Below are 112153 nucleotides of genomic sequence, written 5' to 3' on the forward strand. Positions count from 1 at the left end.
GCGGCCATGCCCGCGAAGTGGAGCGCCGATGCCGGGTACTGCTCGGCGGCGAACCTCGAACACGTCAAAGACCTTGAAGCCGATGGCGCCACGGAATTCTTCATCTCCACACGGCGGATGAAACACGGGCGTCCGGTCCCGGAATCGCCCAGGGGCAGGATCCCGGCGGACGCGACACCGGTCGAACGGATGGCCCGGAAACTGAAAACGAAGAAGGGCCAGGCGGTCTACGCCCGGCGCAAAGCCATCGTGGAACCGGTCTTCGGACAGATCAACACCCGGCAAGGCAAGCATGTGCTGTTGCGCGGACTGGAGAAAGCATCCGGGGAGTGGAAGCTGATGGCTGGCTGCCACAACCTGCTCAAACTCTTCAGTTACCGGTCCCAAATCGCCTGAATACCCGGGGACGGTGCCCCGGGATCGAACCTGCAGAACCGAACCGCGGCCCGCAGGAGCCCTTCCAGGTCTCCTACCGCCAAAATGCCAGAAGGCCCGCCCCCTTTCCAGAAAAACGAGACCGCCCCCGGGCCGTCACGGCTCAAACCTGCGGAACTTTCAAACCACTACCGACCCACGCACCTAGTGCTATGGGCGCGAAGTGGGCACCGACACAATCGGCACCAGATGTTGCGCAGGTCACATGAAGTGCCTACCCTGAATGTGGCTGCAGAAGGCGCGGCCACTGGCCGCAGCGTCGCGGCCTCCCGGGTTGCAGCGTCGCAGCCATGCAAGGAAGGCATTTCACCTTGAACGATAAGCTCAGCATTCTTGTCCGTGTAGACCTCGACCACGCTAGGGCCCAGGTTCTCGCCAAGGGCCACGTCACCGTCCACAGCATCCAGGCCCTTTACGTTGTGGTGAAGCGCGCCAATGCTCTGAAGCACAACCTTGAACTGGAATTGGACATGCGGAATGCCCGCGTCGACCCCGAAGCGCTGCGCCAGCTGGAGGCCTGCTCCGCAACCCATCACCTGCCGGCCAGGATTGACCCGGAGCAGACCCGGTGCACGCTGAGCATCCTCCCGCCGCGCCGTGCCGATCACGTCCCGCTCCGGGCGGCTGCCTGAATCCTGCCCTCAGCGGAACCCTCTCCCAGCGGGAGTCCCGCCGTCGGGCATTAACGGCCGTTACCCGACGGCGGGAAGTCCGCCGGCCAGCTCCGCCGCCGGAGCGAGAGCCCAGCGCTCAGTGTCCGGTTGGAAGCAGACCACTACGGAGGCGCCCGACTCGCTTGCCTCATCGAGGGCAAACAGCAGGGCATCCTCGAGGTGCCGCGCATAATCCTGCCGCTCGGTGGACGAGCCCGGGAGCCCGCCGTCGTCAATGACCACGTGGGGTTTTCCGTCCACGATGACCTTGAGCGAGTAGCCTTGGTCGTCGTGGAGCGACCCCCGGGTGGACGCGATTTCCGTGACTTTGTCCGCCCGGACCAGGCTGTTGCTGATGGTGCGGATCCACACCTCACCCATGAGACCTCCTTGGCTGTGAGGGGCGGGTGGCAGCGCCCCACAAGGCAAACGTTAGTCCTCGCGGAGCTGCTTGTGACCCCCTGAATGCTGGGGAATTTCCCGCGGCATAAGATAAATCTGATGACTTCGCCAGGAACCTCGCCGCCGTTCAACTTCCGAAGCATCGCAATACCCGCGTTTGGGCCTCCCTTGCTGTTCTGCATCGGCGAAGGCGCCGTGCTTCCCGTGATGGTCCTCTCCGCGCGAGACCTCGGCGCCTCGGTGGCGGTCTCCGCGCTGATTGTCACGCTGATCGGGCTCGGCTCATGGTTTTTCAACCTGCCGGCGTCGCTGATTACCCTCAAGTTCGGCGAACGGTGGTCGATTGTTGGTGCTGCCGCAGTTGGCGCCCTGGCGCTCGCAGCCGCCGCGATGTCTTCCTGGATTCCCAACGGACTGTGGCTGCTGGCGGTGGCGATAATCGTCGTCGGAATGGCCGCCAGCGTGTTCAGCCTGGCGCGGCAGAAGTACCTCACCGAGGCCGTGCCCGTTCAATTCCGGGCGCGGGCGCTGTCGACGCTGGGCGGGGTCAGCCGGATCGGCGTGTTTGTTGGGCCGTTCATTGGTGCCTTTGTGATGCAGTTCGCGGGGATCGCCGGCGCGTATTGGGTGGGCGTGGTGGGCATGGCGGCGGCCGCGGTTTTGGCGGTCACCATCCCGGACCTGGTGGTTCCGCCAGCGCCCGACGGCGGACACAGGACTCCGGAGCCGACGCTGCGGACCGTCGCGGTCTCGCATGCCGGCGTGTTCCTGACGCTGGGGGTGGGCATCCTGCTGCTCGGCGCGCTGCGCGCGTCGCGCCAGGTGGTCATCCCGTTGTGGGCCGACCATTTGGGGATGGATCCGGCCCAGGCATCGGTGATTTACGGGCTGTCCGGGGCGATCGACATGCTGGTGTTTTACCCTGCCGGCAAGGTGATGGACCGGCGGGGCAGGCTGTTCGTGGCCATCCCGTCCACCGTGATTATGGGCATCGCGATGCTGCTGATTCCGCTGTCTGCCTCGTTTACTGGACTGCTGCTGGCTGCTTTGCTGGTCGGTTTCGGGAACGGCATCAGTTCCGGGCTGATCATGACGCTCGGCGCCGACTTCTCGCCCGACCGTGGCCGCGGGCAGTTCCTTGGGCTGTGGCGGTTCATTGCCGACGCGGGTTCCACCGGCGGGCCTGTCCTGCTCTCCGGGGTCACGGCCTTGGCGACGTTGGGTGCGGGCGTCTCGGCCACCGGGTTCCTGGGGTTCGCGGCGGCCGGCGTGTTCGCGGTGGTGCTGCCCAGGCTGCGGCACCGGCGGAATTACTGAGTGCCGGCTGGACAGCGGGACAGGTTGTGCGTACATTCGAGGTGGGACTCGTCACATCCTTTGGATGGAGTTCCCCTCGTTGGCGTCGTGCAGGGCCTTCAGGAGATACCGCTGTAGCAAGCCGGCGGCCAAATGCACATCAGCGAAAGAGTGCCATCATGGCTACCTCGCATTTCACCAAGTTCCTTTCTGAAGCCACCGTTGCGGATTTCGATACCGACTGTCCCCTGTCCGCCGATTGTCTTTACGGCCTGTACACCAGCTGGTGCCTCCTTCAGGGGCTCAAGGCGAAACCCGATGACACTTTCCGAACGGCCATGCAACGGGCCGGCATCGATGTCCATAACAGCCGGCTACGGATGGTGGGCCCGGCCGCCGCGGATTACATCCTGTCCAGCTACCCGGCTGCAGCGTAACGATGTCTATCCATCCGTATGGCTCCAACGATTATGCCCTGCGAGCCGTCGGCGGGGATTACGTTCACTGTGGCGAGCCGATGCAGAAAGTGGGTTCAGACCTGCGCTGGCTCCCTGCCTCCGCCTTCACCGACCGGGCGAAGCTGGATGCCTTGGACGTTTACCTGACAACCCGGGTACTGCGTTGCCAATGCGGCTTCCAGATGGAGCTCCCCGCATGACATCCGATAGCCTGTCAAGGTCCGGAGCCGTACCGCATCGGTCTTGCACTCATCGGAATAGGTTGGTCACGCAGACATAGTCACAATCCCTTCAAACTGTGTCTCACATCACTAGTACACCTCACCTGTAGCCGCATCATTCAAGCGGGGTCTCGCGGTGCTGGAGAGCGGCGACTGGGGGCTCAACGGATGCACGGTGAGGGATTCTCATGATCATCTCGATGTCGTCAGTGGTGCTCGCTTATGTATTTCTCACGAGGGGCGGGTTTTCTATTTGAGGACGGTGCCGGTGGAGGGCACGACTGTTCCGGTGCCTAGGGTGCGTCCGCTGATGTCGATTTGTAACCGGCGCCGCTGAAGGGGTGCCTCCAGGGCGGTGGACAGTTCGGGAAGAGTGGATGTTTCGAGAAGGCGCAGCAGCTCCCGGACGTCGGCCCTGTCGTTGACGGTGACTTTCAGGGTCAAGTCCGGCTCTTCCGCGGTCCCGCGCAGGATGGCCGAAGAGCCAAGCACGCCGGGCAGGGTGTTGACCTGTTTCTCGACCGCCGTGGCCAGCACGGACGGCTCGCAGATGGTGCGGCCTTGGGCGCCGCCGGCGTGTAGGCGGTACGCGGCGGCCGGGTTCTTCCGCGGAATCTGCGCGGCGACCCACAGCAACCCCAGCCCACCGATAATGGCGCCGATGACCAGTAGAAGTACCACCGCCCATAATTGGGCAAAGAATGGATACAAATCATCCGAAACGACCTTCGCTCCCGCGGGTGCGGTGTTGGCGAGGCTTTGCAGTGCCCCGGCAGACTGCAGGAGCAACGCGATGCCGCCGGCCAGGAAAATGATTCCCACAATCGTCAGCCACGTGCGGTTCAAGGTTCCTGCCATCTGTCGCATTGGAAGCCTTCCTTCGGTAAATGGAGCGCGGGAGCGGACGTGGGTCTCAACTCTTGGATTCGACCGTGGCGGTAACACGCGGTACCGGGTCAAGCCCGATCGCCTTCAAGCGGTCGCGGACACTATCGGTGACGCGGGTACCCAGATCACCGGCGTCCCGCAGGGACGTCTTCACACTCAAGTGCACGCGCTTGTTGGTGGCGGTTGCTGAAGCCGAACTGACACCGTCGATCTGCACACACTGTGCCTTCGCCAGATGGGCCACGGCACTGCGGGTTATCACGGTCTCCCGCCCCTCGGCGTCATCGCCACTGGCGCTCCGGACCGTCAGGGCGCTAAACCTGCCCGGGATGAGGGCGCACAACAGCAGAATCAAACCCACCACGCCGGCGGCTATCCCGACACCCCACACATCCGGAGCGTTCCATGCCAGCCCCGTGAGCCAGTCACGGGGTCCGAGCAGGAGCGTGGACCAGGTGCCGTCAATCAACCGGGCGACAGTCAACCACACCAGGGCGACGCCGGCGGCCAGCAGCAGGATTCCGACGATCGACGCCGGAACGGTCCGGCTGGGCCGGCGTCGAAGCCGGGTCGATTGTCCGTTGTTCCGGCTCATAGCAGCCTCCTTCGTCCGCTGCCGTCACCACGGTCGGTCGTCAGCCATGAAACTCTGATATCTATCTGTCGGACTTCCACGCCGGTCAGTTCCGTCACCTTGGCCCGGATCCGCTCCCGCAACGCCTCGGTTGCCTGCCGTAACGGGACGGGGTATAGCATCCCGACTTCGACGCTGAGGGTGGCGATGTTTCCGCTCAGTTCCACCGATGCCTTGGGACGGGCAGAGAGGTCCGCGTGGGTTCCGATGCCCAGGAAACCACCGGAGGAACCACCGGCCACCGATTCATCACTGGCGACCTGACTGGCGATCTTCTCGATCACCTTATCGGCCAGGACGGTCTGCCCGCGGGAGTCGATGTCACCTTTGCCAGCATCGCCTGCGGTGGACGGCAGCGGGTGGGCGCCTTGCGGATTCATCGGCTCGATGCTTTACCGAAAAGGGCCGCCATGTCCAGCTTCCCCTCCGCTACCCGGCCAACCACCAAGCCGATGAAGCCCAAGACGATCGCGGACACCAGAGCCCACCAGCCGCCGAAACCCAAAACAATTCCGAGTACCAGTCCTATCGCCAGGCACCACCGTGTAGTAGACATAGCCATCCTTTTCCTTTTCGGCCTTACTCGCGCACCGGCCGGGGGTTGCCGCCCGGTGCTGTGGACTTACTGCAGTTCGGTCTTTTGGTCCTTCTGGCTTTGCTGGTCCTGCTGGTCGTCATCGGGCAGGTGCACGTCGGTGACGTTGACGTTCACCTCCAGCACCTCCAGCCCGGTGGCATGCTCGACGGACTGGATAACGTTGCGGCGGATGCCCTGGCTGACATCCACGATCGAGATGCCGTAGTCCACGACGATCGAGACGTCGATGGCTGTCTGGCGTTCACCTTTTTCAACGCTGACGCCGCCGCTGACATTGGTCTGCGATCCCGGGATACGTTCGGCCAGGGCGCTGAACGCCCGCCGCCCCGCACTGCCCATGGCGTACACGCCCGGTACTTCACGGGTGGCCATGCCGGCAAGCTTCTGCACCACGGTTTCCTCAATCGTGGTATCGCCCCGGTCCGTGTGCAGCGCATCATGCCGTTTCGGCTGCTCGACCGATGCGTTGCGTTTCTGCTCCTCGGAGGTGGCGACAACGCCGCTGGAAGCGCCGGGGGTATTGGGTGACTCTGCCATGAAAAACAGCTCCTTCTCGAACATCGTGATCGTGCTTACATAGGTAAAGACGAAGCCGATCCTGAAACGTCACGCCGTGGCGCGAAGTATTTTTCTCCAGAGAGGACGCAACCAGGGAAGGTTCCCAGCCGATGCCCGGCTATGGCATATTGGGGCCAAGCGCCGGTACAGCACCGGACGGGACGGACAGCGCATGGATGATCATGGACCCGCCTTCGAAGCCGAACCGGACCTGGATGAAGGAAGTATCGTTGCCCGCGCCCAAGACGGCGACGTGGCAGCATTCGAACACCTGGTGATCACCTATCAGGACAGAGTCTTCCGGCTGGCATATCGGATGCTCAACGACCGCGGACAAGCCGAAGACATCGTGCAGGAGACCCTGACAACAAGCTGGCGCGGCCTGCACATGCTCGCTGACGTCAACGCTTTTGGCGGCTGGATCTACCGGCTGGCGACCAACAAATGCCTGGACCTCCTGCGCAAACGAGCCACCCGTGCCGAGAAACTCACCAACCCGGACGACATCCGCTCTATCACCGAAACCGGCACCAGCCGGGCGGCCGCCGGAACGGACCCGGCTCAGGAGGCCGAATGGTCCGCCCAACAAGACGGCCTGACTGCAGCGCTCAACGCGCTCCCCCCAACACAACGGGCCTGCTGGCTGCTAAGGGAAATGCACGGCCGCACTTACGCCGAAATTGGTGCCACACTGAAGATCAGCCCGACAGCGGTCCGCGGCACACTCGCCCGGGCACGGCACCAGATAGCAGAAGGGATGAGCCAATGGCGTTAGAAGACATCCCCCGCCTGGGCTGCGGGCGCAGCATCGACGGGATTTGGGCCACCATCAACGAGCCGCCCACCGCGCACGAAGCGCAGTGCGATCAATGCCAAACGGCCAGGACCCGGCTCAAAGGACTCCGTGAGGCAACGAGTTCACTACGCGAACGCGACCTGCACAACCCCGCTCTCAAACCGCGCCCCGGAGTAACGAACGCCATCATGGACGTTGCCCGCGCCGAGATCCGCCGCAGCAAACGGATACTCCTGCACAGCACAGACAACGGCGCAACCGAGATCAGCGAGCAAGCCCTAAGCTCCCTCATCCGCTTCGCAGCAACGACGATCCCCGGAATTCACTCACGGCGCTGCCGCATCGAAATACGCTCCGCCGCCGACAGCCTGTCCGCTGAGTACAACCCGACCGGAAACATCCGCACGACCACCACTGCCGGCCCCCACCTCATAGTCAATCTCAGGGTTGCCGCCGCCGCGGGCATCGACATCCCCCGAACCGTTGCCGCGCTGCGGCACGAGATCGGCAACGCCATTCCGGCCGGTGTCGGCATCAGTGCCGGAACCATCAACATCACAGTCGAGGACCTCTACGATGTCTGACCCAACCCTCCACGGCCAAGTAATCACCAGCCAGCTGATCGCCTCCCTCGCCGCCCGCACCGCCTTGGAAACGCGCGGAGTCCTCAGGCTCGAACCCACCATCAAAGGTTTCCTGGCCCGCCTGGGCCCCGCCGCACTGCAAAACTTCCGCAACCCCGGAAGCCAAAACGGCACCTACCGACACGACGGCGTCGCCGCCACGATCAGCGACGGCACCGCACACGTCCACCTCGACATCGCTACCGACATCGCCTGGACCGCCCTCACCGTCGCCGAAGCAGTACAACAACGCGTGCGCGAGAGGATCAGCCACACCGGCCTAACCCCAGGCCGCGTCGACATCTGCATTCTCGCCATAGAACCTCAATCGTGGAAAAGACCCGTGTAGCGTACGTTCAAGAGCGTCCTTGGCTGCCATCCTGATTGGCACCTGCCAAGCCCGACCCGCGGGTCCGTTATGCAGCACGCCGCCGCGAGGCTGAAGGCGCCGCCTTGCTTGAAGTGGTGCACAAGGGATCGCCGGACTTCCCGATCGACAGGATCTTCCCGTTCTCGCGGTCTTCGCCGTCGCCGACAACGCCCTGATCAATATGCTCATGGCGGCCCGCCTTATCTGCGGCATGGGGTCGGTGGTGGTTTCCGGCGACACCGGCGTGAGCGAGAACCTGATCGATTGGGTCCGGGGCTGCGACTGCGTCGTCCACGAAGTCATCGACCCGCAGTTCGCCGAGGACCTCGCCGCCACCCCGCCATCGGCGACGCTGTCCTGAAGCACGACGGCGGGACTCACCCAGGGGGGGACTACCTCCTCGGTGAGTCCCGCCGTCGTGCGGCGTATGAGAACAGCGATGTAGTGGCCACGGTGGCCAGATACCCGGCGATCACAATGAGTGCGATGCCGGCCCAGAAGTAGTTGGTGGTGCTGCCTTCCTGCAGCGGGCCCGGCGCGATCTTGGCGAGCGAATACACCGCCACCGCGGCCGACGCCAGCCCGAGAGCCACCGGCAGCTGAAGCCAGATCCGGGCCGAGCCAAGGTGCCTGCCGAACCCGTCCCACACATTCCATGTCCCGCCGCACCTGAGGATCAGCCAGCCGGCGGGGATCATAAACGCCCCCACCAGGAGGAAGGCGGCCACCACGTCCGCCGGCCGGTGCCACTGGTTGATCAGCGTGGACGCGCCGGACGCGATCGCGAATGTGCCGCCCACAAAACCCGCCAGCGGACGCCACCGCGGCGAGGACATCAGGAACACCGCAGCCGCAGCCGACGCCGCCAGCGTGGTGTGCCCGGACGGCAGCGAGTTGAGTTCCAGCGTGACCACACCCGTGTCGGGCCGCGCCGGCAGCACCTCCTTCAGGACCTGGGTGGCAATATTCGCGCCGATGCAGGCCGTGATGGCGATCCCGGCAGCCGACCACCGCCGTCGGATCACCGTGACAAACAGAACCACGACGGCGGCCATCACCAGGGAGATGGTGGGCAGCCAATCCAGGAACTCGGTGGCAGCCTTGCCTGCGGGCCCATGGACGTCAACGGCCTCAACCAGCGCGGACTCGTCGATGAATTGGCCGGTGGTGGTCTGGACGAAGTAGTAGTAGGTGGCGATCAGACCCACAACGCAGGCGAGCGTGGCGAAAGAGAACATAAAGCCGGAGCCCGGGGCTGGGCGTGTGGGGGTCCTGGTGCGCGCGGGTGGTGAAAGCGTCATCAGTTAAGGGTGTCACACAAATCTGTGGGTCCGTGACCCAACCGGGTTGCCCGATCTGTCGTTTTCAAGCTTCGGAACGACAGTCCGCGCTGCTTACTTGGTCGGGCAGCGGCTACTGGGGCGGGACTTCGGGAACCGCGGCGTCCGGGAGGCGCGGGAGGCTGGCCGCCGCAATGAGCAACGCCAGCGCCCCGAGTCCGAACGGCAGCGCGGTGAGGGTGGCGATCCCGCCCACCAGCAGCGGCCCGCCGGCATCGCCGAGTTCGCGCCCGAGCTCCGCGGACCCCATGGTCCGGCCCATCCGCTCCGGCGGCGTGGTGTCTGCCAAATGAGCGAAACCGAGCGGTGTGGCCAGGCCAATGCCGGCCCCGATAGCTGCGGCGGCAAGGAACAGGGTGACCGGCCCGGGGATGAGTGCGATGAGTGCGACACCGGCGGCGGTGAGAAGGAGTCCCGCCGTCGTTCCGTGGTTGTCGCTGATGCGGCGAGCGTCCCGCAGCCTGCCGATCCTGGGCTGGATAAGCACGGAGGTGATGGCCAGGACACTGACGGCGGCCGTTCCGGCAACAGGGCCAAGGCCGTGCCGCGTGGCCAGAGCGGGAATGAAGCCGATCGCCGCGCCGAGCGCGCCCGTCGAGGCCGCCAGGACCAGCGTGGGAACCAGGAAGCGCCGTTCTGTGACCTGGCGGGCAAGGTCCACCACGGTGTACCGCTGCCGGGGGAGCGGCGGCAGGCCGGGAACGGACACCATCACCCATACCGCGGTGGCCGCCGCCAGAACCGACAGGGCGCCGAACAGCAGCGCAAATCCGCCCGCGAGAATCAGGCCCGCACCCAGCAGCGGGCCTATGACATAGCCCAGGCTTTTCCAGGAACCGTACCGGCCGAAGTACGTCCCGGCTTTCTTGCCCGCCGCCAGCCGCGCCACCATGGCCGACGACGCCGGCGAGAAGGCCGACGCCGCGGCGCCCTGCCCCAGCCGCGCGAGTCCGAGCATGAGGGGATCGGCCGCCCAGAGCCCGATCAGCGACAGTGCCGCGAAGGCCAGGAGCCCGCTGACGATCACAGGTTTGGTGCCGATCCTGTCGCTCAGGGCCCCAAAGACTGGCTTAAGGAAGACCTCGGAAACGTCATAGAGGGCGAGCAGGATGCCCAGATTGAGCAGTGTCAGGCCGATGTTTTCGCTCTGCGCGCCCAGGCCGGCGGCAATGCTGTGGGCACCGAACGCGGTGACGAATCCTGCCGCGTACAGCGGGACGGTGGCGGTGCGGGCCTGCAGTCTTTCGGCGCCGATCATGACGGGCACTTCCTTCCTCCCAAGTAAGTAGCAGCAGATGTCATTATGAGGGCCCAAACGACATTTGCTGCTACTTACTTGGGGCGGCGCCCTGGGCTTGGGGTGATTGGGGGCCCAAAGCCTTAGGTGAGCGAGGCCGCCAGCTCCTCGATGATCTCGAACTGTTCGCGCAAGCCGCCCTCCATGCCGGACTTCGCAATCATGTCCCGGACTTCCTTGCTGCCCGCCTCCGTGCGGATGCTGACCAAAGTAGCGCCGCCGTCGTGCGTGTCCTCGAAGGTGACGGTGTTGAGCACTGCACCCTCCTCGCTGGCCGTCGCCGCGCCCGGCCTCTCCATGACCTCGGTGTTGACGATCCGTTCAGTGGGCACGATCTCGCGGTATGTGCCGTGGAATGCCACCTGGAACTCGCCGTGCGCCGTCATGACAAACCGCCACGCGCCGCCCACCCGAAGGTCATTGTCCGCCACCGTCATCTCACCGCGCCGGCCCGGCCACCACTTTTTCACCAGCTCCGGGGTAGTCCAGGCACGGTACATGAGGTGCCGGGGCGCGTTCACCGTGCGGGTGATCAGGATTTCGGTGTCGCTGGGAAACGTCACGGCGAGGGTCCCGCTGCGTGCCTGTGCCATTGCCTTGCTCCTTATCAGTGCTCGACTTCCAGCTTGAGGTCATCCACCACGTCGTCGAGGAGGTCGAACCGTTCCTCCCAGAGGTGCTGGTAGCTGGCAACCCAGTCGTGGATGGGCTTGAGTGCCTGCGGATTCAGCCGGTAGAGGCGCTGCCGGCCTGCATCGCGGACGACGACGGCACCCACCTCGCGCAGCACCCGCAAGTGCCGTGACACGTGCGGCTGCGCCAGATCCAGGAGGTCAACCAGCTCGCCGACCGGGCGCTCGCCGTGGGCGAGGGCGTCCAGGATATCGCGACGGCGCGGCTCGGCCACCGCGTTGAACGCATCTGCTGTTGTTGCTGCCCGTGCCATACGGCGATTGTATACCCATATGGATATGTGATGGAAGGGTTGTTGGCGCCGGGCCTGCAAAGGTCTAACGTCACAGCCATGACCATCATCGATAACGCGGTGTATGTAGACGGGGTCCGGACTGCGGATCCGGAGGACCTGGACGAGACCTATTTCCTCCTCCGCCAGCGCGAAGGCATGGCCTGGATCGGGCTGTACCGCCCCGATGCCGAGGAGCTGCAGTCGGTGGCCGAGGAATTCGACCTGAGCCCGCTGGCAGTGGAGGACGCCCTGGCCGGACACCAGCGCGCCAAGCTGGAGCATTACGGCGAGTGCGCATTCCTGGTGCTTCGCCCCGCGCGCTACCGGGACGACCTCGAAAAGGTGGACTTCGGCGAGATCCACGTCTTCGTCGGCGCCGACTACGTAGTGACCGTCCGGCATGCGGAATCACCGGACCTGGCCAAGGTGCGCCGCCGGATGGAATCGATGCCGGAGTTCCTGACCCTGGGACCGGACGCCGTGCTGTACGCCATCCTTGACCAGGTAGTGGACGAATACGAGCCCGTCGCCGCCGGCCTGGAGAACGACGTGGACGAGATCGAGGACGACCTCTTCGGTGCCGATCCGGAGGTGTCACGCCGGATCTACGAACTGTCCCGCCAGGTCATCACCTTCCAGCGCGCCACCAGTCCGCTGGTCGGGATCCTCCAGGTTCTCATCGCAGGAACACCTGAGCGCGAACAGTCAGCCGAGCTGCGGGACCATTTCCGCGACGTCCTGGACCACGCGATCCGGCTGAACGAACGGGTTGCGTCGTTCCGCGCGCTGCTGCAGAATGCCCTGGCCGTCAACGCAGCCCTGGTTGCGCAGCGCCAGAACGACGAAATGCGCCTCCTCACCGAGTCCAGCTACGCGCAGAACGAGCAGGTCAAACGCATTTCATCGTGGGCCGCCATCCTGTTCGCACCGACCCTGGTGGCCTCGATCTACGGCATGAATTTCCACGAAATGCCCGAGCTTACCTGGCTGTTTGGGTACCCCTTTGCCCTCGGTCTGATGGTGGTCATGGGATTCGTCCTGTTCTGGACGTTCAAGCACAACAAGTGGATCTAGTCCGGCCGGTGAGGGCCGCCCGCTTGTACAGTGAACGCATGCTTTCCCCGGTTCCGCTTCCTGTTCCCCCCGCTTTGCCGCAACTCGATGAACTGTTGGCCTGCGCCCATGTGGTGAGCCTGCCGATGAGGGTGAAGTTCCGCGGCATCCTGGAGCGCGAAACCCTGCTGCTGCGCGGTCCCGTGGGCTGGGCCGAGTTCTGCCCCTTCCCGGAATACGACGACGCCGAGGCCGGCCGCTGGCTCGCCGCCGCCATCGAGGCCGGCTGGCACGGCTTCCCCGCGCCGCTGCGGTCCCTGATTCCGGTAAATGCCACGGTCCCTGCTGTTTCGGCAGACCGGGTGCCGGAAGTCCTGGCGCGGTTCGGCCGGGTTGACGCCGTCAAGGTCAAAGTGGCCGAACGGGGGCAAACTCTCGACGATGACGCCGCCCGCGTCGCTGCCGTCCGGGCCGCCCTGCCCGGCGCCGCCATCCGCGTCGACGCGAACGGAGGCTGGGACGTGCCCGCCGCGGTGGCGGCACTGACCCGGCTCGCCGCCGTCGGGCTTGAATATGCTGAGCAGCCCGTGCCCACCATCGAAGGGCTCGCCGAGGTGCGGCGCCAGCTGCGGGACGCCGGAACGCCGGTCCTGATCGCCGCCGACGAAAGCGTGCGCAAGGAGTCGGACCCCCTGCGCGTGGCCCGGGCCGGCGCCGCCGATCTGCTGGTTGTCAAGGTCGCGCCGCTCGGGGGAGTGCGGCGCGCGCTGGACATCGTGGCACAGGCCGGGCTCCCCGCCGTCGTCAGTTCCGCGCTGGACACGTCCGTGGGGATCCGCGCCGGACTCGCCCTTGCCGCTTGTTTGCCGGAGCTGCCCTATGCCTGCGGGCTGGCAACGGTCTCCCTGTTCACCTCGGACATCACCCTGGATCCGCTGGTGGCCGACGACGGCGCCATCCGCCTCCGCGATGTTTCCGCCGACGCCGGGCTGCTGTCGCACTTTGCGGCTTCCGCCGACCGCCGCGACTGGTGGCTGGACCGGCTCCGACGGGTCTACGGCCAACTGTTGTTAACTTGGGATTAACCGGAGCGTACTCTCGTTTTTGGGTAGCGCTGACAGCGTGGGCGGGAACGCATCTCACCCCTGGAAGGTCCCCCATGTCTGAAACGACCGCCCGCAAATTCACCCTGCTGACCATGCTTGGCCATACGAAGGGCAAGCGCAGTGCCGTTACCTGCGCCCTAAAGTGCGACAACGCCTGCGCCGGCGACGTCTGCAACACCAGCTCCAACAGCTATTTCCGGGACATCGCGTCCGCCACCATGTCCCGCCGCGCCGCCCTGGGCTTCGGCGCCGCCGGTGCGCTGGCCGTCGTACTCGGCAGCGCCATGACCTCCGCGGAGCCGGCCTCCGCAGCAGGCCTGTCCAAGGCCGCGAAGGAAGGTTTTGGCAAATCCAAGCTGCAGTTCACGCCGATCGCTCCGGTGAACAAAGCCGTTGACGCCTTCACTGTTCCTGAGGGCTTCACGTGGCAGCCGATCATCCGCTGGGGTGACCCGCTGTTCAACGACTCCCCGGACTTCGATCTGAACAACCAGACCGCAGCTGCCCAGGCCCGCCAGTTCGGCTACAACAACGACTACACGGACATCCTGGAAATCCCGGACACCAAGGGCCGCCGCGCTGTCCTCTTTACCAACCATGAGTACACCAACGAAGGCATCATGGTGCCCGCTGGCTACGACGCCGCGGAAACCCGCGCAATCGGCCGCGCGGCCCATGGCCTGGCCGTCGTGGAACTCGAGCGCAAGAACACCACCAAGCCGTGGGGCTACGTCAAGGGCGCACCGCTGAACCGCCGCTTCCTCGCCGACACCACCTACGAACTGACCGGCCCCGCAGCCGGTTCGCCGCTGGTTAAGACCGTGGCGGATTCCTCAGGCCGCGCCATCAAGGGCACCTTCGGCAACTGCTCCGGCGGCACCACCCCGTGGGGCACCATCCTCTCCGGCGAAGAGAACTTCAACGGTTACTTCGTTTCCCCGGGCACCTCCGCCGGCGACAAGCGCTACGGCCTGACCTCCAAGGCCACCGCCCGCAAGTGGGAGCTTGACGATCCGCGCTTCGACACCCGGAACGCCGGGTACGAGAACGAGGCGAACCGCTTCGGCTGGATCGTGGAAGTTGACCCGTTCGATCCCCTGTCCACCCCGCGCAAGCATTCCGCCATGGGCCGCTTCAAACACGAGGGCGCCAACGTGATCGTTGCAGAGTCCGGGCACGTGGTGGCTTACATGGGCGACGACGAGAAGTTCGATTACCTTTACAAGTTTGTTTCTGCGGACAAGTACCGCGAGGGCGACCGCAAGCACAACATGGGACTCCTTTCCCAGGGCGACCTCTATGTAGCCAAGTTCACCGGGGATTCGCCGGCGGCAGAGATCGACGGTTCCGGCAAGCTCCCGTCCGACGGCGCCTTCGACGGCTCCGGCGAATGGCTGCCCTTGGTGGTTGGCGGCAAGTCCGCCGTGGCAGGTATGTCCGTCGAGGAGGTACTGGTTTACACCCGCCTCGCCGCCGACAAGGTTGGTCCCACCAAGATGGACCGCTGCGAGGACGTCCAGCCCAGCCTCCACACCGGCAAGGTCTACGTGGTCTGCACGAACAACTCCGACCGCGGCAAGGTTGGCAAGGTAGGCGCCACCGAGGTCAACCCGCGCAACGAGAACCGGGACGGCCACATCGTGGAAATCACCGAGACCGGGGACCAGACCTCCACGAAGTTCGCCTGGAACCTGCTGATGGTCTGTGGCGATCCGGCCCAGGGCGACGTCACCTACTTCTCCGGCTACCCGGTGGACAAGGTCTCGCCCATCTCCTGCCCGGACAACGTGGCTTTCGACTCCGTAGGCAACCTCTGGATCTCCACCGACGGCGCCCCCTCCGGCATCGGTTACGCGGACGGCCTGTTCAAGGTCACCCTGGACGGTGCAGAGCGCGGCAAAGTGGAGCAGTTCCTCGCCGTCCCGCGCGACGCCGAGACCTGCGGCCCCATCATCCACGATGACGAACGCACTGTGTTTGTTGCCGTCCAGCACCCGGGCGAGGAAGGCACCTTCGAGGCGCCGCACTCATACTTCCCGGACTACGTCCCGGCAGGTACGACGCCGGCACCCGGCCAGGCGCGCGCGCCCCGTCCATCCGTGGTCCAGGTTTTCCAGGACACCTGACAGGTCCGGCGTCACGCAATCGGCCGGGGGACACCCGTTTTCGGGAGTCCGCCGGCCGATTCTGTGTCTCAGGGCCTTTCCCGTGTCCGTGGCAGACTGGACCGGTGACTTCCCTGGATGACCCGGACCCCGAAACCAACTCCCCAGCCACACCCCTGACCGCCATTGCGGCCGCGCGGATCGCCGTCGAGGCCCTCATCGGCGGCGGCGTGGAGTATGTGGTGGTCTCGCCCGGATCCCGTTCGGCCCCGATGGCGTACGCACTGGCCGAGGCGTCCGCGGCGGGACGGGTGGAGCTGCTGGTCAGGATCGACGAGCGGTCCGCCGGCTTCACCGCCCTGGGCCTGGCTCTGTCCACCGGCTCACCGGCGGCCGTGCTCACCACGTCCGGCACCGCAGTCGGCAACCTTATGCCGGCTGTAATGGAGGCGAACCACGCTGCCGTCCCGCTGGTGGTGCTGTCCGCCGATCGGCCCGAGGAACTGCTGGGGACCGGGGCCAACCAGACCACCATCCAGCTGGACCTGTTCGGCGAGCACGTCAGGTTCGCGGCCGATGTTCCGGCTGGCAACAGCCCGCGCCGGGCCGTGGAAACGGCGTTGTCCGCAGCTACCGGCGCGTTCTCCGACCTCGCGCCCGGTCCCGTGCAGCTGAACCTTGCGTTCCGCGATCCGCTGGTGCCGGCGGCGGGGGAGGCGCTTCCGACGGCGGCCGGCCGGCCGAAATTCCGCATCGGCACCGAGCCGCTCACCATGAACCTGCCCCCCGCCGCTTCGGGGCTGGACGAGCGACGCACCGTGGTGCTGGCAGGGCACGACGCCGGGCCTGTCGCCGAGGCGTTCGCCCGCGCCCACGGCCTGCCGCTGCTCGCCGAGCCGTCGTCAAACTCCCGATTCGGACCCAATGCCGTGGGCCCGTACCGGCTGCTGCTCTCGCATTTTGGTCCTGCCTCGGCGCAGCCCATCGAGCGGGTAGTGCTCTTCGGCCGGCCCACACTTTCCCGGCCGGTAGCGTCCCTGCTGGCCCGTGCCGACGTGCCCTCCGCCCTGTACCAGCCGGTTCCCGTGGCCTGGTATGAGCCCGGCCGGCGCACCGAATTGCCGCTGGCAAGCCTGGCCGACCTCGCCGAATTCGCCGGCCGCGGTCCGTCCGACTGGCTGGACACGTGGCTCCTGGCCGGGTCCGCTGGGCAGCACGCCTTGGACGTCGTCCTCGCCGCAGAGCCCGCCGCCACCGGTCCGGCCGTGGCTGCGCTCGTGTGGCGCAATGCCCGCAGCCAGTTGATGCTGGGCTCCTCGAACGGCATCCGCGACGTTGACCTGGCCGGCCTGCCTGCCGCCGAACCCGCAGCCACCGTCTACGCCAACCGCGGCCTCGCGGGGATAGACGGCACCATCTCCACTGCCACCGGAATCACCCTCGGCGGCCGGCAGGAAACCACCCTGCTGCTGGGCGACGTCACGTTCCTGCACGACGCCGGCGGCCTGCTCCTCGGTGCCGGCGAGAGCACGCCGGACCTCAGGATCGTGGTGCTCAACGACGCCGGCGGCGCCATCTTTGACCTGCTGGAACACGGTGCGGTGCGCCAAGCCGGCGGCTACGCGGACGCCGTCGAGCGCCTCTTCGGCACCCCCCACTCAGTGGACCTCGCGGCACTCGCCGCAGCGTACGGCGTCGGGCATTGCTCAGTCAGTACGACGGCGGGGCTTGCCGAAGCGCTTGCCGCACCTGTTGCGGGCCGCACCATCGTGGAGGTCCGTACCGACCGGGTTGGCCTGCGGGACCTGCATGCCCGCATTGTGGCCGCCGTGGCTGCAGCGGTGGTAGGTGTGCTCGGCGGCTGATTCCCGACGCGGCTTCGGCTGGCGGACGCACTTTCGGCGCCGGGACACCCGTTTCCGCGTGTCCCGGTGCCGATCGCGGGTCTGCGGGCCGAACCCGTGTCCTCAGGCCGGAGACGGTGTTGTCCACATAGCCTGTTGGCGGCCTTCACTGCGCGGCGTGCGAGTGCAATCTTGGGTTCATGACGGCACTCCCCAAGCTCGTTTTGACGCGGGATCTGGCCTCGATCGGCGCCGGCACCCGCCAGTTGCCCGCGGCAGTCAGGGCCGGTGTGCTCGTTCGGGTCCGCCAAGGCGTGTATGTCGACGCGGCCGCCTGGAACGGGTTGAAGCCGTGGGAACAGTACAGGCTCAGGGTGGTGGCCGCAGGGGAAACCTGTCATTCGCCCACGATCTTTTCCCATCACTCTGCTGCCACCACCATGGGCATTCCCACTATTGAACGGGGCCAACCTGTACACGCACTGACCACTTTCAGAGGAGGTGGAAGGTCGCGGGCCGGAATCCGCCGGCACCTAGTTGATGCCGGAACCATAGATGCCCACGAAGCTGACGGGCTGCTGATCACCTCACGGATCCAGACAGTCCTGGACCTCGCGGCATTCGTCCCCTTCGCCGAGGCCTTGGTACCCCTCGACCACGTTTTAAAACCCGATCCAGGCCGTAGCCTGCCGCCTCTTAGCAAGGAGGAACTGCTCGACGCCCTGCCGGCTAGGTACACGCCGGCGGCGGAGAGGCGGGTCCGGGCAGCCATAGAATTCGCCAGCCCGGAGTCGGGCTCTGCTGGTGAGTCGTACAGCCGCGGACTCATTCACTTGGCGGGGTTCGCGGCACCAACCCTTCAGTACGAAATCCGCAACAGCCGTGGCCGGATCGGCTGGTCGGACTTCTACTGGGAGCACAGCCGCACTGTCGGCGAATTCGACGGGTTCGCGAAGTACGAGAAGGCCGAATATCTCAAGGGCAGAACACCCGGGCAGGTTGTGGTGGCCGAGAAGATGCGGGAGGACAGCATCCGGGCGACCGGCCGCAATGTGGTGCGCTGGGTTTGGTCGGATCTGTGGACGGCCGGCGAACTTGAACGCAAGCTGTCCGATGCCGGGGTTCCGCGCCGCCGTCGGCCTTCCGTGGGACGCGACAACGGCCCGGGGACGCCATGACGGCCCGGCGACACCAGTTAACAGGTGTCACCGGACCGTTTGCGTGTCCTGGAACCAGATGCGCGTCAGAGCCGAGTGGGCGTCGAAGGCAGCGGGCCCGGCCTATTCCTCGATGTCGATGTGGGTCGGGTCCAGGACGCGGCGCAGGAATTCCTTGGTGCGGCCCTGCGTGGGTGCGGAAATGACCTGCTCGGCCACACCTTCCTCCACCACCACGCCGCCGTCCATGAACACCACGCGGTCGGCCACTTCGCGGGCGAAGCCCATCTCGTGCGTCACTACCAGCATGGTCATGCCTTCCTTGGCCAGGTTCCGCATGACCGAGAGGACATCGCCAACGGTCTCGGGGTCCAGCGCTGAGGTTGGCTCGTCGAAGAGCATCAGTTCCGGGTCCATGCTGAGCGCACGGGCAATGGCAACGCGCTGCTGCTGGCCGCCGGACAGCTGGTCCGGGAAACGGTCAGACAGGTGCCCCAGACCCACGCGCTCCAGGTTGTGCTCGGCCACCTTGTCGGCCTCTTCCTGGGACCGCTTCAGGACCTTCGTCTGGGCGATGGTGCAGTTCCGCTTGGCGTCCAGGTGCGGGAACAGGTTGAACTGCTGGAACACCATGCCCACTTTGCGGCGCATTTTGTCGATGTCCACGTCCGGGTCCGTGGCCTCGAAACCGCCCACGTGGATGGCACCCTCGTTGGGCTGCTCGAGCAGGTTGACGCAGCGCAGGAGGGTGGACTTGCCGGAGCCGGAGGGGCCGATCAGGCAAACCACTTCACCCGGTGCGACGTCCAGGCTGATGCCTTTGAGGACCTCGTTGGAGCCGTAGGACTTGCGCAGGTCCTTGATGGACACGCCGGCGGCGTTGATGGTGCCGGTGGTGCCGGGGTTGCCGGCGGAGGAATTTACGACGTCGTTCATGGCTTCCCTGCCTATCGCTTGGTCCGCGCGGAGCGGCTTTCGAACTTCCGGGCCAGGAGGCTCAGCGGGATGGTGATGACCAGGTAGAAGGCACCGGCCACGAGGAGCGGAGTGAGGCCGGCGCCCAGGCTGGAGATGCCGTCACGGCCGAACTTGGTGAGCTCGTACTGCGAGGCGGTCAGGCCCAGGACGTAGATCAGCGAGGAGTCCTTGGTGAGCAGGATGACCTCGTTGGTCAGCGGCGGCAGCACAATTTTGAAAGCCTGCGGGATCACGATGGACACCATGGCCCGCCACTGCGGCATGCCCAGCGATCGGGCGGCCTCGAGCTGTCCCTTGGGCACAGCCTGCAGGCCGGCCCGGAGCGTTTCAGCGATATATGCCGAAGCCACCATACCCAGCGAGATCATCACGATCAGGGTGACGTTCCACTGGACCCCAAAGGCGAGCGGGACACCGTAGCCGAACGCGATGAAGACCAGCAGTGCGGGGACGCCGCGGAAGAATTCGACATAGCCGGTGGCGATCCAGCGGTACAGCGGAAAGCTGGAGAGCTTCATCAGGGCCAGCAGCAAACCACCGGAAAGGCCCACCACGAAGCCTAGGAACGTATAAACGAGGGTGTTTTTGAGGCCCACCAGAAAGATGTCCGGGAACATCGGGCCGATCTTGCCGAAGTTGAAGACACTGTTGCCGATAGTCTTCCAGTCCGTGGCCAGGATCAGCGCGGCCACGGCCACAACGAAGATGCCGATTTGGACATACAGGCTTACTCTGGCCCGTTGACGTGCGGTCATTGCCATGGAGTGCTCACATTCATTTGCGTGGCTGAGGCCCCGGACGTACTGCGGTGCAAAGAGGCGGTGCAGTTCGTCAAGGGCCCCAGCGGCGTAATTCTCAGGGCTGTGAAAGTCTCAGTCCGAAAATGCTTTACTTGGCGGCCTCGCCGAACCAGGTGGTTTGGAACTTTTTCAGGCTGCCGTCGTCGGTGATGCGCTTCAGGGTTGCGTTGACCTTCTCGGCCATGGCGGTATTCCCCTTCTTGATGGAGATGCCCAGCTTCTCGCCGGACGTGTAGTCCTCCACGCGCTTGAACTTGGGGTCATCCTTGATGGCGTAGGCCAGGATGGACTGGTTGCCCAGGGCGGCGTCGATGGTGCCGGCCTGGATGGCCTGGACCAGGAGGCCGCTGTCCTCGAACTGCTGGGCGTCGATGCCGTGCTCGGAGGCGTACTTGGCGCCGGTGGTGGCCTGCTGGACGCCAACCTTCTTGCCCTTGGCGCTGTTGATGTCGGAGATTCCGGACGCAGTGGTGGCTACGAGCGTCAGGTCATCGTCCAGGTACGGGTTGGAGAAGTCCATCACGGACTTGCGGACGTCCGTGATGGAAACCGAAGAGATGGAGAGATCGCAGCCGGTCAGGGCGGTGCCGGTCTCGATGGCTTCGAAGGAGCTGTCCACCACGCTGAGTTCTGCCTTGAGGTCCTTGGCAACTTCGTTGGCGATGTCCATGTCGAAGCCCACGATCTTGCCGTCCTTCTGGAATTCGAAGGGCTCGTAGGGGACGTCCGAGCAGACGGTGAGCTTGCCTGCATTGATGAGCTGGACGCCGCCCTCGGATGCTGCCGGGGTGGACGTACCGCCGCAGGCAGTGAGGGTGAGTGCGCCGGCGGCAAGGATTGCTGCTGCCTTGGCGGCGATCTTGGCCTGGGCCAGGGACTTGAGCTGCATGTTTTTTACCTTTTGTTGCAGGGGTATGCGGTACTAAATCGGTTCATAGTGTATCGCCGAATAAGAGATGTGCATCACACGAAACTTAGTTTCACTATTGGATAACAAACGCTCCGCTTTAGACAAGAGTCTAGGGCCACGCAGTGTCCGGAATCCCGGACGGCGCATGGCCCGCAGCGTTAATGGTGGATGGAGCGCCCAAAACCTGTGTTCTAGTTGCCGAAGCCCAGCGATTCCAGCATGGGGCGGAACTTCGCCCAGGTCTCAGCCAGCTCAGCCTCGGGCTGCGACCCGTCCACGATTCCGCAGCCGGCATATAACCGCACGGTGTGAGCATCCTCGATGACCGCGCCGCGCAAAGCAATGCCCCACTCGCCGTTGCCGGCCGCGTCCAGCCAGCCCACCGGACCCGCGTATGGGCCGCGGTCCAGGTGCTCCAGCTTCCGGATGAGGGCTCCGGCCACCAGCGTGGGCGTGCCACAAACGGCGGCCGTGGGGTGCAACGCGTTGATGAGCGCCAGGCACGTGGGCACGTGGCCCTCCACCTCGGCCAGCTCCGCCTTAACGTCCGATGCCAGGTGCCACACGTTGGGCAACTCCAGAATAAAGGGCTCGTCGTGCGCGTTCATAGCCTCGGAAAACGGCGCCAGCTGCGAGGTCAGCGACTGAATGGCGATTTCGTGTTCGTGCCGCTGCTTCTCGGACCCGGCCAGCACACGCTCGGCGTAGTCCATCGGGATCCCGTCCTGGCCGTGGGCGTCGCGGCGGTCCAGTGTCCCCGCCAGCACGCGCGCCTGGGCAGTGCGGCCCTCCACCTGGATCAGCATCTCTGGGGTGGCACCCACCAGTCCGTCCACACCATAAGTCCAGCATTCGCGGTACCGGATGGCCAGCTCACGCAGCACGTTCGCTGCGTTCACGCCCGACGGCACCGTGGCCACTATGTCCCGGGCCAGCACCAGCTTCTCCAGCGCCCCGGTGCGGATCTCTGCCACCCCCGCGGCGACGGCAGCCATCCAGTCCTCCTCGCTGAGCGACCCCGTGTGCAATGTTGCTCCGGGAGCAGCAGGCAAAGGACGGACGACGGCGGCGTCCGGTTCTTCGGCGACGTCGCTGTGAATGCTGCCCCCGCTCAGCCAGCCCTCCAGGGCGGCGAGGGCGCCCGCTTCGGTGAGGTCGCCGTCGTCGAACGTTAACTGGGTGAGCCAATACTGGCCGTCGCGGACGCCCACCACGATTTCGGGCACAATCAGGCGCGATTCGTGCGCGGACTTCTTGGAGAAGGCGAAGGAGCCGAAGGCCACGGGACCGGTGCCGGGCAGTTCCACAGAGTCGGTGATGTCCGCTTCGAGGACGAGGTGCCGCCACCAGATGTCGGCCTCGAGGAAGCGGTCCGGGCCGGTTGCGGTGAAGCGCTTAAGTTCGCCGAAACCCACCAGGCCGGCTTCGCGGCGGGTCCAGCAGAGGACGTCGGCCCGGACCAGAAACTGCGGCAGTCCGCCGGCATATCCGTTGCCGTCCAGGGGGACTGTGAGGGTGCGGAACGTGCTCGTCATGATGAGACAACAGTACTCCCGCGGGTGCGTGCGGCCGCGCTGGGCGGTGCCGGGGCGTCCCCGGGCTCAGACCCGGGCCGGCCGGCCGGTGCGTCGCTCGGGCCCGGAAGGGGCCGTGAACAGTTCCGGCCGAAGTGCACGCATGCTCGCGACGTCGTCCAGGATGAAGCGCAGGTGGCTGCGAAGGCCGTCTTCCGCAGCCGAAAGGTCGCCGGCGAGAATAGCGTCCATTATGTGGCGGTGATCGGCGGCGTACTCCGTAATGCCGCGGTAGCCGCTGAGCCCCAGGTAGCGGGCGCGGTCCAGGTGGCCCTTGGCGTTAGACACAGTGGCCCAGGCTGTTTCGTGGCCGGCGATGGCCAGCAGCGTGCGGTGGAAGTCCTCGTCCAGCGGGTAGAACTCCTCGCGGGTGGTGCATGCGTCCTGTCGGTCCAGGAGTTCGTAGAGCGCGGCTGCGGTTTCCGGGGTGATGTTGCGGGCGCAGTCGGCCAGCGACGCGACCTCGATGGCCTCGCGGATGAACTGGGCCTGCGCCACGATGTGCGGGTCGAGGTAGGTCACGTAAGTGCCGCTCTGCGGGCGGATCTCCACGAGCCCTTCCTGCGCGATGAGCAGCAGTGCCTCGCGGATGGGCTGGCGGCTGGTGCCCAGATGGTGCGCGAGCTCGTTCTCGGAAAGAAGGGTCCCCGGCGCGTCCTCGCCGGAGATGATGCGCTCACGGATCTGCGCATACGCCATCATCCGGGCGGAAGTGCGCGGGGTGGTGTCGGGGGCTGCCATGCTTCCACAGTAGCGGTGCCGCCGAGTGCCGGCACCGTCAGCCCGGGGCTCCAAAACAGAGTTACGCCAGCTCTTGACACACTGGTATGGCAGTGCTTGAATGGCAGTCGTTGTTCCGATGAAGGGACAAGAAAGACGTCTGGCCATGCCGCATCATTGAAGCTGTGCATCCCAGACCCGTAGAACAGAGGGGTTCATGACGGCAACAATCAAGGCAGGCGCCACCCAGCGCTCATCCCAAGACCTGATCAGAACTGCAGTATCCGGATGGCTCGGAACGGCCATGGAATACATGGACTTCCAGCTCTATTCGCTGGCAGCAGCCATCATCTTCCCCAAAATTTTCTTCCCCAACTTCGACCCCGTTGTGGGCCTGCTGATCGCCTTCATCACCTACGGCGTGGGCTTCCTGGCCCGCCCGGTCGGCGCCTGGTTCTTCGGCCGCATGGGTGACCGTGTAGGCCGCAAGAAGGTCCTGGTCATCACCATCATGATGATGGGCGTGTCCACCATGCTCATCGGCTTCCTGCCCGGCTACGCCCAGATCGGCCTGGCCGCGCCGATCATCCTGGTGCTCCTCCGCCTCGCCCAGGGCTTCGGCGCCGGCGCCGAACTCTCCGGAGCGTCGGTCATGCTGGCCGAATACGCCCCGCCCAAAAAGCGCGGCCTGATCGCCTCCTTCGTCTGCCTTGGCACCAACTCCGGCACGCTGCTGGCCTCCGGCCTGTGGGTCCTGCTGACCCTCCTGCCCGAAGAAGCGCTCATGAGCTGGGGCTGGCGCCTGCCGTTCATCGCCAGCATCGGCATCACGCTGTACGCCCTCTGGATGCGCCGCAACCTGAAGGAGAGCCCGGTTTTCGAGGCCGCCCGTGAGCAGGAAATCGCCGACGCCGCTGCTGCCGCCTTCGCCGCTGAGTCCGGCACCGCCGTCGGACAGCCCGCGCCGGCCGTCAAGGCCAAGCGCAAGGGCAAGGCTTTCTTCCTGGCGATGGCCCTGCGGATCGGCGAATCCGGCAACTCGGCAATGATCCAGACCTTCCTCATCGGTTACATCGTCACCGGCCTGAGCATGGACAAGAGCGTGGGTACGTTTGCCCTGCTGATCGGCTCGTTCCTCGGCTTCGCCACGGTCCCGCTGGCCGGCTGGCTCTCCGACAAGCTCGGCCGCCGCACCATGTACCGCGCACTGTCCGGCTTCCAGATGCTCTTCGCCATCCCGGCCCTCCTGATGATGCAGTCCCGCGATCCGTTCCTGGTCTCGCTGGCCCTGATCATCGGCCTGTCCGTCTCCGTGCTGGGCATGTTCTCCGTCCAGTCCGCCTACGTGAACGAACTCTTCGGCTCCCGCAACCGCTACACGCAGCTGGCCATGGCCAAGGAAATCGGCGGCGTGCTGTCCGGTGGACTGGCCCCCATCATCGCCGCAGGCCTGCTGGCCCTCTTCACCAACTCGTGGTGGCCGGTCGCCGGAATGATGGTCCTCTATTCCGCCGTCGCCTTTGTAGCCACCTTCTTCGCCCCTGAAACCAAGGGACGCGACCTGACCCTCGTGGAGGACGCAGTATGAAAGCCGTGGTTGTCCATTCCGCTGGAGACCTGCGGCTCGAGGACCGTCCGGATCCGGCCTGCCCGGCCGGCTCGGTGATCGTCGACGTCGAATACGGCGGGATCTGTGGCTCGGACCTCCACTATGTCACTCACGGCGCTTCCGGGTTGAGCGTCCTGGCCGATCCCATGGTGCTGGGCCACGAGGTGGCCGGCCGGATCTCCAAGCTCGGCGAAGGCGTGGAGGGCTTCGCGGTGGGCGACGCCGTGACCGTCCACCCGGCCGTGTCCTGCGGCAAATGCACCGACTGCCTTGCCGGGCGCACCAACCTCTGCCCGCAGGTCACCTACTACGGCAGCGCCGCGCACCGGCCCCACACGGACGGCGCTTTCGCCTCCCGCAAGGCCGTCCCGGCGGGCCAGCTCCGCCGCCTGCCCGACGGCGTCACCACCCGCCAGGCCGCCGTCGCCGAACCGCTCGCGGTGGCGATCCATGCCGTCGGCCGGGCCGGCAGCCTCGCCGGCAAGGACGTTCTGGTCAACGGCGCCGGGCCCATCGGCGCGCTATTGGTGGCCGCCGCCCGCCGTGCCGGCGCTGCCAGCGTCGTCGCCAGCGATCTCTCGGAGACTTCGCTGGCGATCGCCAAGCGAATGGGAGCCGACGACGTCGTGCTGGTGGGTTCCGGCGCGCAGCTTCCCGAGGTGGATGTTGCGTTCGAGGCCTCCGGCGCTGCCCGCGCGCTGGGCGGTGTCCTCGCGGCCGTGCGTCGCGGCGGCATCGTGGTCCAGGTGGGCAACCTGCCGGCGGGGCCGGTGACGGCCGAGCTCGCCGCACTTGTTTTCCGGGAGATTGATTACCGCGGGACCTTCCGCTTCGCGGACGAGCTGGATGACGCCCTCGCTTACCTGGCGGACGGGCTGGACGTTGAGCCGCTGCTGACGCACACGTTCGACGCCGGTGACGTGGCTGAGGCGTTTGCCGTGGCTTCGGACCGGGGGACGGGGTCGTCGAAAGTCCTTCTCAAGTTTGTCTGAGACAATTGCATGGTGAACCGAGCATCCTTGGAAAAGCGTCCGGACGAAGTAGCCACGATGTTTGACGACGTCGCACCTAAGTACGACGTCGTCAACGATGTCCTCTCTATGGGGCAAACCCGCCGTTGGCGCAGGATCGTGGTGGACGCCATGGACATAAAGCGGGGCCAGCGGGTGCTCGACCTCGCTGCCGGAACAGGTACCTCCAGCGAGCCATATGCCGATGCAGGCATAGAGGTGGTGGCCTGCGATTTCTCCCTCGGCATGCTGAAGGTGGGCAAGCGCCGCCGCCCGGACATCAACTTTGTTGCCGGTGACGCCACCAACCTGCCCTTCGCGGACAACAGCTTTGACGCCAGCACCATCTCGTTCGGGCTGCGGAACGTCAACGAACCGAAGAAGGCGCTGGCCGAGATGCTCCGCGTCACCAAGCCCGGCGGCAAGCTGGTCATCGCCGAGTTCTCCGCGCCGGTTGTGCCGCTGTGGCGCACGATGTATACCGAATACCTTATGCGTGCCCTCCCGGCCATCGCCGTGAAGGTCGCGTCCAACCCCGACGCCTATGTCTATCTCGCCGAGTCCATCCGCGCCTGGCCGGACCAGGACCACCTGGCCGCGTGGCTGCAGGAATCGGGCTGGGAAAACGTCACCTACCGCAACCTGACCGGCGGGATTGTGGCCGTTCACCGGGCCACTAAGCCCCTCGAATCAACCCCGGACGGCGGTGCGGCCGCAATTGCCGCGCACAAGGGACCCGTGGCCAAGCTCCGCCGCAACATCACCCGCTGATACCTGTGAATGTATTGATCGTCGGCGCGGGGCCGGCCGGCTCCACCGCCGCGTACTACCTTGCCAAAGCCGGCCTCGAAGTGACCGTCCTGGAGAAAACCAGCTTCCCGCGCGAGAAGGTCTGCGGCGACGGCCTTACCCCGCGCGCGGTCCGCGAAATCCAGAAGCTGGGACTGCCGCACCCTGAAGCGGACGGCTGGCGCCGCAACAAGGGTCTGCGGCTTATCGCCGGCGGCCGGACCATCGAACTGCCCTGGCCCGAGGTGTCCGACTTCCCTCAGTACGGCCTGATCCGCACCCGCCTGGGCTTCGACGAGGAACTGGCCCGGCACGCGAAGGCCGCCGGCGCCGAGATCCTGGAACGGCACAGCGTCACCGAAGCCCTCCGTAACGACGACGGCCGCGTGACCGGTGTCCGCGCAGCGCTCCTGGACGAGTCCGGACGCAAGACGGGGGAGACGCGCGACTTCAGCGCCGACGTCGTACTCGCAGCAGACGGAAACTCCACGCGAACCGCCGTGTCCCTCGGCATCCAGAAACGTGATGACCGCCCCCTCGGCGTCGCCGTGCGCACCTACTTCACGTCCCTACGCAGCGATGACGACTGGATGGAAGGCTGGCTGGAGCTCCCCGGCCGCGACGGGAAGCTGCTCCCCGGTTACGGCTGGGTGTTCGGCGTGGGCGACGGTACCTCAAACGTGGGCCTGGGCATCCTGAACTCGTCCAAGGAATTCGGCAAGCTGGACTACAAGCAGGTCCTGCGCGAATGGACCGCGGCCATGCCGGCCGAGTGGGGTTTCACGCCGGAGAACCAGGTGGGGGAGATCCGCGGCGCCGCGCTGCCCATGGGCTTCAACCGCACACCGCACTACTCGCCCGGACTCCTGCTCCTGGGCGACGCCGGCGGCATGGTGTCCCCGTTCAACGGCGAGGGCATCTCCTACGCGATGGAGTCGGCGCGGTTCGCGGCGGAGTTCATCATTGATGCGTCCGCGCGGTCCTTCGCGGCGGGGTCACCGTACGACGCCGACGCGCACCTCGCCGGGTACGCGGACTATGTGCGGGGCCAGTGGGGATCGCACTTCACACTGGGACGGGCCTTTGCCGCGCTGATCGGAAAACCTGCCGTCATGAAACTCGCGCTGCGGACCGGGATGCCTATCCCCGTGCTGATGCGCTTTGTGGTGCGGCTGCTCGCCAACCTGACCGATCCGGCCGCGAAGGGCTTTGAGGACCGGGTGATCCGTGTTTTGGAATCGTTGGTTCCGGCCACATCCAACACCCATTCGGCTTCGAACCAGCGGTATCCGCAACATAAAGTTAGGGTTAACCAGTGACTAACTCCGCAGACCACAGCTGGACGCACGCCGGGCACGGCCTGCAGGACTCCGAACCGAGCCTCAACACCACCGCGATCGCCACGGGACTGCAGCTTCCCGCCGGGTTCGCGGCCATCGCGGAGGACGCCGAGCTGGGCCCCGCCATCACCACCAACCTGGCCCGCGTGGAGAAGAAGCTCCGCGAGGCCATTGCCAACTCCGATCCACTGGCTGACGCAACGTCGCGCCACCTCGTGGAAGCAGGCGGCAAGCGCGTCCGGCCGTTGCTGACCCTGCTGTGCGCCCATCTCGGCGACGCATCCCGCCCTGCTGTTGTTCAGGCGGCCGTGGTGGTGGAGCTGACCCACCTGGCAACGCTCTACCACGACGACGTGATGGACTCTGCTCCCTTCCGCCGCGGCGCCCCCACGGCCCACGAGGTCTGGGGCAACTCCGTGGCCGTCCTTACCGGCGACCTCATCTTTGCCCGCGCGTCCATCCTGGTGTCCGAGCTGGGTTCCCGTGCGCTGGGCATCCAGGCCCGTACTTTCGAGCGCCTGTGCCTGGGCCAGCTGCACGAAACCGTAGGGCCGCGCCCGGACGAGGACCCGGTGGAGCATTACCTGTCCGTCATCGCGGATAAGACCGGTTCGCTGGTTGCTGCTTCCGGCCAGCTCGGTGCGATCTTCGCCGGCGCCGATGAGGCCTACGAGGATTTGCTGGTGGAATATGGCGAGAAGGTGGGCGTGGCGTTCCAGCTGGCCGACGACGTCATCGATGTCACCGGCGTCAAGGTCAAGTCCGGCAAGTCCCCGGGTACCGACCTCCGTGAAGGCGTCCCCACGCTGCCGGTCCTGTTCCTGCGCCGGGATGCCGCCGCAGGCGACCAGTCCGCCGTCGAACTTTTGAAGCTTATTGACGGGGACCTGACCTCTGATTCCGCGCTGGCCGCTGCCGTGGCCGGTTTGCGCGAACACCCGGTCACCGCCGAATCCTGGGTGGTTGCGCGCCGCTGGGCGGACGAAGCCATCGCCGCCCTGGCGCCGCTTCCTGAGGGTGTGGTGAAGGCCTCGCTGTCCAACTTCGCGCTGGCCGTGGTGGACCGCGCCAGCTGATTTTTTGGATGCCCCGAAGCCCGGCTCCTCGAATGAAAAGGTGCCGGGCTTCCTTGCGTCTGCTCAGCAACGGCCGGCCTTTGGCTTAAATGCAATAGCCCCGGTTCTCAGCAACGTTACGAGTCATACGTTGCTGAGAACCGGGGCTATATCTCCGTTCGCATCAGACCCGCCGGAGGCGTTTAGCGGATCCATGAACAGCATATGACAGATCTGTCACAGAATGCAAGCCTGATGTTATTGCCCGTGTCATATGCACCCACGCCTTCGTGGGGCAGATCGCGGGCGGGTATGCGCCTTCCCGGACAGGGGAGCGGCGTGTGCGTGTCGAAGTGCCCCACGACGGCGGGGTTGTCCACATGGCGCAGCCCGGATCTGCCGCCTAGCGTAGTTCAGGGGCACCGTTGGGCCCATGGATATTGAGACTTTCCTCAACCTTCGCGCGGGAGTGGCCCGGGCAGGTTCTTTGCGCCGAGCCGGGTTTTCCCGGACTTCCCTCGACAAAGCCTTGACCGCCGGGCGAATTGTTCGCATCCGGCGAGGCATCTACAGCTTGCCCAAGCAGGCCGGCGTGCTGGGATTGGCCCTGCGGCACAACTCTCTGCTGACGTGTCTATCGGCCGCGCCGATGTACCAGTTGTGGACGGTGCATAAGGCCGGCGCCGTGCACCTGAGCCCGGGTCACAAGAGGACACCGCCGGGGACGCTGACCCACGGCCGCTGCCCCCACCCAGTCCACCCTTGGCTGCCGATCGCCGGGCTGGCGGACGTCCTCATACACGCGTTGCGCTGCCTGCCCGAGGTAGAGGCGCTCGTCATGGTCCAGTGCGCTGCCCAGCGGGGGGACGTGACGGTGGATTTCCTGCGGCGCAAGCTGCCCGGAAACCGAAACGCCCGCGCCAGGTCGGTCCTGGACAGCGTGATCCCGCGGGCGGATTCCCTGCTTGAGGTGCTGGCCAATTACCACTTCCGGCGGGCCGGGCTGCATGTCCGCCGGCATGTCCCGATTCCAGGCGTGGGCGAAGTGGACTTCTTCATTGAGGAGTGCCTGGTGGTGGAAACCGACGGAAGTACTCATTTGGAACCACGGCAAGTTAAGAAGGATCGCAAGCGCAACAACGCCACGGTCAGCGGCGGACGTCTCGTCCTCAGATTCGGCTATGACGACGTCGTCCATCACCCCGAGCGGATGGTAGGCGAGGTATTGGCAGTACTGGAGCAGTCCCGGCGGGGAGCATTCGGCAGCAGTTAGGGCCGCCGTCGTGGGGCACTCCGGGCCTCATAGCCGCAGAAATGGGGTTGGATTGCGGCGGGTTCGTGTCGAAGTGCCCCGATTAGGCCGGTAGACACTGCCAAACCCGGCCGGGGGGCGGGCCGGCCTAGGACCAGCCGAACAAATCAGTCCTCTTCGTCGTTGAAGGCCCACTCGAACATGTCGAAGACGAACTCCGAGAATGTCCCTTCTTCGCTCTTCCACTGGGCCCGGGCGTTGTTGCGGCGGTACACGATGGGATCGGGAACGCTGAGGTCGCCCACGCGGAAGCCCCAGGTGAACTGTTCCTCTTCATCTTCGAGGAACATCAGGAAGCCTTCGTCATCAACTTCCAGCTCTTCGGGGTCCCAGAAGTAGTGGTAGGCCTCCATGAGGTCCTCGCAGCCGCCAACGGCCTGGTAGAACTCCTTCAGCACCAGCGGAACCTGGAACTGGTGTTCGGCGAGGGCCGCGTCCAGTTCGTCCGTGGCCAGGCCGTCTTCTTCCTGCCATTCGTCCTCGAGATATTTCGGAACAAGCGAGCGGAACTTCTCGAGGAACATGTCAGTCATGGTCCCAATCCTAGCTAATCGCGGCCGCCTCCAGAGCCGCCCCCCACACCCCGCCGGTGCCAGCCGCGCACGGCAAGCGGGGCCTGCCAGGAACGGCGCCACGCCACGACGCGGAAGGTGAACACCACGGCGGCGATTGCGACAGCCGTCAGGACATTAAAGGCGCCCGCAACCCACAGGACGGCGGTCAGCGCCGCCCCCAGGAAAGCCGGGAGGGCATAGATGTCCTTCGGGTTGAAGAGCTCGGGCACCTCATTGGCGGTGACGTCGCGCAGCAGGCCGCCTCCCACCGCCGTCATCACTCCCAGAAGTACCGCCGCTACAGGGTTCATGCCTGCCGCTAGGGCCTTGACTGTCCCCGTCATGCAGAACAGCGCCAGCCCGCCGGCGTCGAACAGGAGCAGCAGCGAGGTGTACCGTCGGACGCTGGTATAGAGGAAGTACACCAGGACGGTGGCCAGCAACGGCGGGAATAGGTAGGCAGGGTTGCTGAACGCTGCCGGCGGGCCGTCGTCGAGAATCAGGTCGCGGATCAGACCGCCGCCCAGGCCCACGAGGGATGCCAGGAGCAGCGATCCCACAATGTCGATGTTCTTCCGCGCCGCCAGGAGGGAGCCGGATACCGCGAAGAAGAAAACGCCCACCAGGTCCAGCCACACAGGAACGTTGTTAAAGGCGAATGTCATGGGCATCCCGGCTTCTTAAAGTGGGCGGACAGGGCGGCTCCAACGCTACGCTAGCTCCTATGAACAACCCGATCATGATCGCCTGTGCCCACGGGACGTCCAGCAGCCAGGGCGCCGCTGAGGTCAACGCCCTGCGTGCCGCGATCGCCGCGCTGCGCCCGGGCCTTGATGTGCGGGAGGCCTACGTGGACGTCCAGCAGCCGGACCTCGTGGACGTCGTGGCAGGCCTGCCTGACGGCGCCGAAGCCGTGGTGGTGCCTTTGCTGCTGAGCGTGGGGTACCACGTCAAAGTGGACATCGCACGGGCCGTGAAGAGCAGGCCGGGGAGCCTCGCAGCCGCGCCGCTCGGGCCCGATCCCCGCCTCGCCGCCCTGCTCGACGAGCGACTCCGTGAGGCCGGCGTCACCGACCGCGACGCGATCGTCCTCGCCGCCGCCGGGTCCTCCAACCCCAATGCCGCGGTCAGCGTGGAAGAACTCGCTGCCCAGCTCGGGGAACTGCGGCGGAACCGGACTGTGGCCGCCTATGGTGCCTCGGCCAAACCCTCAGTGCCCGACGCCGTCGCCATGCTCCGCGAGGAAGCGGCCGGAGGTGCCGGGGCAGGAGAGTCCGCAGGAGCCGTGGACGACGGCGGCCGCGTGGTCATCGCCTCCTACCTCCTCGCGCCGGGGTTCTTCCACAACCAGCTCGCCAAGGCGGGCGCGGACCTCGTGACGGAACCACTGCTGCCGTCGGACGTGCTCGCGGAGATTGCGCTGGAACGGTTCGACTTCGCCGTCGCACGCGGTCAGTAACGGGGCCCCGGGCGCCCCTGAAAACAACGGTGCGGCGAATCACAGGAGTAGGGCTTCTTCAAGGCTCGCCGGTGGTTCGTGACGAAATGTTTCCCTAGGTGACTCAGCGTTTCCCGACCCTTTGTGACGCAATTCGGGGGCACCTACAGTCGATGCATGACTGATACAGCTCTAGCCGGAGCGTCCGCGGACCCCGCAGCCGCCAAGCGCCCTGCACGCCCCTCCCGACCCGCCGCAAAGCCGCACGGGCAGTGGAAAGTGGACGGCAAAACCCCCCTGAACGCCAACGAAACCTGGAAGCAGGAAGACGACGGCCTCAACGTCCGCGAGCGTATCGAGACCATCTACTCCAAGGACGGCTTCGACGCCATCCCCGGCGAGGACCTCCACGGACGCTTCCGCTGGTGGGGCCTGTACACGCAGCGCAAGCCCGGGATCGACGGCGGCAAGACCGCAACGCTCGAGCCGCACGAGCTGGAGGACAAGTACTTCATGCTGCGCGTGAGGATCGACGGCGGCGCGCTCACCACCGAGCAGCTGCGCGTCATCGGCCAGATTTCCGTTGATTTCGCCCGTGACTCCGCCGACCTCACTGACCGGCAGAACATCCAGCTGCACTGGATCCGGGTGGAGGACATCCCTGAGATCTGGGCCCGGCTGGAAGGTGTTGGCCTGTCCACCACCGAGGCCTGCGGCGACGTTCCCCGTGTCATCCTCGGCTCGCCCGTGGCCGGCATCGCCAAGGACGAGATCATCGACCCCACGCCGCTGATCGCGGAACTGGGGGAGCGGTTTATCGGCAACCCCCTGTTGTCCAACCTGCCGCGCAAGTACAAAACGGCCATCACCGGCCACCCCAGCCAGGACGTGGTCCACGAGATCAACGACTTCGGCCTGGTGGGCATGGTCCATCCCGAACTGGGCGCCGGCTATGACCTCTGGGTGGGCGGTGCGCTGTCCACCAATCCGATGCTGGCCAAGCGTCTCGGCGCGTTTGTCCGGCCGGAGGAAGCAGCCGACGTGTGGCTCGGCGTCACCAGCATTTTCCGTGACTACGGGTACCGCCGCATGCGCACCAAGGCGCGCCTGAAGTTCCTGCTGGCCGACTGGGGCCCGGTGAAGTTCCGCCAGATCCTGGAGGACGAATACTTGGGCTATAAGCTGGCCGACGGTCCCGCCGCACCCAAGCCCACCTCCCCGGGCGACCACATCGGCGTGCACGAACAGAAGGACGGCAAGTTCTTCATCGGCGCCACCCCGCTGGCCGGCCGCCTTTCCGGCGCGCAGCTGGTGAAGCTCGCGGACACCCTCGAGGCCGCCGGCTCCTACCGCCTGCGCACCACGCCGCACCAGAAGCTGGTGGTCCTGGACGTTGCCAAGGACCAGGTTGAGCCGCTGGTTGCCGAGCTGGATGCGCTGGGCCTCTCCGCCCGCCCGTCCGTGTTCCGGCGCGGGACCATCGCCTGCACCGGCATCGAATACTGCAAGCTGGCCATCGTGGAAACGAAGGTCACCGCCGCGACCGCCGTGGCCGACCTCGAACGCCGCCTGGCAGACCTCGCCGCCTCCGGTGAACTGCCGCACGCACTGTCCCTCCACATCAACGGCTGCCCCAACTCCTGCGCCCGCATCCAGACCGCGGACATCGGACTTAAGGGCATGATGCTGCCAACGCCCGACGGCGATCCCTCCCCGGGTTTCCAGGTCCACCTGGGCGGCGGGCTGGCTTCGTCCGACCGCGAAGAGGCTGGCCTGGGACGCACCGTCCGCGGCCTCAAGGTGTACGTCGAGGACCTGCCGGAGTATGTGGAGCGCGTCGTCCGCACCTTCGTTGCCCAGCGCGTCGAAGGCCAGACCTTCGCCGAATGGGCCCACGCAGCAGAAGAGGAGGCCCTCCAGTGAGCAAGCACGCCCTCGGCGTCGACCCGGTGGTTGAGCTGACCCCGGTGGGTGCGACCGTCGAAACCAAGGCCGCCCTCCGCACCCACGACGAACTCAAGGCACTCGCCGAAGCCGGCGCCGCCGAGCTCGGCTGGGACGCCCCCGCCCGGGACGTGATCGCCTGGGTCGGGCGCAACTTCGACCTGCCCGCCGTCGCGGTTGCCTGCTCCATGGCCGACGCCGTCCTGCCGGCCCTCGTCGCGGACCAGATGCCCGGCGTCGACGTCCTGTTCCTGGAAACCGGCTACCACTTCAAGGAAACGTACGCCACGCGCGATGAAGTGGCCGCGAACCTCCGCGTCAACGTGGTGGACGTGCTCCCCGAGAACACGGTTGAAGAGCAGGACCGGCTCCTGGGCAAGGACCTCTTCGCCCGCGACGCCGCCCAGTGCTGTGCCCTCCGCAAGGTGGCCCCGCTGCAGCGCACCCTGGCCGGCTACGAGATCTGGTTCACGGGCGTCCGCCGCGACGAGGCTCCCACCCGCACCAACACCCCGCTGGTCGGCTGGGATGAAAAGAACGGGCTGGTCAAGGTCAACCCGGTGGCCGCCTGGACGTTCGACCAGCTGGTCCAGTACTCCGAAGACAACCTCCTGCCCGTCAACCCGCTGCTTTCCCAGGGTTACCCCTCGATCGGCTGCCAGCCCTGCACCCGCAAGGTGGCGCCCGGCGATGACCCCCGCGCCGGCCGCTGGGCCGGTTCCGACAAGACAGAATGCGGACTACACGTATGAGCACCCTTAACGACACTCTGGTATCGACAGGCTCGGTTTCGACAGGCTCAACCATCGAGATCCCCACGCGCCTCTCCAGCCTGGACACCCTCGAATCCGAAGCCATCCACATCATCCGCGAGGTTGTTGCCGAGTTCGAGAAGCCTGCGCTGCTCTTCTCCGGCGGCAAGGATTCCGTGGTGATGCTGCACCTGGCCACCAAAGCGTTCTGGCCGGGCAAGGTCCCGTTCCCCGTGCTGCACGTGGACACCGGCCACAACTTTCCCGAGGTCATCGAGTTCCGCGACCGCACGGTGGAGCGCCTGGGCCTGAAGCTGGTTGTCGGCTCCGTCCAGGAGTTCATTGACCGCGGCGAACTGGCCGAACGCGCCGACGGCACCCGCAACCCGCTGCAGACCGTCCCGCTGCTGGACGCCATCCAGCAGAACAAATTCGACGCCGTGTTTGGCGGCGGCCGCCGGGACGAGGACAAGGCCCGCGCCAAGGAGCGCATCCTGAGCCTGCGGGACGAATTCGGCCAGTGGGACCCACGCAACCAGCGCCCCGAACTGTGGAACCTCTACAACGGCCGCCACACCGTGGGCCAGCACGTCCGCGCGTTCCCCATCAGCAACTGGACCGAGCTGGACATCTGGCGCTATATCGAACGCGAGAACATCGAGCTGCCGGGCCTGTACTACGCCCACGACCGCGAAGTATTCTCCCGCGACGGCATGTGGCGGGCGGTGGGCGACGTTTCCCAGCCTCTGCCGCACGAAGAGGTCATCATCAAAACTGTCCGCTACCGCACTGTGGGCGACATGTCCTGCACCGGCGCCGTCGAATCAGACGCCGCAACGGTGAGCGACGTCGTCGTCGAAGTTGCCGCCTCCACCATCACCGAACGTGGCGCCACCCGCGCAGATGACCGCATCTCCGAGGCCGCCATGGAAGACCGCAAGAAGGATGGGTACTTCTAATGACGTCCACGATTTCGACCAGCTCAATCACCGAGCTCGAGGCAGCACTGCCCACCACCCTCTTCCGGTTCGCCACCGCAGGATCGGTCGACGACGGGAAGTCCACTTTGGTGGGCCGCCTCCTGCACGACTCCAAAGCGATCCTCGCAGACCAGCTCGACGCCGTTGCCCGCACCTCCGCGGACCGCGGCTTTGGCGGGGCTGGAGCCACGGGCACGAAAGCGATCGACCTGGCCCTCCTGACGGACGGCCTGCGTGCCGAGCGCGAGCAGGGCATCACCATCGACGTGGCCTACCGCTACTTCGCCACGGACCAGCGCAGCTTCATCCTCGCGGACTGCCCCGGGCACGTTCAGTACACCAAAAACACGGTGACCGGCGCGTCCACGGCGGATGCCGTCGTCGTACTTATTGACGCCCGCAAGGGTGTCTTGGAGCAGACCCGCCGGCACCTGTCCGTGCTGCAGCTGCTGCGCGTGGCGCACGTGATTGTGGCCGTGAACAAGATCGACCTGGTGGACTTCAGCGAGTCCGTATTCCGTGAAATCCAGGCAGACGTGCAGCAGGTGGCCCGGGAACTGGGCATTGGCTCCGCCGAACTGGGCACCGCGGACCACCTCGACGACCTGCTGGTCATCCCGGTGTCCGCCCTCGACGGCGACAACGTGGTGGACCGTTCCGAGCGCACTCCCTGGTACGACGGGCCGGCCCTGCTGGAGGTCCTCGAAACCCTGCCCGCCGCGGACGAGATCGACACGCAACTGGAGAGCTTCCGCTTCCCCGTGCAGCTGGTCATCCGGCCGCAGGGTGCGCTGGCTCCCGACGCCCTGGCCGCCGGCCTGAACGTCGAGGCCTACCGCGACTACCGCGCCTACGCCGGCCAGATCACCGAAGGTTCCGTGAAGGTGGGCGACAAGGTCTCCGTGCTGACGCCGGGCCAGTCGCCGCGGACCACGACGGTCATCGGCATCGATTTCGCGGGGGAATCGCTGGAGGAAGCGTTTGCGCCGCAGTCGGTGGCGATCCGCCTGGCCGAAGAGTTCGACGTCGCCCGAGGTGACACGATTGCTGCCGCCGGCACTGTCCGCGAAGCCTCCGCTGACCTGTATGCCGCACTGTGCTGGCTTTCGCCCAAGCCGTTGCGGGAAGGCGCCAAGGTGCTCGTGAAGCACGGCACCCGCACGGTCCAGGCGCTGGTCCGCAGCGTCAGCGGCAAGCTGGACCTGGCCTCCTTCAAGCTTGAGGGCGCGTCCAGCCTGGAGCTCAACGACATCGGCCACGCGCAGCTCCGGCTGGCCGCGCCGCTGCCGCTGGAGAACTACCTGCACCACCGCCGCACGGGCGCGTTCCTGGTGATCGACCCGCAGGACGGCAACACGCTGGCTGCCGGCCTGGTCAAGGACCACCCGGGCGACCACGAGGACGAGCGCTACTCCATCTGAGTCCAGCTTGAACTGCCCTGCCCCGCATAACTGGTGCTGCCCAGCACCGATTATGCGGGGCAGAGCCGTTCTTGCGTGCTTCAGGGTTGGGGCGGCTACCAGTTAATCCGGCCGGCCGACCACCACTTGTGCGGGACTGTGGGTGATATAACCGGTCAGCCAGGAAGACAGTGCCCGCACCTTCTGCTGGAATCCGGACAGGAGCGCCAGGTGGACCAAGAGCCAGGACACGAAGGCGAGCGGACCCTGAAGTTGGATTCGCTGGCGCCCGATTTCAGCAACCGCCGCGCCCCTGCCGATCATCGCCATGTACCCCTTGTCAAGATATTTGAAAGGCCGCCGGGTACCGCCCGTGAGGTCGGCATAGATGTTGCCCGCAGCCCATTTCCCTGCCTGCTGCGCGACGGAACCCAGCTGCGGCAATCTTGTCCCGGTGGAATCGGTCATGTTGGCGGCGTCACCGAGGACGTACACGCCCTCGACGCCGGGCGCAGTCAGGTCCGGTTTGACGTCGACGCGTCCGCCCTTGCCCTGCGGCACGCCCGAGCGGGCAATGATGTCGCCGGCCTTCAGGCCACCGGCCCACACCACCACACGGGTTGGTATGGCCGTCCCGTCGGCCAGCGTCACGCCGTCGGCCCTGACCTCTGTCACGCCGACCCCCAAGTGGAGCTGGACGCCCATCTTAGTCAAGCGTTTCTTGGTGTACTCCTGCGACTTCACCGAAAAGGCACTCAAGACAGTCGGAACCATGTCTACCAAGTGGACGCGGCACCGGCCTGCGAGCTCCGGCGAAAAGTATTTCGGCACCACGAACTTTACGGTTTCCGCCATGGCACCGGCGGTTTCCACACCCGTGGGGCCGCCGCCGACGACGACGACGTCGACGGAGCCTCCTGACTCCCGATCCGCGACGTCCAGCAGGTGGGTGAGCCTGGTTCCCAGCCGGGTCGCGTCGGTGACCGAATACAGCGGAAAGGCATGTTCCTCGGCGCCCGGGGTATTGAAGAAGTTCGGGACTGCGCCTGGCGCGATGACCAGAATCTGCGCCTCGAACGTGTCACCATCGACGGTGCTCACGGTTCGGTTGGCTGCATCAATCCCTGCCACTTCCGCGGTCAGCACCCGCACCTTCCGGACGCGCCGGAAGACGGACCGAAGCGGCCGGGCAATAGCCGACACCCCGATCTGGGATGTCGCCACCTGATAGAGGAGCGGCTGGAACTGGTGGTAGTTGTTGGCGTCGACAAGCAGGACGTTCACGCCCTTGCGACCCAGTGTTTTGGCGGCCGTTTTGCCTGCGAAGCCGCCCCCGACCACGATGACCTGGTATGTGTGTTCCATCCGTGCAACCTACTCCACCTGAAGCCGGTGGAACAGTGCCATGGGGTCTCTTCGCCTTGATCCTGGACGAGAAGCCGCGCACCCCGTCAAGGTTCGCCACAAACTGTGGCAGCTCATCACCGTCGAAGCGGGACTGACCCGGCTGTTGGCCGCGTCCTCCGGCGTCGGCAATGTGACGCCGCGTGAACCCGCGTGACCCCCCGTTTCTGCTTCATTGAATGGGTTTATGCCACTCCCTATGGTGAAACCATGACAAGTTCCAAGCCCGGGATGACCCGCATCGTGGCAGGCGAAAGCGCAGTACCCCGTCGCAAGCGTGCCATCGAGGCTGCCCTGGCCATCGGACTCGTCTTACTGATTGCCGTTGGTGCCGTGGTGGCCTCCAATATTTCCCGGGACGCGTCGGCAGAGGCTGCGATTCCGGCGCCCACGCCGGCCGCAGAATTGAAATTGGGCTACTTCGGAAACCTGACCCACGCGCCGGCACTGGTGGGGGTCAAGCAGGGGATACTTGCCCGCAACCTGGGGAACACCAAGCTCAGCACCGAGACTTTTAATGCCGGGCCTGCCGCGATCGAGGCCCTGAATGCCGGCGCCATCGACGCCACCTATATCGGCCCGAACCCGGCGATCAACTCGTTCGTCAAGAGCCGAGGCGAATCGGTGAGCATCATCGCCGGTGCGGCCGCGGGCGGCGCGCAGTTGGTGGTGCGCCCGGAGATTAGTTCCGCCGCGGATCTGAGGGGCAAGATCCTGGCGTCGCCGCAGCTTGGCGGGACGCAGGATGTGGCACTGCGGGCGTGGCTGTCCGCGCAGGGCTACAAAACCAATGTTGATGGCAGCGGGGACGTGGCCATCAACCCCACGGAGAACGCGCAGACGCTGAAGCTGTTCCAGGACGGAAAGCTCGACGGCGCATGGTTGCCTGAGCCGTGGGCGTCCCGTTTGGTGCTCCAGGCCGGAGCCAAGGTCCTGGTGGATGAAAAGGATCTCTGGGACGGTTCGCTGTCCGGCAACGCCGGCGAGTTCCCCACCACCATCCTGATCGTGAACAAGCAGTTCGCCGCCGCACACCCGGACACCGTGAAAGCACTGCTGCGCGGCCACGCCGAGTCAGTGGCGTGGCTGAACACAGCTCCCGCCGGGGAAAAGTCCAGCGTCATCAACTCCGCCCTGCAGGAATCGGCGGGCGCAGCACTTCCCGCCGATGTCCTGGAACGCTCGCTGCAGAACGTCATCTTCACCGTGGACCCGCTCGCCGGAACCTATCCCAAATTGCTTAAGGACGGCGCAGACGCCGGCACCACCAAGCAGGCCGACATCACCGGACTGTTCGACCTCCGCGCCCTGAACGAAGTCACCGGGGGTTCCATCTCCGCCGCTGACCTCGGCCAGGACTGACCGCGCAGCCACCGCATCACCCCTTATTTAAGGACGGGACCATGCCAGTCGTACTGGAACAGCTGGGCAAGCGCTTCGGCGACGGCGCCCCGGTGCTGGAGGATGTCAACGCCACCATCGGCGCGGGCGAGTTCGTCGCGCTCCTCGGCGCCTCCGGCTGCGGGAAATCCACGCTTCTGAACATCATGGCGGGACTGGAGGTCCCGACGTCGGGCGCCCTCGAAGTACCCAGCGACGGTGCCGCGTTTATGTTCCAGGACGCCGCGCTCTTCCCGTGGCTGACCGCGCGGGAGAACATCGAGCTGGCCCTGAAAATGCGCGGGGTGGGGAAGGCTGAACGCCGGAGTAAAGCCGGTGAACTGCTGGACCTGGTGCACCTTGGCGAGGCAGGGGACAAACGTCCGCATGAACTCTCCGGCGGCATGCGCCAGCGCGTGGCCCTCGCCCGGGCGCTGTCGCAGGACCGGCAGTTGCTGCTGATGGACGAGCCCTTCGCTGCCCTCGACGCCATCACCCGCGACCTCCTCCACGACGAGCTGGAACGCATCTGGAAGGAAACAGGGCGCACCATCGTCTTTGTCACGCACAACGTCCGTGAGGCTGTCCGGCTCGGCCAGCGCGTGCTGCTGCTGTCGTCCCGCCCCGGCCGGGTGGTCCAGGAGTGGGCCGTCACCGAGGAACACCGAACCGACGCCGGCCTGGCCGGACAGCTGACCGGGGTCATCACCGCCCGGCTGCGTGAGGAGATTCGCCGCCATGCCAAGTAAGTTCCCCAATCCGGTGGTTGAACCGGTCGAGACCAAGCCGGTGGTTGAGCTTGTCGAGACCAGGCACATCACTGCGGCACTGACCCGAACCTCCACCGGGCATGAGGACCTGCGTGAGCTGGAGGCCGGGCTCGATTCGCTCCAGTCTGACGCTGCCCGCAAGCACCGGATCGACTGGAGCCGCGTGCTCCTGCCGGTGGGCGCACTGGCTGTCCTGATCCTGATCTGGCAGTTCTACGTCTCTCTTGGCCTGAAACGGCGCGACCAGATCCCCGGGCCGCTCGACGTGCTCGGCCAGCTCGGTGTCCTCTGGGGCGACGCCAAACTGCAGGACGCTGTGTGGACTTCGCTGGAACGCGGGATCGTGGGGTTCCTGATCAGCGTGGCCATCGCCACTCCTGTCGGGCTGTTGCTCGCCCAGGTTGCCCCGCTGCGCCGCGCCTTCGGACCCCTGATTTCAGGACTGCAGGTCCTGCCATCCGTGGCCTGGGTGCCGGCCGCGATCATTTGGTTCGGCCTGACCGACGCCACTGTCTACTTCGTGGTGTTTATGGGTGCGATTCCGTCCATCATCAACGGCCTGATCTCCGGCGTGGACCAGATCCCGCCGCAGTACCGCCGCGTGGGCACAGTCCTGGGTGCGAACCGGCTGCAGATGGCCCTGCAGATCGTCCTGCCGGCCGCGCTGCCCGGGTATCTCGGTGGCCTCAAGCAGGGCTGGGCGTTCTCGTGGCGGTCCCTTATGGCCGCGGAAATCATCGCAGTCGGCGGGACCATCGGCTTCGGCCTGGGCTCCATGCTAAACCAGGGCCGCGACCTGTCGGACATGACCATCGTGATGGCCGCGATCCTGCTGATCCTGGCCGTCGGTATCCTGATCGAGCTTCTGGTGTTCGCGCCGATCGAGAAGCGCCTCCTCCGCAGCCGCGGCCTCCTCGCCGGCAGCACCCGCTAACCCTTTCGGCACACCAGCTTCACGCAGAGCCCAACGGCTAGTCCCGCCGTCGGGCTCTGCTGTCTTCCGGCTGCCGAACCGGGGCACTTTGACTCGGACACGCCGCAGCTCGGGCCGCTGCGGCGGCCGATCACCCTCAATGTGCCCCGCGACGGCGTCCGACCGTGGCCCGCCACCAAAGGTCAGGTCCCAACGGGCCAAGGTGAGGGGAACGGCGGTGGTCCCAAGATCTCGATGCCGCCGTTCAGCCGCCCTGATTCACGGATCCGGTCAAAGTCAACGACACCGGCGGCGTCATGGTCGCCGAGTGGCTCGCTGGCGCCGTCATAGAAGGACTGGGCCGCACCTGGGGTTTGCAGGCACAGCATCCGCGTACCGTCCTGCAGCACTTTGAAGGCATGCGGAACACCCCGCGGAGCCATGGCCATCCCGCCTGCGGCCAGCCGGTGCTCGGTCCCGTCCATGTTCAGCAGGATCTCCCCGGCCAAGATGTACAGTGTCTCGTCGGAGTGCGGATGGGTATGCAGCGGGGTGACCTTGTTGAGGGCCATCGCGTCCTCGAAAAGCAGGAACGCGCCCGCTGTCTCGTCACGCGTTGCCTTCCACGTGTGCACGCCGCCGCCGAAAAACCACCGTTTATCGCCTTCGCCAGGCTGGCGAACTACTGGCTCATTCGTCGAATCCATGCTGATCGCCCCGATAATTTAGACTCGTGGGATTGATGTCCCATAACAAGACTGATGTACCATGAGAACCGTGTCAAGGCCTTATACCGACGGCGGGAGAACCAGCCAGAAGCACCGCACACGCGACGCTCTGGTGAACGCTGCCCGAAGCCTCGTCGCCGCCGGGATCTCACCCACTGTTGATGAGGCGGCACAGGCAGCTGGGATCGCCCGAAGCACGGCCTACCGCTACTTTCCCGGCCAGCGGGAACTGCTGGCTGCCGCCCACCCGGAAACCGCGCGTACATCGATGCTTCCGGCTGATCCGCCTGAAGGGGTGGCGGAACGGCTGGACGCCGTGGTTGTCGAATTCACTGGCATGATCCTGGAAACCGAGGCCCAGCAGCGGACCATGCTTCGACTGTCGCTGGAGCCGGCCGATGGACAGGAGCGGAGCCTGCCGTTGCGTCAGGGACGGGCCATCGCGTGGATTACCGAGGCGTTGGCCCCGCTGCAGGGAGACCTGTCCGACGATGAGATTCATCGGCTAGTGCTGGCGGTGCGCAGCGCCATCGGAATCGAATCCTTGGTCTGGCTGACCGATGTGGGCGGACTGAGCAGGGCGGATGCCGTCGCATCGATGCGATGGTCGGCCAACGCTCTCCTTAATCAGGCTTTGACGCAAGGACCGCCGCCCGCCTCATAATGCGCCTAACCGGGGCGCTTTGACACGGACACGCCGCACCTCGAGCCGCTGCGGGGTTCAGTCACCTTCAATGTGCCCCACGACGGCACCCCTGCCACGCCAGCTCGCAATGTGACGCAGGATTACCCCGCGTGAACTGGTGTTTCCGCGTCGTTGTTAGTGAATGTGCCGCGGCCCTACCGTTGATCCATGGCAATCCAGGATATTTACCCCACGGCGCTGCGGCTGCTCGGCCGTCCCGTGCTGGTGGTGGGCGGCGGCCCCGTGGCTTCGCGCCGCGCCAAGGGCCTGCTCGACGCCGGCGCACAGGTCACCGTCGTGGCTCCCGCTGCCTCGGCCGCGCTCCGCGAACTGGCCGACGCCGGCCTCCTCACCTGGACGCAGCGCACTTACCTCTGCACCGACATCGACGGCGTCTGGTTCGCCCAGACGGCCACCGGGGATTCCGCAGTGGACACCCAGGTAGCGGCCGACGCCGAGGCGCAGCGGGTTTGGTGCGTCAACGCCTCCGACCACGAAGCCTCCGCCGCGTGGACTCCCGCCGTCGCTGTAGTTGATGATGTGCACATCGCCGTGAACGCCGGGGGAGACCCGCGCCGCGCCATGGCCCTGCGCGATGCCGTCGCTACCGCGCTGGAAACCGGCGACCTCCCGCTGCGTCGACGTCGGGCCCACCGTGGGTCCGTCGCCCTCGTAGGCGGCGGCCCCGGCGACACCGGCCTCATCACCGTCCGAGGCCGCCGGCTCCTGGGCCAGGCCGACGTTGTGGTCGCGGACCGCCTCGGCCCACGCGAGTTGCTTAACGATCTCGCACCGGACGTCCGCGTGGTCGAAGTAGGCAAGACCCCCGGCCATCACCCTGTACCGCAGGCTGAGATCAACCGGATCCTGGTGGACGAGGCGCTCAAAGGCCACCGCGTGGTCCGGCTCAAAGGTGGCGACCCGTTTGTGCTGGGCCGCGGCGGCGAGGAAGCCGAATACTGCCGCCAGCACGGCGTCGAAGTGGAAGTGGTCTCCGGCGTTACGTCCGCGATCTCCGTTCCCGCGGCGGCCGGCATCCCCGTGACCCACCGCGGCCTGGCGAAGGGCTTCAGTGTGGTCACCGGCCACGAGGAACTCTCCGAGGTCCCGGCCCGGGCGGACCACACCATTGTGCTGCTGATGGGTGTGGGCCAGTTGCGGGAGTCGGCGTCCGCCCTGGGCACAGCCGGTCTGCCCGCGGACACCCCGGTTGGTATTGTTGAAAACGGCTATTTGCCTAATCAGCGCGTGACGATTGGCACCCTCGGTTCCATCGCTGACCAGGCGGAAGCCGCCGGCGTCGCAAATCCTGCCGTGATTGTGATTGGCGACGTCGTCCGCGTCAGCCCGTTCGCGCCGTCGCACTTCAGGACCGCCAATTACAGCACCATCGCCCCGAACAGCCCCCGAGTCCTGACCACCTAGTCGGGCCGGAACGAACAAAAGGAACACAGCCGTGTCATCAAGCACCTCCGTAGGATCTGCCGAGCGTCCGCTGCGCGTTGCCGTTGTGGGCTCCGGCCCGGCCGGCGTCTACGCCGCGGACATCCTCACCAAGAGCGAAGCCGTCAAGAGCGGCGAGCTGACCGTGAGCATCGACCTCTTTGACCGTTACCCGGCACCCTACGGCCTGATCCGCTACGGCGTGGCCCCGGACCACCCGCGCATCAAGGGCATCGTCAACGCCCTGCACAAGGTCCTGGACCGCGGCGACATCCGGTTCTTCGGCAACGTGGACTACGGCACGGACCTCTCCATCGAGGACCTCCGCACCCACTACGACGCCGTCATCTTCGCCACCGGCGCCATCAAGGACGCGGACCTGAACATCCCCGGCATCGAGCTGGACGGCTCATACGGCGGCGCGGATTTTGTTTCCTGGTACGACGGACACCCGGACGTGTCCCGCGATTGGCCGCTGGACGCCAAGGAAATCGCCGTGATCGGCAACGGCAATGTGGCCCTGGACGTGGCCCGTGTCCTGTCCAAGCACGCCGATGACCTGCTGGTTTCGGAAATTCCGGACAACGTTTACGCCGGCCTGAAGGACTCGCCCGTCACGGACGTCCACGTCTTCGGCCGCCGCGGCCCCGCTCAAGTGAAGTTCACCCCGCTGGAGCTCCGCGAGCTGTCCCATTCCAAGGACGTGGACATCATCCTCTACGCCGAGGACTTCGAGTTCGACGAGGAATCGGACCGCCAGATCCAGAGCAACAACCAGACCAAAACCATGGTGGGCACCCTCACCAACTGGATCGCCGAGCAGCCCGAGGACCTTTCCGAGCTCACGGCTTCCCGCCGCCTGCACCTGCACTTCCTGCACAGCCCCGTTGAAATTTACGACGACGCCGACACCCCCGGCCGCGTTGCGGGCATGAAGTTCGAGCGCACCGAGCTGGACGGCACCGGCAACGCCCGCGGCACCGGCGAGTTCGTGGACTACCCGGTCCAGGCCGTGTACCGGGCCATCGGCTACTTCGGTTCCGCCCTGCCGGAGATCGAATTCGACCACAAGAAGGGTGTTGTCCCGAACGACGGCGGCCGCGTCCTGGATGCCGCCGGCACCCATGTGCCGGGCATCTACGCCACCGGCTGGATCAAGCGCGGACCTGTCGGTCTCATCGGCCACACGAAGGGCGACGCACTCGAAACCGTGACCTACCTGCTGGAAGACCGCGAAAACCTTCCGGTGGCCGAGGCACCCGAGGCGGACGCCGTCGTCGAACTATTGGACGCCCGCGGCGTGATGTTCACCAGCTGGGAAGGCTGGCTGGCCCTGGACGCCCATGAGCTGGCGCTGGGTGCCGCAGCCACCGAGGCTGGCGGATCGCACGGCGTTGAGGTCAAGCGTGAGCGCATCAAGGTGGTGCCGCGCGAGGACATGGTTGCCATCTCCCGGGACGGCGTAGCTGCCTCCGTCTAAAGCCTGCGCCGTTCCGGACAAAACAGTGCAACGGGGCCCACGCCCGCAGGGTTCCCTGGCCGAGCTCGCGAGGCTAGGGTGCGGGTGGGGAGGGTCACTTCCTGCCCACCCGAAGGGGGTTTATTGGGCCGTAAGTGACGCCGCGTTGCTTTAAAGCGGCGTGGCGTTCAACGCCCGGCTGAGCGTCCCGCCCCGCCTGCGGCCATCAGTTCCAGCCGCTTGAGCGTCTCGCGGTTCCGAAGGTCGATCAGGGGGTTTCGGACCGCTTTCGGCACCAGCTTGCCGGGTCCGCGGATGGCGTCCTCGGCGATGGTGACGCGGCATTGGGTGCCCAGGTCCTCCAAAGTGATCACCACTTTGGCCTCGCCCAATGGCCACCCCCGCGCCACCAGTTCGAGCGAGCGGCCGGATTCGACGGCGGACACCCGGGTGCTGTCGTTGATCACCAGCGGCCAGGCGCCCACGGAGTGGTGGAGCCTTGAGCCGGGTCCGGGCCAGTGCGCGTCGACGGCCCGGATCCGTGACGCGCCCACCACCCAGCCCGAGTACAGCCACCCGGCGGCGATCACGTTCCAGACATCCTCGGCCGGGGAGTTGAATAAACGGTTCACGGTGGACATTTGCGTTCCTTCGTTCGGTGGTGGGACTTGGCACGCCCGGCAGGGCCTGCACGCAGCCGCGCCGGCCACATCCGTGGTCACATCCGCCCGAACCGGGCCCGGACCAGTGCGAAGAGGCCGTAGCAGATGAAGCCGGCCCCGATCGCGACGAGCAGATACGGGCCGAACGGGTGGTCGCGGAGTGCCTTCAGGCTGCCGTCAAGCCCGGTGGATTCTTCAGGGGTGTGCTTCGCGGCGGCGATGACAAAGAGCAGCCCGGCCAAGTTGAGCGCGATGCCTTTGGCCACGTGCCCTGTGACACCCAGGGAATCGATCAGTTTTCCGCGGCGGGTGCCCTCAAAGCGGAAAAGTTCTTCCTTGAACCCGCGCCGCAGCCCCTTGATCACGAAGTAGATGCCCACGCCCATGATGGTCAGGCCGAGTGCCACCAGCACAGGCAGCCCGAATGGCGTGTTCAGGATTGCGGTGCTGAAATCACGTGTGGTGTCGCCCGAATCGCCTCGCATGCCGACGGCGAACCCCGCGAAGCTGAGCCCCACGCTCCCGTAGGCAACGGCCAGAAATCCGGAGGAGACCAGCTTCCCGAGCCGTTTCGCCCGGGGCAAGTGCCGGGCACGGACAGTGGCTTCGCTCAGCTGCCACAACGCCAGACCGGAGCAACCCACCACACACGACCACAGCACAGCCGGTCCCCACGGGTTTGCGGCCAGCTGCCCGATGGCCCCGGTAGCTTCCGCCTGGCCCGGCTGCCCGAAGGCAAGGGAGATGGCAATGGCACCGACGATGATGTGCAGCAGGGCCATCACCGCGAATCCTGAGCGCGCCACAATGTCCAGCGCCTTGGTATCCGACGCTTCCTCGACGGCGTCTGCCGCCTCCCTGATGCTGGATTCCCCGTCTGCCATGGCCTAGCCGTTCATGGGCCCCTCTGCGTGCAGCTTGCCGGCGCCGGGACCCTCAACATGGATTGTGCAGCGTACCACCAGCTTGCCCGGGGCGTGATCCAGTTCCGCGAGGCTGTCGTCCGCACTCAGTGCGGAGAGGACTTCAGAGCCCGAGACCACGGCGACCCCCTTGGCCTGGGCCGTCGCCCTGGCGTTCTCCGAGGCTTCGCGTTCCAGGCCTGCCAAGTCACCGCCGTCATTTTCCCGGACGGGGTCGCCAAACGCCCAGCCGAACAACGTCCCTGTTCCCATGGCGACGATGTTACGCGTATCCGCTGCTGAAGACAGGGTTTCGTAACATTAGTAAGTGTGCTTACGATGGCATGAGCTTGACCTACAAGGGACCAGTTAGACCGCACCAGCGGCATTTCGGAACCAGTACAACGTGAGGAATACACCATGGCAGGAAATCTTATTGCCCGCTCCGTCCACGACCTGACGGCTGCGGCGTGGTTCGGCGGGTCACTGATGGGCGCTATCGGGCTGAATGGGGCGGCTGCGGAGGCCAAGGACCCGGCCGAACGTACCCGTCTCTCCAGTGAAGGCTGGATGAAGTGGGCCCCGGTCCAGACGGCGGCCTTCGCCTCCCATCTGGCGGCCGACCTCGCCATTGCCTGGGAGAACAAGGACCGTATCGCCAAGCAGGACGGCGTGGCCCGCGACACTGTGGTCAAGACGGCAGTCACGGTGGCGGGCGCGGCCGTGACACTGTACGCGGGCATCCTCGGCAAGAAGGTGGAGAAGCTCGCGGACGAGGGTGCGCGGGGCGCCACTGAGCCCAGCCCGCAGGCGTCCGATGAGCTGAAGACGGCACAGCAGCAGCTCAAAATCCTTCAGTGGGCCATCCCCGCCTTCGCCGGCGCCGTGATCATCCTCGGCGCCAAGCACGGCGAGATGCAGCGGCCCAAAAATGTGTTCGCGGGGCTGCGCCCGTAGCGTTTTACGGCGCACCCGCAGCAGCTCTCAACGCGATAAGGCGCGACGGCGGTCCGGCACGTGGGTGCCGGGCCGCCGTCGTGCGTGTTGCCTGGGATGCACAGATGTGCCTGAGATGCGCAGATTCGCCGGCGCACCTGATATAGCCAGTGCGCCCGGGAATGTGCGCGTCGACATTGAAGAGCCGGCGCGAAATCCGCGAGGCCGTCAGGCGGGCTCGGCGCGCAACCTGGCTGGGGCCGAAGCAAAAGGCTGGACTACGCCCGCAGCCACTCCGCGCAGGAGTTGAGGTTCTGGCTGACGCTGGCCACGGCGGCGGCGGCGTCGTGGGCCTCAATGGCATCCACCAGGGCGCCGTGGCCCTCGTTCGTCAGTCCATCCAGGCGGCCCCTGCGTTGCTGATTGAGCATATCCTGGTGGAACACGTCGCCGAAGCTGACGTAGAGCTCGTGCAGCAGCGGGTTCGCGGACGCCTGGGCCACATGCGCGTGGAAGTCCCAGTCCGCCCGGGCCCACCCCTCGAAGTCGGCCGCGTTCCAGGCGACCTCCCGGGTGGCGAGCACGGCACGCAGGGCGGAGACGTCGTCGGCCGTTGCATTCCTGGCGGCGAGGCGGGCGGCCTGCGTGTCCAGGCCGAGCCTGACTTCGAGAATGTGTTCGTCGGTGTGGTCCTGATAAATCCGGCGGGCGGCGCCGGAGATTTCGCTGGTGGCCCGGACGTACGTGCCGTCGCCGCGGCGGACTTCCAGCATCCCGCTGTGGGCCAGGGCCTTGATGGCTTCGCGGAGCGTGCCGCGGGAGACGCCCAGGCCCTGGACCAGTTCAGTCTCTGAGGGAATGCGCTGGTCCAGCGGCCATTCGCCCGAGTGGATCATCAGCCGGAGTTTGGCCGTGACCTCGTCGGCGAGGGGCTGGCGGTGCGAAGTGCTCAGGGTCATGGAATCCTACCTTTTCCGGGCGGCGATGGGGCTGCGCGAGATCAGGTGGGCCACCATAACCTGGACCACCGCGAGGCCCAGGAGCAGTGCCACCGGCAGGGTCCAGCTCCCGGTGCTGCCGTACAGCAGGCCGGCGCCGAAGGGGCCCGCCGTGGCCAGCAGGTAGCCGGTGGACTGCGCCAGCGTGGACAGGGCCGTCGTTTCGGCGGTGCTTGTCCCGCTGCGGCTGATCATCACCATCACCAGCGGGAAAATGCCCAGGCCAAAGCCGAGCAGGACAGTGGGGATGACGGCCAGGCCCACGGGCAGGAACAGCAGCGACGCCAGGCCGGCCACCATGATCAGGCTGACAATGTACAGAGCCGGCCGCAGCATCCCGGGCCGCGAGCCGATGGCGATGATCACCATGCCGGCGGGCGCTGAAACCAGCTGCATCAGCGCGTACAGCAGGCCGCTGTCCGCCGCATTGAGGCCCATGCTGATCAGCATCGAGGGGAACCAGCTGATGAGCGCATAGGCGAGCAGCGCCTGCAGGGTGAAGATCGCGGTTAGCAGTTGGCCTTTCCGGGTGCGCAGCAGGGGCCACGGCGAGATGTGGGCTGCCGTGCTGCGGACGCGGTTCCGGTGCGTGTGCAGCACCATGGGGAGGAAACCCAGGAACGCCGCCACTGCCAGGAATCCGATCGTGCCAATCGCTGAGGAGGGTGAGCCGAGCGCCAGCGCCATCGGGACCACCGCCACGGCTGTGACAGTGGCGCCGGTGGTCATGGTCACGGTGTACAGCGCCGTCATCATCGAGGTGTGGTGGGCAAAGTGCTCGCGGATGAACGACGGCATCGCCACGTTGCAGACCGCCAGGCCGGACATCCCAATCACCGTGCCCGCCAGCAGCATGCCCGTCGCAGGGATGCCGCGCAGCAGCAGCCCGCCGGCCAGGAATGCCAGTGCCAGCAGGATGGCCTTCTCAACACCCAGCCGTCCGGTCAGCCAGGAAGTTGCCGCCCCCGCCACCGCAAAACAGAGGGTTGGGATGGACGGAATGATGGCCGCCACCAGCGGTCCGTAGCCCAGGACCTGCTGCAGATCGTGCAGGAGGGCAGACGCGCCGGCAATCCCGGCGCGCAGGTTCAATCCGATGAGCACCAGCGCAAGGACCCCGAGGACGACGGCGGACCGCGGCTTGGGCGGTGAGGATTCCAGGGCAGGGGTTGCGGAAACGGCGGCGGGCATTACATAAGGTTAGACGTTAGACGTTTGATGTCTAGGGTTCTGTGGCGAACCTCTCCCGGCTGTTCATGTGGGCATTAGACTCGGGCCAGCCCAACTTAAGCCGTGGGCCCCAGCCAAAAGGAAGGACGGCTGAGCATGTCTTCCCGGGAAGTTGAGGTCGAAAAGAAGTACGTCGTCGGCGATGACGCCGGAGTGCCGGACCTCGCGGAAGTCCCAGGTGTGGCCCGCGTGGGGGAACCACACGAGGATACCCTGGAAGCTGTCTACTTCGACACGGAGCGCCATGCCCTCGCAGCCCGCGGCATCACGCTCCGCCGCCGCACTGGAGGGTCCGACGCCGGCTGGCACCTGAAGCTGCCTCTGGAGAACTTCGAGGGTTCGGGCAGCGCCGGCTCGGCTTCAGGACCCCAGCGCCGCCGCGAGCTTCATGCCCCGCTGGGCCAGCCCGGCGTCGTGCCTGACAGCCTGCTGGCACACGTGCTGGCGTACCTCCGTGGCGACGCCCCTGCGCCGGTGGTCCGGCTGGAAACCAGGCGCACCACCTACCCGCTCTATGGTGACGACGGTGTCCACCTCGCGGACCTGGCCGATGACCGCGTCAGCGCCCAGATCCTCGGAAGCACCGCCGAGCCCGGTGCGGAACGCCAGCCACAGCAGTGGCGGGAGTGGGAACTCGAACTGGTGCACGGCAGCCAGGACCTGTTCCCAGCCGCCGGGGAGATCCTGGCCGCCGCGGGGGCCCGCCCGGCCGGGCACGGTTCCAAGCTGGCGAAAGCCCTGCGGGGAGCGGTCACGGCGGCCGGCCCTGAAGCCCAGGCCCCCGGCCCGGCGTCCAAACCGCCAAGCAGGAAGGGACCGGTTTCGGACCTTGCTATCGCCTACCTGGCAGCGCAGATCAGCGAAATCCTGGCGCACGATCCCGGCGTGCGGCTGGAGGGGCCCGAAGCGGTGCATAACCTTCGCTCGGCCGCCCGCCGCGCCCGGTCTGTGCTCGCGGCCTACCGGCGGCTCTACAGCGCCGTCACCGTGCGGCGGCTCCGCGAGGAACTGAAATGGCTCGGGCAGGTGCTGGGATCGCCGCGCGACGCCGAAGTGATGCTTGGCCGGCTCCGCGGGCACGCGGCGGAGCTACACCCGGAGCCTGCCTCGAAGGCTGCGGCGGACAGGCTGGAACAGGAACTCGGCAATGCCCTGGACACCGCCTACCGGAAACTCCAGAAAGCGCTGCTTTCCGAACGGTACTTCCGGCTCCTGGATGACCTCGAAGCGTTCCGGGATCATCCTCCGGTCCGGCCGGACGCCGCAGCACCGGCCCGCACAGCTTCGGGCAAAATCGCAGGCAAAGCCGCCAAACGGTTGCAGCGCGCGGCCCGGACGGCCAAGCGTGCCCGCCGGGGAACCCAGCACGAGACCGCCCTCCACCAGGTCCGCAAGGATGCCAAACGGCTGCGGCACGTGGCGGAATCCGTAGTCCCCGTGCACGGCAAACGCGCCAGGAAGATTGCCAAAGCCGCGCAGCGCCAGCAGAAGATCCTCGGCGATTTTCAGGACAGTGTGGTGGCCCGCGACCTGCTCGCCAGGCTCACCGCGGCCCCGGACCTCTCCAACGACATCGCCTCGGCCTACGTCACGCTCCACGCCCGGCAGGTCCAGCTGGCAGCTGAGGCCGAAGCCAAGTATTGGAAAGCCCGCAAAGAGTCCCGCCACCTCCTGCAACGCGGGGTCAGATAACGCCGCCTGGAGGGGCATTGTTGGGCGTGGAGTGACCCCGCGTTGCAGTTGGTTAGGTAGTTAGGGAGGTCAGCCGCCTTGCCGGGCGCCGAGCCTGGCCACGGCCAGGGCGAGCCACAGCTGCACCCGGTCCGCCGTGACGGCGGGGTCGTAGCCGGTCAGTTCGGTGATCTGTGCCAGCCTGTAGCGGACGGTGTTCCGGTGCAGGGTCAGGGCTTCGGCGACGGCGGCCACTGACCCGTTGTTGGTGAGGTAGCTTTCCAGCGTGGTCATCAGCTCCGAGCCGTGGGCCGCATCAAAGGTACGCAGCGGACTCAGGGATTCGTTGGCCATGTCAGCCAGGGGGACGTCTTCGCTGGCCAGCAGCAGCGACGTCAAACTCAGGCGTTCCGGTTCGTTCACCGGCAGGCCATGGCTGGCCGCGTCCCGGGCCTCGAAATAGCTCCAGCGCAGGCCGTTCGGCTTCATGTACGCGCCGCCGATGCCGATCGTCGCGTGGATCCCCGCCTCGGCCAGGTGGTCGCTGAGTTGCCGCGCCAGCGCAGGCGCCGCGCCGCCGTCGTCGTGCACCACAACCACCAGGTCCTGCCCGACGACGGCGGCCGCCGCGTTCTCCAGAACCTGCGGCACGGAGGTGGTCACCAGGGCCTTGTGATGCGCGGCGGAAACCGCCAGCAACACCACGTTCCTGCGGGTGCTGTTCAGGCCTACGCCCGCCAGCCGGCGCTGGGCCTCGCTGGTCTCCAGAGCGCCGTGGATGACGTCCTCCAGGACCTGGCCGCACAGGGCGCGCCGGGCCTGGCGCTGTTTGCCCATGTTGTTCAGCTCCACGCTGATCAGGTTCTGGGCGTAGCCGATGATGCCGGAATCCTCGAAGGGCTGGCGGACCCACAGGGTGCAGGCATCGCGGCGGCCGGTGGGAATCGGGAAGGAGGCCCAGGTGTCTGCCGCGGGCGGTTCGGTGCTGCTGTTGTAGAGATGGGCGGTGAACTGGGTGAGGGCAACGTCGGTGCGAAGCATGCCGCCGAGGTGTTTCAGGAGCTGGCCCAGGCCGCCGCCGGTGAGGAGCGCTCGCGCCAGAACCTGGTGGCCGGCGATCAGCCGCTCCAGCTTGGCTACATGATCGGCGGACTGCGCGTCGGCCACCAGCTTTCCGATGGCGATGAACGGCGTCTCGTAGGGGACCCGGACCACCGGAAGCCCCCAGCGGTTGGCCTCGGCAATCAGGGCCGGCGGAACATCGTCGTGCGTTAACCCGGTGCCGAACCCGATCCCCACAGCGCCCGCGCGCTGGACCTGGCGGACGAACCGCCTCTGCTCCGGCGCGGACCGCAGCCGCATGCCGGTGGTCAGGACGAGTTCCCCGCCGTTGAGGAAGCGCTGCGGATCCTCCAGTTCCGTGACGGCCACCCAGTTGATGTCGTGGTGCCAGGTGGTTTCAGCCAGGCCAGCCCTGGACAGGCCGAGGGACTGCACGCCGAGCAGCATCGCGAGGGAAATGGCCATAACTCAAGGATAGCCAGGCGTTGGCCGACCGCACTAAGCCTGGGCCCAAACGGTGTGCAGGTGGCTATTCCCTGGTGCGGGGCTGGGGCATAGGCTCAGAGCAGCCGAAAACATCGCGCCGGCTCTGGTTTTTCCCTGAAAGAGGTTGTACATCGTGGTTCAGACCTTGCAGAACTTCATCAACGGTGAGTTTGTCACCCCGGCCGGCACCGGCCTGCTGGACATCGTCAATCCCACCAACGGTGATGTGGTGGCGAAGTCACCAGTCTCGGTGCAGGCAGACGTCGACGCCGCCATGACCGCCGCCAAGGATGCCTTCAAGAGCTGGAAGCACGTCACCCCGGGGCGGCGCCAGCTGATGCTCCTCAAGCTTGCCGACGCCGTCGAAGCCAACAGCGACGAACTGGTGGAGGCGCAGCACCGCAACACCGGCCAGGTCCGCAGCCTGATCGCTGCCGAGGAAATCGCCGCCGGCGCCGACCAGCTCCGCTTCTTTGCCGGGGCGGCCCGCATCCTGGAAGGCAAGTCCGCCGGCGAATACTTCGAAGGCCACACCTCCTTCGTCCGCCGCGAACCTATCGGCGTGGTGGCCCAGGTGGCACCGTGGAACTACCCCTTCCTGATGGCCATCTGGAAGATCGGACCCGCCCTCGCCGCCGGCAACACGGTGGTACTCAAGCCCTCTGACACCACGCCGGAATCCACTCTGGTGCTGGCCCGGCTGGCCGGCGAAATCCTCCCCGCCGGTGTGCTGAACGTGGTGCTGGGAACCGGCGAAACCGGCGCCCTGATGGTGGAGCACAAGGTCCCCGGCCTGGTCTCCATCACCGGTTCGGTCCGGGCCGGCATCGCCGTGGCCTCCGGCGCCGCGAAGGGCCTCAAGCGCGCCCACCTGGAACTCGGCGGCAAGGCCCCGGCCATCGTGTTCAAGGACGCGGACATCAAAAAGAGCGCCGCGGCCATCGCCGAATTCGCGTTCTTCAATGCGGGCCAGGACTGCACCGCCATCACCCGGGTGCTCGTGGAGGATTCGGTCCACGACGACGTGGTGGCAGCCATGGTGGAGCACACCAAGACCCTGCACACCGGCTCGCAGAACGATGAAGACAACTACTTCGGCCCGCTGAACAACGTGAACCACTTCAACGCCGTCACCTCCGTGGTGGAGCACCTCCCGGAGAACTGCAAAATTGTCACCGGCGGCCACCGCGCGGGGGAGAAAGGCTTCTTCTTCGAACCCACCATCGTCACCGGCGCCAGGCAGACAGACGACATCGTGCAGAAGGAAACCTTCGGCCCGGTCATCACGGTGCAGAAATTCAGCACCGAGGCGGAGGCTCTGGAGCTGGCGAACGACGTCGACTACGCCCTCGCCTCCAGCGTCTGGACGTCCGACCACGGCACGGCCATGCGGATGAGCCGCGACCTGGACTTCGGCGCCGTCTGGATCAACACCCACATCCTCCTCACCGCCGAAATGCCCCACGGCGGATTCAAGCAGTCCGGCTACGGCAAGGACCTCTCCATGTACGGAGTGGAAGACTACACGCGCATCAAGCACGTGATGTCCGCCCTCGACGCCTAACCATTTCCCGGTGGTTGAGCCTCCCCACCGGCGCCCTAACCTCGCTTCGCTTCGGCCAGGGAACCCTGCCGGCGGGGGCCCATTCAGTAAAGAAAGTAGACTCCCGTGAGCACCACAGCAAGTGAAATCACCTTCCGCCTGGAGCAGAAGCGCCGCGTTCAGGCCGACTTCCCGGGCCCCAAGTCCATTGCCCTGACCGAACGCCGCCGGGCCGTGGTTGCCGCCGGCGTCGCCTCGAGTGTCCCGGTGTATGTGGCGGATGCCGACGGCGGGATCATCCATGACGTAGACGGCAACTCCTTCATCGACCTCGGCTCGGGCATCGCGGTGACCAGCGTCGGCGCGTCCGATCCCGCCGTCGTCGGGGCCGTGAAGGAAGCGGTGGGGCACTTCACCCACACCTGTTTTATGGTCACCCCCTATGAGAGCTACGTTGCCCTCGCCGAGCAGCTGAACCGGCTCACCCCCGGTGACCACGAGAAGCGGACCGTGCTGTTCAACTCCGGTGCCGAGGCAGTGGAGAACGCCGTCAAGGTGGCGCGCCTGGCCACGGGGCGCGACGCCGTCGTCGCCTTTGACCACGCCTACCACGGCCGCACCAACCTGACCATGGCACTGACCGCCAAGGCCATGCCGTATAAAACCAACTTCGGCCCGTTCGCGCCCGAGGTCTACCGCATGCCGATGAGCTACCCGTACCGCGAGGAAAACCCGAAGATCACCGGTGCCGAGGCCGCACAGCGGGCCATCACCATGATCGAAAAGCAGATCGGCGGCGACCAGGTCGCTGCGATCATCATCGAACCGATCCAGGGTGAGGGCGGCTTCATTGTCCCGGCCGACGGGTTCCTCCCGGCACTGGCTGACTGGGCCAAGGACAAGGGCATCGTGTTCATTGCCGACGAAGTCCAGTCCGGCTTCTGCCGCACTGGTGAGTGGTTCGCCGTGAACCACGAAGGCGTTGTCCCGGACATCATCACCATGGCCAAGGGCATCGCCGGCGGCATGCCGCTGTCCGCGATCACCGGCCGCGCCGATCTGCTCGACGCCGTCCACCCGGGCGGCCTGGGCGGCACCTACGGCGGCAACCCGGTGGCCTGTGCCGCGGCCTTGGCGGCCATCGGCTCCATGGAGGAATACGACCTCGCCGGGCGGGCCCGCCACATCGAGGAGCTCGCCACAGGGCGGCTCCGTGAACTGCAGGCAGAACTGGCCGCCGCCGGTTCCGCCGTCATCGGCGACATCCGGGGCCGCGGCGCCATGCTGGCCATCGAACTGGTCCAGGCCGGCTCCAAGGCACCGAACCCGGAACTTACCAAAGCTGTTGCCGACGCCTGCCTCAAGGAAGGCGTCGTCATCCTCACCTGCGGCACGTACGGCAACGTGATCCGCCTCCTGCCGCCGCTGGTCATCACCGATGAACTGCTGAGCGACGGCCTGGGCGTCCTGGCTGCGGTCATCAAAGCCAACGTGTAAGGGCGTAAGTAGATCCACATGTAAGTACGAAAAAGGCAGCCCCCCGCCATGCGGGGGGGGCTGCCTTTTTCGTTGTCCTGGGGTCTCGCCTGGGGCAGGTACCTAATGCCCCCTCCCTAGTCATGGGCAACTACCTAATTCCCGGGCCCTACAAGGGCACTTTCCGTAAGTACCCGAAAGAATCTTTTAGAGTACCGGCTACTCGTGTTTGGCGTTCGGAACGATACGTAACTTGGAGCTACCAACGGGCCCGTCAACGGCTCCTGGAAGGCCCAACTCTGAGGAGACTCGTCATGAAACCGCGCGACAGTATCGAAACACCGGAGACGAGATTGGGGAGCGTCGTCGATGTTTCCGGCCTGATACGTCGCCGCCCGGCCTCAGAACTCGGAGCCCAGTTCCCACTCCTGTCAGCCGCCTGGTAAAGACGATGCCGTCCGAAGGCGCCTGACGACAGGGACTTCCACCTACACAGGGTCCTTGGACGCCGACCTGGCTACGCCCCCGAAGCGGAAGCGACGACCCAAAGCCAATGAACACCTTGCCCGAGACAGGGGAAATGCAATGACTCAGCTTTCAACGGACACCGAGGATCGGACCAGCGGCACCGCCGCCGCTTGCACGGGTCCCGCAGGGGAGGGACTCCGATGACGCATATCGAGAGCGTCGCCGTGGTTGCACAGGCGACCTTCGGCCGGGATGGCGCGATGTTCGAGAGCCTGCTCGGCTTCGTGTCTCAGCTGAGCGTGGTGCTGTGGGGCCTGGTGATCCTCACTGTGGTCCTCCGCTTTGTCGGCATCCGGAGCTATCGGCACGGCGCCGCCCGCAAGGCTCGCAGGGCCCTCGTCGAAACCCTGGCGCCGAGCGCTGCCGATCCGGCCGCCGCTGTGCCCACCGCCACGGCCGTGATCGACCTTGTCCAGCCGGACACCGGCCGGCTGACCGGCGCCGGACAGGTCCGCCTGAGCATGTACGGGCCCACTGCGGCCGAGAAGGACGCTAAGCTCGTCCACACTGAGCTCGTCAACGCCCTGACGATCGACGCCGGCACGAACGCCACGATCGAACAGGTCCTGCAGCCGGCCGAGGCGCCGGCCGCCGTCGCCACGTCCGTGAACGTGCCGCGCCACGAGCCTCGCAAGTGGCGGACCGGGCACCGGTCCGCCGCGAAAGTGACCGCGCTTGCCACCAACTCCACCGAGGCCTGAGCATGGACATCGCGCTCGTGACGTTCTGGCTGTTCGCCGGCGTCAGCATTCTCTACGTCATCCACTTCGGCCTGTACATGGTGGGCGCCAATTTCTACGACGTCTGGCAACAGCGGCGGAAGGGGATGACGGGCGTGCGGCTCCCAGCCCAATACGGGGCGGAGTGCGCGGCGACAGCCACCTGGACCCGCCGTGCCCTCCCCGAGGTGCCCGGGCTGGTCTCCATCGTCATCGCCGCCCACAACGAAGAGGCGGTGATTGTTCGGACGCTCGACTCCATCCGGCGGAGCACTCACCGCTCCCTCGAGGTCCTCCTAGCGGATGACGCGTCCGCCGACCTCACCGGTCGGCTGGTCCGCGACTACCAGGTGCGTCACCCGGACATGGACCTGCGCATCGTGCGGATGCGCAAGAACGTCGGCAAGGGTGCTGCGCTCAACTCGGCGCTTCGCCGGCACGCGCGGGGTCAGTTCGTGATGACGCTCGACGCCGACTCGGTCATCGCGTCGGACACCATCGCGAACGCGCTGTCCTACTTCGACGACCCGTTCGTGGCCGGTGTCGCCGCAAACGTGCAGATCCTGGAGGAGACGACGGTGCTCGGCATCCTGCAGCGGTTCGAGCACATGATCGGCTACCGCTCGAAGAAGCTTTACTCGCTGCTGAACTGCGAGTTCGTGGTGGGTGGGGTGGCCTCCACGTATCGGATGCGCGTGCTGCGCAAGGTCGGCTTCTACGACACGGACACCGTGACCGAGGACATCGGCCTGAGCGCGAAAATCACCAGCCTGGGCAACCGGCGCTTCCGGATGGTCTATGGCGCTGACGTGGTGGCGAAGACCGAGGGCGTGCTCACGCTCCGCGCGTTGGCGAAGCAGCGCTACCGCTGGAAGTACGGAAGCATCCAGAACCTCATCAAGTACCGCGGCATGATTCTCAACCCAAGCCGCCGGTACACCGGCACCCTGACTTACTATCGGATGCCGATGGCGCTGCTCAGCGAGTTCACGCTGCTCATCTCGCCCCTGGCCTGGACGTACGCGGTCTACTGGTCGCTGGTCACGCAGACGCCCGCACTGCTACTTGGTGCGTACGCGACCATCACCGCCTACACACTGGTGACGATCTGGATGGATGAGAACCTGACTGCGCGTGAACGCACCCGGCTGACCATCTACGCACCGACGGCGTACTTCCTGTTTTACATCATGGACCTGGTGCAGCTCACAGCGGCGCTTCGTTGCATCGTGCGCTCGCGCGGCCTGTTCCAGCGTCCCGAGATCAACACATGGAAGTCGCCTCAGCGGGCTGGCAGTACGGCGGTGGTAGCTCGTGCCGCGTAAGCGCCGGTTGGTTGTCCGGGTGCTGCTGAATCCGCTGGTAGTCATCACGTTGCTGGTCGTCATGATCACTGCCGGGTGGCTGATGTACACCGGTGGAAAGAGCATCATCGCTCAGGCGCGGCCCGGCGCGAACCTGTTCCCTGCGCTCCAGGTGACCGCCGCGGCCGTTCCGGTGCCGTCTGGCCCGTCGGCGCCCGCCGGAACGGTAGGTGGCTGGAACGTCAGCCACACCGGGGATGCCCAGACCTCGCTGGAGCTTGTCAAGGGGCAGATGGACGATCAGGCGCTGAAGCTCGACATCCCCCGGTACGTCTCTGGCGATGTCACCCTGACTAGTCCACGGGTGAATATAAAGCCCGGTGAGAGCTACCTGTTCAAGGCGTTTGCCTCCAGCGACGAGGACTTCAGGCTCCTGGCCCGCCATTACCACGCTGACGGCAGCACGACTCTGGAGCAGCTGCGGAACCCACTCGAGCGACCGGGGAATTCCCCGTTCACGGTGAGCGACGCGTTTAATAGCGGAAACACCACGACCGCGGTGGAGTACGTCTTTCGGCTCACGTCTAAGGGGACCCTCCGGGTCGAGGGCGCCTACCTCGAGGCGGCGGATGACGTCCGGGTGGCGCCCGCCATAACGACAGGCCCGAACCTCATCCCCAACCCCAAGCTTGCAAGTGCGGAGCCGGGCGAACCCACCTCCTGGTCCACGTACACCTCCGGGTTGTCCACCGTGGAGTCAGGTCGAAGCGAGGACCAGGCTGGCAGCTTCCTCTGGACCCGCACCTCGAACTACGCGAGCGGCGAAGCGAAGTGGCAGTACGAGCCGGTCCCGGTGACCACCGACCGCTACTTCGAGTTCGCCGCGACCTACCGGTCCGAGCGCGACGTGGACGTGGTGGCGGAGTTCGAGCTCGCGAACGGTGGCCGTGCGTTCAGAAGCCTGGAGACGATACCGCCGGCGGGAGAGTGGACGACGATCAGGGAGTCGTTCCAGGTCCCCGACGGAGCGAAGACCGCGTTGGTCACGCTGGTGTCGCACGGGAACGGCACCACCGGCGTCCGCGACTATTCGCTGATCGACGTCACCAAGCCAGGACCCCTGCGCTGGGGGCAGCCAATGGTATCGATCACGTTCGACGACGGCTGGCAGTCGGTGTACGACCGCGCCCTGCCACTGCTGAAAGAGCACAACTTCCGGTCCACCCAGTACGTCAATGCCAGCTCCATCGAAACGCCGAACTTCATCACGGCCGCCGAGGTGCAGCAGCTTCACGCGGCCGGACATGAGATCGCCGCACACAGCTTCGAACATGTCGATCTCACCTCGATCGGGGTCGACCGGCTGGACCAGCAGCTGCGGAAGAGTGAGGAGGTCCTGGCTGCTGCCGGCGTCAGCACCGACGACCTGGCAACCCCGTACGGACGGTCCGACCCCCAGGTCGACTGGTACGCGAGCAAGTACTTCAACATCGTGCGCGGGACTGACGACGGCATCAACACGCGGCAGAACCTCCAACCGCACGATTTGAAGGTGCTTTACATAACCGACGAGACCACGCCGGAGACCTTGGCCGGAGCGCTCGCAGAGACATCCCGAATGAACGGTTGGCTCATCCTCGTCTACCACCAGATCGCGACCCCCCAGTCGACCGGCACCCAGGAAGGCACTATCGCGGCGGACCGGAGCACCATCACCAGCGACGTCCTCGCCGCGCAGCTGAAGCTCGTGGCGAAAAGTGGCATCCAAGTCCAGCCGGTCGCGCAGGCGTTCAAGCAGTTGCAAGGCCCGTGACCACCATTCGGCGGGGCAACCCGGCGACGTCGGTCACCCGAAAAGAACGGATGAACTCATGACCAGAACCAGATCCAGCATGGCGCGGGGGCGCGCCAGGCTCGCCACCATCGGGGTGGCGGTGGTGACCATGGCCGCCGCTCTGCTGACGCCCGGGGTGGCGAACGCCGCGGTGGACAACCCCGCGCCCGGGCCGCTGGTGTCCTTCACCTTCGACGACGGCATGGCCAGCGCGCTCACGCAGGCCGCGCCCACACTGCAGAAGTACGGGCTCACGGGCACGAACTACGTCATCACCGACTGCATCGGCATGACAACCGCGCCGAACACCTGCCGCGCCAACACTGATGTGCCGTATATGACGTGGGCCCAGGTTAGGCAGCTGCGGGACACCTACGGTTGGGAGATTGGATCGCACACCGTCGACCACCAGTGCCTCGTGAGCGTTGGAAACGACTGCCAGGCCACCAAGCTGACGGCCGCCCAAGTCGACGCTGAGCTGGCCAACAGCAGGTCTGCGCTGGCGGCACAGGGCATCACTGCCACCGCGTTCGCGCCGCCATACGGCGACTACGACATGTCGGCGCTCGCCCAGGTGGCCAAGTACTACAGCTCGATGCGCGGCTTTGCCGATACGGGCAACAACATCTGGCCTCTCGGTGACTACCTGCTCCGTGATGTCCCCGTGCAGGAGGTCACCACCCCGGTCGCCAATTTGAAGGCCCAGGTGGACGCCGCGATCGCTAACAAGCAGTGGGTCGTCTTCACCTTCCACGACATCAGGCCCACCCCGAGCCGGGTCCCGGACGACTATCAGTACGGCACGGCGGAGCTGGGCGAGCTCGCCGCCTACGTGCAAACGAAGGTGACGGCCGGCCAGATCAAGAACGTCAACGTCAGCAAGGGCCTCGTGAATGGGTCGCCGAACAAGATGCCGAACCCGACGTTTAACACCGGCATCGCCGATGGCTGGCGGACCGACGCCCCGGCGACGATCACCGCCGACGCCGCGAACAACGGGAGCTACCCCGACTTCGCCAAGTCGGTGAAGCTGGTCTCGGGCGCCACGACGGGTCACTTGTTCTCGCCGGCACTTCCCGTGTCGCCGACGACGAATTACATGTACAAGGCCTTCCTCAACGTGGCTTCGATCACCACCGGTGAGGTCGGGTTCTACGTCGACGAGTACAACGCCGCCGGAGCCTGGGTCTCCGGGCAGTTCCGCAAGCGGGAGAATACGCGGTGGGTGGAGTCGATGAACTTCACCTACACGCCGAGCTCGACCAATGTGGCCTCGGCGAGCCTGCAGATCTGGGTGATCGGCACCGGCATCACGGCCTACGTGGACAACGTGCAAATGCTGGCGCTCGGCGCTGAGGCGACGCCGCCGCCGGCGTCCAACCTCGTTGCCAACGGTACGTTCGACGCCGGTATCAGCTCGGGCTGGACGACTGACTCGGCTGCCACCATCGTGGCCGACGCAGCGAACCACGGGAGCCCGGCCAACCCGGTGAACTCGGTCAAGCTGACCGCCACCACGGCGAACAAGCACCTGTTCTCCCCGCAGGTCGCGGTGACGCCCGGTAGCTACAAGATCGCCGGGTACCTCAACGTCGCGGCGCGAACCAGCGGTGAGGTTGCCTTCTACATCGACGAGTACAACGCCGCCGGGCAGTGGATCTCCGGGCAGTATAAGCTCGGTGTAGCGGTCGCCGGCGTGACCAATGTCGACCTGACGTACTCGCCCAGCACGGCTACTGTGGCCAAGGCGAGCGTGCAGGTCATCGTCCAGGGCAACTCGGGAGTGCAGGCCTACTTCGACGACGTCCGCTGGACCAAGCCCTAACGACGAGGAAGAGGACACAGGATGGCCGGGCGCGCGCACGCACTGATGGTGGTGCTGGCGTCCGGCCTCCTGCTCGCCCTCGCGGCCTGCACGCCGAACCCGACACCGGAGCCCGACATGGTAGACCTGCTCCAGCAGGATTGGCAGCACACGCCGGGGGTGACGGTCGAACAGGACGGGTTGCAGGTCGCGGCCACCACAAGGAGCATCGTCAAGCAGGGCGGCGGGGGAAGCCAGTCGAACCCGCCGCTGAACCTGGCCGGCACGCACCTGGTGGCCAAGGGGGACTTCTCCCTCAGCGTGTCACTAACCGATGTGACAGCCGATGCGTCCTGGACCGTCTACGACAGCCCGCCGGTGATCGCCGACGAGTTCCGGATCGAGCCGGCGGGCCTGCGCCTCACCCTCCGCGGCGACAACCTCGAGATTGCGGTCTTCGACGGCTCGCCCCAGCATGACGTGACCAACCCTCAGCCCGCGCACGACGAGCACGTGACGGTCTCCGATCCGGCGGCCGCGCTCTCGGTACGCCGGTCCGGGGGCACGCTCGAGATCGCGAGCGGCGGGAACACCGTGTCATCGATGCCACTCGGCGCGGTGTTCGAGTCGGGGAAGCTCTGGCTGGGGCTGTCCAGTGATGGCGGTTCCTTCCAGGTCAGCTCCCTCACCGCCACGGCTCCGAAGGGCGCCTCGCTGAGCGCCGCAGGACCCGCAGTCGCGCAGGCCGAGCAGTCGGCGGACGGGCTGCAGGCCCTGGCCGCCCGGATGCGGCCGGACTTCAAAATCGGTGCGGCGGTGGCGCTGGGTCCGCTTGGCTCAGACCCGGACTACGCGCGGGAGTTCGTCGGCAACTTCGGCGCCCTCACGCCGGAGAACGCTATGAAGCCGCAGTTCCTCTCCCCACAGCAGGGCGTGTACACGTTCCAGGAGGCCGACGCGATCCTCGCGATCGCCGAGCGCAAGGGCATGGCGGTGCACGGCCACACCATCGCCTTCACCGAGGCGATGCCCCGCTGGATGAGGGATCTGCCCAGCGGCTCGGAGCCGGAGCGCCGTGCCAGCTCCAAGGCCCTGCTCGACTACGTGACTACCGTGGTGACGCACTTCAAAGGACGGCTCGACTCGCTCGACGTCGTCAACGAGCCGTTCGACGTCGACCAGGGGACCAGTTTCCAGCAGAACATCTGGTACCGCGTCTTCGGGCCCGGCTACCCGGCGGTCGTCTCCAAGGCCGTCTACGACGCCGATCCGGACGTCAAGCAGTACATCAACGAGAACGGGGCCGACGTGCCGGGGCCCCGCCGGGACGCCCTGCTCAAACTCGCGCTCAACACCAACGCGCTGGGCGGGCACATCTACGGCGTCGGCCTTCAGGCCCACATCTACGACCTCGAAACCGACGCCATCTCCGCCAGCCACCTTACCGATACGCTCAAGCGCTTCGAGGACGCCGGGCTGCACGTCCGCATCTCCGAGAACGACGTCACGGACGGCCAGGGGACGGCCGCCCAGGCGAAGCAGTACGCCACGGTGCTGGCCACCTGCCTGCGCTCGTCCGCCTGCGTGTCCTACACGACGTGGGGCGTGGACGACCGCTACGACTGGCGGATCGACGAGAAGGGCAGCCTGCAGCAGGGCCACGACTTTCTGTTCGACGGCGGAAAGCCGACGCCTGCGTACGACGCGATGAGGCGTGCGCTGGGCGGCTGACCGTCGGGGCGTTATTCCAGGAACGCCGGGCTGAACAGCAGCTGCAGCCCTTCGGCAAGGGACTTTCCTGCTTTGCCGCCCCCGATGACAAGTAAATCCACGTTATGGGACTGCATTCAGCTTGGCCCGCTTCCTTGCTGTCGAGTTCATGCCTGCCATCCGCAGCATATCCACGGTCAGAACCAGCAGCGCCAGCCACACCACCCCAAAGCCGATCCACCGGCCCGGCGTCATGGCCTCCCTGAACACCACCAATGCCACCACAAATTGCAGCACCGGCGCCAGATACTGCAGCAGCCCGATGGTGGTCAGCGGCAGCCGCCGGGCTGACGCGCCGAAAAACACCAGCGGTACGGCGGTAAGCACGCCGGAGGCCGCCAGCAGCCAGAAGTGCCCGGCGCCCTGGCTGGCCAGCGTGGCCGAGCCGCTCAGGCCCAGGAACACCATGGTGGCCGCGGCCACCGGGGCCAGCACCATGGTCTCGACGCTGAGGCTGGTCACGGCATCCACCTTGGGGCCAACACGCTTTTTCACAAACCCGTACAGCCCGAAGCTGAAGGCCAGCGTCAGGGCAATCCACGGCAGTTTTCCGTAGCTCACCGTGAGCACGCCCACCGCTACAAAACCGATGGCGACGGCGGCCCACTGCAGGGTGCGCAGCTTCTCCTTGAGGACAAAAACACCGAGGAGGACCGAGACGAGGGGGTTGATGAAGTAGCCCAGTGAGGCTTCGACTGCCTGGCCGGTGGTTACGCCGTAGGTGTACGTCAGCCAGTTCACGGCGATGAGGGCGCCGGCGATGGTCAGGGCGCCGAACACGGAACGGTTCCGGAAGGCATTGCCGAGCGGACCCCAGGATCGCGTGGCGGTGATCAGCAGGACACAGAAAATCAGCGACCACACCACACGGTTGGCCACGATCTCCACAGGTCCGGCGGGCAGCAGCGCAATGAAGTACAGGGGAAGCAGCCCCCACAGCCCGTAGGCGCCGATCCCGAAGGCGATTCCCGCCGTCGTCTCTTTGTCTACAGCTTTGAGGGCGGGGGATTCGGCACCGGAGGCGTTCCCGCCCGCGGGCCCCGGGGACTGGCCTGGGGAGGTGGCTTTTGCTGAGTGGACGGATCCGTCGGGAGTGGGCACCTTTGCAATAACACCAGTTGTTGGACGCGTATTCCAGCCGTTAGTCAGTACGCTTGCCTTTATGGAACGGACAAACCGGCAGGATGCGGCCCCGTGAGGCTCCGCCGCAGCAACGCAAACGGCCGCGGCTACCGGCGCGTGGCCGCCGGCACGGGCTTCAGCTACCGCGACCTGGACGGCTCCACGTTGCCCTCGGGGACCGTCCGGGACCGGCTTGAAAGCATCGGGATCCCGCCGGCCTGGACGGACGTGTGGATTGCGCCGTTCGACAACGGACACATCCAGGCCACCGGCATGGATGCCGTGGGGCGGCGGCAGTACATCTACCATCCGGAGTGGCGTGAGCGGAAGGACCGGCTGAAGTTCGACCGTGCCCTGCAGCTGGCGGAGTCGTTGCCCACGGCCCGCCGCCTGGTGACACTGGACCTCCGAAGCGACGGCCCCAGCCGCGAACGCGTCCTGGCGGCAGCCTTCAGGATGCTGGACAGCGGCTCCCTCCGGGTCGGATCGGAGCAGTACACGAACGAGAACGGCAGCCGCGGCCTGGCCACGCTCCTGTGTGCGCACGTCCACGTGCGCAAGGAGTGCCTGGAGCTGAAGTTTCCGGCCAAGAGCGGCAAGGACTGGGAATCGGAAATCCACGACGCCGACCTCGCCGCCCTGGTGCGGACCCTCAAACGGCGCGGCGGTAACGCCCGTCTCCTGGCGTTCAAGAATGGCAGGGCCTGGCATCCGGTCACCAGCGCCGACATCAACGCCTACGTCAAGGAGCGCACGGGCCTGGACTTCACGGCCAAGGACTTCCGGACGCTGCACGGGACCGTGGCAGCCGCCCTCAGCCTCGCGCGCAGCGGACCCCAGGAGAAAGTGGGGGCACGCAAGCGCGCCATCAGCATGGCCATGGAGGAGGCGGCGGCGGTGCTGGGGAACACGCCGTCAATCGCCCGCAAAAGCTATGTTGACCCCCGGTTGCTGGACCACTTCGCCGCGGGGGAGACCATCGATCCGCACCGCGCGCAGTCCGCAGAATCCGAAGTCCGTGCGCTGCTGTACCGGGAAGGTGACGTGGTGCCGCTGCAGCGAAGCGGTTAGGCCCTGGCTGAACGCCGCATCCTGGCACGCACATTAAGGACCACGGCACATTTAGAATAGGGACACTGGGCGCACCCTGCACTATGCGCTTCCGTCGCAATCTCCTCGTTCCAGAAGGGCTCCCGGTGTCCAAACCAGGCGAAACCACCTCCAAGCGTCCGCTCCGCGTTGCCATTGTGGGCGCGGGACCAGCAGGTGTGTATGCGGCGGACATCCTGACCAAGTCCAACGGCGTCAAAGACGGGGACTTCGAGGTCAGCATCGACCTGTTTGAGGCCTACCCGGCGCCCTACGGTTTGATCCGCTACGGGGTCGCGCCTGACCACCCGCGCATCAAGGGCATTGTGAACGCTCTGCACAAGGTCCTGGACCGCGGCGACATCCGCTTCCTGGGCAACGTCACCTATGGCCGCGACCTGACCCTGCATGACTTCCGGGCCTTCTATGACGCCGTGATTTTCTCCACCGGCGCCATCAAGGACGCGGACCTGCGCATCCCCGGCATCGGGCTTGCGGGCTCCTTCGGCGGGGCGGACTTCGTGTCCTGGTACGACGGCCACCCCGATGTCCCGCGGGAGTGGCCGCTGGATGCACACGAAATCGCCGTGATCGGCAATGGCAACGTGGCCCTGGACGTCGCCCGGATGCTGGTCAAGCACGCCGATGAACTGCTCACCACGGAGATCCCGGACAACGTCTACCAGGGCTTGAAAACTTCGCCCGTCACGGACGTGCACGTCTTCGGCCGCCGCGGGCCCGCCCAAGTGAAGTTCACCCCGTTGGAGTTGCGCGAGCTAAGCCACATGAAGGACGTGGACATTGTGCTGTACCCGGAGGACTTCGAATTCGACGAGGCCTCCGATGACGCCATCCGCAGCAACAACCAGATCAAAACCATGGTCAACACCCTCACCAACTGGCTCGTGGAAGAGCACGCGGAGGCGGAAGAACCGTCGTCCCGCCGCCTGCACCTGCACTTCCTGCACAGCCCGGTAGAGATTTCCGACGACGGCGGGTCCGGCCATGTTGCCGGCATCAAGTTCGAGCGGATGGAGCTGGACGGAACCGGCAACGTGAAGGGTACCGGCGATTTTGTGGACTACCCGGTGCAGGCCGTGTACCGCGCCATCGGCTACTACGGCTCGCCGCTGGATGAGCTGGAATACGACGCCAAACGCGGCGTGGTCCCCAACGAAGGCGGCCGCGTGCTGGACGCCGAAGGCAACGCGGTCCCCGGAATCTACGCCACCGGCTGGATCAAACGCGGACCGGTCGGCCTGATCGGCCACACCAAGGGCGATGCCCTGGAGACCATCGGCTTCCTGCTGGAGGACCGGCTCACCCTGCCCCCGGCCCAGAACCCGGATCCGCAGGCCATTGTCGATCTGCTGCACGAGCGCGGGGTCGAATTCACCACCTGGGCGGGCTGGATCAAGCTTGATGCGCACGAAGCAGCCCTCGGCGCTGAGTGGTCGGAAGGTGAGCCCGGCACCGACGGGACCGCCGCCGTCGTACGTGAACGCATCAAAGTAGTACCGCGCAAGGAAATGATTAGCATCTCCCGCGCCTGATCCGAGTTTTTGTCCAGATAATGCGGCTTTTTCGCCCCCAAACGGGCATTATCTGGACAAAAACTCCGGAGGGAGTTCGATGACGAACCTGATCCGTCCGGCAGTTCCCGGCACCGATTCCGAGGGGCTGGCCCAGCGGCATGCCCTGGCCGCCCACGAGCAGCTCGACGCCCGCGCGTTTCCGGACACGCCGGAAATCCCCGGGCTGCGTCGGCTGATCCGCGAATCCTGGCAGCGGTCGGCTCGGCTGAAAGCCAATCCGGACAACCCCGAAGCGCCGCTTGCCCTGGATACGGATGAGCTGGAGGAATACCGCAGGCAGCACCCCCTGGCAAGCATCATGCCCGTGATCCACAAGCTACTGGTCCAGCCCAGCCACGACAGCGGGTTGCTGGTGGCGGTAGGGGACGAGGTTGGCCGGCTGCTCTGGGTGGAGGGGGATCCAGCCCTGCAGCGCCGCGCGGAAGGCATGATGTTCGTGCCCGGCGCTGACTGGTCAGAGGCCACCGTCGGCACCAGTGCACCGGGAACAGCCCTGGCGTTGGGCCGCGGCATCCAGATTTCCGGGGCCGAGCATTACCAGCGGTCCGTGCACGCGTGGAGCTGCACCGCCGTCCCGTTCTACGACCCGGATTCCGGCGCGCTGCTGGGCGTTGTGGACATCACGGGCAAGGCCACCGCGGTGGCCCCGCACACCTTGTCACTCGTCGAGGCGACCGTGGCCGCCGCGCAGGCGCAGCTGCGCGTTGAGCGGCTCCAGTTCGCGGCGACGCTCGCCAGCCGGCCGGCCCGACGGCGGACCACCAGTACCGTGCCCGGGTCCAGTCGGGCCGGGGGAGCCGGCTCCGGCGGGAAGGCAATCAGTCTCTACCGGAACAGCCTGCAGATCCTGGGCCGCGACCAGGCCGTGCTCAGCATCGAAGGCAAGACTGTGGTGCTGTCCGCCAGGCACAGCGAAATCCTCGCTCTGCTCAGCACGCACCCGGACGGCCTAACGGCTGAGGAACTCAGCGACCAGCTCTACCCGGGCGGCGGTTCCACCATGACGCTGCGCCCGGAAATGGTCCGGCTGCGCAAGATCCTCCAGCAGCTCAATCCGGCTGCCGTCCCCACATCGAGGCCGTACAAGCTCAGCATGGACCTGGTCCCGGACAGCGGCCAGGTGCTGAACTGCCTGCAGCGGGGCGCCCACCGGATCGCGCTGGAAATCTACCGCGGCGCCGTGCTGCCGCGGTCTGAGTCCCCGGGCATTATCAGGCTCCGGGCTCGGGTCTCCTCCCTGATGCGTGAAGCGGTGCTGACCGACGGCAGCGCCGAGACGCTGCTCAAGTACGCGGCACTTCCGGAGGCGAAGGACGACGTCGACGTCCGGACTGCCGCGCTCAAGCTGCTGCCGCCGCGATCACCCAAACGGGCCGCCGTCGTCGCCGACCTTGAACGGCTGGAAGCCGAACTCGGCGCCTAACCCCCGCCGCGGGTGCTCGAAGCCTGGGCCCACGCCTGCCGGGTCCCTGGCCGAGCTTACGAGGCAAGGGGAGCAGGTGGGACCGGCAGTGAGCTGGCTCACACACGCGCAACCTGACCGCAACCCTTACACTCCTACGCTGATGGCAACGGCGGCGCCGGCATCAAGGCGCCACCTCCGGCACAGCAAAGGAGCTAGCAATGACTGTTTACGCACAGCCCGGTACCGATGGTTCGAAGGTCACGTTCAAGGACCGCTACGAGAACTGGATCGGCGGCGAGTGGGTTGCCCCCGTCAAAGGCCAGTACTTCGAAAACATCACCCCTGTCACCGGCAAAGTCTTCTGCGAGGTGGCCCGCGGCACCGCCGAGGACATTGAGCTGGCCCTGGACGCCGCCCACAAGATCGCGCCGTCCTGGGGCAAAACCTCCGTGGCCGAGCGTGCTGCCATCCTGAACAAGATCGCCGACCGGATCGACGAGAACCTGGAAATGCTCGCCGTCGCGGAATCCTGGGACAACGGCAAGCCCGTCCGTGAAACCCTGGGGGCGGACATCCCGCTCGCCGCGGACCACTTCCGCTACTTCGCCTCCGCCGTCCGTGCCCAGGAGGGCCGGCTGTCCCAGCTCGACGACGACACCACCGCCTACCACTACCACGAGCCACTCGGCGTCGTAGGCCAGATCATCCCGTGGAACTTCCCCATCCTGATGGCCGTCTGGAAGCTGGCCCCCGCCCTGGCCGCGGGCAACGCAGTGGTGCTCAAGCCGGCCGAGCAGACGCCGTCGTCCATCCTGGTGCTGATGGAGCTCATCGGCGATCTCCTCCCGGCCGGCGTCCTCAACGTGGTCAACGGCTTCGGCGTCGAGGCCGGCAAGCCGCTGGCCTCCAGCCCGCGGATCCGCAAGATCGCCTTCACCGGCGAGACCACCACTGGCCGGCTGATCAGCCAGTATGCCAGCCAGAACCTCATCCCGGTCACCTTGGAACTCGGCGGCAAGAGCCCCAACATCTTCTTCAACGACGTCGCCGCGGACACCACCGACGCCTTCTACGACAAGGCCCAGGAGGGCTTCGCGCTCTTCGCGTTCAACCAGGGCGAGGTCTGCACGTGCCCGTCGCGTGCCCTGGTCCAGGAAGACATCTACGATTCCTTCATGGCCGACGCCGTGGCCCGGGTGGCGAAGATGATCCAGGGCAATCCGCTCGACACCGAGACCCAGGTGGGTGCCCAGGCCTCCAACGACCAGCTTGAGAAGATCCTCTCCTACATCGACATCGGCAAGCAGGAGGGCGCCAAGGTGCTCATCGGCGGCGCACGCGCCCAGCTCGAAGGGGACCTGGCTGGCGGCTACTACGTCCAGCCCACCGTGTTCGAGGGCCACAACAAGATGCGGATCTTCCAGGAGGAGATCTTCGGCCCTGTTGTTTCGGTGACAAAGTTCAGCGACTACAACGACGCCATGGGCATCGCCAACGACACCCTGTACGGCCTCGGTGCCGGCGTTTGGTCCCGCAACGGCAATGTTGCGTACCGCGCCGGGCGTGAAATCCAGGCAGGCCGCGTCTGGGTCAACAACTACCACGCCTACCCGGCGGGCGCCGCGTTCGGCGGCTACAAGTCCTCAGGCATCGGGCGGGAAAACCATTCCATGATGCTGGACCACTACCAGCAGACCAAGAACCTCCTGGTCAGCTACAACGAAAACAAGCTCGGCTTCTTCTAGGCCCTGCCCACCTTCAACCGGCATATCACCGCTACAACAACGCAAGGATTTCGCCAATGACGACGACGATGCAAGCAGCAGTAGTAACCGAATTCGGCAAGGATCTCCAGATCCAGGACATCGCCGTTCCCACACCGGGGCCGGGGGAGGCCCTGGTCAAGGTGCTCACCACCGGCGTCTGCCACACCGACCTCCACGCCGCAGAGGGCGATTGGCCCGTGAAGCCGTCGCCGCCGTTTGTCCCTGGCCATGAAGGCGTGGGTGAAGTTGTGGCCCTCGGTGAGGGGGTCACTGACCTCGCCGTTGGTGACCTGGTCGGAAACGCGTGGCTCTGGTCTGCCTGCGGCGACTGCCAATACTGCCGCACCGGCTGGGAGACACTGTGCGAGGTGCAGCTGAACGCCGGCTACTCCGTTGACGGCTCCTTCGGCGAGTACATGCTGGTGGACAGCCGTTTTGCGGCCCGCATTCCGGCGGGCTCCGACCCCGTGGAGGTGGCACCTGTGCTCTGCGCCGGCGTCACCGTCTACAAGGGCTTGAAGATGACCGAGGCCAGGCCGGGGCAGTGGGTGACGATCTCCGGCATCGGCGGCCTGGGCCATATCGCCGTCCAGTACGCGGTTGCCATGGGGCTGCGTGTGGCAGCCGTGGACATCGCGGACGACAAGCTCGCGCTGGCGAAGGACCACGGCGCTGAAGTGACGGTCAACGCCCTGCACGAAGATCCAGCAGAAGTCATCCAGCGCGAAACCGGAGGTTCCCATGCAGTCTTGGTTACGGCAGTGCACCCGTCAGCTTTCGGACAGGCGATCGGCATGGCCCGCAGGGGCGGGACGATTGTGTTCAACGGACTGCCACCGGGTGACTTTCCGGCGCCGATCTTCGAGATTGTGCTCAAGGGCCTGACTGTCCGCGGCTCGATCGTGGGGACCCGGCAGGACCTCGAGGAAGCACTCGATTTCTATGCCCAGGGCAAGATCCACCCCACGGTCTCAGTTCGGGAGCTCGGGGAAGTCAACGCCGTCCTTGACGAAATGAAACACGCCAAGATCGACGGCCGTGTGGTGCTGAGGTTCTGATGCCAGCGACAAGGCTTAACGCCGCAGTGACGCTGCCTGGGGAAGATTTTTCCCGGGTGGCGCTCACCGCGCAGGCCGTGGAACTGCTGCAAAAGCTGTGGCTGCAGCACGGGCCGCTCATGTTCCATCAGTCCGGCGGCTGCTGCGATGGCTCCGCTCCCATGTGCTATCCGGCCGGCGAGTTCATCACCGGCGATGCGGATGTCCTGCTGGGGCTGTTTGATATTTCGGACGGACTTAAGCCGGAGCCGTTGGAGTTTTGGATGTCCAGGGAGCAGTTCGAGTATTGGAGCCACACGCACCTGACGGTGGATGTGGTGCCGGGCCGGGGGAGCGGCTTCTCGGTGGAAGCCCCCGAAGGCAAGCGCTTCCTCATCCGGTCCACCCTGATGACGGATTGGCCTGTTTAGACAATACTTAGACAATTCGACGCAGTAACCCTTGGGGCCCTCCGAAAGGAGGGCCTCAAGCTGTTTCCCGCATTAAGTTCGGCGCTCTGCCTGTCTCACCATTCGGAAGGATTGCGAGCAGCTTCCCGCTGGGCCGTAAAGTTGATAAGTCCGTTTCCCCCAAAAATCAGGATCAACTACTCATGAACCTTCTCCGGACCAAATCCATCGAGCAGTCCATCGCGGACGCTGATGAACCCGGACGCAAGCTCAAACGGTCACTCAGCACCTGGGACCTGATGATCATGGGCGTCGCTGTCGCAGTCGGAGCCGGGATCTTCTCGGTGGGCGCGAAGGCTGCGGCCAACTTCTCCGGCCCGGCCGTGACGGTCTCCTTCGCCATCGCCGCAGTGACCTGTGCCCTGGCCATCATGTGCTACGCCGAGTTCGCCACCGCCATACCCGTTGCCGGGTCCGCTTACGTCTTTACGTACGCCACCATGGGCGAGGTGCTCGCGTGGATCATCGGCTGGAACCTGATCCTGGAGCTCTTCACCGCCGCGGCCGTCATCGCGAAGTACTGGGGCATCTACCTCAGTAACGTGTTCGCACTGATGGGGGCCGATGTTCCTGCGGCCGTTTCCATCGGTGGCGTGGACCTCTATTGGGGCGCGTTCCTGATCGTCGCCGTTTTCACCGTTCTCCTGGTGCTGGGAACCAAGCTCTCGGCTCGCGTGGGCAACGTCTTCACCCTGATCAAGATCGCCGTTGTGCTCTTTGTGATCGTTGTGGGCTTCACCTACGTGAAAGTCGAGAACTACAGCCCGTTCGTCCCGGCCGCTGAGCCCACCGCCGGCGGCGCCGCTGACGTCCTCAAGCAGTCCTTCTTCGGCTTCCTCACCGGTGCCGCCCCTGCGCAGTACGGCACGCTCGGTGTCTTCGCGGGCGCAGCCCTGGTGTTCTTCGCGTTCATCGGCTTCGACGTGGTGGCCACGTCCGCGGAGGAAGTCAAGAACCCGCAGAAGACCCTGCCGCGCGGCATCTTCGGCGGCCTCGCCGTGGTGACGGTGCTTTACATCCTGGTGTCCCTCGCGCTGACCGGCATGGTCTCCTACACCGACCTCGCGGCGGCAGAAAACCCCACGCTCACCACCGCGTTCGAAGCCGTTGGCAACACCACCGCTGCCAAGGTCATCGCGTTCGGTTCCCTGATCGGCCTCACCACCGTCATCATGGTGCTGCTCATGGGACTGTCCCGGGTGGTGCTGGCCATGAGCCGCGACGGCCTGCTGCCGCGGTCCCTCTCCAAAACCAGCGACAAGCGTTCGACGCCGGTCCGCCTCCAGATCATCTGCGGCGCCGCCGTGGCACTTGTGGCGGGCCTGACCAACGTGGACCTGCTCGAAGAAATGATCAACATCGGCACACTGTCCGCGTTTGTGATGGTCAGCCTGGGCATCCTGGTGCTGCGCAGGAAGCGCCCCGACCTGAAGCCGTCCTTCCGCGTGCCGTTCGGCAAGGTCCTCCCGGTGGTTTCCGCCGTGCTGTGCCTGTACCTGATGATGAACCTGGCCGTGGAGACGTGGATCTTCTTCGCCGGCTGGCTGGTTATCGGCATCGTCATCTACTTCGCTTACGGCCAGAGGCACTCCCGCCTGAATGAAAAGTTCGCTGCGGCCAAGTCTGCAGTGGATAATGCGCCCGAGAAGGAAATGGCGTCCCGCCCTTAGTACCCAACTCTTCGCACAGCACCAACAGAGGCATCCCTCCGCTCCAGGCGGCCGGGTGCCTCTGTTGGTGCCCGCCCTATATCGTTACTGACATGAGCGAAGTCCAGAGCCCACCCGTTTCGGCCATCCTTTAGGCCAACCCGGTGGTAGCCGTCCTCCGCGCCCGGCACGCCCGGGAATACGCGCCGGTGATCGAGACCCTGTCAGCGGCGGCGTGCGGTCCATCGAACTGACCCTCAGCGCCGACGGGGTCTTTGACCTCCTGCCCGACCTCAAACGGCAATTCGGCGGGGACCCGGAAATCGGCGTCGGCACTGTCACCTCCGGGGACCAGGCCCGCCAGGCGCTCGACGGCGGCGACCTTGCAGCCCTCACGGTCCGGTCCCGCCAGCTGAGTGCACTGGTGGCGGAAGCGGTCCAGGCGAGGATTACGCGGTGACCTTCACCGACGTCGTGACCTTCGGCGAAACCATGGGCCTGATGAAAGCCGACACACCCGGCCCGCTGGCCCAGGTGTCCTCCCTCAGCCTCGGCATGGGCGGTTCCCAAAGCAACTTCGCCATCGCGCTGCGCCGGCTCGGCACTTCGGTGACGTGGGTTGGCCGCGCCGGCAACGACAGCCTCGGCGAACTGGTGCTGAGGGAGCTCGCGGCCGAAGGGATCGTGGTGGACCCGCTGCGCTACGAGACGGCACCCACCGGCTTTATGATCAAAGAGCGCCGCACCATGGACCAGCTCAGGGTCTGGTACTACCGGTCCGGAAGCGCAGGTTCGCGCTTGGCCCGGACGGACATCCCGGCCGGCCGGATTGCCAACGCCCGGCTCCTGCACCTCACCGGCATTACCCCCGCACTGTCGCCGTCCGCTGCGCAGGCCGCCCAGCACGCGCTCGATATCGCGCGCGATGCCGGTGTGCTGGTCTCTTTCGACCTCAATTACCGGGCCGCGCTGTGGTCCGCCGACGACGCGGGAAAGGTCTTCCGCAGCTTTATCACGCAGGCGGACATTGTGTTCGCCGGCGACGATGAAGCCGCCATTGCGGTAGGACCAGCGGAGGATCCCCTGGAGCTCGCCCGGCGGGTTGCCGCCCTGGGACCCGGTCAGGCGGTCATCAAGCGCGGGGCCGCGGGCTGTGCCGCTGTGATCGACGGCGTGGAATACTCGCAGGACGCCGTCCGGGTCAACGCCATCGATACCGTGGGCGCCGGTGATGCGTTTGTGGCCGGCTACATTTCGGACCTGCTGGCTGGAGCCTCGGTCCAGGAACGGCTGCTCACCGCGGTCCGCACCGGAGCCTTCGCCTGCCTCGTGCCGGGCGACTGGGAGGGCACGCCGCGCCGCCATGAGCTTGCCTTGCTCGACGCAACCGAACCGGTGGCACGCTGACGCATATCCGACGCTGCAGGGAGGGTCTGGATCGGCGCCGCGGCGCTGGGTACGGCACACCGTCCTGCCCTCCCTAAGATGGATTCATGGCCCGCCCCGCAAAACCGGAGCGCAAAGCAGAGCTGCTGAGCGCAATCCTTGACTACCTGATGGACAAGACGCTGGCCGAACTGACGTTCCGCACCCTGGCCGAAGGCCTGGGCATCAGTGCGTACGCGCTGGTTTACCACTTCGGTAACCGCGAACAGCTGATCACGGAAGTCATCCGCTCCATCGAATCCAGACTGGACAGCATGCGCAGCACTGACGTCCGGGAGATCAGCCGCGAGGCCTGGCGGGCGTACCTTCTTGAGTCGTGGCAGTGGACCATGGCCCAGCGGAACCGGCACCTTGCCCGGCTGGAGTTTGAGGCCACGGCACAGGATATCGTCGCCGCTGAACCCCGGGGCACAGCCCAGGAGCATTTCCGCATGCTGCATTACAAGACCCGTGACTGGCTGATGGTCCAGGGTGTTGCCGAGGAGTTTGCCGACACCGATGCACGGCTCTTTACGTCCACGTTCTACGGGCTGCAGTTCGACTTTGTGGTGATGAACCAGCCGGAGGCGGCAACGAAGGCCTTTGAGCTGATGCTGACGGTGTTCTTCAACAACCTCGAGTACCGGCAGGCGGCCGCCGGGGAAGAGTCCAGCCACGAAGAGCGCAGCCATGAAGAGTCCAGCCACGACGGCGCCAGGTAAGAAGTGGTCCGGTAGCCCCTGCGTTCAGCTGAACCCTTGCGTTCAGCCAAACTACTGCCTTCAGCCGACAGCTGTTACGGCGCGGCGTGACGGCCCACCCACTCCACCAGGGGCCGCAGCTGGTCCCAGAGCCCGGCTACCTTCCGGGCTGCATCGGGCGATTCCACCCAGTCCGGCCGGCCCAGCTCCATGCCGGCGGAGAGCGACTTGTGCTTAAGCAGCTCCGCCCGGGGATGGTCCCGGTCATAAGCGCGCGGCACAGTTTTGAGTTTCTCGCCCTCCACCGCAAAGCCCGCGGCAGCCACACCGTCCACGATGTGCCGCAGCGATTCACCCGGGCCGGAGGCATCCACCGAATTTCGGAACCGGGCCAGTTGCGCAGGAGTATGGGAATGGTAGCCGCCACCGACCAGCAGCCCGTCAGCGCTGATCTGCAGGTAGTAGCCCACGCCTTCCTGGACTGACGCAAAGGCGCCCTGGGCCGTCTTATATGGCGACTTGTCCTGGGCAAACCTGATGTCCCGGTTGGGACGAAAGATCTTGCCCGGCCCGAACCGCGGCTCTAGCTCGGCCAGCAGTGCCGCGACCGGGTCCCGGACCAAGGTGTTGTAGCTGTCTTTGTGCTCCAGCCACCACTCCCGGCTGTTGTTGTCCTCAAGCTCGGCGTAGAACGCGAATGCTCCTGCAGGGATGCCCTGGAATGTGTTCATGCAGCGATCCTAGGTATTCGAACAAAGTCCAGCCAGAGCCCGCATCACGTATGTGGATAGCGTCACATTCGGGCGTAAAATCGAACATCAGCTGACGCCTTCCGCCATCCGGCTACTGGCGTCAGGAGGATAACGATGGGAAGAACAAGTTGACCCTTGAATCTCTCATGCCAGAGAGTGCGAACAGCGGCGCATGGGGGCGTCTCACTCCCGTGCCAGTGCACGAAGGAGTGTCATGAAACGTCGTACCGTTATCGCTGCCCTTGCCGCAGCATCCGTCCTGGGCTTGTCAGCCTGTGGGTCCGGCTCACCGAGTTCCCCCGGAGGCGGCACCTCCACTGCAGGGGCTACGGGGGCACGGAACTGACCAAGATCAGCGTGGGCGTTATCCCGATCGTGGACTGCGCCCCGATCTACCTGGGCAACAATCAGGGGTTCTTCAAGGATGAGGGCCTGCAGTTAGATATTCAGACCGCCACCGGCGGCGCAGCAATCGTGCCGGGCGTGGTCAGCGGCAGCTTCGACTTCGCCTTCTCCAACTTGATTTCCGTGATGGTCGCAAAGGACAAGGGTCTCGACCTCAAATTCGTTGCCAACGGCGCGTCCAGCACCGGCGAGCGCGGCAAGGATGTGGGTGGTATCGTCGTCCCGGCCAGCTCGAGCATCAACTCCGCCAAGGACCTCGCTGGCAAGACCGTCTCGGTGAACAACCTGTCCAACATCGGCGACACCACTATTAAGTCGGCCATCGAAAAGGACGGCGGCGATCCCTCCAACGTGAAGTTCGTCGAGGTCGCCTTCCCGGACGCCCCGGCTGCGCTGGCCAACAAGCAGGTGGACGCGGCCTGGATTCTGGAACCGTTCGCTTCCAAGGCCGTCGCCGAGGGCGGCACCGTGGTCTCCTGGAACTTCGTCGAGAGGAGCCCGGAGCTGGACATCGCCGGTTACTTCACCAAGTCTGACACCATCAAGAACAAGGCGGACCTGACCGCGAAGTTCACCCGGGCCATGAACAAGTCCCTCGAGTACGCGCAGGCAGGCGCACCCACAGGAGGTCCGCGACCTCGTGGGCACGTACACCAAGATCGACGAGGCCGCACGAGCCAAGATCGTGCTGCCGCGCTACAAAGTCGACTTCAACAAGGACGCCTTCAAGACCCTCGGTGACGCTGCCGCCAAGTACGGCACTCTGACCAAGGCGCCGAACGCAGGCGACCTCCTCCCGTGAGTGCAGACGCTCTAACCTCCGGCGGTCCCGTCCCCAGCGTGGGGCGGGACCGCCAGTACGTCCGCAAGGTGCCTACGAAACAGCTGCTCGGCTTGGCCGGGATTGTGGGATTCCTGGGCACCTGGGAACTCATTCCGCGGCTGGGCATCATCAATGAACGTTTCCTCCCCCCGGCCGGCGATGTCATTGTGGCACTGGTGCGGGACGTTGGGCTGACCGCATTCTGGATCTCGGTCGGCGAAACCATGACCGCCTGGTTCCTGGGCCTCGTCATCGCCGTCGCCTTGGCGGGGTCCGGCTTGCTGCCACAGTGGCGCTGGTCCTGGCCATCACGGCGGAACTGGTGATCGGGTCGCCTGGCCTCGGGCGTGAGATCGCCCTTGCCCAGTCCGGCGGCGCCATCTCGGGCATGTATGCCCTGGTGCTTGCCACTGGCCTGATCGGCGTGGCAATTAACGCACTGATGCGGTTCATCGAAAAGAAGACTCTTTCCTGGCATTCCTCCGTCCGTTCCGAGGTGATTGTGTGAAAGCCCTGAAGACCCTTGGCCACCTGCTGGCGTTGCCGGTTTTGCTGGTCCTGCTCTGGTGGGCCTCAACCCTCGGTGCCGTCAACTTCTTCGTCCCCACCCCTGCCACCCTGGTCAGTAAATTCGGCCAGGTCTGGTTCGGCCCCCGCTTCCTCTCCGACGTGCTGCCCAGCATCGGAAGGCTTCTGGTCGGCGTCGTCGCAGCCATCGTGATCGGCATCGTGGGCGGGGTACTCATCGGCTCGGTCCGATGGCTCCGGGCCCTGCTGGAACCGACGCTGGAGTTCTTTTGCGCCAACCCGCCGCCGGTCCTGGTCCCGGTCCTGATCCTGTTGATGGGCATCAGCGACTCCATGAAGATCGCTGTCATCATCTCCGGCTGCGTCTGGCCTGTCCTGCTGAACACCATCGAAGGAGTCCGGGCTGTCGACGGGGTGCTCTCTGATTCGGCCCACACCTACGGCATCGACGGCTGGGCCCGTGTCAGGTACCTGGTATTGCCTTCGGCCAGTCCGCAGATCATGGCAGGGGTGCGCCAGTCGTTGTCCCTCGGGCTGATCCTGATGGTCATCTCCGAAATGTTCGCCTCGTCCTCGGGGCTTGGCTTCACCATCGTCCAGTTCCAGCGGTCCTTCGCCATCCCGGAAATGTGGTCCGGCATCGTGGTACTCGGTCTGCTGGGCGTGGCTTTGTCGTTCATTTTCCAGTGGGCCGAGCGAAACATCCTGCGCTGGTACCACGGCCAGAAAGAGGTAGAAAATGCAGCCTGATCCCACCCGCCCGGCTCCGGAGGCCATGCTCTCCGTCCGCGGCCTGAAGAAGGTGTACCAGACCGACGGCGGCGACATCGAGGCTGTGCGTAACCTGACCTTCGACCTGCGTGCCGGCGAACTTGCCTGCCTCGTGGGTCCCTCCGGGTCCGGGACAACGTGGAGCTGCCGCTGAAAAACCAGGGGGTGCCCAAGGCTGAACGGGACAAGCTCGTTGACGAGGCCCTTGAGGCGGTGGGCCTTGCCCACGTCCCGCGCTCCTATCCCTGGCAGCTGTCCGGCGGTATGCAGCAGCGCGTGGCGATCGCCCGCGCCATTGCGTACCAGCCCGAGGTCCTGCTGATGGACGAGCCGTTCGCGGCTGTGGACGCGCGGACCCGGGCGGATCTGGAGGACCTGATCCGCACCATCTGGAAGAAGTTCGGCGTGACGGTGCTTTTCGTTACGCACGACATCGACGAATCGGTTTACCTCGGCGAACGCGTCATCATCCTCTCCAGTTCCCCGACCGTGGTCCAGGAGGACATCATGATTGACCTCCCGGTGGAGCGTGACCAGTAGGAGACCCGGTCCCTGCCGCGCTTCACCGAACTCCGCCACCACGTGTACGAGCAAATCCAGCGCGCCAAAAAGGGCCACCGCCCCGCGGCGGCAGGTGAGCCGGAGACGCTCACACGCTCCTAGCCCCTATAAGTGAGGCGTGCGCGTCAACTCAACGCTAGAAACAACGCCACAAACTAAACAACCCGCCACGAAAAATCGTGGCGGGTTGTTTTGTTGTGCCGCAAGGGGCCTCAAGTGGCGAATTAGCCGATCTTGTTGGCTGCCTCGGCGTCGGAGTCGGTGGAACCGGCGCCGAGGTTGGCGCGCAGCTTGGCGCCGAGCTCGGCGTCAACGTTGGTCCAGTACTGGATGGCCCGTTCCTTGATCTCGGGGGTCTTCACGCCGCCCACAGCACCGGTGAGGGTGTCCAGCAGGCGGGCCTTGGCGCCGTCGTCGAACACTTCGCGGTACAGGGCGCCGGCCTGGACGAAGTCGCCGTCCTCGGCACGGAGGGAGTGTGCGGAAAGCGTCAGCTCGCCGTCGTTCTCCCAGCCACCGGCCGGGGAAGCCGGCTCAACAGCGGCGGGGCCGCCCACGGAGTTCGGTGCGTACACCGGAACGGAGGGAGCGTTGAAGCTGAAGCGCCCCTGGCCGTCCTGGCTGTAGTTGTTGACCTGGCTCTTGGGCTGGTTCACCGGGATCTGGGCGTGGTTGGTACCCACGCGGTAACGGTGTGCATCGGCGTAGGAGAAGATGCGGGCCTGCAGCATCTTGTCCGGCGAAGCGGCGATGCCCGGCACGAAGTTCGACGGCGCGAAGGTGGCCTGCTCGATCTGCGCGAAGTAGTTCTCCGGGTTCTTGTTCAGCTCCATGGTGCCCACGTGGATCAGCGGGTAGTCGGCGTGCGGCCACACCTTGGTGAGGTCGAACGGGTTGAAGCGGTACGTCTTGGCGTCCTCGTATGGCATGACCTGGACGTGCAGTTCCCAAGACGGGAAGTTGCCCTCGGCGATGTTTTCCTGCAGGTCGCGGATGTAGAAGTCCGCGTCCGAGCCGGCCAGCCCTTCGGCCTGGTCGCCGGTCATGGCCTTGACGCCCTGGTTGGACTTGAAGTGGTACTTGACCCAGAAGCGCTCGCCCTCGGCGTTGATCCACTGGTACGTGTGCGAGCCGTAGCCCTGCATTTCACGCCAGGAAGCCGGCAGGCCGCGGTCGCCCATGAGCCAGGTGACCTGGTGTGCGGACTCGGGGGACAGGGTCCAGAAATCCCACTGCATGTCAGCGTCGCGCAGGTGGGTGCCCGGGAGGCGCTTCTGGGAGTGGATGAAGTCCGGGAACTTGATGCCGTCGCGGATGAAGAAGACGGGGGTGTTGTTGCCCACGAGGTCGTAGTTGCCCTCGGTGGTGTAGAACTTGACGGCGAAGCCGCGGGGATCGCGCCAGGTGTCAGGGGAGCCGCTCTCGCCGGCAACGGAGGAGAAGCGGATCAGCATGTCCGTCTCGGTGCCCGGCTGCAGGAACGCTGCCTTGGTGTATTTGGAGACGTCCGAGGTGGTCTTGAACGTACCGAACGCGCCGCCGCCCTTGGCGTGGACTACGCGCTCCGGGACCCGCTCGCGGTTGAACTGGGCGAGCTTTTCGATCAGGTAGTGATCAGTCAGGATGATGGCACCGTCGGCACCAACTGACTGGGAGTGCGCGTCGGACGTGACGGGGGCACCTGACTGGGTCGTTGAAATGGCAGTCATTGTTCTCCTATTTCTTGATTACTTGGACGTTCTGGAGGGAAAGTTGTTGGGACTGCTGGCAGTCCTGGCAGATGCCCTGGTACATCACATCCGCGATCTGGATGGTCATGGGCTTGGCGTTCGCATCCCAGTGCGGGGTGAGGCAGGGCGCATGTCCGACGGCGCATTCCACGTCCTCGACGCGTCCGCAGCTGATACAGATGGCGTGGTGGTGGTTGTCACCGACGCGGGTCTCATACAGGGCGGGGGAGTGCGGCGGCTCGAAGCGGCGCAGCATATGCAGGTCGGTCAGGTCCCCCAGGACCACGTAGACGGACTGTGCAGTGAGTTCCGGGAGCTCTGTGCGTGCGGAGGCCAGAATGCTTTCTGCCGGTGAATGCGGGTGGTGTTCGACGGCGGCCAGCACGGCGAGCCGCTGCTTGGTCACGCGGCGGCCGTGTGCCCGCAGGGCAGCAGCCCATGCATCGTGGCCGCCAAGGTGTTCCGTCATGGTTTCTATTTAACCACTTATTTTGATTTTGTCACAATAAGGCGTGGCTAACTTCCGGCAGATTCAGGAACTCCTGGAGGGGGTTAACTGACTCGCCTGCCGAGCGGCCCAGGGCATGGACTTCCCGCCCTACCGAGCCCGGATCCGGCGCCACGCAGCTCAGTCCGGTGACGCCGCGGCCTCCCGTCAGTCCCTGCACGGCGGCGCCCAGCGCCAGCAGGAGGCCGGCAGTCAGTGCTCCGTCCGATGCCGGTGACACGACGGCGTGGTGGTCGCCGGCCGTCAACGGGGGCGCGGCCGCAATCAGTTCAGGCAGCGGCGCGGCTTCCGGCGAGGCGGGCTCTCCCGAGTGCTCCCCAGCCAGGCGGCGCAGCGCGGTGCGCAGGCCGCCGTCGTACTCCGCGAGCTCCTCTTCTGCCGCCGGTACGCGGCGCTGGGTTGGAAGCAGCAGCTGTTCACCCAGAGTGACTGGCTCGCGGTCCCAGCGCCCGAACTGGTGGAACGTTGGGGTGGACGATTCCGCCTCCGGCTCGCCGATGGCTGTCCCGATGGGGTGCCACTGGTGCGCAAACACCACGGTGCAGCGCGTGGCACTCAAGAGCGGCGCGCAGGCCATCAATCAGCCGGCGCGGAGGGCCATCATTCCCACGCTGATCGGCACGGAACTGCTTCCCGCGGCCAACGCGCTCAGCATGCTTTCGTTCGGCTGGCCATGACAGTGGGGCCGCTGGCCGGCGGCCCGCGCGTGGGGGACCTGCTGGCCGGGGGCGGGACTAAGATCTTGAGTGAGGGCTGGGTCCTGCTTCTGGGCGGAATGGTTTGCGTGCTGGTGGCCTGGGTGGCGGCGCAGCTGCGGCCGGGTTTCCGGAAGTACGATGCCCATGATCCGGTGCCGTAGTTCCCCGCCCGCTGGCGAACCCTGTGGGGGCCCTGCTGAGGCTGACCCTGCCGGGGCGACGTGAAGGAGCGGACGTGCACAAACATCACAACGGCCTGAAGACCGCAGCGCTCTTTGGTGTCCTCTGGGCGGTGCTGCTGGGGCTGGGCGTCCTGATCGGCCTCAACACCCGCAGCGCGGCGCCCATCTGGATCATGGCGCTGGTGGGTGTTGCCACCACGGCGTACGGCTACTGGAACAGCGATAAAATCGCCATCCGTTCCATGCAGGCCTACCCCGTGACGGCGGCCCAGACGCCGCAGCTGTACCAGATTGTCCGGGAGCTGTCTGTGCGTGCAAACCAGCCGATGCCGCGCATTTATCTCGCGCCCACCATGAATCCGAACGCGTTCGCCACTGGCCGGAATCCCAAAAACGCGGCCGTCTGCTGCACCGAAGGCATGCTGCAGCTGCTCGACGCCCGGGAGCTTCGCGGGGTCCTGGGCCACGAGCTGATGCATGTGTACAACCGGGACATCCTCACGTCCTCGGTGGCGGCCGCGGTGGCCGGTGTGATCACCTCGGTGGGCCAGATGCTGCTGTTCTTCGGCGGCGACCGGCGCAACTCCAACCCGCTCTCGATGCTGGCCATGGCGCTTCTGGCGCCGTTCGCTGCCTCACTGATCCAGCTCGCCATTTCGCGGACCAGGGAGTACGACGCCGACGAGGACGGTTCGCAGCTCACAGGCGATCCGCTGGCGCTCGCCTCAGCTCTGCGCAAGATTGAACAGGGTGTCCGGGTTGTCCCGCTTCCGCAGGACCAGAAGCTGGTCAACGCCTCGCACCTGATGATCGCCAACCCGTTCCGCGGCGGCGCAATGACCAAGCTGTTCGCGACGCACCCGCCCATGGGGGACCGGATCGCCCGGCTGGAGCGGATGGCTGGCCGTCCGCTTAACTGAGGCCAGCCGACAAACAGCGCGCCGCCGTCGTCCGCTGCTGAGGACACGCAAACGGCCGGGTGAAACGCAATCGGGCTGGGGACACCGAAATTCCGGTGTCCCCAGCCCGATTCTGTGTCCCGTCGCCGGACCAGTGTCCTTGCTGCGGAAGTCAGGCCGAGAACAGCCCTTCGCCGTCCGAGCCATCAGTGAAGTTGTAGCCGCGGCGCAGCATCCGCGCACCCTTGTTCTGCTCCGCGTGGGCTATCCGCACATGCGCATTGGCGGCGATCAGCGGGTGGCTGGCCAGGCCGCTGGCGGCAAAGTCGGGGCGGTGAACTCCGTCCCGCCGGAAAGCGGGGCGCCCTCCGCCTTGGTCCTGCCAATCAGGTTCTCCTGTTCCCGGAGCGAGGTCCGGTCCCAGATCTCGATGTGCATGCGGATGCGGCGGGCCACGAGGTAGCTGCCGCCCTCCATCCAGGCCTCAGTGGCCGGGGCGCCGCCGGGCACCCAGATGTGTTCGTCCAGAAACGCCGGGTCTTCGGACTTGACGTTGTTGGTCCCGTCCTTGAAGCCGAAGAGGTTCCGCGGCGTCTGTTGCGCCCGCGAGGTGGAGGACGTGCGGCCGAAGCCCAGCTGGGACCAGCGGACACGCGCCTTGCCGAACGAGATGCGCGCCAGGTTCCGGATGGCATGCACTGCTACTTGGGGGTCGTCGGAACATGCCTGGACGACCAGGTCCCCGCCCGTTCGCTGATAGTGGAGGTCATCGCCCGGGAAATGCGGCAGGTCGATCAGCGCAGCCGGCCGGCGGCCCTCCAGCCCGAACCGGGCCGTGTCGTCCTTCCCGAACAGTGTTGGGCCAAAGCCGAAGGTCAGCGTCAGGAAAACGGTCCGGGCCCACCGAAATCGGTGGTCCCCGGACCCTTGGCGCGGCGCGGCGCGTTGCCGGTGCCGCGCGGTGCCGGTGCCGTGTGGCTAGCTGCGGAAGTTAACGAACTGCAGGTCAGCCTCGTCAAAGTCCTTGAGCAGGGCCATGACGGCCTGCAGGTCATCGCGGGACTTGGAGGAGACGCGGAGTTCGTCGCCCTGGATCTGGGACTTGACTCCCTTGGGCCCTTCATCGCGGATCAGTTTGTTGATCTTCTTGGCCAGGTCCTGCTCGATGCCTTCCTTGATGGAGGCTTCCAGGCGGAACTCCTTGCCGGACGCGAACGGCTCGCCGGTGTCCAGCGACTTCAGGGAGATGCCGCGGCGGATCAGCTTGGACTGGAGCACGTCCAGCACTGCCAGGACGCGTTCCTCCGAGTTGGCCTTCATCAGGATCTTCTCGCCGCTGAAATCGACCTCGGCGCCCACGCCCTTGAAGTCGTAGCGCTGGGTCAGTTCCTTCTGCGCCTGGTTCAGCGCGTTGGCCACTTCCTGCTTGTCCACTTTGCTTACGACGTCGAACGTTGACTCGCCGGCCATGACTCTCCTTGTGCTGATGGTTGCCCTCCCATTGGCTCTGGAAGGGCGTGGATCTCTGCATTCCAGCCTAATACGGATCGGCTCTGGCGCTACTGCGCATCCTGCATGATTGACGATTCACAGTTCCCTCCTAGCCGACGCACTGCGGGAACGAAGCTGGGCAGGCGAGAGTTGAACCAGTTGGAACAAGCACGAAAGGGAAGCTATGCATCGCACCGCAGTCCATTACGTCACCCGAACCACTGCCGCAGCCGCCGGAGCAGTCGTCACGGCCGCCACGTCCGTCGTCGCCGCAGCCCTGGCAGGATCCATTGTTTTCAGCCCCGTACCGGACGCCTCTGCCCGCATGGATGGCGTCAGCGAGGACCTCCGCCGGGCAGTGCAGCTGAATCAGATCACGGCGGAGCAGGCTGTTAGGTTCGAGGCAAAGCTGGCGGGGCGGATTCTTGGGGAGGCCTGATTTCGCTCTTCTTCCGCGGAATTGCAAGGCTTTTGGGGTCCGTCTCCGTGGCGGAGCGGCTCGATTCGATTCTTCGGCAGAAGTTCTGTAAAGTTGTCTTGCCCGCGGTTACTGGAAGCGGAACGGCCCGGAAACGGACGTTCTGCAGACTGCAGCCGGGGGTGATCTTCTTTTGAAGTTCGGCAGATTACCCGAGCGGCCAAAGGGGGCTGACTGTAAATCAGCTGGCAACGCCTACGGGGGTTCGAATCCCTCATCTGCCACCCAAGGAAAAGCCTCCGGAACCACCAGGTTCCGGAGGCTTTTTTGTGCCCTTCAGCGCATGGCTTCTGACGGCGCCTCCCGCAGTCCTTCGGCGGCCCCGATTCCCCTTCCGTTGGACTACTCCCCGCGGGGTCGCAGGGGAATTGACCATGCAAAGGGGAAAAGACAGGCCCAAAATCAGGGGAGGAATCGTCATCGACAGGCGCTCGCGGCCCGGCGTAGGCTGGCAGCATCGGCGCATGTGCCCCCGATGCCCTGCGTCGATTCATCCATCGATGAAGGAGGACCAATGAGTGTTGTACGTGAATTCATGACTACGGATGCGCGCTGTATAAAGGAGAACCAGTCCCTCGTTGAGGCTGCCCGGATGATGCAGGACCTGGACTGCGGGTCGTTGCCCATCTGCGGCGATGACGGCAAGTTGAAAGGCCTGATCACCGACAGGGACATTGTGCTCCGCTGTGTTGCCGCCGGCCGTAATCCGGGCGAGATGATGGCCCGTGACCTCGCGTCGGGCAAGCCGCATTGGATCGATGCCGACGCGAACATTGATGCCGCCATCGAGATGATGGAGCAGTACCAGATCCGCCGGCTGCCGGTCATTGCTGACCACAAACTGGTGGGTATCATCAGCCAGGGTGACATCGCCCGCAACTATTCCGAAGAGCGCGTCGGCGAGCTCGTGGAGCATGTCTCCGCACGGAAGCCGATGTAACGCTCCCACTTAAGGCCTTGTCCGCGGCTCCCGGCCTTGAACGTTCGGAACTGCGGACAAGCTGAGGAGCGGTGCCTGCTATGGCAGTTCACCGCGACGTGGGTGGTCAGTTAAGCGCAATCAGCAACATCTGGTTGGTCCCCGGGATGCAGGTCTGCAGGATGGCCCGGGGGAAACCGCCGAAGACCCGGATGACGTCGTTGGTGGTCCCGGGATTGGGGACCTGCCCGCGGGCCGTCGCCGTGTAGGTCCCGTAGCCGGGGATACTGATGGTCTCACCCACGGCAATGCCGGAGAACCGTGCCCAGCCGCCACAGAAATCGTGTTCAGTTATGAAGAGGGAGTAGCCATCGTTGGGCGTGTAATGGATAGGCCCGATGCACGCATCAACCATGGACTGGCCGCCGGCGCCCGCAATATAGATAGTCCGGACGGCCGGTGCCGCCGGTACCAGGGGAGCAGGCGCAGGGGCGGGAGCGGCGGCCGCCACCGATGCGGTAACAGGCGCCTGCGCCGGTGCTGCAGCTGGTGCTGAAACCGCGACGGCGGGACCCGTCAGTTTCAGCGTCTGGCCGGGAACGATGGTGCTGTATCCGCTGAGTCCGTTGGCTGCGAGCATGGCACCCATGTCCACGCCGTGCGCGGCGGCGATCGTACCCACGGTGTCACCGGCAACCACGGTGTACAGGTTGTTGTCCACTGCCGGTGCCGGTTCAGGGGCGCTTGAGGGCGGTGCCTCGGCCGGCGTTGCCGCCTCCGGTGCCGCCGCAGCAACTGCAGCTGCCCCCGGTTCAGCTGAGCCAGCGTAGGTTTCATCCAATGGTGCCGGGGCCAGCGGCCGGGCGACACGCACCACCGGTGGGTCCGCCGTCGTGATGACCGCTGCCGGGGCCGGTGCCCCAGCAGTCGTTGCCACGGGTCCTATCAACGTGGCAAGGCTGACGGAGGCGACCACGATGGCGCAGGCCATGCCTAACCACAGCCTGTTGTTGACCGGTTTGTGGCCTGGTGTGAGATCGACCCGTGGCGCGCATGTTTCGAAATTCCGGCGGGGTAATTCGGAATGGTCTACGGTCAACTGCTTCATAGGTGGCCTATCGAGCGTCGGCCCGGCAACAGGTTCGGTGGGGAGGCCACGGCTCCCATGCAGGACGGATCGAGATGTGGTGCGCCCCGCAGTTCCGGAGTATGTCCGGCGACGCACGGCGCACGATGGGAGGCGCCCGCATACCCAGAAGATACGGATGCTCCGCAATGAAGCGGCATCACCCACCCCGGCATTGGAGGATGCGCCAGCAACTTTGTTCGGCCCTAGGAATTTCGAGTCTAGGAAGCGCCCGCAGGCGGGGCACGAGTAGGGACTACCCTAATATTTCAGCCGGATACTTGGCCCGCCATCAGTTCCATACTCAAGAGTTTTCCGGAACTACCTACCCACGGCCGTGGCTGTCAAAGGGGACTGTCAATACGCGCGGGGATCCCTAAGTTCGGCCACCTGGCGACGCAGCGCAGCGATCTCCGCCACGAGATCCGCCAGTTCCGCGCGAACCGGTTCCTCGGCGGACTCCACAGCGGCCTCGGTGGACTCTTTAACGCGCTGGACCAGCCAGGGCGCGATGGACGCTGTGACCACACCCAACACAGCAATGCCGCTCATCATGAGGCCGCCGAAACCATCTGGCCAACCGGCGTCACAGGGTACATGTCGCCGCAACCCACCGTGGTGAGGGTGGTGATCGCCCACCAGACGGCGTCACCCAACGTCAGGATCTTGGCGCCGGGTGCGGATTGTTCCAGGTCCAGCACTGCCAGCGCGCCCACGAATGCCAGCAGCGCAGCTGATCCGGCCACGTAGGTGACCACCCGGCCGCGGAGGGTCTCGCCAACAGTCCGGTGCAGCACGGAGAGCAGCGTCACCAGCCGGAGCAGCCTGAGCGGGCGGAAAACGGGAGTGCCACAATCAGGAGCTCATGCAGGTTCCAGAAAAACCAGCGACGGCGGTCGGTGGCCAGCCGAAGGCTCGCGGCGTAATCGAGGGCGAAGATCCCCCCAGGTCAGCCACATCACGCCCTCAAGTCATTCCGCTCCGCTGCCGTCAACGCGGCCCACCACCTGCCAGGCACAGGCCGCCAGGAATGCCAGTGCCGTCCCAATCAGCGGTAACTCGGCAAGGTCCCGGTAGCGTTGTTGCGTCGTCTGCCACATCCTACGAGGCTGTCCTTTTGCCGCGGATTTGCCGCTAAGTTACCACCGGGTAACATTAGGGCATGCACCTGCTCCTGCGCACCCTCCTGATGCTGTTCACGTCCACCCGCCGTTCGGCGCTGACCATCTGGGACACATCATCCCTGCCGCTGCGGGTCCTGCCAACGGACATCGACATCGCCATGCATGTCAACAACGGCATGTACTTCTCCCTCATGGATCTGGGCCGGTTCGACCTCATGGTCCGCAGCGGCGTCTGGAAAAGGATGCGCCAGCGTGGCTGGAGTCCGGTGGCGGCGGGGGAGACCATCGCCTTCCGGAAGTCGCTGCAGCTTTGGCAGCCGTACACCATCGAAACGAAGATCATCGGACTGGACGCCAAAGCTATCTACTTCGAGCAGCGTATGGTGGCCGAAGGAGAAATTTACGCGCGTGCCTACATCGCCACCCGCCTGGTCAGCAAGGGCAAACCTGTCAGCCAGGCGGAGATCCTGCGCGAGTTCGGCCAGCCACCGGCGGACCTGGTTCTGCCGGAATGGATCCACGAATGGCGTGAGACCAATGCCCTGCCGGGCAGCCGTACCCCGGCGCCGCACCTTTGGGACGCCACAGCCTGACCGCCACAGCCTGACCACCGCGGCCTGACCGCCGCGGCCTGACCGCCACAGCCTGACCGCCGCGGGCCGCCGGAAGTCGCGCACCCTACGTGCCGACGTCGCGCCGGTTCACCGCCACCGCAGCAACGGCCACCAGGGCCACGGAGATGCCCCAAAGCCAGACCGCCGCCGCCCAGTCCGCCCCGTTGGCCACCGGCGCGTTCCCGTACGCCCAGTGGTAGGGGCTCAGGTTCAGCAGCCACTCGACGTCGGGGCTCTGCCGGCCCACCGCGTTGAAGACGTATCCCAAGACGCCGACGGCGGCACCTGCGGCGAGCCCGTAGGTCCGCCGCCCGGACATGGCACCGGCGCACAGCGCAGCGGTTCCGGTCAGCAGGGACAGCCCGGCGAACAGGACGGACGCGCCGAAAAGGTACTCCGGCCGGATAGCCAGCTCGGCCGAATCGTTCAGCAGCCGCACCAGCACAAAGACCAACGCCGCCAGCAGCACCACCCGAATTAGCAGGGACAGTGCGCGTTCAAGCACCACCTGGACGCGCGTCACGCCGTGGGCAAGGGTCAGTTCCAGCTGGCCGGATTCCTCGTCACCGCCCACCGCGGCGGCTCCCCACCCCACGGAGGCGATGGTCATCAGCAGGAACCCGATCAGCCCGAAGAGCGTGGCCTGGGTGTAGCCGGGACCGGTGGCCATCTGTTCGTAGTTCAGCGCCTTGGTCATCTCCGCCGGGAGGGCATCAATCAGGTCCTGCATCTGCGCGCTCCCGCCAATGGACGGGTACAGCGGCAGGTACAGGAACGTGGCGCCGGCCAGGCCGGCCGCCCACGCGAGCGTTGAGCGCCAACTGTCGAGGAACGCGCGCCGGAACAGCGGCAGCGTGGTGCTCACCTGGCAATCCTCCGGGTGCTTGGATCCTCCGGGGCTGAATCCCGGGGGATGGAATACAGCTGCAGCACCGATTCCTCCAGGTCAGGCTCCTCCAGGACAAGGTCCTTTAATTGCAGCGTGCCCAGGGCCTTGACCAGTGGCTGGATGGCACCTTCCAGCGTGGCGGATACAGTGACGGTGCCGTTGGACTCCAGTAGCTCCACATGCCCGACGCCGGGCACCGCTCCCAGCAGCGCCCCGGCGTCGTGCGCTGTGATGCCGTCCGCCGAGAACCGAACGTGCCGGACGGCACCTTCCCGCAGTCCGCTGACCGACTCGACGGCGATGATTTTGCCGTCCCGGAGGATAGCCACCGTGTCTGCGGTCTGCTGGACTTCGCTAAGCACGTGGGAACTGAGGAAAATGGTCTGCCCCTGGTGCTGCGCTTCCTGCACCATGGCATGGAATTCCTGCTGGACCAGCGGATCCAGCCCGCTGGTGGGCTCATCGAGGACCAGCAGTTCTGGGTTGTGCATAAACGCCTGGACCAGGCCCAGTTTCTGCTTGTTGCCCTTGGACAGCTTGCGGGTGTGCCGGTCGAGGTCCAGTCCCAGCCGTTCGGCCAGCGCGTCGATCCTGCCCGGAGAGACCGGACCGCTGATCGCCTCGTAGTGGGACAGCAGTTTCCGGCCGGTCACCCGTCCCTCGAGGAACAGTTCGCCCGGAAGGTAGCCAATCCTGCGGCGAAGCTCGGGTCCACCCAGCCGCGGATCCTCGCCCAGGACGCGGATCGCCCCCGAGGTGGGGCGGATGATGTCCAGCAGGCAGCGCATGGTGGTGGTCTTCCCTGCGCCGTTGGGGCCGATCACGCCGAACACGGACCCGGCCTCGACGGCGAAATCCACCCCATGCAGCACTTCGCGGCGGCCGAATTTCTTGGTGAGGGACCTGGTGGCGATAGCTTCGGCCATGCGCCCTCCTGTTCGGCAGTCAGCGGCTGTTGAACTTTTACGTTAGGCGCCGAGGCGCCCGCTGTACACGGCGGGCAGCGGATATTCCCGATGACGCGGGGAGCGAACAGGGTGCCCGCGGCCGGGACATCCGCCGGCGCCTCGCGTACCGTTGAAACCATGGCTACCGTAGACATCACAGGTGAACAGTTCGCATCCACCATCGAAGGCAACGACATTGTGCTCGTGGACTTCTGGGCTGAATGGTGCGGTCCCTGCAAGCAGTTCGGGCCCACGTACAGCGCCGTGTCAGAGAAGCACTCCGATGTCGTGTTCTCCAAGGTGGACACCCAGGCCGAGCAGCAGCTCGCCGCCGAGGCCGGCATCACGTCCATTCCCACGCTGATGGCCTTCCGCGAAAAGGTTCTGGTTTTCTCCCAGCCTGGCGCGCTCAACGCCCAGCAGCTGGAGCAGGTTGTGGACGCCGTCAAGGCCCTGGACATGGACGAGGTCCACGCCCACGTCGCGGGCTTGCAGGCGGACGCCGCCGCCGGCAGCACCCCGGGTGCAGCCAAGAGCTCGGGTCCCCAGGACGGCACGCAGATTCCCGACGCCTGATCCCCTCTTGGCTGCAACGTGGGCCCCACGCGCGCAGTGTTCCCTGGCCGAGCTTGCGAGGCGAGGAGCGGGTGGGGACAGTCACTTAACTGCAACGCGGGTCACTTTCCGCCCAATAACTTAGGTTTTTTGGGCGGAAAGTGACCCCGCGTTGTACATGGGAGACTAAATGCGCTCGATCTTGGCGGGCTCGGCCAGCAGCGCGCTGAGGGATTCGTCCAGGTCCTGCACGGCAATGCCCTTGGAGTGCTTCGCGAGGTCCTCCTCGGACGCCCACTGTTCGGTCAGGACCAGCTTCTCTTCGGTGGCCTCGGTCAGCTCGTACCGGATGCAGCCGGGCTCGCTGACCACCTCATCGATCGCGATTTCCAGTGCGAGCTTCACACGGAAGAACTCGCCGTCGTTGGGGATGAACGTTGCTTGCAGGTCGATGGGTGCACTCATGGATTTCACAATACCGGGCGTCAGCCTGTGGCCCGATTCCATTGCGCCCGTCCAGTTGGTAGCGTGCCACCATGCGTGCTTACACAGCCGGGGACACTGACGTTCCGCTCCTTGAGGAAACCATCGGCGCGAATTTTGAGCGGGTGGCGGCCGAGTTCCCGTTCCACGATGCATTGATCGAGGCCGCGGCGGTGCCCGGCGGTGACGCCCGCCGCTGGAGCTACACCAAGATGAACGACGACGTCGATCGCCTCGCGCGTGCGCTGCTCGCCTGCGGCGTCGCCCAGGGGGACCGGGTGGGCATCTGGAGCCCGAACTGCGCCGAATGGACCCTCGTGCAGTACGCCACCGCCAAAGCCGGCGCCATCCTGGTGAACGTGAACCCCGCCTACCGCAGCCACGAACTGGAGTTTGTGGTGAAGCAGAACGGCATGCGCATGCTGGTCACCGCGCCGTCGGACCGCAACAGCGACTACGTGGGGATGGCCCGCAACGCGCTCGCGGAGTGTCCAGACCTCCGCGAACTGGTCTTCCTGCCGGATCCCGGCGTAGACGGGCTCGACGCCGGCGTCCCCCAAAGTGAGGCAGAGCTGACGTACGCCGAGCTGCTCAAACGGGCTGACGCCGTCGGCCATTCCGCCCTGAAGGCGCGGATGGCGGAGCTGCTGGCGCACGATCCCATCAACCTGCAGTACACGTCGGGGACCACGGGCTTTCCCAAGGGCGCCACCCTGACCCACCACAACCTGCTTAACAACGGCTTCTCCATCGGTGAGATGCTGGGCTACACGGACCATGACAGGGTGGTGATTCCGGTGCCGTTCTACCACTGCTTCGGCATGGTGATCGGCAACCTTGCCGCTCTCAGCCACGGCGCTGCCACCATCATCCCGGGCCGCGGTTTCACCCCCGGGGCGGCGCTGGAGGCTGTCCAGGATTTCGGCGGCACCTCGCTGTACGGCGTGCCCACCATGTTCATCGCCGAGCTCGCGCTGCCGGACTTCGGCTCCTACGATCTGTCCACCCTCCGCACCGGTGTGATGGCCGGCTCGCTGTGCCCCATCGAGGTGATGAACCGGGTCATTTCGGAGATGCACATGGTGGATGTGGCCATCTGTTACGGCATGACCGAGACCTCACCCGTCTCAACCATGACCCGGCACGGGGACACCCTCCAGCAACGCACCGAAACAGTGGGCCGCACCATACCCCGGCTCGAAAGCCAGGTCATCGACCCCGGCTCCGGAGAGGTGCTGGAGCGCGGCGCCATCGGCGAGCTGTGCACCCGCGGCTATGCCGTCATGCAGGGGTACTGGGCAAAGCCCGACAAAACCGCGGAAGCCATCGACGCCGACGGCTGGATGCACACCGGTGACCTCGCCCGGATGGATGAGGAGGGCTATGTGGTGATTGAAGGCCGGATCAAGGACATGGTGATCCGCGGCGGCGAGAACATCTACCCGCGCGAGATCGAGGAATTCCTGTATACCCACCCGGCCGTCCAAGACGTACAGGTGATCGGCGTCCCGGATGCCAGGTACGGCGAGGAGCTCATGGCGTGCATCATCCTGAACCAGGGGGCGGCACCGCTGGACGAAGCCGCCGTCGCGGAATTCTGCCGGGGAAAGCTGGCACACTACAAAATCCCGCGCTATGTGGACCTCCGAGAGAGCTTCCCCATGACTGTTTCCGGCAAGATCCGAAAAATCGAGATGCGCGAGGAGGCGGTGGCCCGGCTGGGCCTCTGACCGCCGTTTACGATCTATCAGGCCCGGGATGCGGGCGTTGCGCCGAAGCGTTTACGTGCCAAGGACCTGGTTGGCGGCGGCCGGCTGATTCGGGTGCACGCCGGCCTGGACCCGGATTTGGTTCAGCGGGCACGCGTGCTCAGCGTCGCCACACCGGACGCGTGGGTGTCCCACGAGACCGCGGCCATTCTCAACGGGCTGGGTCTTCCTCCCTGGCTGGGCCAGGAACCGCGCATCTATCTCAGTAAGCAGCACGCACTTCCCCGGGTACGGCGCCCCGGCGTCATCGGTCACCGTGTCCACGTGGTTCCGGTGGGAGTGGTGGGCGACTGACGGGATCCGGGTCAGCGGGCCCGCCCGGACGTGGCTTGATCTGGCCCATACGCTGCCGCTCCGGTATCTGGTGGCAATGGGGGACCCGCTGATCCGGGTTCCGCGACCCGAACTGCAGTTCCGTACGGACCTGTTCACGGTCCAGCCGTATCAGCCACCGTCAGGGTGAAACAGAACTCCCCGAAGCTGTTCCCCGCCCTCGTGCCCAAACAGATCGATCTCGACAAACCCCGGTACGGCATCGTCCCACTCGGCCCAGGTCCGGACCGGGATCTGGGACTTCAACAGCGTGCCTGGCTCGGTAAGCGACCGTCCGCGCAGGATCAGTTTGGACCGTTCGCCGGCGAGTTTGCGGTCGATGGTCGCGGCGCTCATCCGCATCAGCAGCCCGGCCTGTTCATCGGTCAGACTTACGTCCACCCTGTCGGTTAGGGCGGGGGCACAGCGTGCGATCCGACAACCTGCTCAAGGGGCAGGCCACCCCATGCTTCCTGACCCAAAAAGAAGAACTCCAGATCTCCGACCGTCTCTCGGGCGGGCACTCCCGGCTGTCCGGCTGAGTCCGGGCCGAGGAGAGAGCGGACCTCTCATAGGTCGACGGGTAAGCGGCAGGTACGGCACGTCAATGGTCACAGTAGGCAGACTATGGGCGCACCCCAGCGCCCTAAACGTGGCCGGGATGCCGGCATCGCCTATGACTTCGCGAACGGGGCACCCCCCAACTGACCGTGTAGTGAGGGATCGGCGCGGGGACGCCCTGCGTTTATTGCTGACGGAACCACGCCACATGGCGGTGGCAGCCACACCATCTCGCGGAAAACTGGCGCTAAGCCCTCCCCGGTCGCCGAACACCCCCGCCCGGGCAATATTCTTCAACCGGCTCGGCACGATCCGCGACCGTTCCTTCGAGCAGCAGCGCTGCAGAACCAGCGGGCTGAACATCAACCTCACCGCCGACTACACCTGGCCGCCTGCCAACCACATCAAACCCGGCAAATACAGGCCACTACGACGCTCGGCAAAACCTTTGCGTCGGATATTTCACAATCACAAGCCACCCCGTTTAGGTGGTCAGTGCCGGCGGTGGTCCTGGATGGTCATCCGCGGCCCGAAAGTGGGTTTGCGGAAGCCGCTCAGGCCGATCATCCGGACCACCCGCTGGCGTTGCCCCGTCCACGGCTCCAACAGAGCCAGCATCCCGGCGTCGTCAGTCCGCCGGCCGGTCAGCGCAGCGCCCACATAGGCGGCGAGGTGGTAATCGCCCACGGCGATGGAATCCGGGCACCCATGGGTCCGCTGCACCACTTCGGCTGCGGTCCACACCCCGATGCCGGGAATGACCTGCAGCTTGGCCGCCGCCTCCACCGCGGGCAGGGCAGCGAGCCGTTCAAGCGCGACGGCGGAACGCAGCGCCCGCATGACAGTTGCGGACCGCTGCGGGCCGACGCCGGCCTGGTGCCACTCCCAGGAAGGGACGCGCAGCCACTGCGCGGGGGTGGGCTGGATGCGGAGCCCTTCGGGCGCGGCCGTGCCGGCCGCCGGCGCGGGCGTTCCGAATCGGTACATCAGGTACCGGTAGCCGCGGCGGGCTTCGATGACGGTGACTTTCTGCTCCAGGATGGTGGGCACAAGGCAGTCAACCACCCGCCGCGTGGAGGGCAGGCGGACCGCCAGGTTCCGGCGTCGGGCCTCACGCACCATCCGGGGGAGCGTGGCATGGAAGGCCGGTTCGTCAAAGGCCGACCAATCGTCGTAGGCGCCCAGCAGGCGGGGCACGCCGGCGAGACTGGCAGCGGAACCGGGCCCCCACGCCTGGGCGTCAACAGCACCCTGCTCTCCGGAGCCAGCGGAGGTGAGACGCAGGGTCACCGGGCCCTCCGGCGTCGTAAACGCAGTCCATAGCCCGTCCGGACGGGAGGAAAACGACGGATCCCCGGTGCCCCGCAGGAGGGGGCCGAGCGTTTGTTTCAGGCTGTAGGGACCATCCGGATGCCACCGGAGGGACGCGTCCGCGGCGGCGGCCAGCCGGGCGGGGGCGTCGGCGATGGTCATGTATTCATCGTCCCACGGCGGGCCGACAATGCAGCTTCCGGAGCCCCTTACAGACCGAAGAAGCCAGGACTAGACTCCATCGTGTGGCGCGGGGCGTCCGCGCCTTCCCCTCGCATTCAAAGGAGCATGCAGTGGCTGGAGTTGTGCATTTTGAGATCCCCGCCGATGACAACGGTCGTGCGAACACCTTCTACGAGAACACGTTTGGCTGGACCCTGAGCCCCATGCAGGGGATGAACTACACCACGGCCATCACCACACCGTCGGACGAACAGACCGGCATGCCGAGCGCGCCCGGGGCCATCAACGGGGCGCTGTTCCCGCGGACCGAAGGCCTCAAGACGCCCATCATTACGATCGATGTAGACGACGTCGATGCCGCGCTGGCCCAGGTCGAATCCGCCGGCGGTTCCGTGGCCCAGGCCAAGGACGCCGTTCCCGGTATGGGCTACTTCGCCTATTTCAAGGACACCGAGGGCAACATCCTGGGCCTGTGGCAAACCGATTCGTCGGCGGGGACCTGACCCTTGGGCAGGACCGGCCGCGGCAGGCGGTAACTTTGTAGTCATGAAGTACGCGCAGTCCGTCCTGGACCTCATCGGTAACACGCCGCTCATCAAGCTCAACCACGTGACGGAAGGCCTCAAAGCCACAGTCCTGGTCAAGCTGGAATACATCAACCCCGGCGGCTCCATCAAGGACCGCATCGCGGTGAAAATGATCGACGAGGCCGAACGGACCGGCAAACTCCTCCCCGGCGGGACCATCGTTGAGCCGACGTCGGGAAACACCGGCGTGGGTCTGGCGCTCGTGGCCCAGCAGAAGGGCTACAAATGCATTTTCGTGGTGCCGGACAAGGTGGGCGAGGACAAACGCGCCGTGCTTCAGGCCTATGGCGCCGAAGTGGTGGTCACGCCCACGTCCGTGGCCCCCGACAGCCCGCAGAGCTACTACAGCGTCTCGGACCGGCTCGTGACGGAAATCCCCGGCGCCTACAAGCCGGACCAGTTCTCCAATCCGGCCGCCCCGGGCAGCCACTACGAGACCACCGGCCCGGAAATCTGGCGTGACACGGACGGCCGGGTCACGCACTGCGTGATCGGCGCCGGTACCGGCGGCACCATCACCGGCACCGGCCGGTACCTCAAGGAGGTTTCCGCTCGCCGTGCCGAGTCCGACGGCGGCAGGGTCCGGATTGTTGGGGCGGACCCCGCAGGTTCGGTCTACTCCGGCGGTACCGGGCGCCCGTACTTCGTTGAGGGCGTCGGCGAGGACATGTGGCCGGACAACTATGACAAGTCCGTTCCGGACGACGTGATCGCCGTCAGCGACGCCGATTCATTTGCCATGACCCGCCGGCTGGCCCGCGAGGAAGGGCTGCTGGTTGGCGGCTCCTCCGGCATGGCCGTGGTGGCAGCGCTGCAGGCTGCCCGCGACCTCCCGGAAAGCGCGGTGGTGGTGGTCATCCTCCCGGACTCCGGACGCGGGTACCTGGCCAAGATTTTCAACGACCAGTGGATGCGCTCCTACGGCTTCCTCTCCGGCGGCGAGGAAGCATCCGTGGGCGAGGTCATCAAGACCAAGAACGGCGAACTGCCCGACCTGGTGCACATCCACCCGAACGAGTCTGTCCGCGATGTCATCAACATCATGAACGAGTTCGGCGTCAGCCACATCCCTGTCCTGTCGCAGGAACCGCCCGTGGTGATGGGCGAGGTCCTCGGTGCGGTTGATGAGCGGACCCTGACCAGCAAGCTGTTCCGCGGCGAAGCGAAGCTGACGGACAAGATCTCCGAGCACATGGGCCCCCGGCTCCCGGTCATCGGCTCGTTGGAAACCATCTCCGCAGCCCGCGAGCTGCTCTCCGACGTGGACACCGTGATGGTGACGTTCGTCGGCGCTCCGGTGGGAATCCTCACCCGCCACGACCTGCTCGCCTACCTCAGCAGCTAATCCTCCGTGGTTGCGCCTGTCGAAACCAGGATCGCGACAGGCTCGATCACCGCATGAAAGGACCGTCAATGTCTGTCTCTGAAAACCAGGGTTTCAACACCCGCGCTGTCCACGCCGGCCAGGCCTTCGAGCCCCGGACAGGCGCCGTGGTCCCGCCGGTGCACTTCAGCTCCACCTACGCCCAGGACGGCATCGGCGGGCTCCGCGACGGCTATGAATACGGCCGCGGCACCAACCCCACCCGTGATGCCCTGCAGGAGCAGCTCGCAGCGCTCGAAGGCGGCACCCACGCCTACTCCTTCAGCTCCGGCCTGGCCGCGGAGGACTCCCTGATCCGCGCCCTGACCCGGCCGGGTGACCACATCGTCCTCGGCAACGACGCTTACGGCGGCACCTACCGGCTCATCAGCCGGGTCCTGGGCGAGTGGGGGATCGGCAACACCCCCGTGGACATGGCGGACCTGGACTCGGTGCGCAAGGCTGTTTCCGCGAACAAGACCCGCTTCGTGTGGGTGGAGACCCCCTCCAACCCGCTGATGAAGGTCACCGATATTGAGGCGCTCGCAAAGGTGGCGCACGACGCCGGTGCCCTCCTGATCGTCGACAACACCTTCGCGTCGCCCTATCTGCAGAATCCGCTCGCCCTGGGTGCCGACGTGGTGGTCCACTCCACGACCAAGTACATCGGCGGCCATTCCGACGTGGTGGGCGGCGCCATTGTGGTCAAGGACGCCGAGCTCGCAGAGAAGATCGGTTTCGTCCAGTTCGCCGTGGGTGCGGTGTCCGGCCCGATGGACGCATTCCTTACTACCCGCGGGCTGAAGACGCTGGGTGTGCGCATGGACCGGCACAGCGACAACGGCCAGGCCGTGGCCGAATGGCTGCTGCAGCGCCCCGAGGTGGAGGCCGTCCTGTATCCGGGCCTGCCCTCCCACCCTGGCCATGAGCTGGCCAAGAAGCAGATGAAGAAGTTCGGCGGCATGGTGTCCGTCCAGTTCAAGGGCGGCGAGGCGGCGGCCCGCACGGTCGCCGAAAACACGCAGGTGTTCACGCTGGCAGAATCCCTGGGCGGCATCGAATCACTGATGAACTACCCCTCGGAGATGACCCACGCATCGGTCAAGGGCACTGAGCTCGCGGTTCCGGTCAACCTGATCCGGCTCTCCTGCGGCATCGAGGACGTGGAAGACCTCATCGCCGACCTCGAGCGGGCCTTCACCTTCCTCAAGTAGCACCTTCCAACTACCGGCACGAACCAAAAGGCACCCTGGCTTTCTTCAGGAAAGTTAGCTAGGGTGCCTTTATGGTACTCCGCTCCGACTGGTCCCAGCGCAACTGCAGCATGGCACGAGGTCTCGACATTTTGGGTGACCCCTGGAGCATGCTGGTGCTCCGCGAGGTCTTTTTCGGCAACGGGCGCTTCGACGCCATGAGGTCCCGGCTCGCCGTCGCGGACTCGGTGCTCACCAGGCGCCTGGCGGGTCTGGTGGAGTCGGGGCTGCTGGCGAAGAAGGCGTACGACGACGGTGGCCGCGCCCGCCAGGAGTACGTCCTGACCCCGAAGGGTGAGGACGCCCTCCCCGTCCTGAACGCCGTGGTTATGTGGGCGGAAAAGCACCTGCCGGCACCCTCGGACCAGGCCCACATGTTCGTGATCCATTCCGGCTGCGGCCAGCGGACCAGTTCCGCGGACACCTGCACCGGCTGCGGAGAACGGCTGACGGCCGCGAATACGAGCTGGCACAGCCTCACCCGGACGGACGCACCCGTGCAACTGGCCACCGCCGCGTGAGCGCCACGGAAACAGCCCAACGTCGCCGCCTGCACCCCGCCTGGATCGTCGCGGCCGTCGCCTTCCTGGCCCTCGTGGGAGCTGCCGGATTCCGGGCTGCCCCGGGTGTCCTGATGGTGCCCCTGCAGCAGGAGTTCGGCTGGTCCACCACCGTTCTGTCCGCAGCCGTCAGCATCAACCTGGTGCTGTTTGGCCTGACTGCCCCCTTCGCCGCGGCCCTGATGGAGCGGTTCGGGATCCGGGCCGTCACCGCCACCGCCCTGGTGCTGATCGGCGCGGGCAGCGCGCTCACGGTGCTGGTCAACCAGTCCTGGCAGATCCTCCTGACCTGGGGCCTTTTGATTGGACTCGGCACCGGGTCCATGGCGCTCGTCTTCGCCGCCACCATCGCCAACACCTGGTTCTCCAGGAGCCGGGGCCTGGTGATCGGCATCCTCACCGCCGGCAGCGCCGCAGGCCAGCTGGTCTTCCTGCCGTTCATCGCCATGCTGGCCCAGAACCCGGGCTGGCGGCAGGCATCGCTGCTGATCGCCGCCGGCGCGCTGGCGGTGGTTCCGCTGGTGCTGAAGTTCCTCAAGAACTCACCGGCCGACGTCGGCGCCTTGCCTTGAGGTGAAACGGCACCCGAGGAAGGAACGGCTGCGTTCCCGGCAGCGGACCCCGTGGACAGCGGGCGCAGCAGCAACGCCGCGGTGCGCGCCCTGCAGGTGCTCAAGCGGGCAAGCAAGGTGCGGACGTTCTGGGCGTTGGTGGCGGGATTCGCGATCTGCGGCGCCACCACGAACGGGCTGATCGGCACACACTTCATCCCATCCGCGCACGACCACGGCATGCCCGAAACCACCGCGGCCGGGCTGCTCGCCGTCGTCGGGATCTTTGACATCGTGGGCACCATCGCCTCCGGCTGGCTGACCGACCGCTACAACCCCAAGATCCTGCTGGCCGTCTACTACCAGTTCCGGGGGATCGGCCTGCTGGTGCTGCCGCTGCTCCTGAGCGCCAGCATCCAGCCGAGCATGATCGTTTTTGTGGTGATCTACGGCCTGGACTGGGTGGCCACCGTGCCGCCCACCGCGGCAATCTGCCGGAAAACGTTCGGCGCGGACGGCAGCGTGGTGTTCGGCTGGGTGTTCGCGGCCCACCAGCTGGGCGCGGCCGCTGCTGCCCTCGGCGCCGGCGTCATCCGGGACGCCACCGGCCAGTACACCTACGCCTGGATCGGCGCGGCGGCCATGTGCGCCATCGCCGCCGTCATCAGTGCCACCATCCGCAAGGACAAGGCTGTGAAGGAACCCGTCCCGGTGGCGGCGGCCTAGGCTAACCGCCGCCGAGATGGGGGGGCTACGCCGGGGTTTTAGGGGAGGTGTTGGCCGGGGCGGCCGGCTTCCCTGTGAAGTACCCCCGGGTCGACGGCAGGAACCGGCAGACTACCGCCAGCACCACGCCAAGGCCCAGGAGCGCCACGCCGCCGATGAAGGCACCGCCTACGCCGAAGATCTGCGTGTCGCCGTAGGCGGGATCCCACATCTGGACGGCGGAGATGAAAAACGCGGCCGTCAGCAGGAGAGCGCCCACCAGTGGAAGGATGCCGCGGAACCAGAGGTTGCGGGCCGAACCACGGAGCGTGGACCGGAAGTACCAGAAGCAGGCGAAGCCGGTCAGTGCGTAATAGAACGCGATGAACAGGCCGATGGCGCTGATGGAATCGCTGAGCAGGTTTTCACTGAGGAAGCTCATGGCCACGTAGTACACCACTGCGGCGGTGCCCATGACCTGGGTGGAGAATCCCGGCGTCTGGTTCCGGGTATGGACCTCGCCGAACTTCGGGGGCAGCGCACCGTGCACGCCCATGGACAGCGTGCCGCGGGCCGTAGGCAGGATGGTGGTCTGTGTGGAGGAGAGCACGGAGGCCAGCACGGCCACCACAATCAGCCAGCCCCACGGACCCAGGACAACATCCTTCATGGCCAGGAAGACGTCGGCCTGGTTGGCTTCGTTGCCCAAACCAATGCCCTCGGTGCCCACCGTGGCGTACATCATCACCAGCAACGCCACCGACACGTAAATGGCGACGAGGACGAAGGCTGAGATGACGGCGCCTCGGCCGGGCGTGGTGGACGGGTTTTCGGTTTCCTCGTTCACGGCGAGGCAGGTGTCCCACCCCCAGTAGATGAACAGGGCAAGCAGCGCCCCGTGCACCACAGCGCCCGGATCGGCGAAGGCGGCGGCCGGGTTGAACCACTCGAAATCGAACGCCTGGCCTTCCGGTGCACCCCCCGCGATGCGGACAATGATGGCCAGCGCGAAGATGCCCAGCGAGACATACTGCACATAGGTCAGGACACGCTGGACGTGCTCGCCCAGCCGGATACCCCGGTAGTTCACCAGCGTCATGAAGACAATAAACAGCACACCGGTGGCCGTGACAGCCACCTTGGTTCCGGCCAGCGAACCGTCGCCGATCAGCAGCCACAAATACTGCCCGGCCACCTGGGCCAGGTTGGCCAGGACCACGATCCCGGCCAGCGCAACACCCCAGCCGCCCAGCCAGCCAGCCCAGGGGCCGAACGCCCGGCGGGACCAAGTGAACGTGGTGCCGCAGTCCGGCATGGCGCTGTTCAACTCACGGAACGCATAGGCGATGAACAGGACGGGGATGAACCCGAGGATCAGGATCAGGGGAGTGTAATTCCCGTTGACGGCGACGATCAGGCCGAGAGTCGCTGCCAGCGAATACACGGGCGCGGTGGACGCCAGGCCCAGCATGACCGAGTCGCCGAGGTCCAGGATTCCCGCACGCAGCCCCTTGGCCGGGACGGCACCGCCGGACCGTCCGCCGGAGCCGCTGCCCGCCGTCGTCGTCTCCGTACTCACAGGGTCACCGGGCGCTGGAGGGTCAGGGGGCTCATAATGCGATATCTGCTTTGCTGGAGTGGGCCTGCGCTGAGAGCGGCGCCGGGGCGTTAATGGTGTTGGGCACAAAACGGCAGAAGTAATCGGTGATGGGGCCATCCGATTCCCGGATCCCGCAGCCTACGGACTCGCCGTCCACCACCCAGAGGCCCAGGACGGGGTGGTTGCCATCGAAATCGGGCAGCGGCTGGAACTGCTGGTAGCACCAGCCCTCACGGCCGTACCCGCCCGGCCGCTCCAGGCTGATGCCCTCGGCATGGATTTTGATGTTGTCGCCTTCGCGGCCGTGCAGCGGCTTGGCCACCCATTCCTTCAGCGGGCCTGGCTCGTTGAGATAGGCGGGCAGGAGGTTGGAGTGGTCCGGGTACAGGTGCCAGAGCGCGGCGAGCAGGGCTTTGTTGGAGAGCAGCATCTTCCAGGCCGGCTCCACCCAGCGGGGATTATGGGCACGCTGGAGCAGCCGGTGCCCGAAGGGCTCCTTCATCATCAGCTCCCACGGGTACAGCTTGAACATGGTGCTGATCATGAAGTTGTCCAGGTCCACAAAGCGGTTGAGGTTGGGGTCCCAGCCGATGTCGGACATGTTGATGCCGATGGTGGTCCAGCCCGCCTGGCTGGCGACGTCGCGCATGTACGCGGCCGTCATCCAGTCCTCACCGGATTCCTCCGCCTCCGAATGGGCGATGTGGAGGGTGCTCATGCCGGTGCGGTACTGCATCTTCTTCCACTGCCGGATCAATGCCTCGTGGATGCCGTTCCACTGATCCTTCTCCGGGAACACATCCTGCAGCCAGAACCACTGGGCCACGGCAGCCTCAATCAGGCCCGTGGGGGTGTCGGCGTTGTACTCCAGCATTTTGGCCGGGCCGCCCCGGCCGTCATAGATAAAGTCGAAGCGCCCATAGATGTCCATGTCGCCGGCCTGCAGCGATTCGGCGGCGAGCTCCAGGGCCTGCGGGCCGATGCCGATGTTCCCCATGGCACCCGTGGCCAGGAACTTCGCGGCCTCCAGGCACATCCTGTGCATGTCCTCGGCCTGGACTTCGAGTGACTCCACCTCGTCCATGGTGAATTCGTAGTAGGCGCCCTCGTGCCAGTATTCGATCTTCTTGCCGTCGGGCATGGTGGTGGTGGAAAAGACCAGGCCTTGCCCCTCGATCTTCTGCTTCCAGCCGGGCCTGGGCTCCGATAACAACCGCTTCACGCCTAACCCCCCGTGCTTCCGCCCTTGGAACTGCTGCCAAAGCCGCCCCTGCTGACAGTGCCGCCCTTGGTGTTGTACCCGGTGGACGCCTTGGCCCCGCTGGGGATGGTGCTGGTGTAGCTCGGGTAGGAGGACCGGTTCTGGCCAACCGCGGGCACGCCGGCACCTCTGGAGTAGAAGTACCACGCGAACAGCGCCCCGCTGCGTCCCGCGGAGCTGTTGCACTGGGTGTCTTCCACACGCTCGCCGGTTTCGTCATTGAAACAGACCTGGGCGTAATCGGCTTCATCCTGGTTGCTGGCCACCACGGCAGTGATGGTGCCGGCCAGGAGGGCCGTCAGACCCAGTCCCACCACCACGGTGCGCCGCTGGGAGCGCTTCTTGCGTGTTGCCACATCATGCGCCTGGCGCTCGCGGTCGCGGGCGAAGGGATCCACAGGGGTGACGGGTTCGTTCAGGAGTTCCGGGCGCAGCTCGGGCTTGGGCACCTGCCATGGCGGCGGCTTCGGCGCGTCCTTGGCTTTGTCCTTGTCCGGACCGCCAGTTTGGTCCTTGTCCGCGTCCATGACATCTTCCCTTGGTAGTCCGTGCTGCTTGGTAGTCCCTGCTGAAATCGGTGCTGAAATGGGCGCAACGGTGGGCCGGAAACTCAATCCTGAAATCAGCCTAGCCGCTGCCCCCACAGGCTGCGAGCGAAAACCTGGGGAGAAGTCCCCACCCCGCCGCACCTGCTCACCGAACCCGCGGGAACTTAGACTGGAGCCATGGAAACCGCATCAGTGCTAGCCGTCTGCCGTGTCCACCAACTCCTCGCCGATGAGGGGACCGTGGGGGTCACAGCCATCGACAAGCGCCCGGTGGCGGGCCCCGTCCGGGTCCACCGGCTGGGCGTCCACGGGGATGTCCAGGCAGACCGGATCAACCACGGCGGGGAGGACCAAGCCGTCTATGCGTACTCCCAAGCAGACGCGGACTACTGGGCGGCAGAGCTCCAGCGCGACCTGCCGCCCGGGATCTTCGGCGAAAACCTTCGCGTTGCCGGCATTGAAACCACAGGCGCCGTCATCGGCGAACGCTGGAAGATCGGGCTCGACGTCGAGTTGGAAGTGACGTCCCCGCGTACGCCATGTGTTGCCTTCCAGCGGCGCATGGACGAGCCCCGGTTCGTCAGGCGTTTCACCGAAGCTGGACGCGTGGGCGCCTACCTCCGGGTCATCCGCACCGGGAGCATCCAGGCCGGCGACCACATTCACCGCATCTTTGTGCCGAAGCATGGAATCACGGTGGAAAGGTGGTTCAGCGAACCTGACCTGGAGTCCATGGAGGCATTGCGGGATGCCGACGCCGACGGCGAGATCCGCCTGCAGCAGCCGGAATACGGGGCGGTATTCGAGCGGTTGCAGCGGCAGCTGGCCCGTTAACCGCTCCCTAAAGTGCCGCACAGGGAAGCCATGTGCGCAAGCTCACCGCCGCCGTCGTGCGTTCAATTAGCCGCAAAGCGGATCCGTACCTTACACTTGAAATATCCCCCACTCCGGAAATCCCTTATTCCTGCCCAATTTTTGAGGCAGGACTGGCAAGTGTTGGGGCCCGCTTATGCGATGCGGGCATTTTCATAGGGAGAGCCGGCTAAAGAAAACGCTGTACAGACTGCTGGGATAGCAGCCAAGAGATGCAGCGGGAAGTCCTGCCACGGGATTGCGAAAGCGCCGGACTTCTATGTGACCGGCCGGTCAATGGATGCCCGGCACCCACGGCACACGTACTGCGGCTCCGCTCACCTCGGGTAGTGCCGCCTGGCCCCCTATGGATGAGGAAATTTCCCTATGCCCGAAAATCAGAACGACGCTACCGCCGAAGCCGTAACCGCCGAAACCGCAGCCGTCGAGTTCACCGAAGCCGCTGCCCCGGCCGCAGCAGAGCCCGCAGCCGTCGAGTTCACCGAAGCCGCTGCCCCGGCGGCAGCAGCCCCCGCCGCTGAGACCGAGGCTCCCGCCAAGGTCGAGGAAGCGCCCGCTGCTGAGACCGAAAGCGCTGCCCCGGCAGCAGCCCCCGCCGCTGAGACCGAGGCTCCCGCCAAGGCCGAGGAAGCGCCGACCGCTCCGGCCAAGGCCGAAGAAGCCGAAGAAGAGGGCATCAAGTTCGCCGATCTCGGCATCGACGGCCGCGTCCTCGCCGCCCTGCAGGACGTCGGCTACGAAAAGCCTTCCCCCATCCAGGCAGCAACCATTCCGCTGCTGCTTGAAGGCCGCGACGTTGTGGGCCTCGCCCAGACCGGCACCGGTAAGACTGCAGCATTCGCAGTACCGGCACTGTCCCGCCTGGCCGAGCTCCACGACCTCAACGGCCCGTCCCGCAAGACCCAGGCCCTGGTCCTGGCCCCGACCCGCGAGCTGGCGCTCCAGGTTGCCGAGGCCTTCACCTCGTACGCCAAGCACATTGATGACTTCACCGTCCTCCCCGTCTACGGCGGCTCCGCCTATGGCCCCCAGCTCGCAGGCCTGCGCCGCGGTGCCCAGGTTGTTGTGGGTACCCCCGGCCGTGTGATCGACCACATCTCCAAGGGCTCCCTGGACCTGTCCGAGCTCCAGTACCTGGTGCTGGACGAGGCTGACGAAATGCTGCGCATGGGCTTCGCCGAAGACGTGGAGCAGATCTTCCAGCAGACCCCGTCGGACCGCCAGGTTGCGCTGTTCTCGGCCACCATGCCGAGCCAGATCCGCCGGATGTCCAAGCAGTACCTGAACAACCCGGCCGAGATCTCGGTGAAGTCCAAGACCACCACCGGCGCCAACACCCGCCAGCGGTACCTGCAGGTCATGGGCCCGCACAAGCTGGACGCCCTGACCCGCATCCTCGAGGTTGAAGAGTTCGACGGCGTCATCGCCTTCGTGCGCACCAAGATGGCCACCGAGGACCTGGCTGACAAGCTGAAGGCGCGGGGTTTCCAGGCTGCGGCCATCAACGGCGACATCCCGCAGCAGCAGCGTGAACGCACTGTCGACGCGCTGAAGGAAGGCCGCATCGATATCCTGGTGGCCACCGACGTCGCGGCCCGTGGCCTTGACGTTGAGCGCATCAGCCATGTGGTCAACTACGACATCCCGCATGACACGGAGTCCTACGTGCACCGCATCGGCCGCACCGGCCGTGCGGGCCGTTCCGGTGACGCCATCCTGTTTATGACGCCGCGGGAGAAGTACCTGCTGCGTTCCATCGAAAAGGCCACGCGCCAGCCGGTTGAGCAGATGCACCTGCCCACTGCCGAGAGCGTGAACACACTGCGCCTGGGCAAGTTCGCCGAGCGCATCACCGAGACCCTTGAGTCTGAGGATGTTGCGGCGTTCCGTGACCTCATCTCCTCCTACGAGGAAGAGCACAACGTTCCGGCGGCAGAGATCGCCGCTGCACTGGCCGTTATGGCCCAGGGCGGCCAGCCGCTGCTGGTCAAGGAGCTGCCGGCAGCTCCCGAGTTCCAGAAGCGCGAACGCTCCAAGGACGGCTTCGGTTCACGCGGCCCGACCCGTACGCTCACCGAAGGCAACGCCACCTACCGGATCGCCGTCGGACGCCGCCAGCGCGTTATGCCGGGTTCCATCGTGGGCGCCATTGCCAACGAAGGCGGCATCTCCTCGGCCCAGATCGGCGGCATCGACATCCGGTCGGACCACTCCCTCGTGGAGCTCCCGGCGGATCTGAGCCCCGAGCAGCTGCGCGCGCTTTCCCGCACCCGGATCGGCGGCGAGCTGATCCACCTCGAGCTGGACAACGGCCGCAAGTCGTCCGGTGGCGGCGGCGAGCGTGGCGGTTACCAGGGCAACCGTGGCGGCGACCGCGGCGGTTACTCCGGCGGCGGCGACCGTGGCGGCAACTTCAAGGGCAACGGCGGGTTTAAGAAGGAATTCCGCAAGTCCGACGGCGAGCGTTCCTCTGCTGATCGTGGCGGCCGCTCGTACAGCGACCGTTCAGAGCGCAGCGTAGGTGCCGACAGCGGTTCCAGCCGCGGCCAGGCCAGCGACTCCCGTTTCGGCGGCCACGGTGACGGCTCACGCAAGCCCCGCACCGAAGGCGGACGTGACTTCAACCGCAAGGGCAAGTGGTAACCGTCAGGTAGTCTGACAAGTTTCCCCCCGAGGGGCCGGCTTTCGAGCCGGTCCCTCGGCATTTAATTTGCACAGGTTTCTGCGATGACCCTCCCGGGCAACTGAGTCCTTGGCTCCGCGGACCTCAGCCCGTACGCTCGAGGGGCTACCGATGGCGTAGCTGTGAGCGGTCCCGGCCCGCCTTTGGGGCCAGGTCCGCCGCAAAGTACAGCGAAAGGCATCAACGTGGGATTCCTTGACGATCTGAAAAAGAACCTCGGCATGGGCGACAAGAACGAACAGCATAACGAACCCCAGACCGGTCGAGACACCAGCGCCGGCAGCAATACCGACCAGGCCGCAGCCGATGCGCAACCCGACCAGCAGGCCGCCGACGCGCAGGCCGCAGCTGACGCCGCAGCCGCCCAGCAGGCCGCCGACGCAGAGGCAGCGGCCAACCAGGCCGCAGCTGACGCCGCAGCCGCCGAGCAGGCAGTAGCCAACCAGACAGCAGCAGCACCCGCGCCGGCCGCCGCTGCCTCCGAGGTTGTGGTTGAGGCCGGCGACACCCTCAGCGGTATCGCCGCACAGTTCGGCGTAGACCTGGGCGCGCTCATCGCAGCGAACGCCGACACGGTGCCCAATCCGGATCTGATTTACCCCGGACAGGTACTCCGGCTGCCGTAGTTTGTGGCGCCGGAAATAGGCCATAAAAAAGGGCGTCGATGCAACTGTTTCGGCGCCCTTTTGTGGGCCCAGCCGCCGATTTGTTGGTGGGGAAATCTTCCGGTAGAGTATTTACTCGTTGCCCCCCTAGCTCAGTGGTAGAGCGCGTTCTTGGTAAGAACGAGGTCACCGGATCGATTCCGGTGGGGGGCTCTGAATGAGGGCCTGCGTCAAGGCGGTTTTTGACCGGCATGACGCAGGTTTTTCTCATTCGTGGCGGTGTAGCTCAGTTGGTTAGAGCGCACGACTCATAATCGTGAGGTCGGGAGATCGAGCCTCCCCACCGCTACCAGGCAGGACCCCGCAGGCTACGCGCCCACGGGGTCCTTTTCTTTGCCCGCCGAGAGCTCACACCTCGACGGGGCGGCCGACACAGGCGGCCTACCCAACCGAGGGCGGTGGCGGCACAATGGGCGCATGGGCAAGCTCATCTACTCAGGCATCGCGTCCCTCGACGGGTATGTGGCGGACCGCGACGGCAACTTTGACTGGGCGGCGCCGAACGAGGAAGTCCACGGGTTCGTCAACGACCTCGACCGGGATGTCGGCACATTCCTCATTGGCCGCCGCATGTACGCGGTGATGGAAGTCTGGGAGACGATGGGCACTGCCGAAAGTCCGCCCGTGATACAGGACTTTGCCCGGATTTGGCAGGCGGCAGACAAGGTTGTCTACTCCACCACCCTTACGCAGCCCAGGACCAAACGGACCACCGTCGAATCGCGGTTTGATCCGGAAGCGGTCCGGCGGCTCAAGGAGACCAGCAGCAAACCCCTGGGCATTGGCGGGCCCACCTTGGCTGCCGCGGCCATCGAGGCGGGCCTGGTGGACGAATACCAGATCTTCCTCAACCCGGTGGTGGTGGGAGGGGGCCTGCGGTTCCTGCCCGACGGCCTGGGCCTGAGGCTTGAACTCCTGGCGGAGCACAAATTCGGCAACGGCGTGGTCTACCT

At 65.9% G+C, this 112153-nt stretch carries 112 protein-coding genes, 3 tRNA genes and 6 pseudogenes (1 of these 121 cut by a window edge); 79 read left to right on the forward strand and 42 right to left on the reverse strand.

Going from position 1 to position 112153, the window contains the following annotated elements; translation table 11 throughout:
- On the forward strand, positions 1-396 hold a 396-nt coding region (locus ABIB27_RS13590), incomplete at its 5' end, for a transposase (RefSeq protein ID WP_354254048.1).
- A gap of 350 nt (positions 397-746) precedes the next feature.
- The gene (locus tag ABIB27_RS13595) at positions 747-1067 is read left to right on the forward strand and encodes a hypothetical protein (RefSeq protein ID WP_354216378.1); all 321 of its coding nucleotides are present in this window, start codon (positions 747-749) and stop codon (positions 1065-1067) included.
- 60 nt (positions 1068-1127) lie between these two features.
- On the opposite strand, the gene ABIB27_RS13600 is transcribed toward ABIB27_RS13595, so the two are convergent.
- Complete coding sequence (locus ABIB27_RS13600; protein WP_354216380.1) at positions 1128-1469, reverse strand: hypothetical protein; 342 nt, start codon at positions 1467-1469, stop codon at positions 1128-1130.
- Positions 1470-1589: 120 nt separating this feature from the next.
- On the opposite strand from ABIB27_RS13600, the gene ABIB27_RS13605 reads away from it, so the two are divergent.
- The 3 genes from ABIB27_RS13605 (at position 1590) to ABIB27_RS13615 (ending at position 3444) form a co-directional block, all read left to right on the forward strand.
- Positions 1590-2807 carry an MFS transporter gene (locus tag ABIB27_RS13605; RefSeq protein ID WP_354254050.1) on the forward strand — a complete coding sequence of 406 codons (1218 nt, stop codon included), beginning with the start codon at positions 1590-1592 and terminating at the stop codon, positions 2805-2807.
- 158 nt (positions 2808-2965) lie between these two features.
- Positions 2966-3223 (forward strand): hypothetical protein, encoded by a 258-nt coding sequence (locus tag ABIB27_RS13610; protein ID WP_354216382.1) that lies wholly within the window; start codon positions 2966-2968, stop codon positions 3221-3223.
- A 2-nt stretch (positions 3224-3225) separates the two neighbouring features.
- Positions 3226-3444 carry a hypothetical protein gene (locus tag ABIB27_RS13615; RefSeq protein ID WP_354216383.1) on the forward strand — a complete coding sequence of 73 codons (219 nt, stop codon included), beginning with the start codon at positions 3226-3228 and terminating at the stop codon, positions 3442-3444.
- A 270-nt stretch (positions 3445-3714) separates the two neighbouring features.
- Here the strand turns inward: ABIB27_RS13615 and ABIB27_RS13620 are convergent, their stop codons facing one another.
- From ABIB27_RS13620 to ABIB27_RS13640, 5 genes are all read right to left on the reverse strand, one after another.
- Positions 3715-4332, reverse strand: coding sequence for an Asp23/Gls24 family envelope stress response protein (locus ABIB27_RS13620; protein ID WP_354216384.1), 618 nt, complete (start codon positions 4330-4332; stop codon positions 3715-3717).
- 46 nt (positions 4333-4378) lie between these two features.
- Positions 4379-4948, reverse strand: a complete 570-nt coding sequence (locus ABIB27_RS13625) for a DUF6286 domain-containing protein (protein ID WP_354216385.1) — start codon at positions 4946-4948, stop codon at positions 4379-4381.
- Positions 4945-5367, reverse strand: a complete 423-nt coding sequence (locus tag ABIB27_RS13630; RefSeq protein ID WP_354254052.1) for an Asp23/Gls24 family envelope stress response protein — start codon at positions 5365-5367, stop codon at positions 4945-4947. Before ABIB27_RS13630 ends, ABIB27_RS13625 begins: the two co-directional genes overlap by 4 nt.
- A complete protein-coding gene (locus ABIB27_RS13635; protein ID WP_354254054.1) occupies positions 5364-5543 on the reverse strand; it encodes a hypothetical protein in 180 nt (59 codons plus the stop codon). The genes ABIB27_RS13630 and ABIB27_RS13635 overlap by 4 nt, the downstream gene beginning before the upstream one ends.
- 66 nt (positions 5544-5609) lie before the next feature.
- On the reverse strand, positions 5610-6122 hold the full coding sequence (locus tag ABIB27_RS13640) for an Asp23/Gls24 family envelope stress response protein (RefSeq protein ID WP_354254055.1): 513 nt from the start codon (positions 6120-6122) through the stop codon (positions 5610-5612).
- Positions 6123-6315: 193 nt separating this feature from the next.
- Here ABIB27_RS13640 and ABIB27_RS13645 point away from each other — a divergent pair, with 193 nt between their 5' ends.
- The 5 genes and pseudogenes from ABIB27_RS13645 to ABIB27_RS13665 all read left to right on the forward strand — a co-directional run bounded on the left by ABIB27_RS13645 (position 6316) and on the right by ABIB27_RS13665 (position 8293).
- Entirely contained in the window at positions 6316-6918 is a 603-nt protein-coding gene (locus tag ABIB27_RS13645) for an RNA polymerase sigma factor (RefSeq protein WP_354254057.1), read from the forward strand.
- Positions 6909-7523 carry an Asp23/Gls24 family envelope stress response protein gene (locus ABIB27_RS13650; protein ID WP_354216390.1) on the forward strand — a complete coding sequence of 205 codons (615 nt, stop codon included), beginning with the start codon at positions 6909-6911 and terminating at the stop codon, positions 7521-7523. The genes ABIB27_RS13645 and ABIB27_RS13650 overlap by 10 nt, the downstream gene beginning before the upstream one ends.
- Positions 7516-7911 carry an Asp23/Gls24 family envelope stress response protein gene (locus ABIB27_RS13655; protein ID WP_354216391.1) on the forward strand — a complete coding sequence of 132 codons (396 nt, stop codon included), beginning with the start codon at positions 7516-7518 and terminating at the stop codon, positions 7909-7911. Before ABIB27_RS13650 ends, ABIB27_RS13655 begins: the two co-directional genes overlap by 8 nt.
- An 83-nt stretch (positions 7912-7994) precedes the next feature.
- Positions 7995-8146 (forward strand): annotated as a pseudogene (locus tag ABIB27_RS13660) (amino acid permease); the annotation flags it as partial.
- Positions 8120-8293: an MBL fold metallo-hydrolase gene (locus ABIB27_RS13665; RefSeq protein ID WP_354216505.1), complete on the forward strand. Its 174-nt coding sequence runs from the start codon at positions 8120-8122 to the stop codon at positions 8291-8293. The pseudogene ABIB27_RS13660 and the gene ABIB27_RS13665, both read left to right, overlap by 27 nt.
- A gap of 31 nt (positions 8294-8324) precedes the next feature.
- On the opposite strand, the gene ABIB27_RS13670 is transcribed toward ABIB27_RS13665, so the two are convergent.
- From ABIB27_RS13670 to ABIB27_RS13685, 4 genes are all read right to left on the reverse strand, one after another.
- Positions 8325-9233, reverse strand: a complete 909-nt coding sequence (locus tag ABIB27_RS13670) for a phosphatase PAP2 family protein (protein WP_354216393.1) — start codon at positions 9231-9233, stop codon at positions 8325-8327.
- Positions 9234-9345: 112 nt separating this feature from the next.
- Entirely contained in the window at positions 9346-10530 is a 1185-nt protein-coding gene (locus tag ABIB27_RS13675) for an MFS transporter (protein ID WP_354254059.1), read from the reverse strand.
- A gap of 122 nt (positions 10531-10652) precedes the next feature.
- Positions 10653-11162 (reverse strand): SRPBCC family protein, encoded by a 510-nt coding sequence (locus ABIB27_RS13680; protein ID WP_354254061.1) that lies wholly within the window; start codon positions 11160-11162, stop codon positions 10653-10655.
- 14 nt (positions 11163-11176) lie between these two features.
- Positions 11177-11515, reverse strand: coding sequence for an ArsR/SmtB family transcription factor (locus ABIB27_RS13685; RefSeq protein WP_354216395.1), 339 nt, complete (start codon positions 11513-11515; stop codon positions 11177-11179).
- A 78-nt stretch (positions 11516-11593) separates the two neighbouring features.
- Between ABIB27_RS13685 and ABIB27_RS13690 the strand changes: the two genes are divergently transcribed.
- From ABIB27_RS13690 to ABIB27_RS13710, 5 genes are all read left to right on the forward strand, one after another.
- Positions 11594-12610 (forward strand): magnesium and cobalt transport protein CorA, encoded by a 1017-nt coding sequence (locus ABIB27_RS13690; RefSeq protein WP_354254105.1) that lies wholly within the window; start codon positions 11594-11596, stop codon positions 12608-12610.
- A 38-nt stretch (positions 12611-12648) separates the two neighbouring features.
- A complete protein-coding gene (locus ABIB27_RS13695; RefSeq protein WP_354254063.1) occupies positions 12649-13674 on the forward strand; it encodes an o-succinylbenzoate synthase in 1026 nt (341 codons plus the stop codon).
- Positions 13675-13748: 74 nt separating this feature from the next.
- Complete coding sequence (locus ABIB27_RS13700; protein WP_354216397.1) at positions 13749-15821, forward strand: PhoX family protein; 2073 nt, start codon at positions 13749-13751, stop codon at positions 15819-15821.
- A 104-nt stretch (positions 15822-15925) separates the two neighbouring features.
- A complete protein-coding gene (gene menD / locus ABIB27_RS13705) occupies positions 15926-17665 on the forward strand; it encodes a 2-succinyl-5-enolpyruvyl-6-hydroxy-3-cyclohexene-1-carboxylic-acid synthase (RefSeq protein WP_354216398.1) in 1740 nt (579 codons plus the stop codon).
- Positions 17666-17844: 179 nt separating this feature from the next.
- Positions 17845-18822, forward strand: a complete 978-nt coding sequence (locus ABIB27_RS13710; RefSeq protein ID WP_354254065.1) for a hypothetical protein — start codon at positions 17845-17847, stop codon at positions 18820-18822.
- Positions 18823-18924: 102 nt separating this feature from the next.
- Here ABIB27_RS13710 and ABIB27_RS13715 read toward each other — a convergent pair whose 3' ends face one another.
- The 5 genes from ABIB27_RS13715 to ABIB27_RS13735 all read right to left on the reverse strand — a co-directional run bounded on the left by ABIB27_RS13715 (position 18925) and on the right by ABIB27_RS13735 (position 23804).
- Positions 18925-19737: an amino acid ABC transporter ATP-binding protein gene (locus tag ABIB27_RS13715; RefSeq protein ID WP_354216399.1), complete on the reverse strand. Its 813-nt coding sequence runs from the start codon at positions 19735-19737 to the stop codon at positions 18925-18927.
- Between the two features lie 11 nt (positions 19738-19748).
- Positions 19749-20540, reverse strand: a complete 792-nt coding sequence (locus ABIB27_RS13720) for an amino acid ABC transporter permease (protein WP_354216400.1) — start codon at positions 20538-20540, stop codon at positions 19749-19751.
- Positions 20541-20667: 127 nt separating this feature from the next.
- Positions 20668-21468 carry an ABC transporter substrate-binding protein gene (locus tag ABIB27_RS13725; protein WP_354216401.1) on the reverse strand — a complete coding sequence of 267 codons (801 nt, stop codon included), beginning with the start codon at positions 21466-21468 and terminating at the stop codon, positions 20668-20670.
- A gap of 212 nt (positions 21469-21680) precedes the next feature.
- Positions 21681-23024: an isochorismate synthase gene (locus tag ABIB27_RS13730; RefSeq protein ID WP_354216402.1), complete on the reverse strand. Its 1344-nt coding sequence runs from the start codon at positions 23022-23024 to the stop codon at positions 21681-21683.
- A 66-nt stretch (positions 23025-23090) separates the two neighbouring features.
- On the reverse strand, positions 23091-23804 hold the full coding sequence (locus tag ABIB27_RS13735; protein WP_354216403.1) for a GntR family transcriptional regulator: 714 nt from the start codon (positions 23802-23804) through the stop codon (positions 23091-23093).
- 196 nt (positions 23805-24000) lie between these two features.
- On the opposite strand from ABIB27_RS13735, the gene ABIB27_RS13740 reads away from it, so the two are divergent.
- From ABIB27_RS13740 to ABIB27_RS13765, 6 genes are all read left to right on the forward strand, one after another.
- Positions 24001-25371 carry an MFS transporter gene (locus ABIB27_RS13740; RefSeq protein WP_354216404.1) on the forward strand — a complete coding sequence of 457 codons (1371 nt, stop codon included), beginning with the start codon at positions 24001-24003 and terminating at the stop codon, positions 25369-25371.
- Positions 25368-26384, forward strand: coding sequence for an L-idonate 5-dehydrogenase (locus tag ABIB27_RS13745; RefSeq protein WP_354216405.1), 1017 nt, complete (start codon positions 25368-25370; stop codon positions 26382-26384). The genes ABIB27_RS13740 and ABIB27_RS13745 overlap by 4 nt, the downstream gene beginning before the upstream one ends.
- A gap of 12 nt (positions 26385-26396) precedes the next feature.
- Positions 26397-27173 (forward strand): demethylmenaquinone methyltransferase, encoded by a 777-nt coding sequence (locus ABIB27_RS13750; protein WP_354254066.1) that lies wholly within the window; start codon positions 26397-26399, stop codon positions 27171-27173.
- 5 nt (positions 27174-27178) lie between these two features.
- Entirely contained in the window at positions 27179-28510 is a 1332-nt protein-coding gene (locus tag ABIB27_RS13755) for a geranylgeranyl reductase family protein (protein ID WP_354216406.1), read from the forward strand.
- Complete coding sequence (locus ABIB27_RS13760) at positions 28507-29607, forward strand: polyprenyl synthetase family protein (RefSeq protein ID WP_354216407.1); 1101 nt, start codon at positions 28507-28509, stop codon at positions 29605-29607. The genes ABIB27_RS13755 and ABIB27_RS13760 overlap by 4 nt, the downstream gene beginning before the upstream one ends.
- A gap of 412 nt (positions 29608-30019) precedes the next feature.
- A complete protein-coding gene (locus tag ABIB27_RS13765; protein ID WP_354216408.1) occupies positions 30020-30859 on the forward strand; it encodes a DUF559 domain-containing protein in 840 nt (279 codons plus the stop codon).
- 146 nt (positions 30860-31005) lie between these two features.
- Here the strand turns inward: ABIB27_RS13765 and ABIB27_RS13770 are convergent, their stop codons facing one another.
- Positions 31006-31431: a hypothetical protein gene (locus tag ABIB27_RS13770; RefSeq protein WP_354216409.1), complete on the reverse strand. Its 426-nt coding sequence runs from the start codon at positions 31429-31431 to the stop codon at positions 31006-31008.
- 14 nt (positions 31432-31445) lie between these two features.
- On the reverse strand, positions 31446-32117 hold the full coding sequence (locus tag ABIB27_RS13775; protein ID WP_354216410.1) for a trimeric intracellular cation channel family protein: 672 nt from the start codon (positions 32115-32117) through the stop codon (positions 31446-31448).
- Between the two features lie 59 nt (positions 32118-32176).
- Between ABIB27_RS13775 and ABIB27_RS13780 the strand changes: the two genes are divergently transcribed.
- The 5 genes from ABIB27_RS13780 to ABIB27_RS13800 all read left to right on the forward strand — a co-directional run bounded on the left by ABIB27_RS13780 (position 32177) and on the right by ABIB27_RS13800 (position 37987).
- A complete protein-coding gene (locus ABIB27_RS13780; protein WP_354216411.1) occupies positions 32177-32911 on the forward strand; it encodes a sirohydrochlorin chelatase in 735 nt (244 codons plus the stop codon).
- A 156-nt stretch (positions 32912-33067) separates the two neighbouring features.
- Complete coding sequence (locus ABIB27_RS13785; RefSeq protein WP_354216412.1) at positions 33068-34813, forward strand: nitrite/sulfite reductase; 1746 nt, start codon at positions 33068-33070, stop codon at positions 34811-34813.
- A complete protein-coding gene (locus tag ABIB27_RS13790; RefSeq protein WP_354216413.1) occupies positions 34810-35586 on the forward strand; it encodes a phosphoadenylyl-sulfate reductase in 777 nt (258 codons plus the stop codon). Before ABIB27_RS13785 ends, ABIB27_RS13790 begins: the two co-directional genes overlap by 4 nt.
- On the forward strand, positions 35583-36545 hold the full coding sequence (gene cysD, locus ABIB27_RS13795; protein WP_354216414.1) for a sulfate adenylyltransferase subunit CysD: 963 nt from the start codon (positions 35583-35585) through the stop codon (positions 36543-36545). Before ABIB27_RS13790 ends, cysD begins: the two co-directional genes overlap by 4 nt.
- Complete coding sequence (locus ABIB27_RS13800; protein WP_502909221.1) at positions 36545-37987, forward strand: sulfate adenylyltransferase subunit 1; 1443 nt, start codon at positions 36545-36547, stop codon at positions 37985-37987. The genes cysD and ABIB27_RS13800 overlap by 1 nt, the downstream gene beginning before the upstream one ends.
- A gap of 102 nt (positions 37988-38089) precedes the next feature.
- Here ABIB27_RS13800 and ABIB27_RS13805 read toward each other — a convergent pair whose 3' ends face one another.
- The gene (locus tag ABIB27_RS13805; RefSeq protein ID WP_354216415.1) at positions 38090-39331 is read right to left on the reverse strand and encodes an NAD(P)/FAD-dependent oxidoreductase; all 1242 of its coding nucleotides are present in this window, start codon (positions 39329-39331) and stop codon (positions 38090-38092) included.
- Positions 39332-39371: 40 nt separating this feature from the next.
- On the opposite strand from ABIB27_RS13805, the gene ABIB27_RS13810 reads away from it, so the two are divergent.
- From ABIB27_RS13810 to ABIB27_RS13825, 4 genes are all read left to right on the forward strand, one after another.
- Positions 39372-39527 carry a hypothetical protein gene (locus ABIB27_RS13810; protein ID WP_354216416.1) on the forward strand — a complete coding sequence of 52 codons (156 nt, stop codon included), beginning with the start codon at positions 39372-39374 and terminating at the stop codon, positions 39525-39527.
- A 74-nt stretch (positions 39528-39601) separates the two neighbouring features.
- Complete coding sequence (locus ABIB27_RS13815) at positions 39602-40732, forward strand: ABC transporter substrate-binding protein (RefSeq protein ID WP_354216503.1); 1131 nt, start codon at positions 39602-39604, stop codon at positions 40730-40732.
- A gap of 41 nt (positions 40733-40773) precedes the next feature.
- Positions 40774-41499 (forward strand): ABC transporter ATP-binding protein, encoded by a 726-nt coding sequence (locus tag ABIB27_RS13820; protein ID WP_354216417.1) that lies wholly within the window; start codon positions 40774-40776, stop codon positions 41497-41499.
- Positions 41489-42454, forward strand: a complete 966-nt coding sequence (locus tag ABIB27_RS13825) for an ABC transporter permease (RefSeq protein ID WP_354216418.1) — start codon at positions 41489-41491, stop codon at positions 42452-42454. Before ABIB27_RS13820 ends, ABIB27_RS13825 begins: the two co-directional genes overlap by 11 nt.
- Before the next feature lie 182 nt (positions 42455-42636).
- Here ABIB27_RS13825 and ABIB27_RS13830 read toward each other — a convergent pair whose 3' ends face one another.
- On the reverse strand, positions 42637-43140 hold the full coding sequence (locus tag ABIB27_RS13830) for a cupin domain-containing protein (protein WP_354216419.1): 504 nt from the start codon (positions 43138-43140) through the stop codon (positions 42637-42639).
- A gap of 61 nt (positions 43141-43201) precedes the next feature.
- Here ABIB27_RS13830 and ABIB27_RS13835 point away from each other — a divergent pair, with 61 nt between their 5' ends.
- The 3 genes from ABIB27_RS13835 (at position 43202) to ABIB27_RS13845 (ending at position 46769) form a co-directional block, all read left to right on the forward strand.
- Positions 43202-43825, forward strand: a complete 624-nt coding sequence (locus tag ABIB27_RS13835) for a TetR/AcrR family transcriptional regulator (RefSeq protein ID WP_354216420.1) — start codon at positions 43202-43204, stop codon at positions 43823-43825.
- A 189-nt stretch (positions 43826-44014) separates the two neighbouring features.
- A complete protein-coding gene (gene cobA, locus ABIB27_RS13840; RefSeq protein WP_354216421.1) occupies positions 44015-45271 on the forward strand; it encodes a uroporphyrinogen-III C-methyltransferase in 1257 nt (418 codons plus the stop codon).
- A 31-nt stretch (positions 45272-45302) separates the two neighbouring features.
- Positions 45303-46769 (forward strand): FAD-dependent oxidoreductase, encoded by a 1467-nt coding sequence (locus ABIB27_RS13845; protein WP_354216422.1) that lies wholly within the window; start codon positions 45303-45305, stop codon positions 46767-46769.
- A 167-nt stretch (positions 46770-46936) separates the two neighbouring features.
- On the opposite strand, the gene ABIB27_RS13850 is transcribed toward ABIB27_RS13845, so the two are convergent.
- From ABIB27_RS13850 to ABIB27_RS13860, 3 genes are all read right to left on the reverse strand, one after another.
- Positions 46937-47389: an SRPBCC family protein gene (locus tag ABIB27_RS13850; protein WP_354216423.1), complete on the reverse strand. Its 453-nt coding sequence runs from the start codon at positions 47387-47389 to the stop codon at positions 46937-46939.
- A 77-nt stretch (positions 47390-47466) separates the two neighbouring features.
- The gene (locus tag ABIB27_RS13855; RefSeq protein WP_354216424.1) at positions 47467-48294 is read right to left on the reverse strand and encodes a DUF1206 domain-containing protein; all 828 of its coding nucleotides are present in this window, start codon (positions 48292-48294) and stop codon (positions 47467-47469) included.
- Between the two features lie 3 nt (positions 48295-48297).
- The gene (locus tag ABIB27_RS13860; protein WP_354216425.1) at positions 48298-48585 is read right to left on the reverse strand and encodes a hypothetical protein; all 288 of its coding nucleotides are present in this window, start codon (positions 48583-48585) and stop codon (positions 48298-48300) included.
- 147 nt (positions 48586-48732) lie between these two features.
- Between ABIB27_RS13860 and ABIB27_RS13865 the strand changes: the two genes are divergently transcribed.
- Positions 48733-49269, forward strand: a complete 537-nt coding sequence (locus ABIB27_RS13865) for a hypothetical protein (RefSeq protein ID WP_354216426.1) — start codon at positions 48733-48735, stop codon at positions 49267-49269.
- Positions 49270-49526: 257 nt separating this feature from the next.
- On the opposite strand, the gene ABIB27_RS13870 is transcribed toward ABIB27_RS13865, so the two are convergent.
- Together ABIB27_RS13870 and ABIB27_RS13875 are read right to left on the reverse strand one after the other, a co-directional pair.
- A complete protein-coding gene (locus tag ABIB27_RS13870) occupies positions 49527-50207 on the reverse strand; it encodes a FadR/GntR family transcriptional regulator (protein WP_354216427.1) in 681 nt (226 codons plus the stop codon).
- A gap of 6 nt (positions 50208-50213) precedes the next feature.
- Positions 50214-51437, reverse strand: a complete 1224-nt coding sequence (locus tag ABIB27_RS13875) for an MFS transporter (RefSeq protein ID WP_354216428.1) — start codon at positions 51435-51437, stop codon at positions 50214-50216.
- 135 nt (positions 51438-51572) lie between these two features.
- Between ABIB27_RS13875 and ABIB27_RS13880 the strand changes: the two genes are divergently transcribed.
- Positions 51573-53168: a CYTH and CHAD domain-containing protein gene (locus ABIB27_RS13880; protein ID WP_354216429.1), complete on the forward strand. Its 1596-nt coding sequence runs from the start codon at positions 51573-51575 to the stop codon at positions 53166-53168.
- A 69-nt stretch (positions 53169-53237) separates the two neighbouring features.
- Here the strand turns inward: ABIB27_RS13880 and ABIB27_RS13885 are convergent, their stop codons facing one another.
- On the reverse strand, positions 53238-54674 hold the full coding sequence (locus ABIB27_RS13885) for a PucR family transcriptional regulator (RefSeq protein WP_354216430.1): 1437 nt from the start codon (positions 54672-54674) through the stop codon (positions 53238-53240).
- Positions 54675-54828: 154 nt separating this feature from the next.
- On the opposite strand from ABIB27_RS13885, the gene ABIB27_RS13890 reads away from it, so the two are divergent.
- From ABIB27_RS13890 to ABIB27_RS13920, 7 genes are all read left to right on the forward strand, one after another.
- Positions 54829-56259 carry a gamma-aminobutyraldehyde dehydrogenase gene (locus ABIB27_RS13890; RefSeq protein WP_354216431.1) on the forward strand — a complete coding sequence of 477 codons (1431 nt, stop codon included), beginning with the start codon at positions 54829-54831 and terminating at the stop codon, positions 56257-56259.
- A gap of 105 nt (positions 56260-56364) precedes the next feature.
- Positions 56365-57735: a 4-aminobutyrate--2-oxoglutarate transaminase gene (gabT, locus tag ABIB27_RS13895; RefSeq protein ID WP_354216432.1), complete on the forward strand. Its 1371-nt coding sequence runs from the start codon at positions 56365-56367 to the stop codon at positions 57733-57735.
- Positions 57736-58382: 647 nt separating this feature from the next.
- A complete protein-coding gene (locus ABIB27_RS13900) occupies positions 58383-58943 on the forward strand; it encodes a hypothetical protein (RefSeq protein WP_354216433.1) in 561 nt (186 codons plus the stop codon).
- 2 nt (positions 58944-58945) lie between these two features.
- Positions 58946-60286, forward strand: coding sequence for a glycosyltransferase family 2 protein (locus ABIB27_RS13905; protein WP_354216434.1), 1341 nt, complete (start codon positions 58946-58948; stop codon positions 60284-60286).
- Between the two features lie 19 nt (positions 60287-60305).
- The gene (locus ABIB27_RS13910) at positions 60306-62078 is read left to right on the forward strand and encodes a polysaccharide deacetylase family protein (RefSeq protein WP_354216435.1); all 1773 of its coding nucleotides are present in this window, start codon (positions 60306-60308) and stop codon (positions 62076-62078) included.
- 58 nt (positions 62079-62136) lie between these two features.
- A complete protein-coding gene (locus ABIB27_RS13915) occupies positions 62137-63924 on the forward strand; it encodes a polysaccharide deacetylase family protein (protein ID WP_354216436.1) in 1788 nt (595 codons plus the stop codon).
- A gap of 21 nt (positions 63925-63945) precedes the next feature.
- Entirely contained in the window at positions 63946-65634 is a 1689-nt protein-coding gene (locus ABIB27_RS13920; RefSeq protein ID WP_354254069.1) for an endo-1,4-beta-xylanase, read from the forward strand.
- Positions 65635-65736: 102 nt separating this feature from the next.
- Here the strand turns inward: ABIB27_RS13920 and rarD are convergent, their stop codons facing one another.
- Positions 65737-66783, reverse strand: coding sequence for an EamA family transporter RarD (gene rarD / locus ABIB27_RS13925; protein ID WP_354216504.1), 1047 nt, complete (start codon positions 66781-66783; stop codon positions 65737-65739).
- A gap of 84 nt (positions 66784-66867) precedes the next feature.
- On the opposite strand from rarD, the gene ABIB27_RS13930 reads away from it, so the two are divergent.
- The 10 genes from ABIB27_RS13930 to ABIB27_RS13975 all read left to right on the forward strand — a co-directional run bounded on the left by ABIB27_RS13930 (position 66868) and on the right by ABIB27_RS13975 (position 77953).
- Positions 66868-67866, forward strand: a complete 999-nt coding sequence (locus tag ABIB27_RS13930) for a DNA topoisomerase IB (protein ID WP_354216438.1) — start codon at positions 66868-66870, stop codon at positions 67864-67866.
- Between the two features lie 83 nt (positions 67867-67949).
- Entirely contained in the window at positions 67950-69437 is a 1488-nt protein-coding gene (locus tag ABIB27_RS13935) for an FAD-dependent oxidoreductase (protein WP_502909222.1), read from the forward strand.
- Positions 69438-69516: 79 nt separating this feature from the next.
- A complete protein-coding gene (locus tag ABIB27_RS13940; RefSeq protein ID WP_354216440.1) occupies positions 69517-70902 on the forward strand; it encodes a helix-turn-helix domain-containing protein in 1386 nt (461 codons plus the stop codon).
- Between the two features lie 200 nt (positions 70903-71102).
- Complete coding sequence (exaC, locus tag ABIB27_RS13945) at positions 71103-72629, forward strand: acetaldehyde dehydrogenase ExaC (protein ID WP_354254071.1); 1527 nt, start codon at positions 71103-71105, stop codon at positions 72627-72629.
- A gap of 56 nt (positions 72630-72685) precedes the next feature.
- The gene (adhP, locus tag ABIB27_RS13950) at positions 72686-73708 is read left to right on the forward strand and encodes an alcohol dehydrogenase AdhP (RefSeq protein WP_354216442.1); all 1023 of its coding nucleotides are present in this window, start codon (positions 72686-72688) and stop codon (positions 73706-73708) included.
- Entirely contained in the window at positions 73708-74118 is a 411-nt protein-coding gene (locus ABIB27_RS13955; RefSeq protein ID WP_354216443.1) for a DUF779 domain-containing protein, read from the forward strand. The genes adhP and ABIB27_RS13955 overlap by 1 nt, the downstream gene beginning before the upstream one ends.
- A 182-nt stretch (positions 74119-74300) precedes the next feature.
- Complete coding sequence (locus ABIB27_RS13960; protein WP_354254073.1) at positions 74301-75827, forward strand: amino acid permease; 1527 nt, start codon at positions 74301-74303, stop codon at positions 75825-75827.
- 214 nt (positions 75828-76041) lie between these two features.
- A complete protein-coding gene (locus ABIB27_RS13965) occupies positions 76042-76266 on the forward strand; it encodes a beta/alpha barrel domain-containing protein (RefSeq protein WP_354216445.1) in 225 nt (74 codons plus the stop codon).
- Complete coding sequence (locus tag ABIB27_RS13970; protein ID WP_354216446.1) at positions 76263-77213, forward strand: sugar kinase; 951 nt, start codon at positions 76263-76265, stop codon at positions 77211-77213. The genes ABIB27_RS13965 and ABIB27_RS13970 overlap by 4 nt, the downstream gene beginning before the upstream one ends.
- A gap of 86 nt (positions 77214-77299) precedes the next feature.
- A complete protein-coding gene (locus tag ABIB27_RS13975; RefSeq protein WP_354216447.1) occupies positions 77300-77953 on the forward strand; it encodes a TetR/AcrR family transcriptional regulator in 654 nt (217 codons plus the stop codon).
- A gap of 74 nt (positions 77954-78027) precedes the next feature.
- On the opposite strand, the gene ABIB27_RS13980 is transcribed toward ABIB27_RS13975, so the two are convergent.
- A complete protein-coding gene (locus ABIB27_RS13980) occupies positions 78028-78663 on the reverse strand; it encodes a DUF2461 domain-containing protein (RefSeq protein ID WP_354216448.1) in 636 nt (211 codons plus the stop codon).
- 378 nt (positions 78664-79041) lie between these two features.
- Here ABIB27_RS13980 and ABIB27_RS13985 point away from each other — a divergent pair, with 378 nt between their 5' ends.
- The 5 genes and pseudogenes from ABIB27_RS13985 (at position 79042) to ABIB27_RS14005 (ending at position 81874) form a co-directional block, all read left to right on the forward strand.
- Entirely contained in the window at positions 79042-79830 is a 789-nt protein-coding gene (locus tag ABIB27_RS13985; protein WP_354216449.1) for an ABC transporter substrate-binding protein, read from the forward strand.
- A gap of 57 nt (positions 79831-79887) precedes the next feature.
- A complete protein-coding gene (locus ABIB27_RS13990) occupies positions 79888-80238 on the forward strand; it encodes an ABC transporter permease family protein (protein ID WP_354216450.1) in 351 nt (116 codons plus the stop codon).
- On the forward strand, positions 80202-80420 hold the full coding sequence (locus tag ABIB27_RS13995; protein WP_354216451.1) for an ABC transporter permease subunit: 219 nt from the start codon (positions 80202-80204) through the stop codon (positions 80418-80420). The genes ABIB27_RS13990 and ABIB27_RS13995 overlap by 37 nt, the downstream gene beginning before the upstream one ends.
- Entirely contained in the window at positions 80417-81190 is a 774-nt protein-coding gene (locus tag ABIB27_RS14000; RefSeq protein ID WP_354216452.1) for an ABC transporter permease, read from the forward strand. Before ABIB27_RS13995 ends, ABIB27_RS14000 begins: the two co-directional genes overlap by 4 nt.
- Positions 81180-81874, forward strand: a pseudogene (locus ABIB27_RS14005) (ABC transporter ATP-binding protein). The gene ABIB27_RS14000 and the pseudogene ABIB27_RS14005 overlap by 11 nt, the downstream one beginning before the upstream one ends.
- 122 nt (positions 81875-81996) lie before the next feature.
- On the opposite strand, the gene ABIB27_RS14010 reads toward ABIB27_RS14005, so the two are convergent.
- Genes ABIB27_RS14010 through ABIB27_RS14020 form a run of 3 tightly spaced genes read right to left on the reverse strand, consistent with a single transcriptional unit; the run spans position 81997 to position 84548 of the window.
- Complete coding sequence (locus ABIB27_RS14010; RefSeq protein ID WP_354216453.1) at positions 81997-83481, reverse strand: catalase; 1485 nt, start codon at positions 83479-83481, stop codon at positions 81997-81999.
- 7 nt (positions 83482-83488) lie between these two features.
- Positions 83489-83971, reverse strand: coding sequence for a Fur family transcriptional regulator (locus ABIB27_RS14015; protein ID WP_354216454.1), 483 nt, complete (start codon positions 83969-83971; stop codon positions 83489-83491).
- A gap of 31 nt (positions 83972-84002) precedes the next feature.
- Entirely contained in the window at positions 84003-84548 is a 546-nt protein-coding gene (locus ABIB27_RS14020) for a hypothetical protein (RefSeq protein WP_354216455.1), read from the reverse strand.
- A gap of 10 nt (positions 84549-84558) precedes the next feature.
- Between ABIB27_RS14020 and ABIB27_RS14025 the strand changes: the two genes are divergently transcribed.
- From ABIB27_RS14025 to htpX, 3 genes are all read left to right on the forward strand, one after another.
- The gene (locus tag ABIB27_RS14025; protein WP_354216456.1) at positions 84559-84687 is read left to right on the forward strand and encodes a hypothetical protein; all 129 of its coding nucleotides are present in this window, start codon (positions 84559-84561) and stop codon (positions 84685-84687) included.
- On the forward strand, positions 84684-84869 hold the full coding sequence (locus tag ABIB27_RS14030; protein ID WP_502909223.1) for a hypothetical protein: 186 nt from the start codon (positions 84684-84686) through the stop codon (positions 84867-84869). Before ABIB27_RS14025 ends, ABIB27_RS14030 begins: the two co-directional genes overlap by 4 nt.
- Positions 84870-84943: 74 nt before the next feature.
- Positions 84944-85810, forward strand: coding sequence for a zinc metalloprotease HtpX (htpX, locus tag ABIB27_RS14035; protein ID WP_354216457.1), 867 nt, complete (start codon positions 84944-84946; stop codon positions 85808-85810).
- A gap of 154 nt (positions 85811-85964) precedes the next feature.
- Here the strand turns inward: htpX and ABIB27_RS14040 are convergent.
- Both ABIB27_RS14040 and ABIB27_RS14045 read right to left on the reverse strand, forming a co-directional pair.
- A pseudogene (locus ABIB27_RS14040) lies at positions 85965-86674 on the reverse strand (Dyp-type peroxidase); the annotation flags it as partial.
- A 93-nt stretch (positions 86675-86767) separates the two neighbouring features.
- A complete protein-coding gene (locus ABIB27_RS14045; RefSeq protein WP_354216458.1) occupies positions 86768-87259 on the reverse strand; it encodes a YajQ family cyclic di-GMP-binding protein in 492 nt (163 codons plus the stop codon).
- Between the two features lie 205 nt (positions 87260-87464).
- Between ABIB27_RS14045 and ABIB27_RS14050 the strand changes: the two genes are divergently transcribed.
- The 3 genes from ABIB27_RS14050 (at position 87465) to ABIB27_RS14060 (ending at position 88698) form a co-directional block, all read left to right on the forward strand.
- Positions 87465-87719 (forward strand): hypothetical protein, encoded by a 255-nt coding sequence (locus tag ABIB27_RS14050; RefSeq protein WP_354216459.1) that lies wholly within the window; start codon positions 87465-87467, stop codon positions 87717-87719.
- Between the two features lie 181 nt (positions 87720-87900).
- Positions 87901-87982 (forward strand) — tRNA-Tyr (locus ABIB27_RS14055).
- A gap of 290 nt (positions 87983-88272) precedes the next feature.
- Positions 88273-88698 carry a CBS domain-containing protein gene (locus tag ABIB27_RS14060; protein WP_354216460.1) on the forward strand — a complete coding sequence of 142 codons (426 nt, stop codon included), beginning with the start codon at positions 88273-88275 and terminating at the stop codon, positions 88696-88698.
- Positions 88699-88804: 106 nt separating this feature from the next.
- On the opposite strand, the gene ABIB27_RS14065 is transcribed toward ABIB27_RS14060, so the two are convergent.
- Together ABIB27_RS14065 and ABIB27_RS14070 are read right to left on the reverse strand one after the other, a co-directional pair.
- Positions 88805-89785, reverse strand: a complete 981-nt coding sequence (locus ABIB27_RS14065; protein WP_354254075.1) for a LysM peptidoglycan-binding domain-containing protein — start codon at positions 89783-89785, stop codon at positions 88805-88807.
- A gap of 375 nt (positions 89786-90160) precedes the next feature.
- Positions 90161-90903: pseudogene (locus ABIB27_RS14070) on the reverse strand (potassium channel family protein).
- Positions 90904-90965: 62 nt separating this feature from the next.
- Between ABIB27_RS14070 and ABIB27_RS14075 the strand changes: the two are divergent.
- Positions 90966-91520 (forward strand): acyl-CoA thioesterase, encoded by a 555-nt coding sequence (locus ABIB27_RS14075; protein WP_354254076.1) that lies wholly within the window; start codon positions 90966-90968, stop codon positions 91518-91520.
- 85 nt (positions 91521-91605) lie between these two features.
- On the opposite strand, the gene ABIB27_RS14080 is transcribed toward ABIB27_RS14075, so the two are convergent.
- The gene (locus ABIB27_RS14080) at positions 91606-92406 is read right to left on the reverse strand and encodes an ABC transporter permease subunit (RefSeq protein ID WP_354254077.1); all 801 of its coding nucleotides are present in this window, start codon (positions 92404-92406) and stop codon (positions 91606-91608) included.
- The gene (locus tag ABIB27_RS14085; RefSeq protein ID WP_354254079.1) at positions 92403-93356 is read right to left on the reverse strand and encodes an ABC transporter ATP-binding protein; all 954 of its coding nucleotides are present in this window, start codon (positions 93354-93356) and stop codon (positions 92403-92405) included. The genes ABIB27_RS14080 and ABIB27_RS14085 overlap by 4 nt, the downstream gene beginning before the upstream one ends.
- Positions 93357-93515: 159 nt before the next feature.
- On the opposite strand from ABIB27_RS14085, the gene ABIB27_RS14090 reads away from it, so the two are divergent.
- Positions 93516-93953, forward strand: coding sequence for a thioredoxin family protein (locus ABIB27_RS14090; RefSeq protein ID WP_354254081.1), 438 nt, complete (start codon positions 93516-93518; stop codon positions 93951-93953).
- Positions 93954-94118: 165 nt separating this feature from the next.
- Here ABIB27_RS14090 and ABIB27_RS14095 read toward each other — a convergent pair whose 3' ends face one another.
- Positions 94119-94397 (reverse strand): putative quinol monooxygenase, encoded by a 279-nt coding sequence (locus ABIB27_RS14095; protein WP_354216466.1) that lies wholly within the window; start codon positions 94395-94397, stop codon positions 94119-94121.
- Positions 94398-94468: 71 nt separating this feature from the next.
- Between ABIB27_RS14095 and ABIB27_RS14100 the strand changes: the two genes are divergently transcribed.
- Together ABIB27_RS14100 and ABIB27_RS14105 are read left to right on the forward strand one after the other, a co-directional pair.
- Positions 94469-96145: an AMP-binding protein gene (locus ABIB27_RS14100; RefSeq protein ID WP_354216467.1), complete on the forward strand. Its 1677-nt coding sequence runs from the start codon at positions 94469-94471 to the stop codon at positions 96143-96145.
- A gap of 117 nt (positions 96146-96262) precedes the next feature.
- On the forward strand, positions 96263-96478 hold the full coding sequence (locus ABIB27_RS14105; RefSeq protein ID WP_354216468.1) for a hypothetical protein: 216 nt from the start codon (positions 96263-96265) through the stop codon (positions 96476-96478).
- A 150-nt stretch (positions 96479-96628) separates the two neighbouring features.
- Here the strand turns inward: ABIB27_RS14105 and ABIB27_RS14110 are convergent, their stop codons facing one another.
- Positions 96629-96898, reverse strand: coding sequence for a hypothetical protein (locus ABIB27_RS14110; RefSeq protein WP_354216469.1), 270 nt, complete (start codon positions 96896-96898; stop codon positions 96629-96631).
- 406 nt (positions 96899-97304) lie between these two features.
- Between ABIB27_RS14110 and ABIB27_RS14115 the strand changes: the two are divergent.
- Positions 97305-97490: pseudogene (locus tag ABIB27_RS14115) on the forward strand (hypothetical protein); the annotation flags it as partial.
- Between the two features lie 59 nt (positions 97491-97549).
- On the opposite strand, the gene ABIB27_RS14120 reads toward ABIB27_RS14115, so the two are convergent.
- Positions 97550-98530 (reverse strand): DNA-3-methyladenine glycosylase family protein, encoded by a 981-nt coding sequence (locus ABIB27_RS14120; RefSeq protein ID WP_354216470.1) that lies wholly within the window; start codon positions 98528-98530, stop codon positions 97550-97552.
- A 131-nt stretch (positions 98531-98661) separates the two neighbouring features.
- Here ABIB27_RS14120 and ABIB27_RS14125 point away from each other — a divergent pair, with 131 nt between their 5' ends.
- The 5 genes and pseudogenes from ABIB27_RS14125 to ABIB27_RS14145 all read left to right on the forward strand — a co-directional run bounded on the left by ABIB27_RS14125 (position 98662) and on the right by ABIB27_RS14145 (position 103591).
- Positions 98662-99054 (forward strand): VOC family protein, encoded by a 393-nt coding sequence (locus ABIB27_RS14125; RefSeq protein WP_354216471.1) that lies wholly within the window; start codon positions 98662-98664, stop codon positions 99052-99054.
- Between the two features lie 43 nt (positions 99055-99097).
- Positions 99098-100483, forward strand: coding sequence for a cystathionine beta-synthase (locus ABIB27_RS14130; protein WP_354216472.1), 1386 nt, complete (start codon positions 99098-99100; stop codon positions 100481-100483).
- 68 nt (positions 100484-100551) lie between these two features.
- Positions 100552-101715 (forward strand): cystathionine gamma-synthase, encoded by a 1164-nt coding sequence (locus ABIB27_RS14135; RefSeq protein WP_354254083.1) that lies wholly within the window; start codon positions 100552-100554, stop codon positions 101713-101715.
- Positions 101716-101786: 71 nt separating this feature from the next.
- A complete protein-coding gene (locus tag ABIB27_RS14140) occupies positions 101787-102275 on the forward strand; it encodes a winged helix-turn-helix transcriptional regulator (protein WP_354216474.1) in 489 nt (162 codons plus the stop codon).
- Positions 102272-103591 (forward strand): annotated as a pseudogene (locus ABIB27_RS14145) (MFS transporter). Before ABIB27_RS14140 ends, ABIB27_RS14145 begins: the two are co-directional and overlap by 4 nt.
- A gap of 25 nt (positions 103592-103616) precedes the next feature.
- On the opposite strand, the gene ABIB27_RS14150 reads toward ABIB27_RS14145, so the two are convergent.
- Genes ABIB27_RS14150 through ABIB27_RS14160 form a run of 3 tightly spaced genes read right to left on the reverse strand, consistent with a single transcriptional unit; the run spans position 103617 to position 106958 of the window.
- Complete coding sequence (locus tag ABIB27_RS14150) at positions 103617-105149, reverse strand: APC family permease (protein WP_354216475.1); 1533 nt, start codon at positions 105147-105149, stop codon at positions 103617-103619.
- Between the two features lie 31 nt (positions 105150-105180).
- Positions 105181-106392 carry a glutathionylspermidine synthase family protein gene (locus tag ABIB27_RS14155; protein ID WP_354254085.1) on the reverse strand — a complete coding sequence of 404 codons (1212 nt, stop codon included), beginning with the start codon at positions 106390-106392 and terminating at the stop codon, positions 105181-105183.
- Positions 106393-106394: 2 nt separating this feature from the next.
- Positions 106395-106958 carry a Tat pathway signal protein gene (locus ABIB27_RS14160; RefSeq protein ID WP_354216477.1) on the reverse strand — a complete coding sequence of 188 codons (564 nt, stop codon included), beginning with the start codon at positions 106956-106958 and terminating at the stop codon, positions 106395-106397.
- A gap of 198 nt (positions 106959-107156) precedes the next feature.
- Here ABIB27_RS14160 and ABIB27_RS14165 point away from each other — a divergent pair, with 198 nt between their 5' ends.
- The 6 genes from ABIB27_RS14165 to ABIB27_RS14190 form a co-directional block, all read left to right on the forward strand.
- Complete coding sequence (locus tag ABIB27_RS14165) at positions 107157-107813, forward strand: MOSC domain-containing protein (RefSeq protein ID WP_354254087.1); 657 nt, start codon at positions 107157-107159, stop codon at positions 107811-107813.
- 405 nt (positions 107814-108218) lie between these two features.
- Positions 108219-110495: a DEAD/DEAH box helicase gene (locus ABIB27_RS14170; protein WP_354216479.1), complete on the forward strand. Its 2277-nt coding sequence runs from the start codon at positions 108219-108221 to the stop codon at positions 110493-110495.
- Between the two features lie 225 nt (positions 110496-110720).
- Positions 110721-111161 (forward strand): LysM peptidoglycan-binding domain-containing protein, encoded by a 441-nt coding sequence (locus tag ABIB27_RS14175; RefSeq protein ID WP_354216480.1) that lies wholly within the window; start codon positions 110721-110723, stop codon positions 111159-111161.
- Positions 111162-111281: 120 nt separating this feature from the next.
- Positions 111282-111353: transfer RNA gene (locus tag ABIB27_RS14180), tRNA-Thr, on the forward strand.
- Positions 111354-111415: 62 nt separating this feature from the next.
- A tRNA-Met gene (locus ABIB27_RS14185) sits at positions 111416-111492 on the forward strand.
- 125 nt (positions 111493-111617) lie between these two features.
- A protein-coding gene (locus ABIB27_RS14190) for a dihydrofolate reductase family protein (RefSeq protein ID WP_354254089.1) crosses the window boundary here: on the forward strand, positions 111618-112153 show its 5' portion. Its footprint extends 22 nt past the window's final position; the window shows 536 of its 558 coding nt (coding positions 1-536); its start codon is at positions 111618-111620; its stop codon lies off the right edge, out of view.

It is taken from the genome of Arthrobacter sp. UYEF21 (genome assembly GCF_040546085.1).
Taxonomy (GTDB): domain Bacteria; phylum Actinomycetota; class Actinomycetes; order Actinomycetales; family Micrococcaceae; genus Arthrobacter.

Coding starts and splice junctions, on each gene's coding strand:
- ABIB27_RS13600 (WP_354216380.1), bottom strand. CDS start 1,469: ATGGGTGAGGTGTGGATCCGCACCATCAGCAACAGCCTGGTCCGGGCG.
- ABIB27_RS13605 (WP_354254050.1), top strand. CDS start 1,590: ATGACTTCGCCAGGAACCTCGCCGCCGTTCAACTTCCGAAGCATCGCA.
- ABIB27_RS13610 (WP_354216382.1), top strand. CDS start 2,966: ATGGCTACCTCGCATTTCACCAAGTTCCTTTCTGAAGCCACCGTTGCG.
- ABIB27_RS13615 (WP_354216383.1), top strand. CDS start 3,226: ATGTCTATCCATCCGTATGGCTCCAACGATTATGCCCTGCGAGCCGTC.
- ABIB27_RS13620 (WP_354216384.1), bottom strand. CDS start 4,332: ATGCGACAGATGGCAGGAACCTTGAACCGCACGTGGCTGACGATTGTG.
- ABIB27_RS13625 (WP_354216385.1), bottom strand. CDS start 4,948: ATGAGCCGGAACAACGGACAATCGACCCGGCTTCGACGCCGGCCCAGC.
- ABIB27_RS13630 (WP_354254052.1), bottom strand. CDS start 5,367: ATGAATCCGCAAGGCGCCCACCCGCTGCCGTCCACCGCAGGCGATGCT.
- ABIB27_RS13635 (WP_354254054.1), bottom strand. CDS start 5,543: ATGTCTACTACACGGTGGTGCCTGGCGATAGGACTGGTACTCGGAATT.
- ABIB27_RS13640 (WP_354254055.1), bottom strand. CDS start 6,122: ATGGCAGAGTCACCCAATACCCCCGGCGCTTCCAGCGGCGTTGTCGCC.
- ABIB27_RS13645 (WP_354254057.1), top strand. CDS start 6,316: ATGGATGATCATGGACCCGCCTTCGAAGCCGAACCGGACCTGGATGAA.
- ABIB27_RS13650 (WP_354216390.1), top strand. CDS start 6,909: ATGGCGTTAGAAGACATCCCCCGCCTGGGCTGCGGGCGCAGCATCGAC.
- ABIB27_RS13655 (WP_354216391.1), top strand. CDS start 7,516: ATGTCTGACCCAACCCTCCACGGCCAAGTAATCACCAGCCAGCTGATC.
- ABIB27_RS13665 (WP_354216505.1), top strand. CDS start 8,120: ATGGCGGCCCGCCTTATCTGCGGCATGGGGTCGGTGGTGGTTTCCGGC.
- ABIB27_RS13670 (WP_354216393.1), bottom strand. CDS start 9,233: ATGACGCTTTCACCACCCGCGCGCACCAGGACCCCCACACGCCCAGCC.
- ABIB27_RS13675 (WP_354254059.1), bottom strand. CDS start 10,530: ATGATCGGCGCCGAAAGACTGCAGGCCCGCACCGCCACCGTCCCGCTG.
- ABIB27_RS13680 (WP_354254061.1), bottom strand. CDS start 11,162: ATGGCACAGGCACGCAGCGGGACCCTCGCCGTGACGTTTCCCAGCGAC.
- ABIB27_RS13685 (WP_354216395.1), bottom strand. CDS start 11,515: ATGGCACGGGCAGCAACAACAGCAGATGCGTTCAACGCGGTGGCCGAG.
- ABIB27_RS13690 (WP_354254105.1), top strand. CDS start 11,594: ATGACCATCATCGATAACGCGGTGTATGTAGACGGGGTCCGGACTGCG.
- ABIB27_RS13695 (WP_354254063.1), top strand. CDS start 12,649: ATGCTTTCCCCGGTTCCGCTTCCTGTTCCCCCCGCTTTGCCGCAACTC.
- ABIB27_RS13700 (WP_354216397.1), top strand. CDS start 13,749: ATGTCTGAAACGACCGCCCGCAAATTCACCCTGCTGACCATGCTTGGC.
- ABIB27_RS13710 (WP_354254065.1), top strand. CDS start 17,845: ATGACGGCACTCCCCAAGCTCGTTTTGACGCGGGATCTGGCCTCGATC.
- ABIB27_RS13715 (WP_354216399.1), bottom strand. CDS start 19,737: ATGAACGACGTCGTAAATTCCTCCGCCGGCAACCCCGGCACCACCGGC.
- ABIB27_RS13720 (WP_354216400.1), bottom strand. CDS start 20,540: ATGGCAATGACCGCACGTCAACGGGCCAGAGTAAGCCTGTATGTCCAA.
- ABIB27_RS13725 (WP_354216401.1), bottom strand. CDS start 21,468: ATGCAGCTCAAGTCCCTGGCCCAGGCCAAGATCGCCGCCAAGGCAGCA.
- ABIB27_RS13730 (WP_354216402.1), bottom strand. CDS start 23,024: ATGACGAGCACGTTCCGCACCCTCACAGTCCCCCTGGACGGCAACGGA.
- ABIB27_RS13735 (WP_354216403.1), bottom strand. CDS start 23,804: ATGGCAGCCCCCGACACCACCCCGCGCACTTCCGCCCGGATGATGGCG.
- ABIB27_RS13740 (WP_354216404.1), top strand. CDS start 24,001: ATGACGGCAACAATCAAGGCAGGCGCCACCCAGCGCTCATCCCAAGAC.
- ABIB27_RS13745 (WP_354216405.1), top strand. CDS start 25,368: ATGAAAGCCGTGGTTGTCCATTCCGCTGGAGACCTGCGGCTCGAGGAC.
- ABIB27_RS13765 (WP_354216408.1), top strand. CDS start 30,020: ATGGATATTGAGACTTTCCTCAACCTTCGCGCGGGAGTGGCCCGGGCA.
- ABIB27_RS13770 (WP_354216409.1), bottom strand. CDS start 31,431: ATGACTGACATGTTCCTCGAGAAGTTCCGCTCGCTTGTTCCGAAATAT.
- ABIB27_RS13775 (WP_354216410.1), bottom strand. CDS start 32,117: ATGACATTCGCCTTTAACAACGTTCCTGTGTGGCTGGACCTGGTGGGC.
- ABIB27_RS13780 (WP_354216411.1), top strand. CDS start 32,177: ATGAACAACCCGATCATGATCGCCTGTGCCCACGGGACGTCCAGCAGC.
- ABIB27_RS13785 (WP_354216412.1), top strand. CDS start 33,068: ATGACTGATACAGCTCTAGCCGGAGCGTCCGCGGACCCCGCAGCCGCC.
- cysD (WP_354216414.1), top strand. CDS start 35,583: ATGAGCACCCTTAACGACACTCTGGTATCGACAGGCTCGGTTTCGACA.
- ABIB27_RS13800 (WP_502909221.1), top strand. CDS start 36,545: ATGACGTCCACGATTTCGACCAGCTCAATCACCGAGCTCGAGGCAGCA.
- ABIB27_RS13805 (WP_354216415.1), bottom strand. CDS start 39,331: ATGGAACACACATACCAGGTCATCGTGGTCGGGGGCGGCTTCGCAGGC.
- ABIB27_RS13810 (WP_354216416.1), top strand. CDS start 39,372: ATGGGGTCTCTTCGCCTTGATCCTGGACGAGAAGCCGCGCACCCCGTC.
- ABIB27_RS13815 (WP_354216503.1), top strand. CDS start 39,602: ATGACCCGCATCGTGGCAGGCGAAAGCGCAGTACCCCGTCGCAAGCGT.
- ABIB27_RS13820 (WP_354216417.1), top strand. CDS start 40,774: ATGCCAGTCGTACTGGAACAGCTGGGCAAGCGCTTCGGCGACGGCGCC.
- ABIB27_RS13825 (WP_354216418.1), top strand. CDS start 41,489: ATGCCAAGTAAGTTCCCCAATCCGGTGGTTGAACCGGTCGAGACCAAG.
- ABIB27_RS13830 (WP_354216419.1), bottom strand. CDS start 43,140: ATGGATTCGACGAATGAGCCAGTAGTTCGCCAGCCTGGCGAAGGCGAT.
- ABIB27_RS13835 (WP_354216420.1), top strand. CDS start 43,202: ATGAGAACCGTGTCAAGGCCTTATACCGACGGCGGGAGAACCAGCCAG.
- cobA (WP_354216421.1), top strand. CDS start 44,015: ATGGCAATCCAGGATATTTACCCCACGGCGCTGCGGCTGCTCGGCCGT.
- ABIB27_RS13850 (WP_354216423.1), bottom strand. CDS start 47,389: ATGTCCACCGTGAACCGTTTATTCAACTCCCCGGCCGAGGATGTCTGG.
- ABIB27_RS13855 (WP_354216424.1), bottom strand. CDS start 48,294: ATGGCAGACGGGGAATCCAGCATCAGGGAGGCGGCAGACGCCGTCGAG.
- ABIB27_RS13860 (WP_354216425.1), bottom strand. CDS start 48,585: ATGGGAACAGGGACGTTGTTCGGCTGGGCGTTTGGCGACCCCGTCCGG.
- ABIB27_RS13865 (WP_354216426.1), top strand. CDS start 48,733: ATGGCAGGAAATCTTATTGCCCGCTCCGTCCACGACCTGACGGCTGCG.
- ABIB27_RS13870 (WP_354216427.1), bottom strand. CDS start 50,207: ATGACCCTGAGCACTTCGCACCGCCAGCCCCTCGCCGACGAGGTCACG.
- ABIB27_RS13875 (WP_354216428.1), bottom strand. CDS start 51,437: ATGCCCGCCGCCGTTTCCGCAACCCCTGCCCTGGAATCCTCACCGCCC.
- ABIB27_RS13880 (WP_354216429.1), top strand. CDS start 51,573: ATGTCTTCCCGGGAAGTTGAGGTCGAAAAGAAGTACGTCGTCGGCGAT.
- ABIB27_RS13885 (WP_354216430.1), bottom strand. CDS start 54,674: ATGGCCATTTCCCTCGCGATGCTGCTCGGCGTGCAGTCCCTCGGCCTG.
- ABIB27_RS13900 (WP_354216433.1), top strand. CDS start 58,383: ATGACGCATATCGAGAGCGTCGCCGTGGTTGCACAGGCGACCTTCGGC.
- ABIB27_RS13905 (WP_354216434.1), top strand. CDS start 58,946: ATGGACATCGCGCTCGTGACGTTCTGGCTGTTCGCCGGCGTCAGCATT.
- ABIB27_RS13915 (WP_354216436.1), top strand. CDS start 62,137: ATGACCAGAACCAGATCCAGCATGGCGCGGGGGCGCGCCAGGCTCGCC.
- ABIB27_RS13920 (WP_354254069.1), top strand. CDS start 63,946: ATGGCCGGGCGCGCGCACGCACTGATGGTGGTGCTGGCGTCCGGCCTC.
- ABIB27_RS13935 (WP_502909222.1), top strand. CDS start 67,950: ATGCGCTTCCGTCGCAATCTCCTCGTTCCAGAAGGGCTCCCGGTGTCC.
- ABIB27_RS13940 (WP_354216440.1), top strand. CDS start 69,517: ATGACGAACCTGATCCGTCCGGCAGTTCCCGGCACCGATTCCGAGGGG.
- exaC (WP_354254071.1), top strand. CDS start 71,103: ATGACTGTTTACGCACAGCCCGGTACCGATGGTTCGAAGGTCACGTTC.
- adhP (WP_354216442.1), top strand. CDS start 72,686: ATGACGACGACGATGCAAGCAGCAGTAGTAACCGAATTCGGCAAGGAT.
- ABIB27_RS13955 (WP_354216443.1), top strand. CDS start 73,708: ATGCCAGCGACAAGGCTTAACGCCGCAGTGACGCTGCCTGGGGAAGAT.
- ABIB27_RS13960 (WP_354254073.1), top strand. CDS start 74,301: ATGAACCTTCTCCGGACCAAATCCATCGAGCAGTCCATCGCGGACGCT.
- ABIB27_RS13975 (WP_354216447.1), top strand. CDS start 77,300: ATGGCCCGCCCCGCAAAACCGGAGCGCAAAGCAGAGCTGCTGAGCGCA.
- ABIB27_RS13980 (WP_354216448.1), bottom strand. CDS start 78,663: ATGAACACATTCCAGGGCATCCCTGCAGGAGCATTCGCGTTCTACGCC.
- ABIB27_RS14010 (WP_354216453.1), bottom strand. CDS start 83,481: ATGACTGCCATTTCAACGACCCAGTCAGGTGCCCCCGTCACGTCCGAC.
- ABIB27_RS14015 (WP_354216454.1), bottom strand. CDS start 83,971: ATGACGGAACACCTTGGCGGCCACGATGCATGGGCTGCTGCCCTGCGG.
- ABIB27_RS14030 (WP_502909223.1), top strand. CDS start 84,684: ATGACAGTGGGGCCGCTGGCCGGCGGCCCGCGCGTGGGGGACCTGCTG.
- ABIB27_RS14045 (WP_354216458.1), bottom strand. CDS start 87,259: ATGGCCGGCGAGTCAACGTTCGACGTCGTAAGCAAAGTGGACAAGCAG.
- ABIB27_RS14050 (WP_354216459.1), top strand. CDS start 87,465: ATGCATCGCACCGCAGTCCATTACGTCACCCGAACCACTGCCGCAGCC.
- ABIB27_RS14060 (WP_354216460.1), top strand. CDS start 88,273: ATGAGTGTTGTACGTGAATTCATGACTACGGATGCGCGCTGTATAAAG.
- ABIB27_RS14065 (WP_354254075.1), bottom strand. CDS start 89,785: ATGAAGCAGTTGACCGTAGACCATTCCGAATTACCCCGCCGGAATTTC.
- ABIB27_RS14075 (WP_354254076.1), top strand. CDS start 90,966: ATGCACCTGCTCCTGCGCACCCTCCTGATGCTGTTCACGTCCACCCGC.
- ABIB27_RS14085 (WP_354254079.1), bottom strand. CDS start 93,356: ATGGCCGAAGCTATCGCCACCAGGTCCCTCACCAAGAAATTCGGCCGC.
- ABIB27_RS14090 (WP_354254081.1), top strand. CDS start 93,516: ATGGCTACCGTAGACATCACAGGTGAACAGTTCGCATCCACCATCGAA.
- ABIB27_RS14095 (WP_354216466.1), bottom strand. CDS start 94,397: ATGAGTGCACCCATCGACCTGCAAGCAACGTTCATCCCCAACGACGGC.
- ABIB27_RS14100 (WP_354216467.1), top strand. CDS start 94,469: ATGCGTGCTTACACAGCCGGGGACACTGACGTTCCGCTCCTTGAGGAA.
- ABIB27_RS14120 (WP_354216470.1), bottom strand. CDS start 98,530: ATGACCATCGCCGACGCCCCCGCCCGGCTGGCCGCCGCCGCGGACGCG.
- ABIB27_RS14130 (WP_354216472.1), top strand. CDS start 99,098: ATGAAGTACGCGCAGTCCGTCCTGGACCTCATCGGTAACACGCCGCTC.
- ABIB27_RS14135 (WP_354254083.1), top strand. CDS start 100,552: ATGTCTGTCTCTGAAAACCAGGGTTTCAACACCCGCGCTGTCCACGCC.
- ABIB27_RS14140 (WP_354216474.1), top strand. CDS start 101,787: ATGGTACTCCGCTCCGACTGGTCCCAGCGCAACTGCAGCATGGCACGA.
- ABIB27_RS14160 (WP_354216477.1), bottom strand. CDS start 106,958: ATGGACGCGGACAAGGACCAAACTGGCGGTCCGGACAAGGACAAAGCC.
- ABIB27_RS14165 (WP_354254087.1), top strand. CDS start 107,157: ATGGAAACCGCATCAGTGCTAGCCGTCTGCCGTGTCCACCAACTCCTC.
- ABIB27_RS14170 (WP_354216479.1), top strand. CDS start 108,219: ATGCCCGAAAATCAGAACGACGCTACCGCCGAAGCCGTAACCGCCGAA.